The following is a 115,343-nucleotide window of genomic DNA, read 5'->3' on the forward strand; positions in this document are numbered from 1 at the left end:
CATCGACAGGCGGAAAATAATAATGAAGTTCGGGCCCACGGCTTCGCGCACGCGGCGCACGATGTCGACCGCCAGGCGCATGCGGTTTTCGTAGCTGCCACCCCAACGGTCGGTGCGGTGGTTGGTGTGGGCGGCGAGGAACTGGTTAATGAAGTAGCCCTCGGAGCCCATGATTTCCACGCCGTCGTATTCGGCGACCTGGGCCAGCAGCGAGCCGGTGACGAAATCCTGGATCTGCTTTTCGATGCCTTCTTCGTCCAGTTCCTTGGGCTTGAACGGGTTGATCGGCGCCTGGATCGCGCTCGGTGCGACTTGCTTGGGGCTGTAGGCATACCGCCCGGCGTGAAGGATCTGCATGCAGATCTTGCCGCCCGCTTCGTGCACGGCCTGGGTCACGATCTTGTGCTTCTGCGCTTCCTCGTCAGTGGTCAGCTTGGCTGCACCGGCATACACGCCGCCCTCGTCATTCGGGCCAATGCCGCCGGTGACCATCAGGCCGACACCGCCACGGGCGCGCTCGGCAAAATAGGCGGCCATGCGCTCGAAACCACCTGGCTTTTCTTCAAGGCCTGTGTGCATCGAACCCATCAGGGTGCGATTGCGCAAGGTGGTAAAACCCAGGTCCAACGGGGCCAGCAGGTGCGGGTAGGCAGCAGCGGTCATGGTACAGCTCCACAACGGATCATCACGGGACGTGGCAGGCTCGAATGGCCCGCCATCGGTTTATGTCCCACAGACTAAGAGGCGATGGACTGCCGCTCAATGACTGAAACTGACAACTTATTGATCCAAATGCACAGCGCCCCTTGGCAAGCAGGTGCCTGGGCCCTACCCTAGTCGGCGAACCCTGCACACGGTCTGTTGTCTGTTGCCCCATGCGTAAACTTCTAGCGTTCACCCTCGTCATGGCCCTGGTTGCCGCCGTCACCGCGTATCTGGTCTGGACCCAGGAGCGCCCTGTGGCGCACTACCTGTCGGACCTGCGCATTTCCCTGGCCGTCAATGAAGGCGAGCCTGCCGATCGTGGCAACTTGCTCGGCATTCAGCCGGAGTTGTTTCCCGCCGATTACCAGAGCCTGGAACGCCTGCACCTGAAGCTCGCGGCGTACCTGCAAAAGGCCCGTGATCAGGGGCTGATCAATCAAAAGACCATCGTGGTCCTGCCCGAACATATCGGCACTTGGCTGATGCTCAGCGGCGAAAAAAACGAGTTGTATCAGGCGGTCCATTTAAAAGACGCGATGAACTGGCTGTCGGCCAGCAACCCTCTGCAGTTTGCGCGCGCATGGATCAGCGCCACCGGCGACAACCGCATGGATGACGCCTACCTGCGTATGAAAGCCTCCGCCATGGCGCGCGACTATCAGCTGTTGTTCGGCGGCCTGGCCAAAGAGTTTGGCGTCACGCTGGTGGCCGGCTCCATCACCCTGCCCAACCCGAGTGTCGAACAAGGCCAACTGCATGTCGGTCATGGCCCGCTGTATAACGCCAGCCTGGTGTTCGGTGCCGACGGTTTGCCAGTGGGCCAGCCACAGCGCCAGTTCTACCCGATCTACGATGAGCGCGGTTTTATCCAACCGGGCGACGAAAATATCGTCAACGTGGTCGATACCCCGGCCGGGCGCCTGGGCATCCTGATCGGCAGCGACAGCTGGTACCCGGACAACTACCGCAAACTCAACGAGCAAGGCGCGCAGTTGGTCGCCGTGCCGGCGTTTGTGACCGGCCGCGAGACATGGGATCGCCCATGGCGCGGGTTTAAAAGCGTGTCGACGCCACCCGAAATCAGCCTCAAGCCCGAGGAACTCAGCGAAGGCGAAGCCTGGCACCGTCTGACCCTGATCAGCCAACAACCGATCAGCCAGGCAAGCGCCGGCATGAGCGTGTTCCTGCGTGGGCAGTTCTGGGACCTGGGCACTGCCGGGCACAGCTTTCTCAGCAGCAACGGGCGAGTCAACGCCGACAGCGGCGCCCGTGGCGCACGCCTGCTGAATATCTGGTTGTAACGCCTTGAAGCCGGTGCGCCTCGGGGATCTGTCAGTGGGCTTCGTGCACACCCTGGCGGACGCCATTCAAAGCCACGGCCTGGACCCGCAACCGCTGCTGCTGCAATACGGCCTGGACGCAGCGCGCCTCGCCGAAGCCGGTGCGCGCCTGTCGATCCCGCGTTACATGCGCCTGGGCCATGCGGCCATCCAACTGACCGGTGACCCGGGCCTGGGCTTGCGCATGGGCCAGCTCAGCCGCTTGAGCCAGGCGGGCCTTGCAGGGGTCACCGCCGCGCAAGCGCCCAACGTGCGTGAAGCGGCGCGCACATTGACCCGGTTCGAGGCGCTGTACGGCTCCAACTATCGCGGGCAGTCGAGTTTTCACGAAGATGCCGAAGGGGCGTGGCTGCGGTTCTATTCCATCAGCCCCTACAATGCCTACAACCGCTTTGTGGTGGATTCGATCATCGCCGGCTGGCTGCAGCAATTGTCCAGTTTGGCCCAACAACCGGTGCAGGCGCAGCGCATCGACATCGAATTTGAAGCGCCCCCGTATTGTGACCAGTACGCCGTGCTGGGTGACGGCCCGGTGCATTTTTGCGCCGACGCCAATCAAGTGCGCCTGAGCCAGCAAACCCTGGCGATGCGCAACCCGCAGCATTGCCCGAGTACCTGGCAGCTGTTGTTGAAGTTGTGTGAAGCAGAGTTGGAGCAGTTGACGCGCACCCGCAGCCTGCGCGAGCGCATTACCCGTTTGCTGGGGCCGATGCTCAATGGCGGCCGGGAACCCGACCTGGAGGAAGTGGCGGCACGCTTGAAGCTGCCCACCTGGACCCTGCGCCGCAAACTGGCCGAAGAAGGCACGCAGTTTCGCGCGATTCTCAACGACACCCGTCGCGATCTGGCCATGACCTACATTCGTGATACGGAGTTGGCGTTCGGCGAAATCGCCTACTTGCTCGGTTTTGCCTCAGCCCAAGCCTTTCAAAGGGCGTTCAGGCGGTGGAACAACCAGACCCCAGGGGAATTTCGCCGCAGTCAGCGGCATTCCGCCTGAAGTCGGTATTACAGCTCGGTGGCGTCATCGACCGGATCCAGCGGGTCCAATTCAAACGCATGGTACTCCAGCAGTTCTTCTTGGTAATCGTCCATGGTGGACTCCTTGTGAAGTTAAAGCGGCTGCCAATAAATGACCCGCACAGCCAGCCTAAAGTGCCGTGATGACGAAAAAATGTCTGTGCCATGACGTTCCTGCACATCCTGATTAAACGTAGCAGCGCTGGGTTGATTTAGCGTTTAACGTTTGACGTGCGATTGCAATCATTGCATTTGCAACTACATTTCTATTAGGGTACGAACCTCTGTTGCCTGGAGCTTCAACCCATGCCCGCCTCTACCGCTAACGCCGCGCAGCTGTGTATTGACGCACTGAACGGCGCCGAACCATCGCGAAGTTCGCCGTTGTACACGGTGATGACCATGGCCAATACCCTGGAATTCAGCCAGCAAGCCTGGGTAATTCGCGGCCAGTCACGCAGCCGACGCGTGGGGAGCTGGCCTACCTGGTTCGCGCGTAATACCGGCGAAAAACCACTGCTGTACCTGCACAGCGCGGCGTCGTCGGCGCAGCTGTGTGCGTTGTCGGATGAGACCGCGCAGCGCGGCATCCTGTGCAACGACATCGAGAACCAACCTTCGCCCTGGCCCAAAGGCGCGCAACCCTCGCTACCGCTGTGGCTGGCAAACCAGCCGCGTTGCACACCGTATGATCCGGCCTCGGGTGAGGAAGCCCGCGCGATAGTACTGGCCGGGTTGCGCACGTTGTACGTCGACGGCCAGCCCGGGTTTTATTACCTGGCGCTGCATGATCAAGAGACCGCCGTGACGCTGGATGCGCAAGACCGTGAAGATGCGCTCAGGGGCATGTACCCGATCCAACGTCGCCAAGGGGAGGTGCGATTGCTCGGTGCAGGTCGGGCACTGGTGGAAGTCGCTCATGCGGCTCAGTTGCTTGAACAGGACTGGAGCATCACGGCGCAGCTGTGGAGTTGCCCCAGCTACACGCGACTGGCCCGCGAGGCTGCGGCCGCTGCGCGCTGGAATCGGCTGCACCCCATCGCGCCCCGGCAGAGCTGCCATTTGCGTGATTGCCTGGCCGGGGATACCACCCCGGTAATCGCCGTCACTGGTTATCCGCAGCCGATTGTCGATCAGCTGGGGCCGTATGTTGACGCGCGTTTTGTGGCGCTGGGCGCCGGCTCAGTGCAGGCGTGTGCGCCGAGTCGTTTTTGGATCGCGGTGTGTGCGTTGAGGGCGTTGGCGGATGAAGGGTGTATTGACGCACACCAGGTGGAAATAGCGATGAAACGGTATCCACTTGAATGAATGAGAAACGCGATAAACATGTGGGAGCGGGCTTGCTCGCCAATGCGGTGGTTCAGTTAACCGGTAGGGTACTGACACACCGCTTTGGCGAGCACGCCCGCTCCCACATTGAATCTGCACCGTATCTCAGATCTTGCGTCGGTTGCGGGTGTGCACACCCGCCTCCACCGCCAACCCCGCCGTACGCTCCAGGGCATCGGCAAACAACTGGCGCTGCTCGGGCTCGATTTGCGACAGGAACAACTCGTCGACGGTGCTTTCGTAGATCGTCCACATTTTTTTGCGCAGCACCCGACCCGCGTCGGTGATCGAGGCAAACGCCGCTCGGCCGTCGCCGTCTGAACGTGAACGCACCACCAGGCCGTCCTTTTCCAGCCGGTCCACCAGGCGCGTCAGGTTATAGCGCTCGATCGCCAGCACATCGGCCAGTTCGTGCATACGGCGAGTGCCCTCGGGGCCGCTTTCCAGCCCCCACAGCGCGTCATACCAGGCGTACGGCGGCAGGCCCGCCTCAGCCAGCCGACGCTCGATTTCACGGATGACCGTCCTGTGGGCCCTGACAAAACGGAACCATACATCAGGCTCATTCGACGACATGCAACACCATCCGGGGAATTTCAAGAAGGTTGCAATAGTAGCTCATCCCGCGCTAGATTCAGGTATGTCGTTGCAATTGCAACTACATTGGCGCTACTCCCACAAGGAGCTCGCTGCTTCAAATCCGCCTACCCTGGAGCTTCACATGACCCCCAATAACGCTGTAAGACTGGACGACGATCCACAGGAAACCCGCGAGTGGCTGGAGTCCATCGAATCGGTGCTGTCCACCGAAGGCCGCCCGCGCGCCCACTACCTGATAGATCAGTTGCTGGATTTCGACGTAGCGCGCCATGGTGACTTCTACGGGCGGGTGACCACACCCTACGTCAACACCATTCCCGCCGACCGCCAGTTGCCCTACCCCGGCAACCTGGCTATCGAGCGTCGCACCAATGCGTTTATCCGCTGGAACGCCATGGCCATGGTCTTGCGCGCAGGCAAACATTCCGGTGTGGGTGGGCATATCGCGACTTATGCGTCAGCTGCTGTGCTGTACGACGTAGGCTTTGACCACTTCTTCCGTGGGCGCACCGACACGTTCGACGGCGACCTGGTGTACATCCAGGGCCACTCCTCTCCTGGCATCTATGGCCGCGCGTATCTGGAGGGGCGCATCAGCGAAGCACAGTTGGACAACTTCCGCCGTGAGGCCGGTGGCAAAGGTTTATCGTCCTACCCGCACCCGCGCTTGATGCCGGACTTCTGGCAATTCCCTACCGTCTCCATGGGGCTGGGGCCGATCACGGCGGCCTACCAGGCGCGATTCATGCGTTACCTGGAATTTCGCAACCTCAAGCAACACCAGGGCCGCAAGGTCTGGGCCTTCCTCGGTGATGGCGAAATGGACCAGCCGGAGTCCCTCGCCGCCATCTCCCTCGCTGGTCGCGAGAAACTCGACAACCTGATCTTCGTGGTCAACTGCAACCTGCAACGCCTGGACGGCCCGGTGCGCGGCAATGCCAAAGTGATTCAGGAATTCGAAAGCCTGTACCGCGCTGCCGGTTGGAATGTGATCAAAGTGATCTGGGGCGGTGGCTGGGACGCGCTGCTGGAAAAGGATCAGAGCGGCCTGCTGCGCCAGCGCATGATGGAATGCGTGGACGGCGATTATCAGAATTACAAATCGCAGAACGGCGCCTATGTACGTGAGCATTTCTTCGGTAAATACCCGGAGTTGCTGGCACTGGTTGCAGACATGTCCGACGACGAAATCTGGAAACTCTCACGCGGTGGCCATGACCCGGACAAGGTCTACAACGCCTACGCCGCTGCCGTGCGCCACCAGGGCCAACCGACGGTGATCCTGGCCAAAACCGTCAAGGGCTTCGGCATGGGTGAAGCCGGCGAAGGCCAGAACATCAACCACCAGCTGAAGAAAATGGGCGCCGAGGCGGTAAAAGCCTTCCGCGACCGCTTCGGATTGGAAGTGGCGGATGACCAGCTCGACGACATCCCCTACCTCAAGCCCGCTGCCGACAGCGAAGAAGCCCGCTACTTCGCCGCGCGTCGCCAAGCCTTGGGCGGCTATGTGCCCGCGCGCCACAGCGCCATCGAGTCGTTGCAAATCCCCGAACTGAGCGTATTTGCGTCCCAACTCAAAGACACGGGCGAGCGCGCCATTTCCACCACCATGGCCTTTGTGCGCATCCTTGGCACGCTGCTCAAAGACCCGCACCTGGGCAAGCTGATCGTGCCAATCGTGCCGGATGAATCGCGCACCTTCGGCATGGAAAGCCTGTTCCGTCAGATCGGCATCCATTCAGCGGTGGGTCAGCTTTACACCCCACAGGATGCCGGGCAACTGAGCTACTACAAGGAGAGCAAGGACGGACAGATCATGCAGGAAGGCCTGAACGAATCCGGCGCCATTTCCTCGTGGATCGCGGCCAGTACGTCCTACAGCAACCACGGCCTGATGACCGTGCCGTTCTACATTTTCTACTCGATGTTCGGCTTCCAGCGCGTCGGCGACCTGGCCTGGGCGGCGGGCGATGCGCGGGCGCGCGGGTTCCTGCTGGGGGCCACGGCGGGGCGTACCACGCTGATGGGCGAAGGCCTGCAGCATGACGACGGCCACAGCCATATTCTGTCGTCAGTGATCCCGTGCTGCGTATCGTATGACCCGACGTTTGCCTACGAGCTGGCGGTGATCATTCGCGAAGGCATGCGGCGCATGTACGTCGAGCAAGAGGACATCTACTACTACATCACCCTGCTTAACGAGAACTACCCACACCCGGCCATGCCCGATGGCGTGGAGCACGGGATTCTCAAGGGCATGTATCGACTCAGCAGCCACCCGCAAGCGCAGGTGCAATTGATGGGCAGTGGCTCGATTTTGCGCGAAGTGATCGCCGCGGCCGACTTGCTCGAAAAGGACTTCGCCGTGCACAGCGACGTGTGGAGCGTCACCAGCCTGACCGAGCTGCGCCGTGACGGGCACGCGGCGCAGCGCTGGAACCTGCTGCACCCGCAAAGCGAGCCACGCGCGAGTTACGTTGAGGAATGCCTCGCCGGGCAACCCGGGCCGGTGGTGGTGGCCACGGACTACATGAAGTTATTCGCCGATCAGGTTCGCCCCTTCGTCCACGGCCGTCGCTTTGTAGCGCTGGGCACCGATGGGTTCGGGCAATCGGATACCCGCGAAACCTTGCGTGAGTTTTTCGAAGTGGACCGGCACTTTATCGTGCTGGCGGCCTTGAAGGCACTGGCCGATGACGGCGTGATCGGCCGGGACAACATCACTCAGGCCATCAGTCGCTACGGGATCAACGTCGACAAGGCGGATCCCGTAACGGTCTGAGTTACTGCGCGGGCGTGGGCAGCGGCGGAATCGCCTCTGTCGGCGCCGGCAGGCTCGGATTGGTCGGCGCCGGGGCCGGCAGGCTCGGATTGGTCGGCGCCGGGGCCGGCTCGCTTGCCGGGGTCGGGGCCGGCTCTTCCTTGGGTGCAATCGGTGCCGTCTCGGCGGGCGGCGTCACCGTTTGCGAAGCAGCCGGCGCTGCCGGTTCTTCCTTCGGTGCCTCGACCTTCTCGGCTACCGGCGCTGCCTTGGGTTCCGGCACACCGAGGTCAGCCTTGGGCTTCTCGGGGATATGCTCGGCCTTCTTCACTTCCTGCGGCAGGAATACGTCCACCAGCGCGAAATAACGGTCGTAGAACTTGGGCGCCGAGACCGTCTCGCTCGCCACCTTGACCATCGAGTCATCGGTGGAGCCGATCGGCATCGACACCGAGCCCAGCACACCCACACCGAGGCTTGCGGAGTTGTTGACCTTCTTCAGCGCATAGCGATCCTGCAAGGCGTTGGCAAACATCGTCGAGTGGTTATTGCCTTTGCCATCATCGGCACACACCACGTTGAAGCTGATCTGCAGGTGCGTCTCGCCGGTCTGCTGAAAGCTCTTGTTACCCACGACCAGCTTCGGATCGCTGCTGGTGATGATGTAACCCTGGCTCAGCAGGGCACGCCGCGCCGCTTCGCAGGCCGCCACGTCGCTGACCGGGTAATCACGGGAGAACGTACCGGAGTCGTCGAAATTCTCATGTTCATAAATAGCGGTCTTGGGTGACGAGCAGCCCGCGGCGCCCGCCAGCACCAGCGCCAACCCGAGGCTACGCAAGTGAAATGATGTCGACATCGAAAATCCTGAGGAAAACAGTCCGGGCGGTATTGTGCAACAGAACGGGGTCCTGGCGCGCGCATTCCTGTCGGTAAAACGTCACAGGCCTACAGGACGGTGCCCGCAGGAAAAAGCCCGGCGCCCATATGGTCAATGAACACGCGCAGTTTGGCTGAGGCATGGCGACTTGCTGGCCATAACATCCAGAAGCTGCCGCGGTGCTCGAGAAAGTCATCCAGCACCCGCTGCAAATGCCCTTGCTGCACCGCGTCCCTGACCATGTAATCCGGCAGGCAAGCGATGCCCAGGCCTTCGTGCACCACATGGTTGAGCGATTCAATGGTGGTGCTGACCAACGGTGTGCGCAAAACGGGTTCTACGGCGCCTGGCACAGGACGCAATGGCCACGGTTCCAGCTTGCCGGTGGCGCAGAATTTGTGGCGCAGGCACGCGTGGCCGGTCAAGTCCCGGGGCTGCTGCGGGGTGCCATGTTGCTCGAAATAGCCTGGCGTCCCTACCAGCACCAAACGGTAGTGCCCCAGATGACGCGCCATCAAGCGCGAATCCTCCGGCCTGCCTGTACGAATCACCGCGTCGAAGCCTTCTTCAATCACATCCACCATGCGGTCGGAAAAATCCACATCCAGTTCGATGTCCGGGTACGCACGCATGAAATCGCTGAGCACCGGCATCAACAGCCCACGCACCTGCGGCACGCTGATCCGCAACTTGCCGCGCGGCGTGAGAGTGGCCTCGGTCAGCTCCTGCTCCGCGGCCTCGACTTCGGCGAGAATCCGTCGCGAACGCTCGAGAAACAACGCCCCCTCGCTGGTCAAGGTGATGCTGCGCGTACTGCGGTGAAACAGGCGCACACCCAGGCGCTCCTCGGTGCGTGCGATGCTTTTGCCCACCGCCGAGGAAGACACGCCAAGCACGCGGCCAGCGGCGGTGAAGCTGCGGGTTTCCGCGACCTGCACGAATACCGAAAGACTGCTCAGGCTGTCCAATGGGCCACCTATCAATTGCGGACGTGGGTGTCCGATAAGTTCGGAACCTTAGCCTGTTTTTCCGCAGCTCACAGCCCCCTACCCTGCTTCCTTGTCTTTCTTCATGGATAGCGTGCGATGAGCAACAGCCCTGCATTAACCGATTTTGCCTCTGCCAACCCACGTCAGGCTCTGCCGCTGGGTGGCTTGCTGGCGTTGGCTTCGGCCGGTTTTATCACCATCCTCACCGAGGCAATGCCCGCCGGGCTCCTGCCGCAGATGAGCGACGGCCTGGGCGTCTCGCCAGCCCTGGTGGGCCAGCTGGTCACCCTGTATGCCCTCGGCTCATTGCTCGCAGCCATTCCTCTCACGCTGCTGACCCGAGGCTGGCGACGACGGCCGTTACTGCTGATTGCGATCGGCGGCTTTGCTTTGGTCAACAGCGTGACAGCGTTTTCCAGCCATTACGGGGTGACCCTGGTGGCACGTTTCTTCGCCGGGGTCTTCGCCGGTCTGCTCTGGGCGCTGCTGGCGGGATATGCCAGCCGCATGGTTGCGCCAAACCTGCAAGGGCGGGCGATTGCCGTGGCGATGCTCGGCGCGCCCTTGGCATTGTCGCTCGGTGTGCCGGCGGGCACATTCCTGGGCACCACCGTTGGCTGGCGCCTGAGTTTCGCAATCATGACCGGGCTCACGCTGTTGCTGCTGATTTGGGCGCGCTGGCAGCTGCCGGATTTTGCAGGCGAACCTGCGGGAAAACGGCTGGGGCTGCGCCAGGTCCTGAATTTGCCAGGCATTCGTCCGGTGCTGTGGGTGACCTTTACCTACGTGCTGGCCCACAACATTCTCTATACCTACGTGGCGCCACTGCTGGAGCCCGCAGGAATTGCCGCCGAGATTGATCGTGTGCTGCTGGTATTTGGCCTCGCCGCGCTGCTGAGCATCTGGCTGGCGGGCGTACTGATTGATCGATGGTTGCGGGTGTTGCTCGTGGCCAGCTGTGCGCTGTTTGGTTTGATCGCCCTGGCGCTGGCGTTCTGGATCGAGTCGCCAGGGGTTGTCTACGCCGCCGTGGCGCTATGGGGCCTGGCGTTCGGCGGCCTGCCAGCGTTGCTGCAAACCGCACTGGCCAAGGCGGCCGGTGCATCGGCGGATGCAGCGCAGTCGATGCTGGTCACGGTGTGGAACCTTGGCATTGCCGGCGGCGGGTTGGTCGGTGGTGTATTACTTCAAGGCTGGGGCGTCGGTGCCTTTGCGTGGGCGGTCGTGCTGCTGATGCTATTGGCCGTGATCGCCAGTCTGAAGAGCAGGTAATAAAAAGCCCCCGGTCCTTTCAGAGCGGGGGCTTTGTACTGCAAACCGACATCAGAATTTCTTGATGTCAGCCTTGCTTTCCAACTGCTTGCGGTAGGCAGCAAAGTCTTGCTGACCGATACGGGAAGCGAGGAAGCGGCGGTATTGCGCCTTTTCTTCGTCCGTCGGCGCAGCGGCTTCGTTGACGCCGTTCAAGCGCACGATCACCAGACTACCGTCCGCCAGGGTCACGGTAGTGAAGGTCGGCTTGTCCTTGCTCGCAGGCTTGGGCATGCGGAACAAGGCTTGCAGCACGGCCGGGTCGATCGCTTCCTGGCTACGGGTAGCCGCTTCAGTGACTTTCCAGGCCTGGCCGTCGATCGGCTGGTTCAGCGCAGTTTTGCCATCACGCAGGCTGGCGATCAACTCGTCAGCATGAGCCTTGGCAGCCGCGCTGGCGCGCTCCTTGGTCATCTGCGCACGGATAGCGGCAGAGACGCTTTCCAGTGGCAATTGCGTAGGCTTCAGATGCTCTTTGGCCCGCAGCACAATGATGGTTTCCGGGTCCAGCTCAATGGCGGTGCTGTTGGCACCCTCATCCAGCACTTCCGGGCTGAATGCAGCTGTGACCACCGCGCGGTTGGCGGCAACACCTTCGCCACCTTCACGGCCAAACGGCGCCGAGGTGTGCACGGTCAGCTTCAGGTCGGACGCCGGCTGAGCCAGGTCGGAGGCTTCGAATGCCGCATCTTCCAATTGCTTGGTGGCCTCGACAAAACGTTGCTCAACCTGCTGAGTCTTGAGCTCGCGCGTCAGCTTGTCTTTCAGGCTGGCGAACGATGGCACTTGCGGTGCTTCAACGCCCAACAGCTTGATCAGGTGCCAACCGAAGGTGGTACGTACCGGCGCTGACACCTGGTCCTTGTTCAAGGCATACAGGGCAGTTTCGAAGTCAGGATCGTAGACGCCAGGGCCCGCGAAGCCGAGGTCACCGCCATTGGTGGCCGAACCTGGGTCTTGGGAGAACTCCTTGGCCAGGGCGTCGAACTTCTCACCCTTGGCCAGGCGTACCTGGATTTCCTCGATCTTGGCCTTGGCTTGCGCGTCGGTGGTCTTGTCGTTGACTTCAATCAAAATGTGCGCGGCACGACGCTGTTCAGCGAGGTTGGCGGTTTCTTTCTGATAGGCAGCCTGCAGCTCATCGTCCTTGACCGTGACCTGATCGAAGAACGAAGACTTCTTCAATTCCAGATAGTCGATAACCACCTGATCGGGGGTCATGAACTCTTTGGCGTGCTGGTCGTAGTAAGCCTTGACCTCATCGTCGGTGAGCTTCACCGCCGCAGGGTCGGCCTTGATGTTGACGGTGGCGAAATCGCGGGTCTGTTTTTCCAGACGGGCGAATGCCAGCACTTCAGCGTCGGTGACAAAGCCGCTGCCGGCGAGACCTGCGCGAACCTGGCCGATCAGCATTTCCTGGGTCAGCATCTGACGGAATTGCATACGGCTGTAGCCCAGTTGACGGATCACCTGGTCAAAGCGTTCAGCGTTGAACTGGCCGTCCACTTGGAATTCCGGCGTCTGCAGAATCACTTGGTCAAGCGCCGCTTCAGAGAAGCCGAACTTGGAGTCGGCAGCACCTTGCAGCAGCAGTTTGCGATCGATCAGACCCTTGAGGGCTGCATCGCGCAGCAGTTTTTCGTCCAGCAGGGAAGCATCGAAATCCTTGCCCAGCTGTTGCATCAGCTGGCGACGTTGCATGTCGACGGCCTGGCTCAATTCGGTTTGGGTGATCTCTTCACCGTTGACCTTGGCCACGTCCTGTTTGTTGTTGGTCGAAGCCTGGAAAATGGCCTCGATACCGGTGAACGCCATCAATGCGACGATGATCCCGATAATGGTCTTGGCAATCCAGCCTTGTGAATTGTCCCTGATATTTTGCAGCATGCGTCCCCCAGAAACGGTTGATCTTCAAAAATTAGGCAACCGTGGAGCGTGGGTAGAGTCCGGATAGAAGAAAGGCGCATCCGAGGATGCGCCTTCTCGTAACTGGCGGAGCGGACGGGGGTTTGAAAGCACACCCCAGGCCCTGGCGACCCGATGGATACGTGGGTCAGCTGCCGCTCCGCTGCCAGGCCAGACCTGCGTCTGACCCGGGTAGGTAAGGCTTGAGCGAAGCTTAGTTAACGGCTTCTTTCAGGGCTTTACCGGCTTTGAAACCTGGTTTCTTGGCAGCAGCGATTTGCAGTGCTTTGCCAGTCTGTGGGTTACGGCCAGTGCGAGCTGGGCGGTCGGTCACAGAGAAAGTACCGAAGCCTACCAGTACTACAGAGTCGCCGGCCTTCAGAGCGCCAGTGACGGATTCGATTACTGCGTCCAGCGCACGGCCAGCAGCAGCTTTCGGGATATCAGCGGATGCGGCGATAGCATCAATCAGTTCCGACTTGTTCACTCTAAGTCCCCTTATATATCTATTGAGTATGATTCTAAGTTTTTTGGTGAAAGCAAAAACCAGTGCTGAATGGCCTACAGACACTTAAGAGCCGCTTTATAACAAGGGCTCTAAAAAGCTGTCAAGGAAGCCACCCGGCTTAATCGCATTAATGCGTGCTAATTCTTTCCTTGGAATCAGACTCGCGTTTTTCATCCTTCGAGACTATCTCCGGAGCCACATCTGGCAAGGGCTCCGGCGCGTATTGCAGCGCAATTTGCAGGACCTCGTCAATCCATTTAACCGGTTTAATCTGAAGATCCTGCTTGATATTGTCCGGAATTTCCTTCAAGTCGCGAACATTCTCTTCAGGAATGATCACCGTCTTGATACCACCCCGGTGTGCAGCGAGCAATTTCTCTTTAAGACCGCCAATGGCCAATACCTGGCCACGCAGGGTGATTTCCCCTGTCATTGCCACATCGGCTCGCACAGGGATGCCGGTCAGTGCCGATACCAGTGCCGTGCACATGCCTACGCCAGCGCTAGGACCGTCTTTGGGCGTCGCCCCTTCCGGCATATGGATATGGGTGTCGTGCTTCTCGTGGAAGTCCAGGGGAATCCCCAGGCTCTTGGCGCGGCTGCGCACCACGGTCTGCGCGGCAGTGATGGATTCGACCATCACATCACCCAGCGAACCGGTCTTGATCAACTGGCCTTTGCCCGGGATCACGGCGGCTTCGATGGTCAGCAATTCGCCGCCCACCTGCGTCCACGCCAGGCCCGTCACCTGCCCTACCTGGTCTTGCTGCTCGGCCAGGCCGTAACGGAATTTCTTCACACCCAGGAAGTGTTCAAGGGAGTCGGCGACAACCTTCACAGAGAAGCGTTTTTCCAGCGCGTGTTCTTTGACCGCCTTGCGGCAAATCTTCGCAATCTGGCGCTCAAGGCCCCGTACACCCGCCTCTCGCGTGTAATAACGCACGATGTCGCGAATCGCTTCGACCTCAAACTCGATCTCGCCTTTTTTCAAGCCGTTGGCTGAAATCTGTTTAGGCGCGAGGTATTTGACGGCGATGTTGATCTTCTCGTCTTCGGTGTAACCCGGCAGACGAATCACCTCCATCCGGTCCAGCAGCGCTGGCGGAATATTCATGGAGTTGGAGGTGCACAGGAACATTACGTCGGACAGGTCGTAGTCGACTTCCAGGTAATGGTCGTTGAAATTATGGTTCTGCTCGGGGTCGAGCACTTCGAGCAATGCAGAGGCTGGATCGCCGCGCATGTCGCTGCCCATTTTGTCGATTTCATCAAGCAGGAACAGCGGGTTGCGCACGCCCACCTTTGTCATCTTTTGAATCAATCTTCCTGGCATCGAACCGATGTAAGTACGGCGATGGCCACGAATTTCCGCTTCGTCACGCACACCACCGAGGGCCATGCGCACGAATTTGCGGTTGGTGGCGTTGGCGATGGACTCAGCCAGGGACGTTTTACCGACCCCAGGAGGCCCCACCAGGCACAACACCGGACCACGAATTTTCTTCACGCGCTTTTGCACGGCAAGGTATTCGAGGATGCGTTCTTTGACTTCTTCGAGGCCGTAGTGGTCGGCATCGAGGATGTCTTCAGCGCGCGCCAAGTCCAGGCGCACTTTGGTCTGAGCCTTCCACGGCACCTGCACCAGCCAGTCGATGTAGGAACGCACCACGGTGGCTTCGGCGGACATTGGCGACATTTGCTTGAGCTTGTTCAGCTCAGCGGTGGCCTTGGTCAGCGCGTCCTTTGGCAGGCCGGCAGCATCGATGCGCTTTTTCAGCTCTTCGAGTTCATTGTGGCCGTCCTCGCTGTCGCCGAGCTCTTTCTGAATGGCCTTCATCTGCTCATTCAGGTAGTACTCGCGCTGGCTGCGCTCCATCTGTTTTTTCACGCGACCGCGAATGCGTTTCTCAACCTGCAGCAGGTCGATCTCGCCATCCAGCAAAGCCAGTACGTGTTCAACACGGGCCGGCAAGTCGATAATTTCGAGGATGTCTTGCTTCTGCTCGATTTTCAGCGCCATGTGCGCGGCCATGGTATCGACCAGGCGGCTTGGCTCATCAATGCTGTTGAGAGAGGACAGGACTTCAGCCGGGACTTTTTTGCCCAACTGCACATACTGCTCGAACTGCGAGAGCAGGCTGCGCACAAACACTTCAGATTCGCGCTCAGGGGCTTCGACTTCGTCGATCAGCGCCACTTCGGCGCGCAGGTGGCCATCCACCTCCATGAAACGCTCGACTGCACCACGTTGCTCACCTTCCACCAGCACCTTGACGGTGCCATCAGGCAGCTTGAGCAATTGCAGGACAGTAGCAACGGTACCGACGCGATACAGGGCGTCTTCGCCTGGATCATCATCAGCAGGATTTTTCTGGGCCAACAGCAGGATCTGCTTGTCGCCCGTCATCGCGGCCTCGAGGGCTTCGATAGACTTCTCGCGCCCCACGAACAGCGGGATAACCATGTGCGGATAGACGACGACATCACGCAACGGCAGGAGAGGCAATTCGATGGTTGTCTTCATGATTTCGCCTCTATGACAGTTGAAAAGTAAGCTTGAAAACAAGATGGGGGCTGCATGCAAAAAAAACAAGCTCAATGCCAGCAGTTAAACGCATGAATAAACGCGAATTAAAAAAACTGCTGCAAAAAACAGCCCCAAAAAAGAAGGGGCCCCGAAAGGCCCCTTGCTTGTACTGCAACTGCAAAACGCTTAAGCGTCAGGTGCAGCCTTGGCAGCCGGCTCACTGTTTTCGTAGATATACAGTGGCTTGGATTTGCCTTCGATAACGCTTTCGTCGATCACCACTTTACTCACCTCGGACTGCGAGGGGATTTCGTACATGGTGTCGAGCAAAACGCCTTCGAGAATCGAGCGCAAACCACGTGCACCGGTCTTGCGCTCCAGTGCCCGCTTGGCCACTGATTTGAGTGCGTCGGTACGGAACTCGAGGTCTACACCTTCCATCTCGAACAACTTGGCGTATTGCTTGGTCAGGGCGTTTTTCGGCTCGGTGAGGATCTGAATCAAAGCAGCCTCATCCAGCTCGTCCAACGTGGCCAGGACCGGCAGACGGCCAACGAATTCCGGGATCAGACCGAACTTGACCAGATCGTCAGGCTCGACTTCACGCAGGGACTCGCCCACCTTCTTGCCTTCTTCCTTGCTGCGCACTTCCGCACCGAAACCGATGCCGCCACGCGTGGAACGTTGCTGAATAACCTTTTCCAGACCGGAGAACGCACCGCCACAGATGAACAGGATGTTGCGCGTATCAACCTGAAGGAATTCCTGCTGCGGGTGCTTGCGGCCACCTTGAGGCGGTACGGAAGCAACCGTGCCTTCGATCAGTTTCAACAGAGCCTGCTGCACGCCCTCACCCGATACATCGCGGGTGATCGACGGGTTGTCGGACTTGCGCGAAATCTTGTCGATTTCGTCGATGTAGACAATACCCATCTGGGCCTTCTCTACGTCGTAGTCGCACTTCTGCAGCAGTTTCTGAATGATGTTCTCGACGTCCTCACCCACGTAGCCAGCCTCGGTGAGGGTGGTGGCGTCGGCGATGGTGAACGGAACGTTCAACAGGCGAGCGAGGGTTTCTGCAAGCAAGGTTTTACCCGAGCCTGTAGGGCCGATCAGCAGGATGTTACTCTTGCCGAGTTCGACTTCGTCGCCTTTCTTGTCACGCTGGTTCAAGCGCTTGTAGTGGTTGTACACCGCTACGGCCAGAACCTTCTTTGCACGCTCTTGACCAATCACATACTGATCAAGGATGCCGCTGATTTCTTTAGGCGAAGGCAATTTATGCGCGCTGCTTTCGGCCTGAGCTTCCTGCACCTCCTCGCGGATGATGTCATTGCACAGGTCGACGCACTCGTCGCAGATAAACACCGAGGGGCCGGCAATCAATTTGCGTACTTCATGCTGGCTTTTGCCGCAGAAGGAGCAATAGAGCAGCTTGCCGTTGTCCTCGCCGTTGCGGGTGTCAGTCATTCGTTCGATCCAAATCCGATAGGCTTGCAACACAAGATGAAGGCTTATGCGGGCTTTTTCAAGCCCGCCGGTGGTCGGACATGCCGACCAGCCCTATTTTGAGGTGCTTATATTAAGCGGGGCGCTTTTCGATCACTGCGTCGATCAACCCATACGCGCGTGCAGCTTCCGCGCTCATGAAGTTGTCGCGATTGGTGTCACGCTCGATTTCTTCCAGGGTGTGCCCGCTGTGCTTGGCCATCAACGTGTTGAGGCGCTCACGAATAAACAGGATTTCCTTGGCGTGAATTTCGATGTCCGACGCCTGGCCCTGGAAGCCGCCCAGCGGCTGGTGAATCATCACGCGCGAGTTAGGCAGGCAGTAACGCTTGCCCTCGGCGCCCGCGGTGAGCAGGAACGCGCCCATGCTGCAGGCCTGACCGATGCAGGTCGTCGACACGTTTGGCTTGATGAACTGCATGGTGTCGTAGATCGACATACCCGCCGTCACCGAACCGCCCGGGGAGTTGATGTAAAGATGGATGTCCTTGTCCGGGTTTTCCGCTTCAAGGAACAGCAGCTGCGCGCAGATCAGGTTGGCCATGTAGTCCTCTACAGGGCCGACCAGAAAGATCACTCGTTCCTTGAGCAGGCGCGAGTAGATGTCATAGGCGCGTTCGCCACGAGCAGATTGCTCGACAACCATCGGGACCAGGCCGCCAGCGGCCTGGATATCAGAGTTCTGCTGAATATAGGAATTACGGAACATGCTCTGCAGTTACTCCCAAATAGTCATGTCTTGAAAACGCATAAGCCAGCGCGAGGCTGGCTTATGGTTGTATTTCGAACGAGTTGGACAATCAGTCGGCTTGTGCTGCTTCCGCCGGTTTGACTGCTTCTTCGTAAGAGACCGCTTTGTCGGTCACCTTAGCCTTCTGCAGAACAGTATCCACAACTTGTTCTTCCAGCACAACCGAACGTACTTCGTTCAGCTGCTGGTCGTTCTTGTAGTACCAAGCCACGACCTGCTCTGGCTCCTGGTAGGCGGAAGCCATTTCCTGGATCATTTCGCGAACGCGATCTTCATCAGGCTTGAGGTCGAATTGCTTGACCACTTCGGCCACGACCAGACCCAGCACTACGCGGCGCTTGGCTTGCTCTTCGAACAGCTCGGCCGGCAGTTGGTCAGGCTTGATGTTGCCGCCGAACTGCTGAACCGCTTGAACGCGCAGGCGATCCACTTCGTTGGACAGCAGAGCCTTAGGCACTTCGATCGGGTTGGCGGCCAGCAGACCATCCATGACCTGGTTCTTGACCTTGGACTTGATGGCCTGACGCAGCTCACGCTCCATGTTCTTGCGAACTTCGGTGCGGAAGCCGTCGATCCCGGTTTCCTTGATACCGAATTGAGCGAAGAACTCTTCGTTCAGCTCTGGCAACTTAGGCTCGGAAACACTGTTGACGGTCACGGTGAACTCGGCGGCTTTGCCGGCCAGGTCCAGGTTCTGGTAGTCAGCAGGGAACGTCAGGTTCAGAACGCGCTCTTCGCCGGCTTTGGCGCCAACCAGGCCGTCTTCGAAGCCAGGGATCATGCGGTTGGAACCCAGCACCAGCTGAGTGCCCTTGGCGGAGCCGCCAGCGAATACTTCGCCGTCAACCTTGCCAACGAAATCGATGTTCAACTGGTCTTCGTTCTGAGCAGCGCGATCGACCGCTTCGAAACGGGTGTTCTGCTTGCGCAGGATTTCCAGCATGTTGTCCAGGTCGGCATCGGCCACTTCAGCGCTCAGGCGCTCTACGGCGATGTCTTCGAAACCGGCAACGGTGAATTCCGGGAAGACTTCGAATACGGCAACGTATTCCAGGTCTTTGCCGGCTTCCAGGGATTTAGGTTCGATCGAAGGCGAGCCAGCCGGGTTCAGCTTGTGCTCGACAACAGCTTCGTAGAACGAAGCCTGGATCACGTCACCTACAGCTTCCTGACGCGCATCGGCGCCAAAACGACGCTTGATTTCGCTCATTGGCACTTTGCCTGGACGGAAACCAGCGATCTTGGCCTTTTGGGCAGTCTGCTGCAGACGCTTGTTGACCGCAGTCTCAATACGCTCTGCCGGCACGGTGATGCTCAGGCGGCGCTCGATAGCAGTAGTATTTTCAACAGAAACTTGCATGGATATTCCTCGTTGCACAGACGTTAGCCGGCCGTTTCCGACCCCAGAATCAAGGGCATGCATTCTAGTGGGTCAAACTCAAGAAGTCACCCTACTGAAAACGGGTAGAAAAACAGCAGGCCATTTATAGGTTCAAGTGCACGCATGCACTTCATCCCGTAAGCAAATACAGCTCATCATGCCAAGGCTCTGCATCAGCCTTCTATATATAGAAGAGCGTGGACGTCCAACCTTGGCGACCGACCTTGCACGCAAGGTCGAAGGGCGCGGCAGCAGCATCGAGAAACACAAATACGACGAAACGCCCCACCCTGGAAACTCAAGACACTTAAACAAAAACGGCACAGCCCTTTTCAGGTACTGCGCCGTTATTCGCTATTAAATAGCTGCACTGACCCCGATAGAGCCGGGAATCAGTTCTACACGCTCAAAACCGGCAACGATTCTAACGCCAAGGCATTGAGAATGCTTGCTTTTTCTTGGCGTCAAGCCACAGCGTCGACAGACAGGAAATTCTGGGCGCAAAAAAAAGCGCCAGATCATTGATCTGGCGCTTTTTCTGAATATGGGGTGGACGAAGGGGATCGAACCCTCGACAACGGGAGTCACAATCCCGTGCTCTACCAACTGAGCTACGCCCACCATATTGCATTAACAAAGAACTCAACCATCTTCTTTGTCGAACCTCGCACCCCCTGACGGCGGTGCAAAGCTTTAATTGGTGCGGATGAAGAGACTCGAACTCTTACGCCTCGCGGCGCTGGAACCTAAATCCAGTGTGTCTACCAATTCCACCACATCCGCGCTTGAAGCTCTTAAAGCAAAGGCGCCAGATGATTAATCTGGCGCCTTTTAAAATATGGGGTGGACGAAGGGGATCGAACCCTCGACAACGGGAGTCACAATCCCGTGCTCTACCAACTGAGCTACGCCCACCATATAGCGCTACTTGTGCCAAAGCTGCCTAATGGCGCACCCGGCAGGACTCGAACCTGCGACCATCCGCTTAGAAGGCGGATGCTCTATCCAGCTGAGCTACGGGCGCCTGATTAATCTGTACTCTTGGAGGATTACAAACTAAGTGCTTCCAGCCTTGCACGACAACAATTGTGCTCGACCTTCTTAACCAGTGCTAGGCTGTGCCCGACAAGTGCGACGAATAGTATAGACGCCTCGGAAACCCGTCAAATCTTTTTTGAAAAAAATTCATTTTATTTAAGGGGTTAGGGCAATTTGCAGACCAAGCGCCTTTGCCCTCACGTCTTGGCATGCGAGAATGCGCGCACTTTTCTTCCCCCTCTCGATGGTTAATCACGCGTAATGACTGCACAACTTATCGACGGCAAATCAATCGCCGCCAGCCTGCGCCAGCAGATCGCCAAACGAGTCACCGAGCGTAGCCAGCAAGGCCTGCGCACGCCTGGCCTCGCGGTGATCCTGGTCGGCAGCGATCCTGCCTCTCAGGTTTATGTCTCGCACAAGCGTAAAGACTGTGAAGAGGTCGGCTTTATTTCCAAGGCCTACGACCTGCCGGAAGACACCACCCAGCAGGCCCTGACCGACCTGATCGACAGCCTTAATGACGACCCGGGCATCGACGGCATACTGCTGCAGCTGCCACTGCCCGAGCACCTGGATGCCTCTAAATTGCTGGAGCGCATCCGCCCGGACAAAGACGTCGACGGTTTCCACCCTTATAACGTCGGCCGCCTGGCCCAGCGTATCCCGCTGCTGCGCCCGTGCACCCCGAAAGGCATCATGACCCTGCTGGAAAGCACCGGTGTCGACCTGTACGGCCTCGATGCCGTCGTGGTCGGCGCGTCCAACATTGTCGGGCGCCCGATGGCCATGGAGTTGCTGCTGGCTGGCTGCACCGTGACCGTCACTCACCGTTTCACCAAAGACCTCGCTGGCCATGTCGGCCGCGCCGACCTGGTAGTCGTGGCTGCCGGCAAACCCGGCCTGGTCAAAGGTGAGTGGATCAAAGAAGGTGCCATCGTCATCGACGTCGGTATCAACCGCCAGGAAGACGGCAAGCTCGTCGGCGACGTGGTGTACGAAACCGCCCTGCCCCGCGCCGGCTGGATTACACCAGTGCCAGGCGGAGTGGGCCCGATGACTCGAGCATGCCTGCTGGAGAACACCTTGTACGCGGCAGAAACACTGCACGACTGATAAGTGCCTGTTATAAAAAGCCCCGCCTGATCGCGGGGCTTTTTATTGGGCGCAATTAACGAACGACGCTGCGTCGTACCTGCCGTGGCACCTTGTTCAGCGGGTGGCAATGCTCTCCCCTGGCCAGCCTCGCTTCCAACGAAGGCGTCATTATCGCCGGTGGTACTGGCAGAACCGCGTTTACACGCCTGTTACTTAGGACCAGGCGCGTAGCCCGGAGTACACCGATGCACTCATCGAAACACTCAATGACCGAGCGTTTGAGCTCAACCTGAAAGTGGGCTATTTATGTTTAAGCACCCTGCCTGACTTTGTGGGCAACTTCACCCGGCACACACTGGTAAAATCGTCGGCCTAAAGCCGCTTTGAAAAAAAACTGGCGCGATGAGCAGGATTTTTAAAAACCGGTACAACCCTGACCAATCATCGGCTTACAGCCTTTATTTAAAGGCCTCTATCGCTTTCTGATCCATACTCCTAAAATGTAACGGCATTTGTCATATAACCCGTTCCTGAACGGTATTTCCTTACTTTTTAGCGAGTTCACCCGCGTGAAAATTCGTCTCTCTATTGTCAGCCTATTTTTTGTATTTACAGGCACCTTCGCGCACGCAGCCGAAACCACTCTGGCGCCGCGCGACACCTCCAAACTGCAGATCGCTTCCGGCAGCGCCATGCTGGTTGACCTGCAGACCAACAAAGTCATCTATTCCAGCAACCCCGACGTGGTCGTGCCCATCGCATCCGTCAGCAAACTGATGACCGGCCTGATCGTGCTTGAAGCCAAGCAGAACATGGACGAGTACATCGACATCAACATCAAAGACACGCCAGAAATGAAAGGCGTGTTCTCGCGCGTGAAAATCGGCAGCGAAATGCCGCGCAAGGAAATGCTGCTGATTGCCCTGATGTCTTCGGAAAACCGCGCCGCCGCCAGCCTGGCCCACCACTACCCAGGTGGCTATCCAGCCTTTATTGCCGCAATGAACGCCAAGGCCAAAGCCCTGGGCATGACCAGCACGCACTATGTCGAACCCACCGGGCTGTCGATTCACAACGTGTCCACCGCGCGCGACCTGAGCAAGCTGCTGGCCTATGCGCGCAAGTTTCCGATGCTGAGTCAGTTGAGCACCACCAAGGAAAAGACCGTGTCGTTTCGCAAACCCAACTACACCCTGGGTTTCTCCAACACTGACCACCTGATCAACCGCGCCAACTGGGACATCAAGTTGACCAAGACCGGTTTCACCAATCAGGCCGGCCACTGCCTGGTGCTGGTCACCAGCATGAGTAACCGCCCAGTGTCGTTGGTGATTCTGGATGCCTTTGGCAAGTTCACCCACTTTGCCGATGCCGGGCGCATTCGCAACTGGGTTGAAACCGGCAAGAGCGGCTCAGTGCCGGACGTAGCGCTGCGCTACAAGGCTGACAAGAACCTGAAGAACCGTCCTAACGCCGCAGAAGTGCGTCGCTAAGCACCACAGTGTCAATGTGGAAGCGGGCTTGCTCGCGAAGGCGGTGGGTCAGTCATGAATGTATCGACTGACACTCGGCTTTCGCGAGCAAGCCCACTCCCACCTGTTTGGGTCTGCGTTGCCTTTACTTGCGTTCCGCCAACACCTTGAGCGCCTGCGCCGCTGCCTGCTCCTGGCCGGCTTGGGCGGTGGCGTTCGCCGCCGCCTGCCAGCGCTGCGCATCCACATTCGCCGGCAACTGGCTCGGGCGCTGAGTCAGGATGGCCCAGTTGCCTGCGCTCTTCCACGCTGACTCAAAGTCGCTGAAGCTCATCAACAAACGCCGGTCCATGCCCGAGCGCAACAGCACCGTGCTCTTCTGTTGATTGAACCCCACCACCACGACATAGCGCGTGCCAGACCAAAAGCTCGGGTTAATCCGCGCCATCACCGGGTAACCCGCCGCCACCTGCGCCAGAACGGCCGTCAGCTGGTTGTCCAGCGGATACACCATCAGCCCGTATTCACGCGCCAACACCTGCATGTTGCGCTCCAGGTCCGCCTCGCCGCCTGGCAAGTGCAGGGGCTTATCGAGCAAACCGGGTGTCATGACAATGCCTTGTTGCGACAGCATGCTGGCTAAAGCCGAGGGGCCACTCAGGTAAGCCTCGCTGCGAAAGGTCGGCACGCCGTTGAGTTCTACACGCTCCGGCAGACCCGCCAGCCTCGACGGATGCCCGGAACAGGCCGCGAGCCCCAGGGCGCAGGCCAGCAGCAGGGATGTTTTAACGTTCGACCGTAACCGCAATTTTTTACTCTCTTGATCAACTGCCGGTAAGGGCCCTGATCATAGGATGCTCCGCAAGGCGGGTATAGCCCGAGGCGTCAGTAAAATGCGCTGGATAGAGCAAACAAGTTGGATGGACTCGACCATTGGTCAATAGCAGGCAACCGTCAGGTAGCTAGACTGTCCATTGAGAAGACTGTGTGTGCCCCCTGCGGGGCGAAAGGAGGCCCTAATGAGCCTTGCAACAACGATTTTCCTGTTGATCTGCGGTTGGCTGGCGGTAGCCAGCGCCATGTTGTGGGGGGTCATGCGCGTAACTCGCCGGCATCATCACCCCCACGTCAAACCCGCTGCACCGGCCGAACCCCCCAAGGCAGCAGCGCATCACGCCTAGCCGGGCATGCAATTGAAGTCTTGAGTCGCTGCCACTTCCTTGCCGTGCCCGTCCTTGAGGACGGCACGCACGGTGGTGCCCAGGCTCGATTCGGTCAGGGTGTAATGCTCACCCGCCTGGAAATGCTTGTACTCGACCCGACCCTGGCAGTCCTGCTGATTGTCATCGCCTGCCTCCTCCTCGAATAAGGTCACATCCAGGCGATGGTCACCCGGTGTCACCTCGAAAAAGCGCCCGTCGTCCACGCGCTTGCCGTCGACACGCTCGGCCATCAGGTCGTTCGGCGCCTCTTCTTTCAAACCAATCCAGGCTTCGCTCGGGTCAGCCTTGGGAATCGGACCGGCGCAGGCCGACAACAACAAAACAGCACCAAGGGCTGGAATCAACAACAACGGTTTAAGTGACATGGCAGGGCTCCAAAGGACATCAGAAAAAAACGTTGGACGGCGTACAAATGTGTCGCGTCCGATGGGAGACAAGCTTGGAGAGCTGCCCTTTGTAGAACAAATGAATACATATGAAACGATCTTCAGCCGTTAACTAAATGTTCCTTCACCTGGCTGAAAGGTCCGTGTTAGGTGGGTCGGGCAAGACTGCCGGGGTTTGCAATCCTGCTCCCTCGGAGGTTCACGCATGCTCGGGCTGGTAAAGACCGCACTGCAAAAGCCGTACACGTTTATCGTGTTGGCCATATTCATCTGTATCGTCGGGCCGATGGCGGCCCTGAAAACCCCTACGGATGTTTTCCCCGATATCGGCATCCCCGTCGTCGCGGTGGTCTGGCAGTACAACGGCCTGTCGCCGGACGCCATGGCCGGTCGGGTGATCTACACCTACGAACGTTCCCTGAGCACCACCGTCAACGACATCGAACACATCGAATCGCAATCGCTGCCCGGCATGGGCATCGTCAAGATCTTCTTCCAGCCCGGTGTGGACATCCGCACCGCCAACGCGCAAGTGACCGCGGTGTCACAAACCGTGCTCAAGCAGATGCCACCGGGCATCACGCCACCGCTGATCCTCAACTACAGCGCCTCCACGGTGCCGATCCTGCAAATGGCGTTCTCCAGCCCCAGTCTTTCGGAAGCCAAGATCCGTGACCTGGTGCAGAACAACATTCGCCTGCCGCTGAGCGCCCTGCCCGGCCTGGCCATGCCCACGCCAATGGGCGGCAAGCAGCGCCAGATCACCCTCGACCTCGACCCGCAAGCCCTGGCCGCCAAAGGCTTGTCGGCGCAGGACGTGGGCAACGCCCTGGCCCTGCAAAACCAGATCATCCCGGTGGGCACCGCCAAACTCGGCCCCGACGAATACACGATCCTGCTCAACAACAGCCCCAAGGCGATTGATGAACTCAACGACCTGCCGATCAAGACGGTCGATGGCGCACTGATCACCATCGGCCAAGTGGCCCACGTGCGTGACGGCTCGCCGCCGCAGACCAACATCGTGCGCGTCGACGGCCACCGCGCGGTGCTCATGCCTGCGTTGAAAAACGGCAGCATCTCGACCTTGTCGATCATCGACGGCATCCGCCAGATGTTGCCGCGCATCAACGAAACCCTGCCGCCGTCGCTGAAGACCTCGCTGCTGGGCGACGCCTCGGTGTTCGTCAAGCAATCGGTGGGCAGCGTGGCCCAGGAAGGCATCATCGCCGCACTGCTGACCAGTGCGATGATCCTGCTGTTCCTCGGCAGCTGGCGTTCGACGTTGATCATCGCCGCGTCGATTCCCTTGGCGGTGCTGTCGGCGATCGCGCTGCTGGCGGTCACCGGGCAAACCCTCAACGTCATGACCCTGGGCGGGCTGGCGTTGGCGGTGGGGATTCTGGTGGACGACGCCACGGTCACCATCGAAAACATCAACTGGCACCTGGAACAAGGCAAGGCGGTGAAGACCGCGATCCTCGACGGCGCCGCACAAATCGTCGGCCCGGCGTTCGTCTCGCTGCTGTGTATCTGCATCGTGTTCGTGCCGATGTTCCTGCTGCAAGGCATCGCCGGCTACCTGTTCCGGCCAATGGCGCTGGCGGTGATTTTCGCCATGGCCAGCTCGTTCATACTTTCGCGCACCCTGGTGCCGACCCTGGCGATGTTCCTGCTCAAGCCGCACACACCGGAACAAGGCGCCGGGCATCACCCCGAAGATGCATTCATCAACCACCACGAAGGCGATCAGCACAAAAAACCGCGCAACGCCGTGCTGCAATCGGTGCTTAATTTTCAGCAAGGCTTCGAGCGCCACTTCTCGAATATCCGCGACAGCTACCACGGCTTGCTGATTCTTGCGCTGGGCAACCGCAAGCGCTTTATCGTCGGTTTCCTGGCCTGCGTGCTTGCCTCGTTCCTGCTGCTGCCCAGCCTGGGCCAGGACTTCTTCCCGGCCACCGACGCCGGCGCCCTCGCCCTTCATGTGCGTTTGCCGCTGGGCACGCGGATTGAAGAAAGCGCGGCGGCGTTCGACCGTATTGAAGCGCGGATTCGTGAAGTGATACCCGCCGAAGAACTAGACACCATCGTCGACAACATCGGCATTCCGCTCAGCGGCATCGACATGGCCTACAGCAGCAGCGGCACCATCGGCCCGCAGGATGGCGACATCCAGGTCACGCTGAAAAAGGACCACGCGCCCACCGCCGACTACGTGAAAAAACTGCGTGAAGCCTTGCCCGAAAGCTTCCCTGGCAGCCACTTCGCGTTCCTGCCGGCGGACATCAGCAGCCAGATCCTCAACTTCGGCGCACCGGCCCCGCTGGACGTGAAAATCTCCGGGCGCAGCGATGAAGAAAACCGCACCTACGCGGTGGAACTCGAACGTCGCCTGTCGCACATTCCGGGCATCGCCGACCTGCGCATCCAGCAGTCCACCGGCTACCCGTCGCTGCAAGTCAATGTTGATCGCATGCGCGCCAATGGCCTGGGCATCACCGAGCGTGACGTGACCAACAGCATGGTCGCCTCCCTCGCCGGCAGCTCGCAAACCGCGCCGACTTTCTGGCTCAACCCGGCCAACGGCGTGTCGTATTCCATCGTCGCCGCAACCCCGCAATACCGCCTCGACAGCCTGCCGTCACTGGAAGCCTTGCCGGTCACCGGGGCCGATGGCCAGTCGCAGATCCTCGGCGGCGTTGCCACCATCTCCCGCGTGCAAAGCCCGGCGGTGGTGACCCACTACAACATCGAACCCACCCTGGACCTGTATGCCAACGTGCAGGGCCGCGACCTCGGCGGCGTGGCGCGCGACGTGCAAAAAGTGCTGGATGACACCGCCTCCATGCGCCCCAAAGGCGCGGTGATCAGCCTGCATGGGCAGATCGATGCGCTGCACGAAGCCTTCAGTGGTTTGAGCTTCGGCCTGCTCGGCGCCGTGGTGCTGATCTACTTGCTGATCGTGGTCAACTTCCAGTCCTGGGCCGACCCGTTCGTGATCATCACCGCCTTGCCGGCCGCGCTGGCGGGCATCGTGTGGATGCTGTTCCTCAGCGGCACCTCGCTGTCGGTGCCGGCGTTGACCGGGGCCATCCTGTGCATGGGCGTGGCCACCGCCAACTCGATTCTGGTGGTGAGCTTCTGCCGTGAACGCCTGGCCGAACATGGCGATGCGTTGAAGGCCGCCATGGAGGCCGGTTACACGCGCTTCCGGCCGGTGTGCATGACGGCCCTGGCGATGATCATCGGCATGTTGCCGCTGGCGTTGTCCGAAGAACAGAACTCGCCCCTTGGCCGGGCGGTGATCGGCGGCTTGATCTTCGCCACCGTCGCCACCCTGTTGTTTGTACCCGTGGTCTTCAGCCTGGTCCACGGTCGTCACCCTACTCGCGCTGCTGCTGGAGAAACTTCACATGTCGTCTGATCACAAACCCTCGCGCAAGCGTCTGATGCTCATGGGTGTCGGCGGCCTGACACTGGCCGCCCTGTTGGTCGCCAACGGCCTGCACGCCCGCACGATGCACGAACAGTCGGTGAGTGCCTGGACCGAAACCGCCGCCATCCCGCAAGTGATGGTGTTCCAACCCAAACAGAACGTCGCCGGCGATACCTTGCGCCTGCCCGCGCACCTTGAGGCATGGAGCAAGGCGCCGATTCACGCGCGCGTCAGCGGCTACTTGAAGGACTGGAAAGCCGACATCGGCACCCAGGTCAAAGCCGGGCAAGTGCTCGCCGAAATCGACAGCCCCGACCTCGACCAGCAAATGGCGCAGACCCACGCGCGCCTGGTGCAGGAGCAGGCCAACGCACGCCTGGCCGAAACCACCGCCACGCGCTGGCAGAACCTGTTGGCCAGCCACTCGGTGTCGCGTCAGGAGGCCGATGAAAAAACCTCCAACGCTGCCGCCGCCAAAGCCAACGCCGAGGCGGCCGCCGCCGACTACGCACGGCTGTCGGCACTGGAAAGCTACAAGACCATCCGCGCGCCGTTCGCCGGCACCATCACCGCGCGCAACACCGACATCGGCCAGTTGATCAAGGCCGACACCGACAGCGACCCGGAGCTGTTCAACATTGCCGATACCCATCAGCTCAGACTCTACGTGCCGGTGCCGCAGAACTATGCAGCCGTGATTCATCCAGGGTTAGAAGCCGAGCTGACGGTGCCCGAGCACCCCGGCGAGCACTTCAAGGCGCGCCTGATCGGCGACTCCACCGCCATCGACCGCCGCTCCGGCACCCTGCTGGCGCAGTTCGTCGCCGACAACCCCAACGGCGAATTGCTGCCCGGTGATTACGCCGAAGCCACCCTGCCAATTCCGGCGGACACCCACGGCGTGAGCATCCCGGCCAGCGCACTGATCTTCCGCGCCCAAGGTACCCAGGTTGCGGTGCTGGACGCGCAAAATCACGTGCACTTGCAAGACATCCACATCGGCCTCGACCTCGGCGAACGCCTGGTGATCGACCAAGGCCTGAAACCCGCCGACCGCGTGGTCGACAACCCGCCCGATGCCCTGCGCGAAGGCGACCCCGTGCAACTGGCCGACGCCGGAGGTGCGCATGCGCCCAAGGCTTAAACCCCTGGCGGCGTTGATGCTGCTGCTGTTGCAGGGCTGCTCGATGGCGCCCACCTACAAGGTGCCGTCGGTGGACCTGCCGGCAGGCTATCGCGAACAGACCAGCGATGGCCCGTGGCACAGCGCGCAACCGTCCGACCAACTGGCGCCCGAGTGGTGGAAGCTCTACAACGATCCGTGCCTGACTGACCTGCAACAGCAACTGCTCAAGGCCAACCCTGACCTGGCGGCGGCATTGGCGCATTTCGATGCGTCCCAGGCGTATGCCAGCCAGTTGCACGCCGGGTTGTTCCCGCAAATTACCGCCAGTGCGCAGCCGCTGCGTCAGCGGCAATCGGATTCGCGGCCGCTGCGCGGGGACACACAGCCGTCGGTGTACAACAGCAATACGGCGGGCTTCTCGCTGAGCTACGACTTGGACCTGTGGGGTAAAATCCGCAACCAGGTCGCGGCCGGCGATGCCCAGGCGCAAGCATCCGGCGATGACTTGGCGGTGGCACGCCTGAGCCTGCAACATCAGTTGGCGACGCTGTATGTGCAGCTCAACGGGCTGGATGCGCAGAGCCGGATTCTGAACAGCTCACTGGATGATTTCAGCCAGGCATTGCAACTCACGCGCAGCCGTTACGAGGGCCAGATTGCTTCAGAGCTGGACCTCACCCGTGCGCAAAACCAACTGGCCGAAGCCAAGGCGCAACTCGACGAAGTGCGCGGGCAACGCAACCTCACCGAGCATGCGATTGGCGAATTGGTGGGTGTGGCAGCCAGTAATTTCAGCTTGCCGCCCAGCCAGCAATTGATTGCGCTGCCAGGGATTCCGTCGCAGTTGCCCAGTCACCTGTTGCAACGGCGCCCAGACATTGCGGCGGCGGAACGCCGAGTGTTTGCCGCCAATGCCAATATCGGCGTGGCGAAGGCCGCGTGGTACCCGGACTTCAGCTTGACCGGGTTGATAGGCGGGCAAACTCAGGGGGTTGGCAACCTGCTGTCCGCCGGTAACCGCTACTGGGCGCTGGGGCCGTTGGTGAACTTGCCGATCTTTGATGGCGGGCGCTTGAGTGCCAATGAACGTCAGGCCAAAGCCGAGTTTGAAGAGGCTTCGGCGCAGTACCGCAGCCACGTGCTCAAAGCCGTGCGCGAGGTGGAAGACAACCTGGCGCAGCTAAGGGATTTGCAGCAGGAAGCGCAGGATGAGCAAGCAGCGGCGGATGCGGCGCAGCACACGCAATCTCTGGCGATGAACAGCTATCAGGCCGGAGCCGTGAGTTACCTGGACGTGGTAACCGCGCAGACAGCGGCGTTGCAGGCGCAAAGGACCTTGCAAGCGGTACAGACGCGGCAGTTGCAGGCGAGTGTGGGGTTGGTCACGGCGCTGGGTGGTGGGTGGCAACCGGGCGCCTGAGATCGCTTGGAGGTTCAGCTCGGTTGTAAAGGTAAGAAAGGGCTCGCCCTCGATTGCGGTGCGCCATAGGGCTCATTTGTAACTGATACACCGCAATCGGGGGCAAGCCCCCTCCCACAGGGGACCTGCGTCAGACACATGATGTATGAACACATCAGATCCAATATGGGAGGGGGCTTGCCCCCGATGGCGGTGTGCCATAAGGCTTATTTGTAACTGATACACCGCAATCGGGGGCAAGCCCCCTCCCACAGGGGTTCTGCGCCAGACACAAAATGTATGAACACCTCAGATCCAATGTGGGAGGGGGCTTGCCCCGATGGCGATGTGCCATAAGGCTTATTTGTATCTGATACACCGCTATCGGGGGCAAGCCCCCTTCCACAGGGGGGCCTGCGCCAGGCACGCGATGTATTAACACCTCAGATCCAATTTGGTTGGGGGCTTGCCCCTCTCACAGGGGTTCTGCGCCAGACACAGCATGTATGAACACCTCAGATCCAATGTGGGAGGGGGCTTGCCCCCGATGGCGTCCCTCCAGACACATCCTGCCAAAAGCCTGTCGATCACTCCTGGATTACTCGATCTAGCCTCTCAACACCCATCCAGAGAGAGGCCAAGGAATGCCTGACTTACCCGCTTCACACCGCCTGCGCATTGGACGCTTCAGCGAACCCAACCGCATCTACCTCATCACCACCAACACTCACGAACGTCTTCCCATCTTTAGCAATTTCCATCTGGGTCGCCTGGTGGTCTGGCAATTTCGGCTGGCCCAATACCAAGGACTCGCCAACTCCCTGGCGTGGGTGATCATGCCGGACCATTTCCACTGGATTATCGAACTGCAAAAAGGCTCGCTGGCGGATTTGATGCGGCATGTGAAATCCAAGAGCACGCGGTCCGTCAATGGCGCAAGTGGGCGCAAGGGAAGGCTCTGGCAGGAAAGTTTCCATGACCGAGCGCTGCGCAAGGAAGATGACGTAGTGAAGATGGCCAGGTATGTGGTGGCCAATCCACTGCGGGCCGGGTTGGTGGAACGGATTGGCGACTACCCGTTATGGGACGCGATTTGGATCTAGCGCCCAGCAAACCCGTTCAAAGGTGGGAGGGGGCTTGCCCCCGATCGCGGTGTATCAGAGCCAGCTCAGCTAAATGACCCACTGCCATCGGGGGCAAGTCCCCTCCCACATTTTCAACCGCCTGTCAGGCAGCCAGCTTGCCGCTGGCGATCGCCGTCGAAGCCGCCACCATCGCCCTCAACAACACCGCACACCCCGCCGCCAGGTCATCCGGTGCCGCGTTCTCGATTTCGTTGTGGCTGATGCCGCCTTCGCACGGCACAAAGATCATCCCGGCCGGGCCGAGTTCGGCGACGAAGATCGCGTCGTGCCCTGCCCCGCTGACAATGTCCATGTTCGACAGCCCCAGCCCATTCGCCGCATCCCGCACAGCGTCCACGCAGCCTTTGTCGAAATACAGCGGCGGGAAATCGGCGGTGGGTTCCAGCTCAAACGTCAGCCCATGCTTGGCACAGGTTTCGTCAATCACCTTGCGCACCTGGGCAATCATCGAATCCAGGCGTGCCGGTTCCAGGTGACGGAAGTCCAGGGTCATGCGCACCTCACCCGGAATCACGTTGCGCGAGCCGGGATACGCCTGCAGGCAACCGACAGTGCCACACGCATGCGGCTGATGCCCCAGCGCCGCCGCATTCACCGCCGCCACCACGGCCGCCGCGCCCACTAACGCATCTTTGCGCAAGTGCATCGGCGTCGGCCCGGCATGCGCCTCAACGCCGCGCAGTTTCAGGTCGAACCACTTCTGTCCCAATGCCCCCAACACCACGCCGATGGTTTTCTTTTCATCCTCAAGAATCGGCCCTTGTTCGATATGCGCCTCGAAGTAAGCCCCGACTTTATGCCCGCTGACCGGCCGCGTGCCCGCATAGCCAATGGCATTGAGCGCATCCCCCACGCTCACGCCCTCCACATCCACCTTGGCCAAGGTGTCGGCCAGGGTAAATTTCTCGGCAAACACGCCAGAGCCCATCATGCACGGCGGAAAGCGTGAGCCTTCCTCGTTGGTCCACACCACCACTTCCAGCGGTGCTTCGGTTTCGATCTTGAGGTCATTGAGGGTGCGCAGCACTTCCACACCCGCCAACACGCCGAAGCAACCGTCAAACTTGCCGCCCGTGGGCTGGGTGTCGATATGGCTGCCCGTCATCACTGGCGGCAAGTTGGGATTGCGACCCGGACGACGGGCGAAGATGTTGCCGATGCCGTCGATGGTCACGGTGCAACCGGCTTCCTCGCACCACTGCACAAACAGGTCACGGGCTTTGCGATCAAGGTCGGTGAGGGCCAGTCGGCACACACCGCCTTTGGGTGTGGCGCCGAATTTGGCCAGGTCCATCAGCGACTGCCACAAGCGATCGCGGTTGATGTGCTGATGGGTGGATTGCAGAACGTCGATGGCAGCGTTCATGGGGATCTCCTCAGGCTACTGTTCTTATGAATTGACTCGCTCAAATAGGGGGAGCCGGTTTGTGCGGGAGCTGGCTTGCCTGCGCTCCAGGCGACTCGGTATTCCTGCAGAACCAAGGTGCTGCAATCGCAGGCAAGCCAGCTCCTACATTGACCGTTTTTACAAAGGTGATTTAGCGGTGACGGGGCTGATGCCACGTTTGGCATTCAACCCGTAATACAACAACCCACCCAACGCCGATCCGGTAAACCAGCCATAGCTGTAGAACCAGCTGAACGCATCACTGCCCAGCGACAGCAAGGTCAGCACCACGGGCACGCCGAAGGCGATAAAACCGCTCCAGTTCCACGCCGGGTACACGTCGTCACGGTACAAACCGGCCAGGTCGAGCTGCTGTTTGCGGGTGATGAAGTAGTCCACCACCATGATCCCGGCAATCGGCCCCAGCAGGCTTGAATAGCCCAGCAACCAGTTCGAATACACGGTTTCCAGGCTCACGTCCGAGACGATCAGCCCGAGTTTTTTCAGCAGTTCATGGCCCATCAACGCAAGCCCCACCAGGCCAGTGAGGATCACCGCAGTGGTGCGGTTGATCAGCTTGGGCGCGATGTTCTGGAAGTCGTTGGTCGGTGAGACGATGTTCGCCGCAGTGTTGGTGGACAAGGTGGCGATGATGATCAGCAGCATGGCGATGGCCACCCACACCGGGCTCTGGATGTGCCCGATCAAGGTCACCGGGTCGGAGACGCTGACGCCCACCAGTTTCACCGACGCGGCGGTCATGATCACGCCAAGGGCAGCGAACAGGAACATGGTCAGCGGCAGGCCGAAAATCTGCCCGAGAATCTGGTCCTTCTGACTTTTGGCGTAGCGGCTGAAGTCGGGAATATTCAGCGACAACGTCGCCCAGAAACCCACCATCGCCGTAAGCCCCGCCATGAAGTAACCGGTGAGGCTCGCGCCTTCGGGGCGCTTGGGTGGAATCGCCATCAGCTCGCTGATTGACACGTTCGGCATTGCCCACACCAGCAGGCCGATCCCCACCGCCACCAGCAACGGCGCAGACAGGGTTTCGAGGCGTTTGATCGACTCGGCGCCGCGCAGCACCACCCACAGGTTCAGGCACCAGAAAATCATGAACCCGATGACTTCACCGGTACCGCCAAGGGATTTCCAACCCTCGAAAATCGAGCCCAGAAACAGGTGAATCGCCAGCCCGCCGAACATTGTCTGAATGCCAAACCAGCCGCACGCGACCAGCGCGCGAATCAGGCACGGCACGTTGGAGCCGAGGATGCCAAACGAAGAACGCAACAAGACGGGAAACGGAATGCCGTACTTGGTGCCGGGAAACGCGTTAAGGGTCAGCGGGATCAGCACCACGATATTGGCCAGCAAAATCGCCATCAGCGCCTCGCCCACCGACAAGCCGAAGTAGGCGGTGAGCACCCCGCCGAGCGTGTAGGTGGACACGCAGATCGACATGCCGATCCACAGCGCGGTGATGTGCCATGTGTTCCAGGTGCGTTCGTGCACCTTGGTCGGTGCCATGTCGTGGTTGTAGCGGGGGCTGTCGAGGACGTCGGCGCCGGCGTCGAGTTCGTACAGGCCGTTGCGTTCAATGACTTGCGATCTGTTCTGTTGCATGGCCGCTCCACGGTTTTTTCGAATTATTGTTGCTCACCCAACGCTAAGCGCAGGGTGGCCGGAGTACCTCGTAAACAACATGACATCACGGGCCCGGCCAGCCGCCACTGCACTCAATAACCGTGCCGACCTGCCACCTTGAACCCGCACCGCGTATATAACGTGCTGATGTTAATCAGCTTTCCGATTGCGCCTTCGGAACTTGCCGCCTCACTCAGGCTACATAATGCGAAGTTGCCGAACTGTCAGGACTCAATCTGGTGCAACACAATTATTTTTATTTCCTGTCGCCGTCAAGGGGCATGTCTCAAGCGTCTGATTTGCAATAAGAAATGTTGCTAAAATCGAGAACCTGTCAAGTGCGTCAAAATGGTGAACGGTCGCCACATTTTGGTGAATTTATATTTTTATCGTTATTAATCAATGAATTAAAACCAATATAAGCTTATAAAAAATCTTCTTGCTCATTCGAAAAACTCGGGCTAGTTTCTATTCCTGTCACCGATGACAGGATTTAATTGTTCATCGGCAAGCAGCATTACAACACTTAGAACTGGCACAAGCCGGTCAAGCCTGTGAGGAACTCGACATGTCGCTGTTGATCCGTGGCGCCACCGTTATTACCCATGATGAAAGTTACCGCGCCGATGTGTTTTGCGCAGGCGGTCTAATTCGCGCTATTGGCACGGATCTGGATATTCCCGCCGGCACTGACATACTCGATGGCAGTGGCCAATATTTGATGCCCGGCGGCATCGATCCGCATACGCACATGCAATTGCCCTTCATGGGCACTGTGGCCAGTGAAGACTTTTTCAGTGGCACCGCGGCAGGCCTGGCGGGCGGCACCACCTCGATCATCGACTTTGTGATTCCCAACCCGCAGCAATCCTTGATGGAAGCCTTCCACCAGTGGCGCGGCTGGGCGCAAAAGTCTGCCTCCGACTACGGTTTTCACGTGGCGATCACCTGGTGGAGCGAACAGGTGCGCGAGGAAATGGCCGAACTGGTCAGCCACCACGGCATCAACAGCTTCAAGCATTTCATGGCCTACAAGAACGCGATCATGGCGGCTGATGACACCCTGGTCGCAAGCTTCGAGCGCTGCCTTGAACTCGGCGCAGTGCCGACAGTGCACGCAGAAAACGGCGAGCTGGTGTATCACCTGCAACGCAAGCTGATGGCCCAGGGCATCACCGGGCCGGAGGCGCACCCGCTGTCGCGCCCGTCCCAGGTCGAAGGCGAGGCCGCCAGCCGTGCGATTCGTATCGCCGAAACCATCGGCACGCCGCTGTACCTGGTGCACGTATCGACCAAGGAGGCGCTGGATGAAATCACCTACGCCCGTGGCAAGGGCCAGGCGGTGTACGGCGAAGTGCTCGCTGGCCACCTGCTGCTCGACGACAGCGTTTACCAACACCCTGACTGGCAAACCGCCGCCGGCTACGTGATGAGCCCGCCCTTCCGCCCGCGCGGGCATCAGGAGGCACTGTGGCACGGCCTGCAATCGGGCAACCTGCACACCACCGCCACCGACCATTGCTGCTTCTGCGCCGAGCAAAAAGCCGCCGGCCGTGACGATTTCAGCAAAATCCCCAACGGCACTGCCGGTATCGAAGACCGCATGGCGTTGCTCTGGCACGAAGGCGTCAACACCGGGCGCCTGTCGATGCAGGAATTTGTCGCGCTGACTTCCACCAATACCGCAAAGATCTTCAATCTTTACCCACGCAAAGGCGCGATTCGCGTGGGTGCCGATGCTGACTTGGTGCTGTGGGACCCCGAGGGTACGCGGACGATTTCGGCCAAGACCCACCACCAGAAAGTCGATTTCAATATCTTCGAAGGCAAGACTGTACGCGGCGTGCCGAGCCACACCGTCAGCCAGGGCAAGCTGGTCTGGGCCGATGGCGACCTGCGTGCCGAACGCGGCGCCGGGCGGTATGTAGAACGCCCGGCGTACCCGTCGGTGTTCGAGCAGTTGAGCAAGCGGGCGGAGCATTCCAGGCCTGTCGCTGTGAAACGCTGATACCGCCAATCGCGGGCAAGCCCGCTCCCACATTTGATCGGGTTTACACAATCCAACTGTGGGAGCTGGCTTGCCTGCGACAAGGCCAGCCCAGGCAACACAAAAACCAATGCCCATCAGAGGCAGCACCTCAATAACCGTGAGGCCAAAACCGTGATCCAGACCCTGACCCACCTCCCCCATCCCCATGAAGATGGGCCGACCCTCGCCAGCCATTTCACCGACCTGGCGCCGCCCCTCAATGCGCGCCAGGCTGCACTTGAAGCGTCGCGCTGCCTGTATTGCTACGACGCGCCGTGCGTCAATGCGTGCCCCAGCGAGATCGATATCCCGTCGTTCATTCGCAATATCCACACTGAAAACGTTCAGGGCGCGGCGCAGAAGATTCTTTCGGCCAACATCCTCGGCGGCAGTTGCGCACGGGTTTGCCCCACCGAAATTCTGTGCCAGCAGGCCTGCGTGCGTAACAACGCCGAAGAATGCGCGCCGGTGCTGATCGGCCTGTTGCAACGCTACGCCATCGACAATGCGCACTTCAGCGAACACCCCTTCCAGCGCGCCGCGCCGACCGGCAAGCGCATCGCCGTGGTCGGCGCCGGGCCTGCGGGGTTGGCCTGTGCCCATCGCGCCGCCCTGCACGGCCATGACGTGGTGATTTTCGAAGCGCGGGAAAAGGCCGGCGGCCTAAATGAATACGGGATCGCCAAGTACAAACTGGTGGATGACTTTGCCCAGAAGGAGCTGGATTTCCTCCTGCAGATTGGCGGCATCGAGATCCGCCACGGCCAGTGCCTGGGTGACAACCTGACCTTGAGCGAGCTGCACCAGCAATTCGACTCCGTGTTTCTTGGCCTCGGCCTCGCCGCCAGCAAACAGCTCGGCCTGCCACATGAGGACGCCCCCGGCCTGCTGGCCGCCACCGACTACATCCGCGAATTGCGCCAGGCCGATGACCTTACCCAACTGCCGCTGGCCGACCGCTGCATCGTGCTTGGCGCGGGCAACACCGCCATCGACATGGCCGTGCAAATGGCCCGCCTCGGCGCCCGCGATGTGAACCTGGTGTACCGCCGTGGCTTGGCGGACATGGGCGCCACCCACCATGAGCAGGACATCGCCAAGGCCAATCAGGTGCGCCTGCTGACCTGGGCCCAACCCGAAGAAGTGTTGCTCGATGATCAAGGCCACGTGCGCGGCATGCGCTTCGCTCGCACACGCATGGACAACGGCCGCCTGCACCCTACCGGCGAGACCTTTGAACTGGCTGCCGATGCGATTTTCAAAGCCATCGGTCAGGGCTTCGACAACGAAGCATTGCACGACCCGCTGGCCCAGCAACTGCACCGCGTGGGCGAACGCATCTTTGTTGACGAACACCTGCGCACCAGTATTCCCGGGGTGTACGCCGGCGGCGATTGCGTCAGCCTTGGCCAGGACCTCACCGTGCAGGCGGTACAACACGGCAAGCTGGCGGCTGAAGCCATGCACGCCCAACTCATGCTGAATGTGGAGGCTGCGTAATGGCCGATCTCTCGATTGTGTTCGCCGGTATCAAAGCCCCCAACCCGTTCTGGCTGGCCTCCGCACCGCCCACCGACAAGGCCTACAACGTGGTCCGCGCCTTTGAAGCCGGCTGGGGCGGCGTGGTCTGGAAAACCCTCGGTGAAGACCCGGCGGCGGTCAACGTGTCGTCACGCTACTCGGCGCACTTCGGCGCCAACCGTGAAGTGTTGGGCATCAATAACATCGAGTTGATCACCGACCGTTCGCTGGAGATCAACCTGCGCGAAATCACCCAGGTGAAAAAGGACTGGCCGGACCGCGCGCTGATTGTGTCGCTGATGGTGCCCTGTGTTGAAGAATCCTGGAAAAATATCCTGCCGCTGGTGGAAGCCACCGGCTGCGACGGCATCGAGCTGAACTTCGGTTGCCCCCACGGCATGCCCGAGCGAGGCATGGGCGCAGCGGTCGGCCAGGTGCCGGAGTACGTGGAGCAGGTGACGCGCTGGTGCAAGACGTATTGCTCGCTGCCGGTGATCGTCAAGCTCACGCCAAATATCACTGACATCCGCGTGGCCGCGCGTGCGGCGTATCGCGGCGGTGCGGACGCGGTATCGCTGATCAACACCATCAACTCCATCACCAGTGTCGACCTTGAGCGCATGGTCGCCCTGCCGGTGGTCGGCACCCAAAGTACCCATGGCGGGTATTGCGGCTCGGCCGTCAAGCCGATCGCGTTGAACATGGTCGCGGAAATCGCCCGCGACCCGCAGACCCAAGGCCTGCCGATCTGCGGGATTGGCGGCATCGGCAACTGGCGCGACGCGGCGGAATTCGTCGCGCTGGGTTGCGGCGCGGTGCAGGTGTGCACGGCGGCGATGCTGCATGGGTTTCGGATTGTGGAAGAGATGAAGGACGGCCTATCGCGGTGGATGGACAGCCAAGGCTACAAAAGCCTGCAGGAATTTTCCGGGCGCGCGGTGGGCAATACCACCGATTGGAAGTACCTGGATATCAATTATCAGGTGATCGCCAAGATTGACCAGCAAGCCTGCATTGGCTGTGGGCGTTGCCACATTGCCTGTGAGGACACGTCGCACCAGGCTATCGCGAGCTTGAAGCAAGTGGATGGCACGCATAAATACGAGGTGATCGATGATGAGTGCGTGGGCTGCAATTTGTGCCAGATCACCTGCCCGGTGGCCGATTGCATCGAGATGGTGCCGATGGAGACGGGCAAGCCGTTTTTGAATTGGACGCAGGACCCACGTAATCCGTATCGGGAGGCGGTGTAGTCCTGTAGACCGCTATCGCAGGCAAGCCAGCTCCCACACTTGAATGTGTTCACCCATCAACTGTGGGAGCGGGCTTGCCTGCGATAGGGCCATAGCCCTCACACAAGGCTCAAGGCTCCAACCCCACTGGACCGCCTTGGCGAGCAAGCCCGCGCCCCCCCAGTCGACAGCATTTTCTTCAGGCAAAACGCGGTCAACTGTGGGAGCTGGCTTGCCTGCGATAGGGCCATCAGCCTTCATAAAAGGCTCCAACCCAACTGGACCGCCTTGGCGAGCAAGCCCACGCCCACAGTCGACTGCATTCCTTCAGGCAAAACGCAGTCAACTGTGGGAGCTGGCTTGCCTGCGATAGGGCCATAAGCCCTCACACAAGGCTCAAGGCTCCAACCCCACTGGACCGCCTCGGCGAGCAAGCCCACGCCCACAGCCGACAGCATTCCTTCAGGCAAAACGCGGTCAACTGTGGGAGCTGGCTTGCCTGCGATAGGGCCATAAGCCCTCACACAAGGCTCAAGGCTCCAACCCCACTGGACCGCCTTGGCGAGCAAGCCTGCGCCCACAGCCGACAGCATTCCTTCAGGCAAAACGCGGTCAACTGTGGGAGCTGGCTTGCCTGCGATAGGGCCATCAGCCCTCACACAAGGCTCAAGGCTCCAACCCCACTGGACCGCCTTGGCGAGCAAGCCCGCCCCCCAGTCGACAGCATTTTCTTCAGGCAAAACGCGGTCAACTGTGGGAGCTGGCTTGCCTGCGATAGGGCCATAAGCCCTAACACAAGTCTCAAGGCTCCAACCCAACTGGACCGCCTTGGCGAGCAAGCCCACGCCCACAGCCGACAGCTTTCCTTCAGGCAAAACGCGGTCAACTGTGAGAGCTGGCTTGCCTGCGATAGGGCCATCAGCCCTCACACAAGGCTCAAGGCTCCAACCCAATCCCGCGCAAAATCACCGCGGTCACCGTCTGAATCGCCTTTTCGAACTGCATGTCCGACAACGGCTGGTGATCATTCAGAATCTTCACCTGGTGATCAAAGTCGGCATAGTGCTGGGTCGATGCCCAGATCATGTACAGCAGGCTCGACGGTTCCACCGGCAGGATGCGTTTGTCCTCCACCCACTGGCGAATTTTCGCTTCTTTCATCTTGGCCCAGTCGTACAGGCTTTCGTCCAGCGCCTCACCGAGCGTCGGCGCGCCGTGGATGATTTCATTGGCCCAGACTTTCGAGCCATAGGGCCGCGTACGCGAGCGCTGCATCTTGGCGCGGATGTAGCTGCTGAGCACCACCCGCGGATCATCAAAGGTTTCAAAGCTCAGGGCATCCTGCTTCCACAGCTCCAGCAGGTCGAACAGCACCGCGCTGTACAGTTCGCTTTTGGTGGTGAAGTAGTAATGCAGGTTGGAGCGTGGCAGTTGCACTTCTTCAGCGATGTCAGCCATGGCGGTGCTGCCGTAGCCTTTTTCAGCGAAGATTTTCTCCGCCGCCAGCAGGATTTTTTCGACGTTGACCCGCCGAATTCCGATCTTGTGATTGCCCATAAGGGCTCCCCGACAACAACATGGCCTCAAGACTACCATCGGCTCTAGATCGCGGCGACAGGGCATAATGAAACTTCTTACGCGAACCTTTCCCCTGCAAAACGGATTGGTTAGGATCGCGATCCCCATGAAGGATCATTGCCATGACTATCCGACCTCGCGTGGCCGCCGACGACCCAGTGCTGGGAGCACTGTGGGAGCGCTCGGTGCGGGCCACCCATGACTTCCTCCCCGAGGATGACATCCAGCGTTTGCTGCCACTGGTACGCGACGCTTACCTGCCGATGCCGGCCCTCGACGTTTGGGTCTATGAAGACCAGAACGGCATCGCCGGTTTTATCGGCACGGGCGGCCACAATGTAGAAATGCTGTTTATCGACCCCGATCGCCGTGGCCAGGGCATCGGCCGCCAATTGCTCGACCACGCCCGCGCACGCCACGACACGCTGACGGTGGATGTGAACGAACAAAACCCGCAGGCCGTGGGCTTCTACCTGCACTATGGTTTTATCCAGGTCGCGCGCTCGCCGCTGGATGGCGAAGGCAAACCCTTTCCCTTGCTGCACATGGCCTTACCGACTCCCTAAACCTGAAGGTATTGAACAATGTTGATCAAGAAAACCCTGACCACCGTCGCCCTGCTCGCCTCCTTGCTGGGCGCCTCGGCAGCCTTTGCCCATGCCCACCTCAAGAGTTCGACACCGGCGGCTGACAGCTCCGTCGCCGCGCCCGCCGACCTGCGCCTGACCTTCACCGAAGGCGTTGAAGCGACGTTCACCAAAGTGTCCCTGAGCAAGGACGGCACCGAAGTCGCGATCAAAGGCCTGGAAACCCCGGACGCCGACAAGAAAGTCCTGGTGGTCACGCCGGCGGCACCGCTAGCGGCCGGCACCTACAAAGTGGAATGGCACGCCGTGTCCGTGGACACCCACAAGAGTGAAGGCAGTTACAGCTTCAAGGTCGGCCAATAACCCATGGCGACCCTGCTGGTGCTGTGCCGCTTCCTGCATTTCATCGTCGTGCTGTTGATGTTCGGGGCCTGTGTGTTCAGGCCCTGGCTAGTTGGCGCTGAACCGCAGCCGGCGCTGGACCGGCAACTGCTGCGCCTCACCCGCGCGCTGGCCTGGCTGGGGCTGGGCTCTGGCGTAGCCTGGCTGCTGCTGATCACCGCCAGCATGGCCGGCAGCTGGGACGCGGCCTTGCAACCGGCCACCGTGCAGTTGGTGCTGGGCAAGACCTTTTTCGGCCAGGTGTGGGTCTGGCATCTGCTGCTGAACCTGTTGCTGGTGATCGCGCTGATCAAACCCTGGCCCGCCCTGCGCCTGCCACTGACTGCGCTGCTGTTGGCAACGCTGGCACCTGTGGGCCATGGCGCCATGCTCAATGGCTTGAGCGGACAATTGCTGATCCTCAACCAGGTAGTGCACCTGGTGTGCGTCGGCGCGTGGCTCGGCGGGCTGCTCGTGCTGGTGCTGATCTTCAGGCAGCCGCAGGGCTACGCGCTGCAGCCGATCCTCAAGCGCTTCAGCGGCGTGGGTTATGGCCTGGTCGGCGGGTTGCTGGTGACGGGCTTGATCAACGTGCGCGTACTGACCGGGCAACTGTGGCCCACACCGCTGTTCAACGGGTTCGCACTGATTCTGTTGATCAAAGTGCTGCTGGTGCTGGGCATGCTGGCGTTGGCGTTGCTGAACCGGTTGCGTATTGAGCGCTGCGAAGAGCGCCGGGCCAGTTTGAAGGCCAGTGTGATGCTGGAGTGGGGATTGGGGGTGTGTGCAGTTGCCGCCGTTTCGGTCCTGGGCACCCTTCCGCCGATGGTCATGGCCAACTGAACATCTCTTTTGACATGCAATCGATGTGGGAGCGGGCTTGCCTGCGATGGCATCCACTCGGCGCACCTGATGCACCGAGGTTTCTACATCGCAGGCAAGCCAGCACCTACATTAACTGTGCCGGCTTTTGATCGGAACACCCGGCGTCATCGTACAACTTCCGCTTGACACCCCACGAAAACCCCGTAAATATCCCGGCCAATGTTGTACGACAACGTATAACAAATAATAAAAACAACAAAAGAAAAAGGGAGCTTCTCTGTGAATCAATTCGCCCGCAATTCCTCCTCGCGTATCGGCCTTATCGGTCTCGGCAGCCTGGCGTTCACCCTGCCCCTCAGCGCCCAGGCCGACGGTTTCCTTGAAGACGCCAAAGCCACGCTCAACCTGCGCAACGCCTACTTCAACCGTAACTTCACCAACCCGACCTACCCGCAGGCCAAGGCCGAGGAGTGGACGCAAAACTTCATCCTCGATGCCAAATCCGGCTTCACCCAGGGCACTGTGGGTTTTGGGATTGATGTGCTGGGCCTGTATTCGCAAAAGCTCGATGGCGGCAAAGGCACCGGCGGCACGCAGCTGCTGCCGATCCACAGCGACGGCCGGCCCGCCGACAATTTCGGCCGTCTGGGCGTGGCCCTGAAAACCAAACTGTCGAAGACCGAACTGAAAGTCGGCGAATGGATGCCGGTGCTGCCGATCCTGCGTTCGGACGACGGCCGCTCGCTGCCCCAGACCTTTCGCGGTGGTCAGGTCACGTCCAATGAAATTGCCGGCTTGACGCTCTACGGCGGACAGTTTCGCGGCAACAGCCCCCGTAATGACGCGAGCATGGAAGACATGTTCATGAACGGTAAAGCCGCGTTCACCTCCGACCGTTTCAACTTTGGCGGCGGCGAGTACAGCTTCAACGACAAGCGCACACAGGTCGGCGTCTGGTATGCCGAGCTGACGGATATCTACCAGCAGCAGTATTTCAACCTGACCCACAGTCAGCCGGTAGGCAACTGGACCCTGGGCGCCAACCTCGGTTATTTCAACGGCAAGGAAGACGGCAGCGCCCTGGCCGGAGACCTCGACAACAAGACCGTGTCCGCCCTGCTCTCGGCCCGCTACAACGGCAACACGTTTTATGTCGGCCTGCAAAAACTCACCGGTGACAGCCTGTGGATGCGGGTCAACGGCACCAGCGGCGGCACGCTCGCCAACGACAGTTACAACGCCAGCTACGATAACGCCAAGGAAAAATCCTGGCAGGTGCGCCATGACTTCAACTTTGTGGTGCTTGGTATTCCGGGGCTGACCATGATGAACCGCTATATCAGCGGCAGTAACGTGCACACCGGGGCGATCACCGACGGCAAGGAATGGGGACGCGAATCGGAACTGGCCTACACCGTGCAAAGCGGCCCGCTGAGGGACTTGAACGTGCGGTGGAGGAATTCGACTCTGCGTCGGGACTTCAGCAACAATGAATTTGATGAGAATCGGATTTTTATCAGCTATCCGATTTCGCTGCTGTAATGCGGTGAATGTGGCCTCTGGCTTGCCTGCGATAGCGGTGTTTAAGCAAAACGCCTATCCACTGACAGACGGCTATCGCAGGCAAGCCAGCTCCCACTTTTTTCAAACCTGTCGTCTGGCAGCGTTGACAACCTGGGGAATCCCTAACGATACTTCCGTCAAGTCATACGACAACCTACAACAACAACGGAACCCTCATGACCACCTCTACCATCACGCCTGTTCCATTCAACCGCCTGCTGCTCACCGGTGCCGCCGGCGGCCTGGGCAAAGTCTTGCGCGAACGCCTGCGCCCTTACGCCCAAGTCCTGCGCCTGTCGGACATCGCCAACATGGCGCCAGCGGCCGATGCATCCGAGGAAGTGCAACCTTGCGACCTGGCCGATAAACAAGCCGTGCACCACTTGGTGGAAGGCGTCGACGCCATCCTGCACTTCGGCGGCGTGTCAGTGGAGCGCTCGTTCGAAGAGGTCCTCGGCGCCAATATCAGCGGCGTGTTCCACATCTATGAAGCCGCTCGCCGCCACGGCGTGAAGCGTGTGATCTTCGCCAGCTCCAACCACGTGATCGGCTTCTACAAGCAAGGCGAAACCCTCGACGCCCGCTCGCCTCGCCGCCCGGACAGCTACTACGGTTTGTCCAAGTCCTATGGCGAAGACATGGCAAGTTTCTACTTCGACCGCTACGGCATCGAGACCGTGAGCATTCGCATTGGCTCCTCGTTCCCCGAACCGCAGAACCGCCGCATGATGCACACCTGGCTGAGCTTCGATGACCTCACTCAGTTGCTCGAGCGCGCGCTGTACACGCCGAACGTCGGTCACACGGTGGTCTACGGCATGTCGGACAACCTCGATACCTGGTGGGACAACCGCTACGCCGCGCACTTGGGTTTCACCCCCAAGGACAGCTCCGAAGTGTTCCGCGCCCAGGTCGAAACCCAGCCACCGGTCGCCGCCGATGACCCGGCCAAGGTCTATCAGGGCGGCGCCTTCTGCGCGGCGGGGCCGTTCGGTGACTGACTGCACACCCAAGGGAATGAGTTGCCATGACTGCTGAACTGATTGTTGACGCCCGCAATGCCGTGGGCGAATGCCCGGTGTGGGTGCCTGAGGAAAACGCGCTGTACTGGGTGGACATCCCCAACGGCGGCCTGCAGCGCTGGAGCGCTGCCAGCGGCCACAGTGCCGCCTGGAAAGCCCCGCAGATGCTCGCCTGCATTGCGCGCACCACGGCAGGCAACTGGGTCGCCGGGATGGAAACCGGGTTTTTCCAACTCACGCCACACGATGACGGCAGCCTGGACACCACCGCGCTGGCGAGCGTCGAGCACCCGCGCCCCGACATGCGCCTCAACGACGGCCGCTGTGACCGCCAGGGTCGCTTCTGGGCCGGCAGCATGGTGTTGAACATGGGCTTGAATGCGGCCCAGGGCACGCTCTACCGTTACGCCTGTGGTAGCGCGCCGCATGCCCAGCTGGACGGGTTTATCACCCTCAACGGCCTGGCATTCAGCCCGGACGGCCGCACGATGTATGCCTCGGACTCACACCCGCTGGTGCAGCAGATCTGGGCCTTCGATTACGACACCGAGACCGGCACGCCCTCCAATCGTCGCGTGTTTGTCGACATGCATCAGTTTCTCGGTCGCCCCGACGGCGCGGCCGTCGACGCCGACGGCTGCTACTGGATCTGCGCCAACGACGCGGGGCTGATTCATCGCTTTACCCCCGACGGTCGCCTGGACCGTTCCCTCGCCGTGCCGGTGAAAAAACCCACCATGTGCGCCTTTGGCGGCAGCCGCCTGGACACCTTGTTTGTCACCTCGATCCGTGATGACCACAGTGAACAGTCGCTGTCCGGCGGCGTCTTCGCCCTCAACCCTGGCGTACAAGGACTGCCCGAACCCCGCTTCACCCTCTAGCTGCATGGCTGTGCCTTGAATACAAAAATAACAACACAGGAGTGACATTCCATGGACTTCAAACGCACCTTGCTCGCCGCCACACTCGTTGCCCTCAGCAGCGCCGCCCACGCGCTGGAAATCAAGTTCGCCGACATCCATCCCGCCGGCTACCCCACCGTCGTCGCTGAACAGAACATGGGCAAAGCCCTGACCCAGCAAAGCAACGGCGAACTGACCTTCAAGTACTTCCCAGGCGGTGTCCTGGGCTCTGAAAAAGAAGTCGTCGAACAGGCACAGGTTGGCGCGATCCAGATGACCCGGGTCAGCCTCGGCATCGTCGGCCCGGTGGTGCCGGACGTGAACGTGTTCAACCTGCCGTTCGTGTTCCGCGACCAGGCGCACATGCGCAAGGTCATCGACGGCCCGATCGGCGACGAGATCCTCGCCAAGATCACCGACTCCGAATTCGGCCTGGTAGCCTTGGCCTGGATGGACGGCGGCACGCGCAATATCTACACCAAGAAACCGGTGCGTACGATCGAAGACCTCAAGGGCATGAAGATTCGCGTGCAAGGCAACCCGCTGTTTATCGACGCTTTCAATGAAATGGGCGCCAACGGCATTGCCATGGACACCGGCGAGATCTTCAGCGCATTGCAGACCGGCGTGATTGACGGCGCGGAAAACAACCCGCCGACCCTGCTGGAGCACAACCACTTCCAGAACGCCAAGTTCTACACCCTCACCGAACACCTGATCCTGCCCGAACCCATCGTGATGTCGAAAATCACCTGGAACAAACTCACCCCCGTACAACAGGACATGGTCAAAAACGCCGCCAAGGTTGCTCAGGCCGATGAGCGCGTGCTGTGGGACGCCAAGTCCGCCAGCAGCGAAACCAAGCTCAAGGCCGCCGGCGTCGAGTTCATCACTGTCGACAAAAAGCCCTTCTATGAGGCCACCGCGCCTGTTCGCGCGAAGTACGGCGCAGCTTACGCCGACATCATCGAGCGCATCGACGCCGTCGAGTAAGCCCCCTCCTCCTCTTAGTCAGGCCCGGCGCGGTCCGCTTTGACGTGCCCGGTTACGGTGAACGCCATGAAGAATCAACTGCTGCGCTTCAACGACCGCCTCTACATGACCTGCATCTGGGTCGCCGGCCTCTCGGTATTGGGCGTCGCGCTGATCATCCCCTGGGGCATTTTCGCCCGCTACATCCTCGGCACAGGCGCAAGCTGGCCAGAGCCCAGCGCCATCCTGCTGATGCTGGTGTTTACCTTTATCGGCGCCGCCGCCAGCTACCGCGCGGGGGCGCATATGTCGGTGGCGATGATCACCGACCGCCTGCCACCGCGCCAACGCCAACTCGTCGGCATCGTCTCGCAACTGTTGATGGCGACCATCTGCCTGTTCATGACGATTTGGGGCAGCAAGCTGTGCCTGTCTACCTGGAACCAGTTCATGAGCGCCATCCCCACCCTGCGCGTGGGCATCACCTATATGCCGATCCCGATCGGCGGCTTGCTGACCCTGGTGTTCGTGCTGGAAAAACTCCTGCTCGGCGACCAGAGCCACCGGCGCGTGGTGCGCTTTGACCTGGTTGAAGAAAGCGAAGGGGCTGCCTGACATGGACGCATTGATTCTGTTGGGCAGCTTTATCGCGTTGATCCTGATCGGCATGCCGGTCGCTTACGCCCTGGGGCTGTCGGCGCTGATCGGCGCGTGGTGGATCGACATTCCGTTCCAGGCCTTGATGATTCAGGTGGCAGGCGGGGTGAACAAGTTTTCGCTGATGGCGATCCCGTTCTTCGTGCTCGCCGGGGCGATCATGGCCGAAGGCGGCATGTCGCGCCGGCTGGTGGCGTTTGCCGGCGTGCTGGTGGGCTTTGTGCGCGGTGGCCTGTCGTTGGTCAACATCATGGCCTCGACGTTTTTCGGCGCTATTTCCGGCTCATCAGTGGCAGACACCGCCTCGGTCGGCTCGGTGCTGATTCCGGAAATGGAACGCCGCGGCTACCCCAGGGACTTCGCCACGGCGGTGACCATCAGCGGCTCGGTACAGGCGCTGCTGACCCCGCCCAGCCACAACTCGGTGCTCTATTCCCTGGCGGCTGGCGGCACGGTGTCGATCGCCTCGCTGTTCATGGCCGGCGTGGTCCCGGGCCTGCTGATGAGCGCGTGCCTGATGGTGCTGTGCCTGATCTTCGCGAAGAAACGCGACTACCCCAAAGGTGAAGTCATCCCGCTGAAGCAGGCGCTGAAAATCTGCGTCGACGCGCTGTGGGGCCTGATGGCGATGGTGATCATTCTTGGCGGCATCCTCTCGGGTATTTTCACCGCCACCGAGTCCGCCGCGATTGCCGTGCTGTGGGCGTTCTTCGTGACCATGTTCATTTACCGCGACTACAAATGGCGTGAGTTGCCCAAGCTGATGCACCGCACGGTGCGCACCATATCCATCGTGATGATCCTGATCGCCTTCGCCGCCAGCTTCGGCTACATCATGACCCTGATGCAGATCCCGGCGAAGATCACCACGATGTTCCTGACCCTGTCGGACAACCGCTACGTGATCCTGATGTGCATCAACATGATGCTGCTGTTGCTCGGCACCGTGATGGACATGGCGCCGCTGATCCTTATCCTCACGCCCATCCTGCTGCCGGTGATTCTCAGCATCGGCGTCGACCCCGTGCACTTCGGCATGATCATGCTGGTGAACCTGGGCATCGGCCTGATCACCCCGCCAGTGGGCGCAGTGCTGTTTGTCGGCGCGGCGGTGGGCAAGGTCAGTATCGAGAAAACCGTCAAAGCCCTGCTGCCGTTTTATGGCGTGCTGTTTCTGGTGCTGATGGCCGTCACCTACATCCCGGCGCTGTCGCTGTGGCTGCCGGGCCTGGTGCTGTAAGCCTTTCTCCGAGGCCCAGGTTCAACGGTGGACGCAGGCTTGCCAGCGTCCACAAATCACCCTGTGTTGGTTTATTCATGCGGCGGGACACCCATGCCTTCAGACTTGATCGAGCTCAGCGACCCACTCACCCACCTCACCCTGGCCCCGGCCCTGGGTGGCAGCATCGTCAATTGGACGGTACGCGCCACCGGGCAGCCGTTGTTGCGACACAGTGACGAGCACGCGGCAAATACCGGTTTACCGGGCAAGTTGGGGTGCTACCCGTTGGCGCCCTGGTCCAACCGGATCGCCCAAGGCGGTTTCGATAACCCCGACGGCTGGCTGGCGCTCACCGCCAACAGCCTGACCGATCCGTTGCCGATTCACGGTTCGGCCTGGCAACAGGCGTGGCACGTGGTCAGCCAGGCGGCGGATGAAGTGGTGCTGGGGCTGCGGAGCGACACGCCGTTCGCCTATCACGCCGAACAGCGCTTTGCCTTGCGCGACGGTGAGCTGAGCATCGCGTTGCGCGTGACGCATCTGGCCGAACAGGCGGCGTGGCATGGCTTGGGCTTGCACCCGTACTTGCCGCGTACGTCGGGCACGCGGTTGCAGGCCAAGGCTGGGCAGGTATGGATGAGCGATGCCTCAAAGCTGCCCACAGGATTGGCGCCAGTGCCGCAGGCTTGGGATTTCAGCACATTGAACGCCTTGCCCGAAGGCCTGGTGGACAATGGGTTCTGCCAGTGGGACGGGCATTGCCGGATCGAGCAGCCGCACTTGGGCTACACCCTGGAATGCCGGGCGACCGGGGCGGATTACTTCCTGCTGTATTGCCCGCCGGGGTTGGCATTCTTTTGCATCGAGCCGGTGAGCCATCCGGTGAATGCGCATCACCTGCCCGGCAGGCCGGGGCTGAGGTTATTGGAGCAAGGCCAGTCGACCCAACTCGATTTCACCCTCAAATACAGTGCCCATAGGGACGCGGGCTTGCCCGCGAAAGCGGTGGGTCGGTAACCACGCGCTTTGCGGCACTGCGCTTTTGCGAGCACGCCCGCGTCCACAGGGTGACCTGTGCTGAGTCAGGGCGGGGTGTCTTTCAGGCGCCCCGCCGTGTCGATACTCACCACCACCGATAACCCCGGCCGCAGGCGCTCGCTCTCGGCCTGATCCGGGTCAACGGTGATCCGCACCGGCACGCGCTGGGCGATCTTCACAAAGTTGCCGGTGGCGTTGTCCGCCTGCAACAGGCTGAATTCCGAACCGGTCGCCGGGGAAATGTGCTGCACCGTGCCGTGAAACTTGCGGTGGTTCAGCGCGTCCACCGTGAAGGTTACCGGCTGGCCCACCTGCACATTGTCCATTTGGGTTTCTTTCATGTTGGCGATCACCCACAGCTGGGGCGGCACCAATGCCATCAACTGCGCACCGGAGTTGACGAAGGCGCCCAGGCGCACGCCGATCTGCCCGAGCTGGCCGTCACGCGGCGCGAGGATGCGGGTGTTGGACAGGTCGATGCGCGCCAGCTCCACTGCCGCGTCGGCACTGGCCACGGCGGCCTCCAGTGAACCGCGGTTGACGATCACGGTTTGCAGGTCCTGCCGGGCGATTTCCAGGCTGGCCTGGGCCTGCGCCACGGCGGCGATGGTCTGCGCATTGGCGGCGCGCGTCACGTCCAGTTCACGCTTGGACACCGAGCCATCGCTGATCAGCTCTTCGTTACGGCGCAAGTCAGCGGTGCTTTTTCGCGCCTGGGCCTGGCTGTCGACCAGCGCGGCCTGGCGCAGCTTGATGGTGGCTTCGGCACTGTTGCGTTGCTGCACCACGTTGGCCAACGAGGCTTTCTGCACCGCCAGTTGCGCCAACGCCTGGTCGAGGCGCTGCTTGTAGATGCGATCATCCAGGCGCACCAGCAGGTCGCCGGCCTTGACGAACTGGAAGTCCTGCACCGGCACTTCATACACATAGCCGCTCAGTTGCGGGCCGATAATCGTCACCTGGCCGCGCACCAGTGCGTTTTCAGTGCTCTCCACGGCGCTGCTGAAGGGCGGCAATTGCCAGGCATAGAGCACGATCAGCACGCCGACGATGGCAATCGCGGCAAAGCCCAGCGATGAGATGACGCGCACCCGCAGTGAGCGTGGCTCAGTCGCGGTTGCTCCCGGTGGAGCGGTGCCTTCCGGGGTGGAGGCGATGGCGTTGGTGGTGGTCGTGGTTGTTTCGGTCATGAAGTAACGCCGCTGGGTTGAACGGGAGGGACTGCTGCTTTGGTGGTGCTCATCAGCCACAGACTGCGGATGAAGATCCAGAGCATGGTGAGGATCGCGATGATCGCAATCAACATGAACACATCGTTGTAGGCCATCACATTCGCCTCACGCGTGGCCGCCGTGGCCAGGCTGCGAATGCCCATCAGGTTGCGCAATTGCGGGTCGGCGATGATGCCGCCATACGCCGAACCGCCGCTTTGCACCCGCGCGGCCACACGCGGGTCCAGTAAGGTCAGGTGTTCGACGATCATGCTGGAGTGATACTTCTCGCGCACGATCTGGAAAGTGCCCAGCAACGCCGCGCCTATCAGGCCGCCAAGGTTCTGGCAGATGCCGAACATCACCGAAAAACTCACCAGGTTGCGCGGGTTGGTGAGCACGTTGCGCGTGCCCAGCACCATGGTCGGCCCCAGAAAAAAGGTGCCGCCAAAGCCTAGCAGGAACTGGCTGATATACAGGTTCTGTGGACGGGTCAGGTTGCTTGAGAAGCTGTCCATCACCGAGCCGGTGGCCATCAGCGCCAGGGAGATGATCAAGGGCATCAACAGGTGCGCCGGGTTGATCGTCAGCGCACTGACCACCAGCCCGGCAATCGCCCCGGCCAGCATCACCACGTAGAGGGTGTGCATCTGCTGGTAGCTCATGTTCAACATTTGCATGAAGCCCACGGCGCCAGTGGATTGCTCCGACAACACCATGCGAATCAACACCACCGCCAGGGCCAGGCGAATCATCACCCCACTGCCCAGCCAACGGGTCATCAGCAATGGGTTGGCGCGGTTATGCTCGATGGCCAGGCCGGCCATGATCAACACCAGGGAACAGGCCGACGCCACGCCGATCCACGGGGCTTCCAGCCACCAATCGATACGCCCCAGCGACAACACCGCGCAGAGCAGCGCCACGCCGGTGGCGAGGATGCCGAAGGTGAGGAAATCGAGTTTTTCAAAGGTCTTGAAGCGATCGCCGGGCGGCAGTTTGAGCAGGAAGACGCAACCCAGGCAGATCAGCGCCATGCCCAGTTCGAACAAGTACAGCCCGCGCCACTCGGCAATTTGCAGCAGGTCTTCAGAGAACAACCGCGCCAGCGGCAGTGCCAGCTGCGCCGTGCCCAGGCCGAGCACCAGGGCTTTCATGCGCCACTTGGCCGGGAACGCCTGGATCATGTAGTACAAACCCAGCGAACTCAGCGCCGCGCCCACCATACCGTGAGCCGCCCGCACCGCGATGGCGGAGCTGAGGTCGTTGACGAACAAGTGGCCGAAGGTGACCAGCGCATACAGCACCAGAAACACCTCGGTGAACGCGCGCAGGCCAAACTGCTGGCGAAACTTCACCAGCAGCAGGTTCATGCACACATTGGTCATCACATAGGCGGCGGGCAGCCAGGCCATTTCGGCGGTGGTCGCGCCCAAGGCGCCTTGCAAATATTGCAGGTTGGCGATCACCAGCGCGTTGCCCAGCCCACCAGTGATTGCCACCAGCACACCGACCATCGCAAACAACCAGCGCTTGTGCGTGGGGTGCAGCGGCGTCGACGGCGAGCCGGGCAGGCTCGGTCGCTCGTGGGGCTGCCAGGTGTGGGGGGTGTATTTGTCCATTCGATAGCCTTGATAAGCCGACGTGCAAGGTCGGTGAATCCATTACTCAGGGAGTAGTAAACCTGAGAGACGTTCATCTTGCCATGTCAGGGCAGCAATTGAACTCTTGAACGGGCACGTTCAAAACGGTGGGAGCGGGCTTGCTCGCGAAGACGGTGGGTCAGTCGACTCATTCGGTGTCTTGCACACCGCTTTCGCGAGCAAGCCCGCTCCCACCGTTGGAATGTATTTCAGGTCGGTCAGAGTGTGGCCTTGAGCACCATGCCAATAGCCACCACCACGCACAGGCTGGCAAAGCCGACTTGCAGGGTGCGCGCCTTGATCACCGAACACAGGCGCCGCCCAATCAGCATGCCGACGATGCTCGCGCCGATAAACACCCAGCCCACAGGCTCGATGCTCACCCCGGCATGAAACGCACCTGCGACGCCAATCAGCGAGATCAGGCTGATCACCATCAACGAGGTGGCGACGATGCCGCGCATCTGCACATCCGTCAGCTGCTTGAACGCCGGCACAATCAGAAAGCCGCCGCCCACGCCGAGCAAACCCGACACCGCACCGGTCACCGCGCCGAGGGCGGCCAGCGTGGCGCTGCACTTGGCCGTCCAGGCCAGGCGCCCGGTCTGCTGATCAAGCATGCAGTTCTTCTGGCCCCACGACGCGGCGCCATGATCGCTGGGCCCGGCCTCGACCTTTTCGCGCTGCAACATGCGCCAGGCCACCAGCACCATCAATGCGCTGAACAGCCCCATCAGCACGGGCTCCGGCAGTTGATGGGCGAAAAATACACCCAGGGGCGAAAACAGTGCGCCAAGCAAGGCGATCAATAAGGCCGCGCGGTAACGCACCAGACCATGGCGCAAGCCGTCGATTGCGCCGACCGCCGCCGCCGTGCCCACCGCGAGCAATGACACCGGCGCCGCCTGGGTCATCGTCAAGCCCAACCCCAGCACCAGCGCCGGCACCCCAAGGATGCCGCCGCCCGCGCCCGTGAGGCCCATGACCAGGCCCATCAACACGCCCAACACGCTTGCCAGCAGCATTTAATCCACCTTGCTCAGGCGGGTCAGCCACTCGCGGCCCTTGAGCATGCCGTTCCAGTAGAACCACGGCAGCAGCGTGGCCTTGAGAAACCACATCGAACGGCGCGCCCGGGTCGGGTCCAGTGGGAAGGTCGGCAGCAGTTTGCCGCCGTAGCCGAACTCGGCCAGTACCACCTTGCCCTTCTCCACCGTCAGTGGGCAGGAACCATAACCGTCGTACTTGAGCGGCAGCGGCACCTGTTGACGCAGGGCCAGCAGGTTTTCAGCGACCACCACGATCTGCTTGCGCACAGCGGCAGCGGTCTTGGCATTGGTGGTGCCGCACACATCGCCCAGGCCAAAGATGTGTGGGTAACGCAGGTGTTGCAGGCTGTGGGGGTTCACTTCACACCAGCCGGCGGCGTCGGCCAGCGGGCTTTGGCGGATAAAGTCCGGAGACACTTGCGGCGGGACCACGTGCAGCAGGTCGAAGGATTTCTCTTGAACCGTGACCGTGCCCGCAGCGTCTTTCACCTCGAACCAGGCCTTGCGCGCCGGGCCATCGACCTTGACCAGGTTGGAATTGAACGCCAGGCGTGCCTGGTATTTTTCGACGTACTTCATCAATGGCGGCACAAAGGTCGCGACGCCAAACAGCGCGGCGCCCGCGAGATCGAATTCGACGTCGATGTTTTTCAGGTGGCCTTGTTTGAGCCAGTGATCGCAGGACAGGTACATCGCCTTTTGCGGCGCCCCCGCGCATTTGATCGGCATGGCCGGCTGGGTAAAAATCGCCTTGCCGCCCTTGAGCTGCTGCACCAGTTGCCAGGTGTAGGCGGCATGCTCGTAGCTGTAATTGGAGGTCACGCCGTTTTGGCCCAAGGTGTCTTGCAGGCCTTCGACCTTTTCCCAGGCCAGGCGCAGGCCGGGGCACACGATCAGGTTGTTCCAGGTAACGCGCTGGCCGCTGTCGAGCACCAGGGTCTGCGCCTCGGGCAGCACTTCGGTGACGGCGGCCTGCACCCAGGTGACGCCATTGGGCAGCACATCGGCGAGTGGCCGCCGGGTCTTTTTGACGTCGTAGGCGCCGCCGCCGACCAGGGTCCAGGCCGGCTGGTAGCAGTGATAGTCGCTCGGTTCGATCAGGGTGATGTTCAGGTGCGGGTCACGTTTGAGCAGGCTGGCCAGCAGGCCGATGCCCGCCGAACCGCCGCCGATGACTACGATATCGCCACTGATGGTAGGGCCACAGTGTTGGTCATTCATGGTCAATCGCCTTTCTTTTACATGCACACAAGGGTCGCTGCCGGATGGCGTCACGCCCAGCTTTTCATGACCGCGCCGCAGTACAGCCCGGACAGGGTTTTCATCACTTGAATCACTTCATGGCTGGCCAGCCCGTAGAAAATGTATTTGCCTTCCCGACGGGTGGCGACCAACCCTTCGTCACGCAGGATGCCCAACTGTTGAGACAGCGTGGGCTGGCGCACGCCGGTCAGCGCTTCCAGCTCACCCACGTTGCGCTCGCCCTGGGTCAATTGGCACAGAATCAACAAACGGTCCTCGTTGGCCAACGCCTTGAGCAAGGAGCAGGCCTTGGACGCCGATGCGCGCAACTGGGCGACTTCGCCCTCACTCAGAGTAGATTCCATTTGCTTCGGGTCCTTTACGTCACTTAAGCTCAAAACATTATGTGTAAACGTAAACTGATTGTAACGACTTTTTTCTTCACCGTTTTTCTTCCTCAACAGGGACAGCCGCCATGCCAGCGTTAATTCACGCTTTTCTGGACGAGGCATCGTCGACCTTCACCTACGTCATCCATGAAACGGACGGCGGCCCATGTGCCATCGTCGACTCGGTGCTCAATTACGACCCGGCCTCCGGGCGCACCGACACGGCCCAGGCCGACAAAGTCATCGCGTTTGTGCGTGCGCACGGCCTGCAGGTGCAATGGCTGCTGGAAACCCATGCGCATGCCGATCACTTGTCTGCCGCGCCGTACCTGCGCCGTACGCTGGGCGGCAAGATCGCCATTGGTCAGTCGATCAGCAAGGTCCAGGACGTATTCAAGAACCTGTTCAACCTGGAGCCGGAATTTCGCGTCGATGGCTCGCAGTTCGACCATTTGTTTGCGCCGGATGAGGTCTTTCATATCGGCAACCTGAAAGCGCAGGCGCTGCATGTGCCCGGGCATACCCCGGCGGACATGGCCTACTTGATCGACGACCGCTTGATTCTGGTGGGTGACACACTGTTCATGCCGGACGTGGGCACCGCGCGCTGCGATTTCCCGGGTGGCGATGCGCGGCAGTTGTATGCGTCGATGCGTAAGTTGCTGGCCTTTCCTTTGGAAACCGAACTGTACGTGTGTCATGACTACCCGCCTGAAGGCCGCGAGGCCAAGTGCCTGACCACAGTCGCGGAACAGCGCGCGGGCAATATTCATGTGCATGACGGGGTGGATGAGGCGACGTTTGTTGCGATGCGCACGAAACGTGATGCCGGGCTGGGGATGCCAACGCTGTTGTTGCCGGCGATTCAGGTGAATGTGAGGGCGGGGCATATGCCGCCTGCTGAGGGGAATGGGGTGACTTACCTGAAGATTCCGCTTAACCAACTCTGAAAGAGGATCTAAACGTGGGAGCGGGCTTGCTCGCGAAAGCGGCGGGTCAGTCAACTCATCGTGTGCCTGGCACACCGCTTTCGCGAGCAAGCCCGCGCCCAATTTTTTACAGCGGCGCGGCTGAGGTCATGTGCCGAGGTTGATGCCATTGGCGGGTAAAGGCAGCGCCGTCTTGTAGCGCACTTGCTTGAGCGCAAAGCTGGAGCGGATATTCGCGACGCCGGGCACTTTGGTCAAAAAGTCCATCATGAAGCGCTCCAGCGACTGGATCGTCGGCACCAGCACGCGGATCAGGTAGTCCGGATCACCGGCCATCAGGTAACACTCCATCACTTCCGGGCGGTCCGAGATCGCACCTTCGAACTGCTGCAGCGCCAGCTCGTTCTGCTTTTCCAGGCTCACATGAATAAACACGTTGACGTGCAGCCCGAGCAAATCGGCATCGAGCAGCGTGACCTGATCGCGAATCAGGCCCAACTCTTCCATCGCCTTGACCCGGTTGAAACACGGTGTGGGTGACAGGTTGACCGAGCGGGCCAGGTCGGCGTTAGTGATGCGCGCGTTTTCCTGCAGGGCGTTGAGAATGCCGATATCGGTACGGTCCAGTTTGCGCATGAGACAAAATCACCTGTTTATTATGTTTATGCAGTTTTTTTATCCGCAAATGATCGCGAGCGCAACGAAACACAGATAAATATTCTTCTACGCCACGCCTATGATTGTTGTAGGACAAGATTTCTCCTACCCGGAGACGGACTGTCAGCTAGCGCGCCCACTACAAGAAATTCACAAGATAGAGCGTAGAAAGCCATGACCCAGCAGTACGAACCACTGCGCCTGCACGTTCCCGAACCCTCGGGCCGCCCAGGCTGCAAGACCGACTTTACCTACCTGCGTCTGACCGACGCCGGCCTGGTGCGCAAACCCGCCATTGACGTAGAACCCGCCGACACCGCTGACCTGGCCAAGGGCCTGATTCGCGTGCTCGACGACCGGGGCCAGGCCCTTGGCCCGTGGGCCGAAGGCGTTCCTGTCGAGATCCTGCGCAAAGGCATGCGCGCCATGCTCAAGACGCGGATCTTCGACAACCGCATGGTGGTCGCCCAGCGGCAGAAAAAAATGTCGTTCTACATGCAAAGCCTCGGCGAAGAGGCCATCGGCAGCGCCCAGGCCCTGGCCTTGAACATCGACGACATGTGCTTTCCCACCTATCGCCAGCAAAGCATCCTGATGGCGCGCGAAGTGCCGCTGGTGGACTTGATCTGCCAACTGCTGTCCAACGAGCGCGACCCGCTCAAGGGCCGCCAGTTGCCCATCATGTACTCGGTCAAGGACGCTGGCTTCTTCACTATTTCCGGCAACCTCGCCACCCAATTCGTACAAGGTGTGGGCTGGGGCATGGCCTCGGCGATCAAGGGTGACACCAAAATCGCTTCGGCCTGGATCGGCGACGGCGCCACCGCCGAATCCGACTTCCACACCGCCCTCACCTTCGCCCACGTCTACCGTGCGCCGGTGATTCTCAACGTGGTCAACAACCAGTGGGCCATTTCCACTTTCCAGGCCATTGCTGGCGGTGAAGCCACCACCTTCGCCGGACGCGGTGTGGGTTGCGGTATCGCCTCCCTGCGCGTGGACGGCAACGACTTTATCGCCGTGTACGCCGCCTCCGCCTGGGCGGCCGAGCGTGCACGCCGCAACCTCGGGCCAACGCTGATCGAATGGGTCACCTACCGCGCCGGTCCGCACTCAACCTCGGATGATCCGTCCAAATACCGCCCCGCCGATGACTGGAGCCACTTCCCGCTCGGCGACCCGATTACGCGCCTCAAGCAGCACTTGATCAAGATTGGCCAGTGGTCCGAAGAGGAACACGCGGCGGTCAGTGCCGAACTTGAGGCCGAGGTGGTCAAGGCGCAAAAAGAAGCCGAACAGTACGGCACCCTCGCCGGCGGCCAGATTCCAAGCGCCGCCACCATGTTCGAAGACGTTTATAAAGAGATGCCGGAGCACTTGAAGCGCCAGCGTCAAGAGTTGGGGATCTGACCATGAACGATCACAACAACCGTATCGAAGTGGAAACCGCCATGACCACCACCACCATGACCATGATCCAGGCCTTGCGCTCGGCCATGGATGTGATGCTTGAGCGTGACGATAACGTGGTGGTATTCGGCCAGGACGTCGGTTACTTCGGCGGTGTGTTCCGTTGCACCGAGGGCTTGCAGAACAAGTACGGCAGCTCGCGGGTATTCGACGCGCCGATCTCCGAAAGCGGCATTGTCGGTGTGGCTGTGGGCATGGGTGCCTACGGCCTGCGCCCGGTGGCAGAAATCCAGTTCGCCGACTACGTCTACCCCGCGACCGACCAGATCATCTCCGAAGCTGCGCGCCTGCGTTATCGCTCGGCCGGCCAGTTCACTGCGCCGCTGACCATGCGCATGCCCTGCGGCGGCGGCATCTATGGCGGCCAGACCCACAGCCAGAGTATCGAAGCGGTGTTCACCCAGGTCTGCGGCCTGCGCACGGTGATGCCGTCCAACCCGTATGACGCCAAAGGCCTGCTGATTGCCTCGATCGAAAACGACGACCCGGTGATCTTCCTCGAGCCCAAACGCCTGTACAACGGCCCGTTCGACGGCCACCATGACCGCCCGGTAACGCCGTGGTCGAAACACCCGCAAGCACAAGTGCCGGACGGTTACTACACCGTGCCGCTGGACGTGGCCGCCATCGTGCGTCCGGGCTCGGCCGTCACGGTGCTGACCTACGGCACCACCGTGTATGTGTCGCAAGTGGCCGCCGAAGAAACCGGCATCGACGCCGAGGTCATCGACCTGCGCAGCCTGTGGCCGCTGGACCTGGAAACCATCGTCAAGTCGGTGAAAAAAACCGGCCGTTGCGTGGTGGTGCACGAAGCCACGCGCACCTGCGGCTTTGGCGCCGAGTTGGTGGCGCTGGTGCAAGAGCATTGCTTCCACCACCTGGAAGCGCCGATCGAACGCGTCACCGGCTGGGACACCCCCTACCCGCACGCGCAAGAGTGGGCGTATTTCCCAGGGCCGTCCCGTGTGGGCGCGGCGTTGAAACGGGTCATGGAGGTCTGAATGGGCACGCACGTTATCAAGATGCCGGACATTGGCGAAGGCATCGCAGAAGTTGAACTGTCGGTATGGCACGTAAAGGTCGGCGACCTGGTGGTTGAAGACCAGGTGCTGGCGGATGTGATGACCGATAAGGCGATGGTGGACATTCCCTCGCCGGTGCACGGCAAAGTGATTTCCCTCGGCGGCGAGCCGGGTGAAGTCATGGCCGTGGGCAGTATTTTGATCAGCATTGAAGTGGAAGGCGCGGGTAACGCCAAGGATGTACCTGCGGTGGCTGCACCGGCAACCGCTGCACCTGCAGCTGTGCCAGCCGCGGTTGCTGAAGCCAAACCCGCGCCAGCGCCAAGCAAGCCTGCGCCCGCGCCTGTGGTTGCAGCTCAACCACACGTGGCCCGTGAAGCTGACGAACGCCCACTGGCCTCCCCTGCCGTGCGCAAACATGCCTTGGATGCTGGCATCCAGCTACGCCTGGTGCAGGGCTCTGGTCCGGCGGGCCGGATTTTGCACGAAGATCTGGAGGCTTTCTTGCTCCAGCGTCCGGCGCAAAATAAAACCGCTGCCAACCCCTATGCCGAACGCACCGACGAAGAACACATCCCGGTGATCGGCATGCGCCGCAAGATTGCCCAGCGCATGCAGGACGCCACCCGGCGCGCCGCGCATTTCAGCTACGTGGAAGAAATCGACGTCACCGCCCTCGACGAGTTGCGCGTGCACCTCAACGAGAAGCACGGTGCCACGCGCGGCAAGCTGACCCTGCTGCCGTTTATCGTGCGCGCCATGGTCGTGGCGTTGCGCGATTTTCCGCAGATCAACGCACGGTACGACGACGAAGCCCAAGTCATCACCCGCCTTGGTGCGGTGCATGTGGGCGTCGCCACCCAGAGCGACGTCGGCCTGATGGTGCCAGTGGTGCGTCACGCCGAAGCGCGCAGCCTGTGGGGCAATGCCGAGGAAATCGCGCGTTTGGCCACCGCCGCGCGCAATGGCAAGGCCAGTCGCGACGAGCTGTCGGGTTCGACCATTACCCTGACCAGCCTCGGCGCCTTGGGCGGCATCGTCAGCACGCCGGTGCTGAACCTGCCGGAGGTGGCCATCGTCGGCGTCAACCGCATCGTTGAGCGGCCGATGGTGATCAAGGGCCAGATCGTGATCCGCAAGATGATGAACCTCTCCAGCTCCTTTGATCACCGCGTGGTCGACGGCATGGACGCGGCGCAATTCATCCAGGCCGTTCGCGGCCTGCTCGAACAACCCGCCAGCCTGTTTTTGGAGTAAGGCATGTCCCAGACATTACACACCACGCTACTGATCATCGGTGGCGGCCCTGGCGGTTACGTCGCGGCGATTCGCGCTGGCCAGTTGGGTATCCCGACCATTCTGGTCGAAGGCCAGGCGCTGGGCGGCACTTGCCTGAACATCGGCTGCATTCCGTCCAAAGCCTTGATTCACGTGGCTGAGCAATTTCAGCAAACCGTGCATCACAGCCAGGGTTCGCAGTTGGGCATCGAAGTCGACGTGCCGACGCTGGATATCCGCAAGAGCGTGGAATGGAAAGACGGCATTGTCGATCGCCTGACCACAGGCGTCGCCGCCCTGCTGAAAAAACACAAAGTGCAAGTGATCCACGGTTGGGCCAAGGTGGTCGATGGCAAGACGGTCGACGTCGGCGACCAGCGTATCCAATGCGAACACCTGCTGCTGGCCACCGGATCGAAGAGCGTCAACCTGCCGATGCTGCCGATTGGCGGGCCGATCATTTCCTCCACCGAAGCCCTGGCGCCTACGCATGTGCCCAAGCGTCTGATTGTGGTGGGCGGCGGCTATATCGGGCTGGAGCTGGGCATTGCCTACCGCAAGCTTGGCGCTGAGGTCAGTGTGGTCGAGGCGCAGGAACATATCCTGCCCGCCTATGACGCCGAGCTGACATTGCCGGTGGCAGAATCCCTCAAGCAACTGGGCGTGAAGCTGTACCTGAAACACAGCGTCACCGGTTTTGAGAACCAGTGCCTGCAAGTGCGCGATCCCAATGGCGACACCTTGTCGCTGGAGACCGATCAGGTGCTGGTGGCTGTGGGTCGCACACCCAATACCCAGGGCTGGAACCTGGAAGCGCTGAACCTGGACATGAACGGTTCGGCGATCAGGATCGACAGCCGTTGCCAGACCAGCATGCGCAACGTGTGGGCGATCGGCGACCTGAGCGGCGAGCCGATGCTGGCCCACCGCGCCATGGGTCAGGGCGAGATGGTGGCCGAACTGATCAGCGGTAAATCCCGCGAATTCAACCCGGCGGCGATCCCGGCGGTGTGCTTTACCGATCCGGAACTGGTGGTGGTTGGCAAGACCCCGGACGAAGCCAAGGCCGCGGGCATGGACTGCATCGTGTCGAGCTTCCCGTTTGCGGCCAATGGCCGCGCCATGACCCTGGAATCCAAAACCGGCTTTGTGCGCGTGGTTGCGCGGCGTGACAACCACCTGATTGTCGGCTGGCAGGCTGTAGGCGTGGGTGTCTCCGAGCTGTCCACCGCCTTCGGCTTGAGCCTGGAAATGGGCGCGCGTCTGGAAGATGTGGCCGGCACCATCCACGCCCACCCGACGCTCGGCGAAGCTGTACAAGAAGCGGCCCTAAGAGCCTTGGGCCACGCGCTGCACCTGTAAATCCGCGGTGAGGCTATCGCGGGCAAGCCCGGCTCCCACAGGGGAGAGCATTCCAAATGTGGGAGCTGGCTTGCCTGCGATAACGGCGGATCAGCCAACACACATGCTGAACGGCCCACCCACCTGCTCCCACACCGGCCAATAATGCAGTATTGTTGCGCCCATCCAGAAAAAACCGACACGCCTGCCTTCGACCAGGCGGTTGACCAGAGATAGAGGGTGTCATGGGTAACGAAAGCATCAATTGGGACAAGCTGGGTTTTGACTACATCAAGACCGACAAGCGGTTTCTCCAGGTCTGGAAAAACGGCGAATGGCAAGAAGGCACCCTGACCGACGACAACGTGCTGCACATCAGCGAGGGCTCCACGGCCCTGCATTATGGCCAGCAATGCTTTGAAGGCCTCAAGGCCTATCGTTGCAAGGACGGTTCGATCAACCTGTTCCGCCCTGACCAGAACGCCGCGCGCATGCAGCGCAGCTGTGCACGCCTGCTGATGCCGCACGTGTCGACCGACGACTTCATCCAAGCGTGCAAGCAAGTGGTCAAGGCCAACGAGCGGTTCATCCCGCCGTACGGCAGCGGCGGCGCGCTGTACCTGCGCCCGTTCGTGATCGGCACCGGTGACAACATCGGCGTGCGTACCGCGCCGGAGTTCATCTTCTCGGTCTTCGCCATCCCGGTCGGCGCCTATTTCAAAGGCGGCCTGGTGCCGCACAACTTCCAGATCTCCACTTTCGACCGCGCCGCGCCACAAGGCACCGGCGCCGCCAAAGTGGGTGGCAACTACGCTGCCAGCCTGATGCCGGGTGCCGAAGCGAAAAAATCCGGTTTCGCCGATGCGATCTACCTGGACCCGATGACCCATTCGAAGATCGAAGAAGTCGGCTCGGCCAACTTCTTCGGGATCACCCACGACAACCAGTTCATCACGCCGAAGTCACCTTCGGTGCTGCCGGGCATCACCCGCCTGTCGCTGATCGAGCTGGCCCAGTCGCGCCTGGGCCTGAAAGTGGTCGAGGGCGAAGTGTTCATCGACAAACTGGATCAGTTCAAGGAAGCCGGTGCCTGCGGCACAGCCGCCGTGATCTCGCCGATCGGCGGCATCCAGTACAACGGCAAGCTGCACGTGTTCCACAGCGAGACCGAAGTCGGCCCGATCACCCAGCAGCTCTACAAAGAGCTGACTGGCGTGCAAACCGGCGACGTCGAAGCGCCAGAAGGCTGGATCGTCAAGGTCTAAGCCCAAAAGCCAGCCCCACACAACCCATGTGGGAGCTGGCTTGCCCGCGATAGCGGTCTATCAGTGACTGAACACGTTAACTGATAGACCGCCATCGCGGGCAAGCCCACTCGCACATTTGCGCGACGGTGTGTTCAGGTCTGCGGCGGGATATTCACGGCTATTTTCTTGCCCATGCTGATCCTCGGCTCCACCCCATACCCCAGCGCCTCATAAAACCCCACCACCGCATCATTGCCGCCCGTAATCTGCAAATTGATCTTCATGCACCCCAGTGCAGTCAACGCCTGTTCGGCATACCGCACCAACGAAGCCCCCAGGCCCTGCCGGCGATAATCGCTGTGCACCGCCACCGAATACAGCCAACCACGATGCCCGTCGTAGCCGGCGAGAATGCTGCCGATCACAGCCTTTTTATCCATGGCCACAAAAAACAACCCATCGTTGACCGCCAGCTTCTTATCAATCGCCAACGTCGGCAGGTTGTGCGCGGTGTCGTACCCAAACGCCTCCTGCCACAAAGCCACCACTTGTGCACGGTGCTGACGGTCGCGATACGGCCCGATGGGGTGACGGGACAACAACGCCTTCTCCATCACCAGCGTGCGCTCGTTACCGTGGTAGACATCGCGCACCGTGTGGAAACCCATCTTGGTGTAGAACGGCTCGGCGGTCAGCGAAGACGGCACGCTCAAGACCGTCACCCCGGCGTCTCGCGCACGCAGTTCGATCTCAATCATCAACAACCGGCCAATGCCCTGCCCCTGCAACGCCGGGTTGACGAATACCGAGCGCACCACATTGGCATCCAGCGCCGCAGTGGCGACGATCACCTGACCCTGCACCGCCACCAGCACAACCCGACGCTGGAGCAAGGCCAGCACGGCGTCAGGCGTAAAATTGCTCGCCACGCGAGCGATCACATCCGCCGGGTAATCCCGCGCATTGCTGCTGTGTAAGGCCGCCAGGATGACCTGGCTGATCCCCTCGGCATCGGTGGTTTGGGCAAGACGAACAGCGGTAGACATGCATTCTCCTTCCTGGCTCGGGTGTCACGACCGCCACCATACTAATGTGGGAGCTGGCTTGCCTGCGATAGCGGTCTGTCAGTCAGAACATTCAGTACTGACCTATCGCTATCGCAGGCAAGCCAGCTCCCAGAGTTTGAGCGCATTTCAAGCCTCTCAGCCGATTCGGCTGCCCCACCCCACTTTTCAGCTTTCCCGGCTGAGCCGCCCCTCTGTTTCAGCCGGGATTCCCCCACCGCAACGCACAAAATACCCCCACAGCTCAGCCCCCCATGGACCCGTGCACCCATGCAAACAACAAAACTGTCCTGATGATTCGCCTGCAGCTGCATTCGGTGACTGACACACCGCTATCGGGCACCAGCCCCTTCTCGCCGTTTTAACCGTGCCCGCTGGAAATTCGCTTGCCCGGCTTGGTCCCAATCAGCTTCGCCTGCCCATCGCGCTGCTTGCCCGTCCGCGCCTCGCTGATCAACCCCGGAATCAACTTGCCCTCCGGCAGGTTCTTCCAGAATCGACTGGGCAAATGCCCTTCCATCACTTTTGGGTTTAAGCGCGCCGGGTTGAAGATATGGCTGTAGTAGGTCAGCCACATGGCGCTGTGAGGGTCTTCGACGTTTTGCGCCAGTTGCTGCCAGGCTTGGGGGCATTCGCGTTGATGAATCAACTGCTGACCGTCGTAATACACCCCATCCAGCGGCGTAGCGATCATCCAGCGATGCCGGCCCATGCGCCCGATAAAGTGCTGACTGGCTGATTTCAATATGTCGTGGGCCGGCTCATGCCAGGCCACGTATTCCGGCAACTGCGGCCCGGCCTCTGAGGGCAGCGCGATAAACCGCACAAATGCGTGCAGGTGGTGAGCTTCGCGACTCACCTGCTTGATCCGCCGTTGCAACTCACTGCCCAGCTTGTCCCCGGCCAGCATGGCGGTACGGTCGCCATGGCTGACTCGCCACAGCACCTCGTAGAGCAAGCTCCAACGCTGATCGCCGTGATAGCAGGCGGCCGACTCCAACAGCGCCAACAGCGCCTTGGGAATGCGCGCCTGAAACGGCCCAAGCTGCGCAGGAATCGGCTCGTCGGTGGCAAACAGGTCTGCCACTTCGGCCTCGCCCCAGCTCACCTGGCTGGGGTCAACCTGATGGCTGAGCAGCCAGCGCGCCTGTTCGCGCCAGGTGCTGAACAGATTGTCGCATTCCAGGCTGATCATCCCCATAACCCCATTTGCTGAGGCTGCGGGCGGTCGCGCAGTTGCTCGCGCAGCAACACGCTGGTGGTGTCGGCCTGTTGTGGGTGGTAGTCGCTGGTGATGAAAAACGGCTTGGCCTTGGCCAGCACGCAGCGCATGCGCGCCAGGTCTTCGAAACGGATCTTGCGTTCGCGGCGTAGGTCCACCAGGCGCTGGGTGGTGCGCAGGCCGATGCCGGGGATGCGCGCAATCAACGTGGGTTCGGCGCGATTCAAGTCCAGCGGAAACACCTCGCGATGCTCCAGCGCCCAGGCCAGCTTGGGGTCGATATCCAGCGCCAGGTGACCGGGCCCTTCAAACAGTTCGTTGGCGCTGAAACCGTAACTGCGCAACAGAAAGTCTGCTTGATACAAACGGTGCTCGCGCATCAGCGGCGGCGCGGCCAGGGGCACGCTTTTCGGACTGTTGGGGATGGGGCTGAACGCCGAATAATAGACGCGGCGCAACTTAAAGTTGCCGTACAGCGCCTCGGCGCCGTGCAAGATGGTGCTGTCGTCGGTGTCGTCGGCGCCGACGATCATCTGCGTGCTCTGCCCGGCCGGGGCGAAACGCGGCGCGCGCGGCTCTTTGAGGACGGTTTGCTCACCGGTGTAGATGGTTTGCATGGCTTGCTTGATTGAAACGATCTGCTTTTCCGGCGCCAGGGTTTGCAGGCTGACATCGGTGGGCAACTCGATGTTCACGCTGAGCCGATCGGCATAACGCCCGGCCTCGGCGATCAGTGCCGGGTCGGCTTCGGGAATGGTCTTGAGGTGGATGTAGCCGCGAAAGTCATGCTCTTCGCGCAACAGCTTGGCGACCCTGACCAGTTGCTCCATGGTGTAGTCGGCCGAGCGAATAATGCCGGAACTGAGAAACAGCCCGCTGACGCAATTGCGCCGGTAGAAATCCAGGGTCAGGGTGACCACCTCCTCCGGGCTGAAACGCGCACGCGGCACGTCGCTGGAGCGGCGGTTGACGCAGTATTGGCAGTCGTAAAGACAGAAATTGGTCAGCAACACCTTGAGCAACGACACGCAACGGCCGTCCGGGGTGTAACTGTGGCAGATGCCCATGCCGTCGGTGGAACCCAGCCCGGCCTTGCCCTCGGAACTGCGCTTGGGCGCGCCACTGCTGGCGCAGGAAGCATCGTACTTGGCGGCGTCGGCGAGGATACTGAGTTTTTCGATCAACTGCATGGAGAGCTACCGATACTGGTTTTTTGTACAGTACCAGTAGCTCAACCTTGGCGCCAGTGCCGTCTGTAGGACTGTGCTCGATCAGCTCGCAGTTGCAAGGAGCAGGTCCTGCACCGAGCGCGCTTTGCCCCGATGGCGATCGTTTTTATACAACGACGCCGCGATCTCATCCGCCCGAATCGGCAGTACCGACAGCAAGGTATCGCTCAAGCCATGGCTGGCCTGGCTGAAGCCCTGGATATAGATGCCGGCCTTGCAGCGCTCGTCGGTGACGATGCGGTAGTCGCGCGCCACTTCGAAGTCGCCCATATAGGCTTCCAGCGGCGCGAGCAGTTCGCGATGCATCTGGCGCTCGTAACCGGTGGCCAGGATCACCGCGTCGTAGTGGCTGACGCTGGTTTCGCCGCTGGCGTTGTTGCGCAAGGACAGTTCGATGCCCAGCGGGCTGGCGCTGGCTTTCTCGACCACGGTCATGGTGCGGAACGCCTGGCGGGCGACACCAGAGACTTTCTGGCGATAGAAAATGCCATAGATGCGCTCGATCAGGTCCAGGTCAACCACCGAATAGTTGGTGTTTTGGTACTCGGCCACCAGGCGTTCGCGCTCGGCGCCGACCTGCTGGAACACCAGATCGGTAAACGCCGGTGAAAACACTTCGTTGACGAACGGGCTGTCGTCGGCGGGCTTGAGCGCCGAACCGCGCAGGATCATGTCGACCTGCACCGACGGGAAACTGTCGTTCAAGTCGATAAAGGCTTCAGCCGCGCTTTGCCCACCGCCAATGATTGCAATGCGCATCGCCTTGCCTTCAACACACGGCTGCTGGGCCATGCGCGCCAGGTATTGGGAATGGTGGAACACGCGGCCATCATCCTTGAGGGCCTTGAACGCTTCAGGCACACGCGGCGTGCCGCCGGCGCTGACCACCACCGAACGGGTGGTGCGCACATGCTGTTCGCCCAGCGCGTCACGGGAGATCACGCGCAGTGCTTCAACGTGTTGCTGTTGCAGGATCGGCTCGATCGCCAGCACTTCCTCGCCGTAGCGCGCCTGGGCCTGGAACTGCCCCGCGACCCAGCGCAGGTAGTCGTTGTACTCCATGCGGCACGGGTAAAAAGTGCCCAGGTTGATGAAGTCCACCAGGCGGTCGTGGGCCTTGAGGTAATTGACGAAAGAGTAAGGGCTGGTGGGGTTGCGCAAGGTCACCAGGTCCTTGAGGAACGAAATCTGCAGTTCGCTCTGGGTCACCAGGGTATTGCCGTGCCAACGGTAATCGGCCTGTTTGTCGAGAAACAGCACGTCCAGTTTGCCCTGGGCTTTTTCGCGCTCCTGCAGGGCGATGGCCAACGCCAGGTTCGAAGGGCCGAAACCGATACCGATCAGGTCGTGAACCGCGGGCGAAGCAATTGCCTGTGTCATTCCAGTGTCCTCTGGATAAGCCCCTTGGCGGTGGGGCGGGAATACCTTCACGACCTGCACAACAGGTCATGTGTTGATAGGAAACGAGGACAGTGAAATAAAATTTAACTGATCATTGATCAGTGCGCGTCCCACTCGCGCATGCGCACCCGGCAATGCTTCATGGCGTTGACGATGTGTTTCTCCACCAGGCTGCGGGAAATACTCAGGCGTTCGGCGATTTGCAGGTGGGACAGGCCGTCGAGTTTGCGCAGCAGGAAGCTGTCGCGGCAGGTGGCCGGCAGCTCGGACAGGGCACGCTCGAGCATTTCAAGGCGCTGGTCCTGATCGTGGCAGGCATGCGGTGAACTGGTGGCGAAACGCTCCTCGCTGTCCAGCACGTCCAGGGGTTCGGACTGGCGCAAAGCGTTACGCCGATGACCATCGATTACCAGGTTCAGCGCGGTGCGGTACAAAAACGCGCGCGGTTGTTCGATCGGCGTGTCACTGGAGCGCTCCAGCACTCGGACATAAGCGTCATGCACCACATCCTCGGCCACCTGACGGTTGCCCAGCTTGGCGTTGAGGAAACACACCAGCTCGCGATAGTAGTTTTCCAACATGACTCCCGGCCGTCAGGGCGACGGCATCAAATCCTTGAGTACTTAACAAGACAGGCCATGGATGATGGCAGTTTGAGTGCGTGCAATTTATAGTAATTCTCATCTACTTTTAAAGAAGTCTTGCATCAATGCGCGAGTTTTTTATTCCATAGCGCTGTTTCCGTGCATGTAAACGCCTAAATCTGCGGGCAATTTTCTCGTATAACACTCAGCCCCTCCGCAACTGCGGCCCTCACTTCCTGGCTGGAACCAACGCATGAAACGCCCTCGCCCCGCTCGACGCGCCCTGCTCGCTGTCGCGTGCCTGATCCCCATCCTTGCGGTGGCCGCCTGGCAGGTGCTGCCGCCCGGCCGCGATACGCTGTCCACGGTCACCGTCACCCGCGGCAACATTGAAAACAGCGTCACTGCGCTGGGTACGCTGCAACCGCGCCGGTATGTCGACGTCGGCGCCCAGGCGTCCGGGCAGATCCGCGAGATTCACGTCGAGGCCGGGGATCAGGTCAAAGAAGGCCAGTTGCTGGTGGAAATCGACCCTTCGACGCAAAAAGCCAAACTCGACGCCAGTCGCTACTCCATCGAAAACCTCAAGGCCCAGCTGCAGGAACAGAAGGCCCAGCACGAACTCGCGCGCCAGAAATACCAGCGTCAACAGCGCCTGGCCGCCGGCAACGCCACTCGCGAAGAAGACGTGCAAACCGCCAAGGCCGAACTGAGTGCCACCCAGGCCCGGGTCGAGATGTTCCAGGCACAGATCCGCCAGGCCCAGGCCAGCCTGCGCAGCGACGAGGCAGAGTTGGGCTATACACGCATCTATGCGCCCATGAGCGGCACCGTGGTGGCGGTGGACGCACGGGTCGGCCAGACCCTCAACGCCCAGCAACAGACGCCGCTGATCCTGCGCATTGCCAAGTTATCGCCGATGACCGTGTGGGCCGAAGTCTCCGAAGCCGACATCGGCCACGTCAAACCGGGCATGAGCGCCTATTTCACCACCCTCGCCGGTGGCAGCCGGCGCTGGACCAGCACCGTGCGCCAGATCTTGCCGATACCGCCCAAGCCGCTGAATGAAACCAGCCAGGGCAGTGGCAGCCCCAGCAGCGCCAGCAAAAGCGGGAGTGGCCGCGTGGTGCTCTACACCGTGCTGCTGGATGTGGACAACGCCGACAATGCGCTGATGGCCGAAATGACCACCCAGGTGTTTTTCGTCGCCAGTCAGGTCAAGGACGTACTCACGGCCCCCGTCGCGGCCTTGTTGGGCAGCCACGGCGCCGACCAGCCATTCGCGCGGGTGGTGGCCAAAAACGGCGATATCGAGGAGCGCCCGGTGCGCCTGGGTATCAGCGACCGCCTGCGGGTCGAAGTGCTTGAGGGCTTGAGCGAAGGCGATCACCTGCTGATCGGCCCGGTCGATGGCAACGGGGGTTGACTTGACCACGCCGCTGATCGAACTCAAGAACATCCGCAAATCCTACGGCGGCGGCGACAGCCCGCAGGTCGACGTGTTGCGCGGGATCGACCTGTCGATCCATGCCGGGGAATTCGTCGCCATCGTCGGCGCATCGGGCTCCGGCAAATCCACGCTGATGAACATTCTCGGCTGCCTTGATCGCCCCACCGAGGGCGACTATCTGTTCGCCGGCGAAAACGTCGCGCACCTGGACAGCGACGAACTGGCCTGGCTGCGCCGTGAAGCCTTTGGTTTCGTGTTCCAGGGCTACCACCTGATCCCGTCGGGCTCGGCTCAGGAAAACGTCGAGATGCCGGCGATCTATGCCGGCATCAGCGCCGCCGAACGGCACGCCCGCGCCAAGGCGCTGCTGACCCGCCTGGGCCTGGCCGACCGCACCGGCAACCGCCCGCATCAGCTCTCCGGCGGCCAGCAACAACGCGTGTCCATTGCCCGCGCCCTGATGAACGGCGGGCATATCATTCTCGCCGACGAACCCACCGGCGCCCTCGACAGCCACAGCGGCGCCGAGGTGATGGCGCTGCTGGATGAACTGGCGGGCCAGGGCCATGTGGTCATTCTGATTACCCACGACCGTGAAGTGGCGGCGCGCGCCAACCGCATCATCGAGATCCGTGATGGCCTGATCATCAGTGACTCGGCAACCCGTGAAACCCACGTGCCCGCCGCCGCCCACAGCGGCGCGCTGCAAGCCGTGGACCTGCGCCAGCGCCTGGCCGACGGTGCCGAACACAACGGTGCCTGGAAAGCCGAACTGGTGGACGCCGTGCAAGCGGCCTGGCGAGTGATGTGGATCAACCGCTTCCGCACCGCGCTGACACTGCTGGGCATCATCATCGGCGTGGCGTCGGTGGTGGTGATGCTGGCGGTGGGCGAAGGCAGCAAGCGCCAGGTCATGGCGCAGATGGGCGCGTTCGGCTCCAACATCATCTACCTGAGTGGCTCCTCGCCCAACCCGCGCACGCCGCTGGGCATCGTTACCCTTAACGATGTCGCGGCCCTGGCGGCGCTGCCCCAGGTCAAGCGCATCATGCCGGTCAATGGCAGCGACGCCGGTGTACGGTTCGGCAATCTGGATTACCTCGCCTACGTGGGCGGCAACGACGTCAACTTCCCGGAGATCTTCAACTGGCCGGTGGTCGAGGGCAGCTACTTCACCGAGGCTGACGAGCGCGCCGGGGCCACCGTCGCCGTGATCGGCCACCGTATCCGCGAGAAACTGTTCAAGAACGTCGCCACCCCGATCGGCCAATACATCCTGATCGAGAACGTGCCTTTCCAGGTCATCGGTGTGCTGGCTGAAAAAGGCTCCAGTTCCGGCAACAAAGACAGCGATGACCGTGTCGCCATTCCCTACACCGCCGCCAGCGTGCGCCTGTTCGGCACCTACAACCCCGAATACGTGGCGATTGCCGCCGCCGATGCGCGCAAGGTGCATGAGGCCGAACTGGCCATCGACCAGTTGATGCTCAAGCTGCACAACGGCAAGCGCGACTACCAGTTGACCAACAACGCGGCAATGATCCAGGCCGAGGCGCGCACGCAGAACACCCTGTCGTTGATGCTCGGCTCGATTGCCGCGATTTCCCTGCTGGTGGGCGGTATCGGCGTGATGAACATCATGCTGATGACCGTGCGCGAACGGACTCGCGAAATTGGTATCCGCATGGCCACCGGCGCGCGCCAGCGCGACATCCTGCGCCAGTTCCTCACCGAGGCAGTGATGCTCTCGGTGGTTGGCGGGCTGTTGGGCATCGCTTTGGCGCTGCTGGTAGGCGGCGTACTGGTGCTGGTCGAGGTGGCGGTGCAATTTTCCTTGTGGGCGGTGTTTGGCGCGTTTGGCTGTGCGTTGGTCACCGGTGTCGTATTCGGCTTCATGCCGGCCCGTAAAGCTGCCCGGCTCGATCCGGTTAAGGCGTTGACCAGTGAATAAACGATGCATCCCGCCGCACCTGCCCTTGCTCAGCCTGTGCCTGTTGCTCAACGCCTGCACCGGCCACCCGCCCCAGGTCGACAGCGGCATCGCGCCGCCCGCTGCGTGGCAATACGCCGAGCGACAGGCCACACAAGCCACCAACCAGCGGTGGTGGACGCAATTTGGCAGCCCGCAACTCAACCGCCTGATCGACCAGGCCCGGCGCGACAGCTATGACGTGGCGGCCGCCATGGCGCGCGTGCGTCAGGCCCAGGCCAGCGCGGTGATTGCCGGTGCGCCGTTGTTGCCCGAGGTGAATTTCAACCTCACCGCCAGCCGCGAAAAACTGCTGCGCGGCAGCGGCAATTCCTCACTGGACGCAACGGAAAGTAATAAGACCGTCGACAGCTTCGGCGCCAACCTCTCCGCCAGCTATGAAGTGGATTTCTGGGGCGGGCGTGCTGCCGCCCGCGACAGTGCCCTGCAGACCCTGCGCGCCAGTGAGTTCGACCAGGCCACCGTCGAGCTGACGCTGCTCAGCAACGTCGCCGACCGCTATGCGCAAACCCTCGCCGCGCGCCAGCGCCAACAGATCGCCGAGCTGAACCTGGCGAACGCGCGCAATGTGCTCGACCTGGTCCAGACCCGCTACGACGCCGGCTCCGCCACGGCCCTGGAACTGGCGCAACAGAAGAGCCTGGTGGCGAGCCAGCAACGTCAACTGCCGCTGATTCAGCAAGTGGCCGAAGAATCGCTGATCACCCTCGCTGCCCTTCTCGGCCAGCCCGTGCAAGCGCTGAACCTGGGCGCCGAGTCGTTCCAGGCGCTGACCTGGCCGAGCATCGGCCCGGGCGTGCCCAGCCAACTGCTCAGCCGCCGCCCCGACCTGGCCCAGGCCGAAGCGCAGCTTGCGGCGGCCAGTGCCAATGTCACGGTGGCCCGTGCGGCGATGCTGCCCACGGTGACCTTGGGCACCACGCTGGGATCGGGCGCCTACAAGGCCGAGGAACTCCTGCGCAGCCCGTTCTACAACCTGACCTCGGGCCTGGTGGCGCCGATCTTCAACAATGGTCGTTTAAGCGCCGAACGCGACAAGGTCCGCGCCCGTCAGGATGAGCTGCTGCAAACCTATCGCGGCGCCATCATCAACGGCTTTGCCGACGTGGAAAAGTCCCTGAGCAGCATCACGCGCCTGGATCAGCAACGCGACTGGCAAAGCCAAGAACTGCAACAGGCCCAGATCGCTTTCCGCATCGCCGAAAGCCGTTACCAAGCGGGCGCGGAAGACTTGCTGACGGTGCTCGAAACCCAACGCACGCTGTACGCGGCACAAGACCTGAATGTGCAACTGCGGCTGTCGCGTCTTCAAGCCAGCATTGCGCTGTACAAGGCATTGGGGGGTGGATGGAACGCCGGTTTCTGATAACGAAACTCCGTTGTCCTACACAAACCGTTTAACAAACCTACATTCTTCGACCCGAGGTCCTTGGTAAAAAAGCCGTCTTCAAACGGCTGCCCGGACCTTCTTGATGAAACCCAGCGTTGTTGTAAAAAGCCTGGCGTGCGTCTGCCTCTGGCTGGTGGCAAGCCGGGCTTTTGCCGAGCCTCTGATCGCGCCCACGGCAATCGACTGGCTGCTGGATTGTCCCTTCCCCGCCTTTGAACGGCCGGACCCTGAGGTGCTGGAGCGCACCCAATGCGCCAGCGTCAGCGTGCCCCGTGACCACGCCGCGCCCAAGCGTGGCACGGTGCGCCTGGCCCTGACCCGTGTCGGCGCCCGGCAACCGCTCAGCCGCGAGGGTGTGGTGTTCATTCAGGCCGGCGAACCGCAAACGGGCCAGGGCGCAACCTTCGTCCTCAAACTGGTCGGCCGCTGGGAGTCCTACGCCACGGCGGCCTATCGCACCCTGACCAACCGTTATGACGTGATCGAACTGAGCCCCCGCGACCTGAGCCAGGAAACCGGTGTAGAACAGGCCGCGCGCGATATGGAGTTTGTGCGCGAACAACTGGGCGAGGCCCGGCTCAACTTCCTCGGCAATGCCCAGGCCACCCGACTTGGCAGTCGGTACGCCGCGCTGTTTACCGAACGCGTCGCGCGCATGGTCTTGGTCAACGCCGGGCACGCTGAGCCGGTGGCCTCCGGCGTCGAGCAATTGTTGCTCAAGGAATCATCCCGGCCCGACGCGGTTGCGGCCGGTTGCGCCAACCGCTGGGTCGCGGATTTTCTGGTCAACGGCCGACAGCCGCCGCCCTCCACGCGCTGTCTCGACCTCGGCCGCTGGGAATAATCACTGCGATTACGGCCTCTACGCGTCGAAAACGACACCCTGCGCTGACGCTCTCGACCAATCGTTATTAAGGGCTATTAATCCGCATTAATAGGCTCAATAGACGCCCATGCTCAGCCGCCCGTTGCGACGCAAACGCCAGAAGCTCTGCGATGTGATTGTCGAGTCGGTCAAGCGCTCCATCGTCACCGATGCCTTGAAACCCGGCGACCGCCTGCCTACCGAGCGCGAGTTGATGGAAAGCGTCCAGTGCTCCAAAGGCTCGGCCCGTGAAGCGCTCAAAGCACTGGAAGTGGAAGCCCTGGTGAGTACGCACACCGGTCCCGGTGGCGGCGTGTATCCGAACCCGGCCGGCACCGAACCCGCCAGCCGTGCATTGCGCAACTACCTGCATTTTCAGCCCCTGGACGGCGAGCAGATGTACCCGCTGCGCAAGGTCATCGAAGCAGAACTGGCAGTGTCGGTGCTCGGACGGTTAAGCGAAGACGACTTCACAAGCAGTTGCTGATTGCCTTTCGTGCCGGCGACGAACGCGCGGTGCGCAGCTTGATGCATGAACCCATGTGCGATGCCGAACACCACATGACCGCGCTGGAAGGCGAGATCAGCCCGCACTGTTTGCTGGAGTTTGATCACTCTTAAAAACCCCACAGATCCACTGTGAAAACTCAATCAATGTGGGAGCTGGCTTGCCTGCGATGGCATCGGCTGGTTGTGCCTGACACACCGAGTTGCCTGCATCGCAGGCAAGCCAGCTCCCACAGAAAAGCCAAGCAGTGCGGTGCTGGCAGCTGCACTCGGTCAACTTGTGGGAGCGGGCTTGCTCGCGAAGGCGGTGGGTCAGTGATACATGAGCTGACTGAACCACCGCCTTCGCGAGCAAGCCCGCTCCCACATTTGGAGCTCAGTACATCAGATAGAAGTGTGTTGCTGTGCTTTTGATCCGCTTTTGCTTCAACCACTCAGGTCGGCTACCAGGCCGCCGTGCTCTGCTTTTGATCTTGCTTTTGACTTTGATCTGACAGGCCCCGTCAACCACGCTGGCCGAACGCAGGCGAGGTGCCGAGTGGTGGGGCAAAGACCTTTTGGTTACTTTTGGCTGGGCCGGCATTCCGGGCGTTTGCCAAAAGTGACCCGCTGTAAGAGCGGAACCGCCAGCCGCCATTACCGCAGCAACGGATATACCCCCAATCTACCTAATCAAGCCCACCCCAGCCCAGACCGTATTCCACTACAATCCCCCCCATTCATCCCTGGGGGGCTTCATGGACATCGAACTGGCACGCACCTTCCTCGAAATCACCCGCTGCGGCAGCCTGGCCGCCACCGCCGAGAAACTGCACGTCACCCAGACCGCCATCACCGCACGCGTGAAAAACCTCGAAAGCCAGCTCGGCAGCACGCTGTTCATCCGCAACCGTGCCGGCGCCCGCCTGACCGCCGACGGCGAAGCCTTCGTGACATACGCCAACCAGCTGCTGCAAACCTGGGAAGCCGCAAAACGCGACCTGCCGTTGCCCGACAGTTACCGCAATGTGCTGCACATCGGCGGCGAAGTCAGCCTGTGCAACCCGCTGATGCTCGGCTGGGCGCAAGCCCTGCGCGAACACATCCCGGGGCACGCCCTGCGCACCGAAGTCCGTGAAGGCGAATACCTGCTGCGCCAACTGGAACTGGGCGTACTCGATGCCGCCCTCGTGTTCCAGCCTCAGTATTGGCCGGGCCTGCAGGTAGAACAGGTGCTGGAAGAAAAACTGATCCTGGTGCAACTGGTGAGCAAGCCGGCCCCTTACGTCTACATCGACTGGGGCCCTGGCTTTCGCCAGCAACATGACACCGCCCTGCCCGACAAGGCTCGCGCCGCGCTGAGTTTCAACCTCGGCCCGCTGGCGTTGCAGTACATCCTGGAAAACGGCGGCGCCGGGTATTTCCGCACGCGTGTGGTGCAAAGCTACCTGGACAGCGGCGTGATGCAGCGCGTGCCGAAAGCACCGGAGTTCAGCTTTCCAACCTACCTGGTCTATTCACGCGCGCGCGATTCAGCTGTGTTGCAACAGGCCCTGGAATTGCTGCGCGGCGTGGTCAAGGCCGAAAGTGACTGGTCACAACGCTGGGACCCGCTGATTTGAATCACCCTGGACCTGCGCGCATGCTAGCCTGCGGGTGTTTCCTTTTGCAGCCTGACCGATGAACAAGAAAAAGTCCGTCACCATCAGCGACATCGCCAAACGGGTCGGCATGACCACCATCACCGTGTCCCGCGCGCTGAGCAAACCCGACCTGGTCAAACCCGCCACCCTGGCGCGCATCCTTGAAGTGGCGCGGGAGCTCGATTATGTGCCGAACGCTTTCGCCCGTGGGCTCAAGCGCAGTGAAAGCCTGATCATCGGCGTGATCACCGCCTCGGTAGACAACCCGTTCTACAGCGAAATGATCAAGGCCATTTCCCGTGAGGCCAAACAACACGGCTACACCATCATGCTGGTGGACACCGACGAACTGGAAGAGCTGGAAAGCAAGGCCGTCGACACCCTGCTGGGCTACCGCGTGGCGGGGATCATCCTCTCGCCGGTCTCCGATGAGCCAAGCTACCAGCCCGATTACCTAGAGCGCCTGGGCAATGGCAAAACCCCGGTGGTGCTGCTCGACCGCACGCTTCACGACAGCCCGTTCAGCCGTGTAGTGCTCGACAACTACCACAGCGGCATCCAGGCCGCGCACTACCTGCTGCGCCAGACGCCCAAGCTCAAGCGCCTGCTGGTGCTGACCGGGCCTGCGCATTCACGTATCACCGTGGAACGCCTCAAGGGCCTGCGCGAAGTGCTTGCCGACCATCCACATATTGAAGTTGAAGTGCAGGCCGGCGACTACACGTTGATGCCGTCGTACCTGCACACCCTCGATTACCTGGCCGAACACACGGCGCCGGACGCGATCATGGGCTTCAACCAGTTGATCACCCTCGGCGCATTGCGTGCGTTGCGCATGCACAACATCGCGCACGACAGCCTGACCATCTGCGGCATCGACCGTCTGCCCTTCGCCGATATCTTCGGCGTGCCCATCGCCTGTGTGGCCCACGACGCGTCCCTGGCCGGCAGCAGCGCGGTACGCCTGCTGCTCGACCGCCTGCAAGACCCGTACAAGCCACGCGACAAAGTGGTGATCGCAGGCGTATTGGAAAACGGCTAACGGCTGGTGTAGCCGCCATCGATCGGCAGGCTCACGCCGCTGATCATGCTGGCGGCGCTGCTCAGCAGGAACAGCACCGGCAAGGCCACTTCTACGGTTTGAGCAAAACGCCCGAGCGGAATCGCCGCCAGCGCCGGGTCGCGCTTGGCGGGCTCGGACCAGGCCATGCTCGCCATCGGCGTGAGCGTGACCGTGGGATTGACGCTGTTGACGCGAATGCCGAAGCGGCCCCATTCGGCGCATTGCACGCGGGTGATCGCGTCCAGCGCGGCTTTGGAAGCGCAGTAGGCAAGGTGATCGTCCAGCGCGACCAACGAGGCTTGGCTGGAGACGTTGACGATGCTACCGGCGACTTTCGCCTCGATCATTTTTGCCGCGACACGGCTGGCAACTTGAGCGGCGCCACGGGCGTTGACCTGCATCACCTGATCGAACGCATCGGCGCTGATCGCAACGGCGGGCTCGAGTCGAGAGATGCCCGCGCAATTGACCAGGCCGTGCATGGCCGGCAGGTCTTGCAGGGCCTGGTCGAGGGCGACGCTGTCGGCGATGTCCACGAATACGCGGTGGCAGCCCAGGGTGGCCAGCGCCTCGGCGCCACGCCCAAGCGCAAAGACCTCGGCGCCGCTGGCGATCAGTTGCAGGGCGATTTCGTGGCCGATACCGCTGGTGGCACCGGTAACGAGGATGCGCTGGTGGGTGAAGTCGAAGGCTGCGTTCATGGTCACTGTTCCATAGGCAATGAAGATCCCCTGTGGGAGCTGGCTTGCCTGCGATAGCGGTGGCTCAGTTAACCTATTTGTCACTGAGGCACCGAAAATCGCAGACAAGCCAGCTCCCACCTCTGGACCGCGTTGTATCAGTTGGTTTGCAGGGCGTGCATGATCGGTTTGAGCGCTGGATACAGCTTCAAGTACTCGCCAAACGCCTGGTCATAGACCGCGACATTTTCGCGCTTGGGCTGCGCCCGCAGCACCAGCTGCACCCAGCCCTTCTCCATCGCCCCATCACTCACCAACCCCACCGTGTGCGCCGCCAGCAACGCTGCGCCCAGCGCCGCTTCCACCTCCTGCACAATGGTGTAGACCGGGTACCGCGTGACATCCGCAATGATCTGCATCCACAAATTCGAATGACTCGCCCCACCCACCACAATCAGGCGCGGGTCCAGTGAGTGCGCGCCCTGCGTGCCGGCTTCGATGTTGTGGCGCAGGGCGAAACTCACGCCTTCAAGCACCGCGCGGTACAGGTGGATGCGGCTGTGGTACAGGTTCAGCCCGACAAAACTGCCGCTGGCGCGGTCGTCCCACACCGGGCTGCGCTCGCCCATCAAATACGGCAGGAACAGCAAGCCTTCGCTGCCTGCCGGAACCTTCATCGCGCTCTGCTCCAGCAGCGCCAGGCTGTCCTGCCCGGTGGCCCTGGCCTGCAGCTCTTCGGCCTGACAGAACTGTTCGCGAAACCAACTGACCGACGCCCCGGCGGTGATCGCGCCGCCAAAGATGTACAGGTCTCGATGGCCGTTGTAGACATGCGGCATGCTCACCAACCCGTGGCGCGCGTCCACTTGCTGGTTCAAGTAGCCCCAGCACATGCTGGTGCCGATCATCGCCACGTGGTTGCCCGGTTGCGTGACACCGGCGGCCAACGTCGCCATGGCGGCGTCCACACCTCCGGCGAGGATCGGCGTACCCGCGTGCAACCCCAGGCGTGCAGCCCACGCGCCCAACAAACCGCCCACGACTTCACCGGAATACACCAGCCGCTCGGGCATCATCGCCAAGGGAATGCCCAGTGCCGCGAGCATCTCTTCAGACCAGCCGCGCTGCGCCACATCGTAGACGCCGCCAATGTTGCCGGCGCTGCTGTGGTCCACCGCCAACTCGCCGGTCAGGCACCAGTTGATGTAACTGTTGGGCGGCAGCAGGTAACGTGTTTGCGCCCACACCTGCGGCTGGTGCTGCTTGAGCCAGAGCATCTTGGTGAAGCCGTAGTAGCTGTCCACCGAGTTGCCGGTGACCGCGAACAGACGCTCCAAATCCACCTGTTCACGCACCCACGCCACCTGCTCACCGGCGCGGCGGTCCATCCAGATCAGGCACGGGTGCAGCGGTGTGATCTGCGCATCCACGGCAATCCCCGAGCCGCCGTACAGGCTGCTGATGCACAGCGCCTTGACCTGCGCTGGGGCCACGTCGGCCTTGGCCATGCACTGCGCCACGCAGGCTTCCACGGCGTCCAGCCACACCTGCGGCCATTGCTCGGCCCAGCGCACTTTCGGGGTATCCACGCGATACCCCTGGCTGTGCTGGGCGATGATCGTGCCTTGACCATCCACCAGCAGCGCCTTGGTGCTCTGGGTTCCTATGTCGACACCTATTACGTATTCCATCATTCAGGCCACCGGCTTCAACAGCACCTTGATCGACTTGGTCGAGTTGGCCAGCTCGAACGCTTCGGCAAAGTTATCCAGCGGGAAATCATGGGTGACGATGCCTTTGGAGGTGACCAGGCCGCGCTCGAACAGGTCGATGGCAATCGGGTAGCAATACGGGCCCAGGTGCGCGCCGCGTACGTCCAGTTCCTTGCGGTCGCCAATGATCGACCAGTCGACGCTGGTCTCGGCGCCAAACACGCTGAATTCGACAAAGCGCCCGAGCTTGCGAATCAGGTCCAGGCCCTGGGTCACGCCGGCCGGTACGCCGGTGGTTTCGATGTACACGTCGCAGCCATAGTTGTCGGTGAGGCCGTTGATGATCTCGCGAGCGTTGTCGCGCGATGGGTTGATCACCACGTCGGCGCCCAATTGCCTGGCCAGCTCCAGGCGCGCGTCGACCATGTCGATCACCACCAGTTTTTTCGGCGTCTTCAACGCGGCGACCTGGACCATGCACAACCCAAGCGTGCCGGCACCGGCAATCACCACCACGTCATCGAGCTGGATTTCACCGCGGTTGACGGTGTGGATCGAGCAGGCCATCGGTTCCACCATCGCCGAGTCTTCCAGCGATACCGACTCGGGAATCTTGTGCACGATGGCGGTCTTGGGGATGCGCATGTACTGGGCCATGCCGCCTTCGGCCACTTCACGCTGAAAGCCGAAGATATTGTGCACTTCGCACATCCAGTACTTGCCCGACTTGCAGAAGCGGCACTTGGCGCACGGCACGATCTGCTCGGCAATCACTTTGTCGCCGACGGCGACTTCAAAATGCTCCTCGGCGCCCTCGCCCACTTCCTCCACATAGCCGAAAAACTCGTGGCCCGGCACCACCGGCGCCTTGACCCACGGGTTGTCGCCGCCCCAGAACATCGCCGCGCCGGAGTGACATTTGCAGTCGCTGGCGCAGATGCCACAGGCGGCAATGCGGATCACCAGTTCATGGGCGCGCGCCTTGGGTTTGCCGATGCGCTCCAGGCGATAGTCCTTCGGGCCGTGGCAGACGACGGCTTGCATGTGGGTGTGCTTGTCCATGGTGTTCGGTCCTGTCTGGTGGGAATTTATTTGTGCCGCTGACGGCTGATAAAGATCGCCAGCAAAATGATTGCGCCTTTGATCACGCTCTGGACGTAGGGCGAAACGCCGAGCATGTTCAGGCCGTTGTTCAACACGCCCAGGAGCATGGCGCCGAGCAAGGTGCCGACGATGACCCCGCGCCCGCCGGCAATCGACGCGCCACCGAGTACCACCGCGGCAATCGCATCGAGCTCAAACGACACGCCCGCATTCGGCTGGCCGCTCATCAAGCGTGACGTCAGCACCAGCCCGGCAATCGCGGCGGTCAGGCCGCTGATGCCGTACACCAACAACTTGAAGCGCGCCGCCCGTACGCCAGACAAACGCACCGCTTCTTCATTGCCGCCGATGGCGTAGATGTAGCGGCCGATGCGCGTGTGTTGCAGCAACACGTAGGCGGCTGCGTAAGTCATCAGCATGATCAGGATCGGCACTTCGATGCCGAACAGGCTCTGGCGCCCAAAGAAGCCGAACCACTCCGGCAACCCGGAAATCGGGTAGCCGTCGGTGTACATCAGGCCCAGCCCACGGGCGATGCCCATGGTTGCCAGAGTGACGATGATCGGCGGCATGTGCAGGTAGGCGACGAACAGCCCGTTGCCGATGCCAAAGGCCACGCCGATCAGCATCCCGGCGCCTATCGCCAGGCCTGGCGGCAAGCCCGCGACCATCAAACCGGCGGTCAACGTACCGGACAGTGCCATCACTGGCCCCACCGACAGGTCGATCCCGCCGGTGAGAATCACGCAGGTCATGCCCACGGCGATGATCGCGTTGATCGACACTTGGCGGGCGATGTTCGACAGGTTGCTGGCGGTCAGGAACGTGTCGCTGGCGAGGATCATCACCAGGGTCACCACCACCAGCCCCACGAACGGATAAAACGCCGGCGAACGCACCAGCCGCGCCAGGTTCAGGCGCAGCCGGCCGGTGTCGCCGGTGTTAATGGACATATTCACTTGAGCCCCCTGTTGCATGGCGCATGACCTCTTGTGGGTTGACGGCGGACGCTTCGAGTACCTTGACGATGGCGCCCTTGTGAAACACGGCGACGCGGTCGCACATGCCGATGACTTCGGGCAGTTCGGAGGAAATCATGATGATTGCGTAGCCCTGCTCGGTGAGGCTGCGCATCAGTGCGTAGATCTGCGCCTTGGCGCCGACGTCGATGCCGCGTGTGGGTTCGTCGAACACCAGCACGTCGCAGTGGTGATTGATCCAGCGCGCGATCACGACCTTTTGCTGGTTGCCGCCGCTGAGGTTGAACACTCGGCTTTCGCCGCTGGGCGCTTTGATCGACAGCTGGCGCATCAGGTCTTCAACACTGGCGCATTCCCTGGCCTTGTCGATCAGCCCGGAGGCGTTCTGGTACTTGGGCAGGTTATTCAGGGAGATGTTTTCGCGAATGCTGAAGTCCGTGATCAATCCTTCGCTCTTGCGGCTTTCGGGCAGCAGGCCGATACCGTGGGCCAGGGCTTGCGCCGGGTCATCGAGGGTGACTTTCTCGCCGCGCAACCACACCTCTTTGCTCACCGACGGCAGCGCGCCCATCATGCCCAGCGCCAGTTCGGTACGGCCTGAACCCACCAGCCCGGCAAAGCCGAGGATCTCGCCCTTGTGCAACTGGAAGTGGTTATGCGGACCGTTGCGCACCAGCTGAATGTCCTTGACCTCCAGTAACAGCGGGCCGCGTGCATCGGTCGGCTTAGGCGGAAAACTGCATTCCAGGCGGCGGCCGACCATCATCTCGACGAGCCGATCAATGTCACTGTCGGCCACATCGGTCACGCCGACATTGCCGCCGTCGCGCAATACGCTGATGCGATCGCACACCTGGAAGATTTCCTCCAGGTGATGGGAGATAAAAATCACCGCCACGCCCTGGCGTTTGAGTTCGCGCATGATCTGAAACAGCAGCTCGGCCTCGCTGGGCGTCAACGTGGCGGTCGGCTCATCGAGCACCAGCAAACGCGCGTCCAGGGCCAGGGCCTTGGCGATTTCGACAAACTGCTGCTCGGCCACGCTCAGGTGCTTGACCGCGCACTGCAGGTCGATGTTCACGCCCAGGCGCTTGAACAATGCTTGCGATGCCTCGACCATCTCGCGCTTGCGCAGCAGGCCGAAGCGGTTGCTCAACTCATGGCCGAGAAAGATATTTTCCACCGCCGTGAGGTAGGGAATCAGGCTGAATTCCTGGAACACGATGCCAATGCCGGCAGCGATCGCATCGCGGTAGGTCGCGAACTGCTGCGCCTGGCCGTCGATCAGGATCTGCCCTTCGTCCTGATGCTCGACACCTCCGAGGATCTTCATCAGGGTTGACTTGCCCGCGCCGTTTTCCCCGAGCAAGGCGTGAATCTCGCCGCGTTCCACTTGCAGGTTGATGCCCTTGAGGGCCTGCACGCCCGGGTAACGCTTACAGATATTTTCCAGCTTCAGAAGACTGCTCATACCGCCGACCTCGTATTCAGAAGGAGACCTCAAGCCCCACGTGTGACGTGGGGCTCGGGCGATTTACCAGCTGAAGTCCTTGGCCTTGGCCTGATCGATCAAGGTGATGTCCACCGGAAGGGTGGCAGGCACTTGCGAACCCCACTTCTTGGCCAGCGCGATGCCAAGGGCCAAGCGGATCTGATCGCGTGGGTACTGCGCCGAGGTGGCGATGAACTTGCTGCCGGGCTTCTGGATCGCCTTGATCGCTTCCGGCGCGCCGTCGACGCTGACCAGTTTGACGTCCAGGCCACTGGCTTCGATGGCCGACAAGGCGCCGAGAGAGCCATTGTCGTTGACGCTGAACATGCCCTTGAGCGTGGGCTGGGCCTGCAGCATGTTTTCGGTGACGGTCAGCGCCTGGTCACGTTCCTGCTTGCCGTTCTGAATGCTGACGATCTTGATGTCCGGGTGCTTGGCCACCGCCTCTTTGCAGCCGCGCACACGCTCGAGGATCGGCACCACGGCGATGCCGTCGAGGATCGCGATGTTGCCTTTGTCGCCAATGTTCTTGGCCAGGTATTCACACGCCTGGAAACCGGCGTCGAAGTTTTTCGAGCCGACGAAGGAATCCAGTGGGCCGTCGGCTTGCGCGTCTACTGCAACCACCACAACCCCGGCGGCATGGGCGGACTTGACCGCCGATTGCACGCCGACCGAGTCGGTGGGGTTGATCAACAGAATGTCGATGCCCTTTTGCAGCATGTCTTCGACGTCGCTGACCTGTTTGGACACGTCGTGACGGGCGTCGGTGATGATCAGTTTTGCACCGATGGTCGCGCCGGCTTCTTCGAGGGCGTTTTTCATGGTGACGAAATAGGGGTTGTTGATCTCCTGGAAGGAGGCGCCGATGCGGATCGGTTTGGCGGCGTCGGCAAAGGCTGGAGCCGCGCTGCCGAGGGTGATGCTGACAGCCAGTAAACACAGGGTTTTGGGGAGCATTTTCATGGCGTGATTCTCTGTTTTGTTTTTATTGTTAGAGCAAATGTTATCGTTAACATTTTGCGAGAAGCTAGCAAGTAAATCAGGGCTGTGCAAGAGGCCATTGGTCAGTCTTGGTGCAAATGTGGGAGCGGGCTTGCTCGCGAAGAGGGTGTGTCCGTCACTGCATACCGCGACTGGCTAACCGCTTTCGCGAGCAAGCCCGCTCCCACATTTTGATCGGTGTACGGCGCAAAAACTCGCACATTCCCCACCACCAACTAAGCTCAGCCTCCAACAAAAAAATACCGAGCTGACCGCCATGGCCCACCCTACCGAGACCTTCCGCACCCGTTATCGCGCGGCCATAAGCCGCCATTACCACCCATGGCTGCATGCCGGTTTCGTCCTCGTTTATGGCATTTTCTGCATCCTCCTCGCCGGGTCCTCCACCGACCACATCACCGCGCTCCAGTGGCTGACCGTGCCCCTGACCCTGGTGTTCTTCAATCTGTGCATCTACCTCGTGCACCGCCACCTCGGTCATCACAAGCACACCCTCGCCCGGCTGTTTTATGCGCGTCACACCGGCGACCATCACAGTTTCTTCACGCCCGGCCACATGACCTACGACAGCCCTCGGGACTGGCGCGTGATCCTGTTTCCGGCGTGGCTGATCGTGCTGCACAGCCTCGCCATCACCCTGCCCGCCTGGTGGTTGCTCAACCACCTGAGCCCCAACATCGCCGGGCTGTTTGCCGCCTGCATGATCTTCGGTTACTTGCTGTACGAGGTGTTCCACGCCTGCGAACACCTGCCTGCCAACCACCGCGTGGCACGCCTGCCGTGGATCCGCCAGATGCACCAATTGCACGCCCTGCACCACCGCCGCGAACTGATGCAAGGGCGCAATTTCAATATCGTCCTGCCGCTGATGGATTACCTGTTCGGCACTCTGCAGTGGGAACCCAACGCCCACGACAACCAGGAACAGTCATGAGCCACCGCCGTCAAAATCTTCGTCATGGGCTGTTCGTTGTATCGCTTGCGCTGATCGCCTTTCTGCTGCTGATGCCTACCCACGTACAACCGGTGAACTGGGCCCCGCCCAAGGCGCCCTCGATGAAGGACGGCACCTACGCCGAGAATCAGCGGCTCAAGGCGGTGCAACGAATCGGCGCATCGAACATCGCCGGGCCCGAGGCCTTGTTGCTGGATGCGCAAGGTTTTTTGATCAGTGGCCTGCAGGACGGACGCATCATCCGAACATCGCCCGACAGCCACACCCTGGAAGTGTTGGCCAATACCGGCGGGCGTCCGCTCGGCCTGGCGTTGCACCCGGATGGGCGTTTGATCATTGCCGATGGGGTCAAGGGCTTGCTCGCGCTGGATGCCAATCGCCAACTCACACCGCTGACCAGCAGCGCGAATGGCTTGCCGTTTGGCTTTACCAATGACGTGACGGTTGACGCCAGTGGGCGCTTTGCCTATTTCAGTGACGCGTCAAGTCGCTGGGGCTATGGCCAGGATGATGAAGCCGTGATCGAACATGGCGGCGATGGTCGGCTGTTGCGCTATGACTTTGCCACCGGCCTCACCGAGGTGTTGCTTGACCAGCTGCAATTTGCCAACGGTGTGGCGCTGGGGCCGGATGAGAACTATGTGCTGGTGAACGAAACCGGCGCCTACCGCATCAGCCGCTACTGGCTCAAGGGTGAGCACGTGGGTAGCCACGACCTGTTTATCGACAATCTGCCGGGCCTGCCGGACAACCTCAGCTTCAACGGCAGCGATCGCTTCTGGGTCGCGCTGTATTCGCCGCGCAACCCGTTGCTGGATGGCTTCGCCGGCTATCCGTTGCTGCGCAAGGTGATGGTACGGGCGCTGATGGTGGTGCCCAAGCCCATCGAGCGCAAAGCCTTTGTGCTGGGGCTGGATACCGACGGCAAGGTCATCGCCAACTTGCAGGATGGCAGCACGGGCAATTATTCGCCCATCACCACCGCGCGTGAATACGGCGACTGGTTGTACCTGGGCTCGTTGAAAAGCACGAGCATGGCGCGCCTGCCACTGAAGCAGGCACTGGCCTGCGAATAAAAAAGGCAGTCCGGATGGACTGCCCCTTCATGCTTGCGTCAACAGATCAGTGAATGATGTCCTGGGTGCAGATGTGCCCAAAGGTCACGTACGCCACATTGTCACCGCCCACCCCCACGCCGGGGAACTCGTCCAGCTCGATACGCCAGCCGCCGAAGTTGAAGGTGGTCTCCCAGTTGTATTTCACGCCGGTGCTGCTGTCCGGGTATTGCACGCGGTAATCGCCGAAGCATTCGCCGAGCGCGGCGCTGGCCTGGGAGGTGCCGGCGCTGTTGGTGCTGGCCTTGAAGTCGGTCCAGTGGTACTCGGCGCCCACAAAGCGCTTGTCAACGCGCAGCACAGGCGTAACCCCCAACAGAGGTGCGCCCGTGGAGTCGGACCAGTTGGTGGTCCAGTTCAACGTGCGCCCGGCCTGGGTCGCCATCCAGAATATCGAAGCCGGTACCCGCACGATGTTGTCGCCCTTCACATCCGACGTGTTCAACCGTGGCGTCGAGCCAAGGCTCAAGGCGTACTGCTTGGTCGGGTCTTGTGCCACGCCCGGGTTGGCACGTACGCGCACCTTGACGGTGGTGCCCGGCGTGACGCTCGGGTAGGTCGACGTGGAGCCGGCCGGCACGGTGACCCAGTTGGCACCATCGAAACGCTCGAAGAGCCACTGGTTGCGGCTGCCATTTTCATCACCCGCCAGGTACATGCTCACGCTTTGCCCGCGCACCGCCTTGAAGTCGAAGTAATCAACGTCATTGGCGTTGTCGAGGTTGCCGGTCACCTTGTTCATCGAGTCCGGCAGCGCAAAGGCACTTTCCGGTGTGTCGTTGGGCTCAAAAGCGTCGATGTTGGTGTCCACTGCCACACCAAAACTGAACTGCGCATTGGTTGCGGTCTTGGCCACCATGAACCAGTAGTAATCACCCGCCGGCAGGATGCCGCCCAGGTATTCATCGGCGTTGCCTGGGTTATCGGACGTATCGATCAATTGCGGGTTGCCCTGGCCGTCATCGCGGAACAGGCTCAGCGACATATCGGCGCCGGCGCTCTGGTTGATCAGCTGCACCAATACACGGGCGTTGTGCGGCAGGTTGAAGTGGTAGGGAAACTCCTGGCCCGTTTGCACCTGGTCGATGGTGTAGAGGGTGTTGATATCCAGGGTCGGAAACAGCGGCTCAAAGGCGGCGACGGCAGAACTTTTCAGGTTGGACTGGCTCGGCTTTTTCAGCTCGCCGATGGCAGTGCTGAACGGTGCGGATCTGGCCGCCTTGCCAGCGGGTTTTACCTTGCCGTTTTTAGCATCCAGCAGCTTTTGCAGCAGATCGTCCGGGATCGGCACGGGCGTCAGCGTGCCACCCGGTTTCAGCGCATCGATCACGCCTTGGTTGACCGTACCGGGGGTGAGTATCGGAAGGGTTGGCTCGGCCAGGGCAGAGGCCGAAATAAAGCAGGAGGCCATCATGGCCGCGCCCAGCATAAGGGCTTTTGTCGGTTTCATTTTTTATCCATCCATAGTTAAAAAATTGAAGCTCAGGTGATCGGTGACATCCGGTCACCTGGGATGGAATGTAGAACAATACTGTATGCATGTACAGTATTTTTGCCGATTTTTTCACGCACCCGTTTCAACTGGAAACCACCGACGCCTTCAGCCTATAGGCACGCCGATACGGCCCGGACACACGTCCAGGTGCGCGCACTCACATTGGGAAGTTGCCTACCGGGCAGAGAAAAAGTGCCTGCACAGAGGCGCGTTAATACCCGGTCATTTCCAGGTACCCCACCCCACCCTCAAACTGCACCGGCCCTTCCCAGTACGGAATGCTCAGGTTCATCCAGGCCTTCGGATTGACGGCCTGGGGGGTGATATCCAGGTGCTTGCCGGGAATTTTCAGTGACCAGCGCGTCGGGATTTGGCGCCCGTCGATCGCGGTAGTGGTCAGTGGCGTGAGCTGGATATCGGCGTTGTGCAGCGTCTCGGTGCGGCCCTGTTGATCAATCCAGGTGCCGGTGAGATAGCCCGCGCCGTCTGTTTGTCGAACGCGAAACAGCATCAACTGCTCGCCGCGATCCAGGTGCAGGGAAAACCAGTCCCAGCCGGTCTGACTGGCCGCCAGCGGTTGGCTGCTCCATTCACGGTCGAGCCACGCCGGGCCGCTGACCTGATAGAGGGTGCCGTCGATGCTGACAGTGCCGGTGGCGGTGAAAAACGGCTGACTGTAGTAGTAAGACGCCTGGCCCTGATCGGATTTGCGGCTGTAACCGTTGTCACCTTGCAGCACCAGCGGGCGGCTGGAGGTCAGGTGCAGGTCGTAGGCAAATTGCGCGCCGCCGGCCTTGAGTTGCATCTGCGCCAGAGGGCTTGCGGCGCCGGGGCGGGTTGCGAAATTCCAGTCGTCGATCCAGGCGTTGAACGGCACCGCCTGGGCGCCGGCCTGGCCGATCCCGCCACGCGCGTAGCGTTCGGCAGCGTAGTGGTGAGTGGCGGAGGTGACGGCGGCGTGGCCGAGCCAGATCGTGGAGTCGTGCCAGCCGGGTTGCGCCGGCCCCGCCTTCAACGCGTTGCGAAACAGCGTCCATTGCACACCGAACACATTGCCCTGGGCGTCCTTGAGGTTGGCGGTGACGTACCACCATTCAATGCGAAAACCGTCATGGGGGCCGTGGTCCTCGGGAAAACTGAAGACCTTGCCGGGCACCACCTGAGCAAAGTCTGCCGCATCGCTGCCCAGGCCGGCGAAGCTTTCCGGCGGCGCGGGGGCTTTGTCGCACGCGGCCAGCAACAGCAAGGCGGCCCACAACCAGGCTTTAATCTTCATTGGCAAACGTCCTCAGCAAATCCGCCGGGCGACTGCGGTACAACTGCCACAACGGCCAGGCCGAGGCCAACAAGGTGGCCAGCAGCGCCAACCCCAACAACTGAGCAAGCTGCCACGGGAACACCTGCAATGGCAGGCGCCAGCCGAATGCCTGCACGTTGATCACGGCGTCCAGGCACCACGCCAGCAGCAAGCCCAGCGGCAACGCCAGCACCAGGGTCAGCACCGCCAACAGCCAGGTCTGGCCCAGGTTGAGCAACATCAATTGCCGACGCGTCACGCCCAGCGCCCACAGGGGCGCGAGTTGGCCCAGTCGGCTCTGGCTCTGGGTCAGCAGGCTGATAAACAGCGCCACGCCGGCCACGCCGAGGGTGAGGCTGTTCAAGGCGGCGGTGGCGGCGAAAGTGCGCTCAAACACCTGGCTCGACCAGCCTTTGAGTTGCTGCTGATCGACAATGCGGCTGTCATCCAGGGCGAACGTGCGCTGCACCTCGCGCACCAGCGGTGGCACATCTTGCGGCTGCACCCGCAGGTTGAAGCGGGCCGGTGTCAGCGTTGGCCAATGCGCCAGCAGGTGGTGCGAATTGACCAGCAGATGGCCTTTGGGGTTGCCGTAGTCGGCGTAAATTCCCACCACCTTGGGCGACCAGAGACCCTCAGGCGTGGGAATCGCGACGGCATCGCCCAACTGCACCTTCAAGCGCCTCGCCAATTGTTCGCTGAGCATGACGGTGTCGCCTTGCAGCAACTGGTCCCAAGGCGTGCTTGCCGCCTCCAGCAACGGCCAGTGCTGGCGGTAGGTCGGGTCGTCGACCACGCCGAACACATCCGCCGGCCAGCCCTGCAGTTGAACGGCAACCTGCCAGGTCGGTAGCACCGCCTGCACCAAGGGTTGCTGCGCCAACCACGTTGCGAGTTGCTCGGCCTGAGCCGGGTTTTGCGGGTTGAGGTACAGCTCCGCCGTGAGGCGTTGCTCCAACCAGTTATTGAAGGTCTGGCGAAAGCCCGAGGTCATGGAGCCCGCGCCGATATTCGCCGCCAGGGCCAGCAGCAAAGCCATCAACGCCAGGCTCAAGGCGGGCAACTGCTGGCGGCAGTCGGCAAGAAACCACTGGCCGAGCACGGAGCGGCTACGCCCGAGCACTGCCGTCAGCAGGCCGTTGAGCACCACCGGCAAGCCGAGCGCCGCGCCCAGCAGCAAGGCGGCCATCAACACAAAACCGGCTGCCAGGCTGTCGCCCAACCCAAGCGCCAGCAGCGCGATGACCAGCGCGGTAGCCGCCACCCAACCCTGGCGTCGCAACCAGCGCGCGTGCGCGTCATGCCAGGCCTGGGCATTGGCCAGTGCCAGCAGCGGCAAGCGCGCCGCTCGCCACAGGCTGCTGCCGCCGGCCAGCAGCGCGCCCACGAGACTCAGGCCCAACCCGGCCATCCACCACCACGGGCTGAGGCTCAACTGGCCCGGCACCTCGGCGCCGTACAGCCCACGTAAACTTGCGGCGACATCCGGCAGCAGCAGGCTCGCCAACAGATACCCGCTGGCGACACCGAGCACACCGCCGAGCAACGACAACACGCCGAGCTCGACGCCCAGGCTGAGGATCAGCATGCGCGCGCTGACCCCGCAGGCGCGCAAGGTACGCAATAATCCGCGCCGTTGTTCCAGCGCCAGGCCGATCGCGGCGTGGACAATAAACAGCCCCACCACAAAGGATAAAAAGCCCAAGGCGTCGAGGTTCAAGTGAAAGCTTTCGGTGAGGCGCGCGAGGTTGTTGTCTTCACCCTGCTTGAGTTGCAGCGCAGCCGGTGGCGTGGGATGACCGGCGGCAAAGGCCTTGTCCAGCAGCAGGCGCGACAGTTGCCCCGGCATGCCCAGCAGCGGTTGGGCAAAGCCGATATCGGTCAGCAACAAGCCCGGAGCCATGTCCTGCTGAACCTGCAACGGTGGCAAGGCTTGCCCGCTCGCGGTCAGCGGTTGCTCGCCTTCATGCAACCCCAGGGCCGACAAGGTGTGCGGTGCGATCCAGGTACGCCCCGGCGGGTTGAAAAACGCGATCATCTGCGCCTGGCTCAACCGCTGCCCCGCCACTGCCCCGCCGCCGGGCAACGACAGCGGGTCAATGCCCATCAATTGCAGGCGCAGGTCCTCATGCCCCTTGAGCTGCAAGCGGCCCTGCACCACGGGCGATACCGGCCACCCGGCGCGGCGCAGCTCGGCAAAGAGCGCCTGGGGGAAGCTGGCAGCGTCCGGCGCGCTGAGGCTGGCTTGCGGCTCACCGCCGATCAATTGACTGGCGCGTGCATAACTGTCCCGCGCCTGGCTGTTCAGCGCCTGCACGCCGGTCAACAGCGCGGTGGCCAGCCACAGGCCGGTCAACACGCTGAAAAACTGCACCGGGTGACGCCGCCAATGGCTGAGCAGTGCGCGCAACGTCCAATAAAAAACGCTCATCTCAACGCGCGTCCGCGGGCACGACACGGCCGCGATGCAAGACCACTTGCCGGTCCAGGCGCGCTGCGATGCGCGGGCTGTGGGTGACCATCAACAGGCTGGTCGCGCTGTCACGCAGCAGGTCCAACAGCAATTGCAACACTTCATCGCTGGTGGCTTCGTCCAGATTGCCGGTCGGCTCATCGGCCAGCAGCAAGCCGGGGCGCGAGGCCAGGGCGCGCCCCACCGCCACCCGTTGCTGCTGGCCGCCGGACAGTTGCTCGGGGTAGCGCTTGAGCAAGTCACCCAGCCCCAGGCGCTCCACCAATTGTGCCTGCCACTGCGGATCGAAGCGCCCTGCCAGCCGCGCCTGGAACGCCAGGTTGTCCTCGACGCGCAAACTGCCGATCAGGTTGAATTGCTGGAACACCAGGCCGATTTCGGTGCGCCGCCAGTGAGCCAGCTGCGCCTCGGTCAGTTGGTCCAGGCGCTGTGCGCCGACCTGGATGCTGCCGCCGTCCACGCGGTCGAGCCCGGCCACCAGATGCAGCAGCGTACTTTTGCCGCTGCCCGACTCGCCCATCAGCGCAAGGCTGCTGCGTTCGCCCAGGTGCAAATCGACGCCCGCCAGCACCGTCAGCGGGCCCTGCGGGGTGGCGTAGCTTTTAAGGACACCGTGCACCTGCAACATAAAAGCGCTCACTTGAAAGACTGCAAACGAGGATAACGGCTGATTGTCGCGCCCACGCAATTTTTTCACATTGATTTCACCGCCCGCCTACCCTCGCCCCTCTAAATTGCCCACCACACGCCCACGACCGGCAACTAGTTAGTTGCCGGCCGTGGGCACTTTTAACCGCTGGATGTTCAGCGAAAAGACAGCAGCCCTATGACAGCCTCTTGCTTAACTTCGGGCATCCGTCGAAGCGTTGCGCCTACTTCAATAAAAACAGTGCAGTACAGTGCCCATGGTGAATGATGTGGTTGACCTTACCCTGACCAAGCCGCGTTCGCGCCGCGGCTATATCAAGTGGTTGCGAAAGTGGTGGGCGGGCCTTGCAGTCATCGCGCTGCTGCTCGCCGGCTTCCTGCTGTGGCCCTCATCACCGCGTGACCTGAGCGTGGGCAATCGCTTGCTGAACTCGCAAGTGCTACCCATCTGGCGCGACGGTGACCTGATCGTACTGGTGCGCCATGAAGAGCGCTGCGACCGCTCGACAAACCCCTGTTTCGGCGGCGCCGAGGGCCTGACAGTCGTCGGCACCCAACGCGCGCAAGAACTGGGCAAGGCCTTCCTCAAACTCGGCATGGAAGGTAGCGACGTGCTTGCCAGCCCCGCATTGCGCACGGCCCAGACCTCACACTTCATGTTCGGCAATGCCGAGCTGACCTCCGGGCAGCAGGCGATCTGCGGCGCGGCCATTGGCGAAGAACTGCTCAGCCACAAGCAGCCCGGGCGCAACCTCGTATTTGTTACCCACAGCGGCTGTATTGCCGACTTCGAAAAGACCCTGGGTTTCCCCCACGCGGCCTTTCCCGAGTACGGCAGCGCCCTGTTTGTTCGGGTCAAGGCCAACGGCAAATTCGAGACCCTGGGCATCATGAACAGCCCCGGGTGGCCCGCCGTCCTGAAAAAACTCTAGACACTTTTTTACATATACCCACCTGTATGTTCAGCAAACCGACAGCCCTCTTCTGGCATGTTTAACTGCGCCTGTTACTTCAGGACGTCATGAATATTTTCAGTGGCTTAGTGAACTTTGTGACTCTTTCTTCTATTACTTACATGCCTCAGTACTCCACCGTTAAACGTCAAGGAGCGACGTTTTGATGACCCGTTTAAAACCTCTGCCGGTATTGTTGCTGGCCTTCGCCGTGTTCTATCTGCTGCCGTTGGGCCTGCACGGTTTATGGATACCGGATGAAACCCGCTACGCCCAGATCAGCCAGGAAATGCTGTTGAGCGGCAACTGGGTGGCGCCTCATTTCATGGGCGTGCGCTACTTCGAAAAGCCTGCCGCCGGCTATTGGCTGATCGCCATCGGCCAGTGGGTGTTTGGCGAAAACCTCTTCGGGGTGCGCATTGCCTCGGCCTTGACCACGGGCCTGAGCGTTGTGCTCGCGTACCTTATCGCCCGACGCCTGTGGAACGACCCGCGCAAGAGCTTCGCCTGTGCCCTGCTCTACATGAGCTTCGGGCTGGTGGCGGGGCAAGCGGGTTACTCCAACCTCGATCCGCAATTCACCCTGTGGGTCAACCTCAGCCTGGTTGCTCTGTGGTTCGCGCTCGACAGCCGCACCTCACGTGGCCGGCTCGGCGCCTGGGCAGTGCTGGGCGTGGCCTGCGCCATGGGGTTTATGACCAAGGGCTTTCTGGCCTGGCTGTTGCCGGTGCTGATCGCCGTGCCGTACATGCTCTGGCAACGACGCCTGGGTGAATTGTTGCGCTATGGCCCGCTGGCGATCCTGGTGGCGGTGGTGCTGTGCCTGCCGTGGGTGTGGGCGATCCATCTGCAGGAACCGGACTACTGGCGCTTCTTCTTCTGGCACGAGCACATCCGCCGCTTCTCCTCCAACAATGCCCAACACGCCAGGGCCTGGTGGTTCTTCCTGCCGATCATGGTGGTGGCGTGCCTGCCATGGGCGGCGCTGTTGCCCGCGACCGTGATCAACGCCTGGAAAGACAAAGGCCAACCGGCGATTATTTTTCTGGCCTTGTGGCTGCTGCTGCCGCTGGTTTTTTTCAGCCTGAGCAACGGCAAGCTGCCGACCTACATCATGCCGTGTCTGCTGCCTCTGGCGTTGCTGATGGGGCATGCGTTGATCGACCTGGTCAACCGCGGCAAAACACGCAGCCTGCGCATTAACGGCCTGTTCAATTTCGCCATCGGCCTCGGCGCGATGGCGACCCTGATTTACCTGCAAATCGACAAGCCGTTGTACAGCAACAGCCACGCCGAGATGTACAGCCTGTCGCTGACCTTCATCGTGCTGTTGGGCTGGATCCTGGCAAATCTGCTGCAAGCCTTCCGCCCGCTGACGCTGTGGGCCATGCCTGCGCTGGCCATCGGCATGCTGGTGGCGTTGCTGCCTGCTGGCATGCCGCAAGAGGTTACCGATACCGAAATGCCCGACCAGTTCGTGCTTGAACATCTGGATGAACTGCAACAAACCCATGCTTTGATCAGCAATGAACTGGGTTCGGCCTCGGCTTTGTCCTGGCGCTTGCGCCGCCCTGACGTGGCGTTCTACGACACCGAGGGCGAGCTGCGCTATGGCCTCAAATACGCAGATTCGGTGCACCGCAAAGTCAGCTTTGAAAATGTTCAGCCCTGGCTGAGCGAAGCCCGCCAACAAGGCTCGGTCGGCGTATTGATGCGCGTCAGAAGCACCAGTGAACATCGCGAAGAAGGGCAACTGCCACCCGGAGGCCAGCGCTACCGCAAGGGCGCCATGCTGCTGATCATTTATCCCAAACTTCCTTGACGTCATGCCCACCGTGAGAGCCGCCGATGAATTTCTGGAAAACCGAACGCGGCGCGCTGGTGCTGCTGCTGGGTGTCTCGGCGTTACTCCTGCTGCTGGGCCTGGGCAGTCGCGATTTGTGGGGGCCGGAGACCCGTTGGGCCAACATCGCCCTGCAGATGCTGCAAAGCGGTGACTACTTCGACCCCTACCTCAAGGGCGCACCGTACTACGACAAACCGCTGCCCTCTTACTGGCTGATTACCGCGTGCGCCAACCTGATGGGTGGACTCGGCCCGTGGTCGCTGCGCCTGTCATCCGTGATCGCGGCCTGGCTGAGCATCTGGCTGGTCTACCTGATCGGCGAGCGCCTGTTTCGTAAAGGCACCGGGTTGATTGCCGGCTGGATGCTGGCGACCACCTTCTACTTTCTGTTCTGGGCCCGCGTGGCCACAGCCGATGTGCTGACCGTGTGTGGCGTGCTGTCGGCGGTCTGGTGGTATTGGCGCGGTCCGGATGACACGCGGCTGGGACGCTACACGGTATTTTTCCTGCTGCTGGCGGCAACGTCGCTGTTCAAAGGTTTGATCGGCTTCGTGTTGCCGGGCCTGGTGCTGTTGCCGCACCTGCTCAGCGAACACCGCTACCGGCGCCACCTCAACCTGCGCCTGCTGCTGGCCATGCTGATCGCGGCGGCGTTCTATTCGATTCCCTTCGTGTTGTCCCACTTTTACGGGGCACCCACCTATGGCGAGAGCGGCCTTGAACTGGTGTTCAAGGAAAACGTCGTGCGCTTTTTCGACCCCTTCGACCACATGGGGCCGATCTATACCTACCTGATCTACCTGCCCGCCTACACCCTGCCCTGGGCGCCGTGCTGGCTGCTCGGCGTGTGGCTGGCGCTGCGCCATTGGCGCAAAACGCCTCCCAACGTGCGCTGGCTGGTGTGGGGCCTGGGCCTGTTGTTTGTGTTCTTTACCGCCAGCGGCAGCCGCCGCAGTTATTACGTGTTACCGCTGGTGCCTTTCGCCCAGCTGCTGAGTGCCTGGTGGCTGAGTGAACGCCTGCAGCAGCAACCGGCCCGTTGGCCACGCTGGCAGAAGGCGTTTGGCATCACCGCCGGCGTGTTGCTGCTGGTGCTGGGCGTAGTCTACCCCTGGACCACCGGCAACGGCGGCGTCACCCGATTCGCCGAGGATGTGCACGCCGAGGCGGTGAAAAGCGCGCCGTGGAATCAGTGGCAGATGGTGCTGGTGGAAGTCGACAACAAGGTCCCGATGTACCTGCAAAACGGCGGCAAGCCGTTTTACTACGTGAGCGAAACCCAGGACTTCCCGCGTCAGGGCGACAGCGCCGCCCTGATGGCCTGGCTGGAAAAAACCAGCGGCCAGGGGTTCGACCCGCAGCACACGATCATCGTCGCGCAATACTCAAAGCAAGACCCCACACCGTTGGCCTACCTGGGCACGGATCATCAGGTGATCACCACGCAGCCGGACAATGGCGAGCGGCTGTTCCAGAAACGTTCGGGCGGCAGCGTGGCGTTTATTCCTGTGCCACGCTGACAGGCCCGCTCAGGCGCTGCGAGTCTTCACCTGTGCGTGAAACCCCGTCAGCACCGCCTGCGGTTTTTCCAGCATCAGTTGGTGGCCGCAATTCTCCAACACTTGAAACACTGCGTTGGGCAACTGCGCTGCCAGAGCTTGCCCGCCACTGGCGGGCGTGAGGCCGTCACTGTCGCCGGCCAACACGCTGACCGGCAACAGCAGGCTGCGAACCTGCTCGGCGTCCGGCCATTGGGCGTGCTTCATCAGCGCCTTGAACATGGACAGGCGGTTGCGTTCAGTGAGTTTCTCTTCATAGGCCACCAGCGCCGGGTCGGCCGTGGCGTGCCAGGCGCGCTCGCGAAAGCCCTTGGCCAACACAGGGCGCAGCCATTCCAACAGCCACGCGGGCAACGCCATCAGGCCACCGCCTGTCACCGGTCGATGCAGCTGCGTGCCCAGTAACAGCGCCGCGTCGACGGGCACTGCGGGCTTGGCCAGCAAGGTGCTCAAGCTCAGCCCGGTGCCGAAGGAGTGCGCCACGATCACGTTGCGAGCACCGCCGTAGCGTTGCAGGATCGCCAGGTAGTCGGCCACCAGCTCCGACCAGGCATAGGCAGCGGCTTTTCGCGGTTTGGCGCTGTCGCCGTGGCCGAGCAGGTCCCAGGCGACCAGGCTGTAACCCTCAGCCTTCAGCGCCTGCCATTGCAGGCGCCATTGGTCCTTGTTGCCGCCGGCGCCATGGCAGAAAAACACCACGGTGGCGGATTCGGGCGTGCCGCGGTGGTGGGCGATGCTCAGGGATCGTCCGCGACGGACCTCCACGGCTTCACCGCGCACCACTGGCAACTGGCTAACGTTGGCACTCATAAACACTGCATTCCTCAATCAATAACTCGGTCAGTGTGGCGGCGGCTTTGCCGGCGCCTGCATTAAAGCGTGTCGGCCTCAAGCACGGCGGCGTTCGGCACGCACTGCAATAGCGCTCGGGTATAGGGATGCCGCGCATCGGCAAACAATCTGTCAGTCTCGCCCTGCTCGACCACACGCCCGTGTTGCATCACGGCAATGCGATCACACAACCGCGCCGCCACGCGCAGGTCGTGGGTGATAAATACGATGCTCAATTTAAGCCGTCGTTGCAGCGACTCCAGCAGCTCCAGAATCTGCACCTGAATCAACGCATCCAGAGCCGAAACACACTCATCGGCAATCAGGATTTTCGGTTCCACCGCCAATGCACGGGCGATGCCGATGCGTTGGCGCTGGCCCCCGGAAAATTCGTGCGGGTAGCGCTCGAAGGCCGAGGCCGGCAGGCCCACCAGGTCAAGCAATTGCCGCGCGCGCTGTTCGGCGTCAGCCCTGGAGCGGCCCTGCACCCGCGGCCCGGTCATGATGATGCGGCCTACCGTCTGGCGCGGGTTGAGCGAGGCGAACGGGTCCTGGAAAATCATCTGCACCGCGCTGCGCAACGGGCGCAGGCGCCGTTCCGATAAACCGACAACCTCCTGGCCGAGCCATTGGATGTGCCCGCTGTCGGCATGCAACAAGCGCACGAGGCAGCGGCCCAAGGTGGATTTGCCCGAGCCGGACTCACCCACAATCCCCAGGGTTTCGCCTTCGCGCAGTTGCAATTGAACCGCGTCCAGCGCTTGCGTGGTGCGGCGCGCGCGCCACCCTGCACGGGTGCTGAAGACCTTGCCCAGTTGCTCGGCCTTGAGCACCACGGCGCCGCCCACCGCCGTACGCGGTGCCAGCGGTTGTGCCGACACCGCCGCCAGCAGTTGCCGGGTATACGCCGCCTGCGGCTCGCGCAACACCTGGCGGGCGCTGCCCTGCTCCACCAGATGGCCCTTTTGCAACACCAGCACGCGGTCGGCAATTGCCTCGACCACGGCAAAATCATGGGTGATAAACAACAGCGCCATGCCCTTGTCCTGTTGGATTTTGCGCAACAGGTCGAGGATCTGCGCCTGAGTGGTCACATCCAGGGCCGAGGTCGGTTCATCGGCAATCAACAGCGCCGGATCGAACGCCAGGGCCATGGCGATCACCACCCGTTGGCGCTGCCCGCCGGACAGCTCGAACGGATAAGCCAGGCGCAGGCGTTCAGGGTCGGGCAGGCCGACATAACCGAGCAGGTCGACCACGCGCCGACGGCGCTCGCGCACCGCGTTCACCCCATGGGCGCGCAGGGTTTCGTCGATCTGTTCACCCACGCGCAGCAGCGGGTTAAGGGCGCTCATCGGCTCCTGAAAGACCATGCTGATATCGCGCCCGCGCAGTTGGCGCATGGCGGTGTCGCTGAGGGCGGCCAGGTCTTGATCACGAAACGCCAGGCGCCCACTTTCCACCGTCAACGGCATCGGCAGTTGACGCAGCAACGCCTTGGCCAGCATCGACTTGCCCGAACCGGACTCGCCCACCACACACAGGCATTCGCCGCTGCGCAATTGCAGCGTCAGGTCATACAGCGCATGGCTGCGGTCCGCACCGGGCGGCAAGGCGATACGCAGGTTCTCGACACGCAATAACGTCATAGCGACCTCCCCGGTTCAAAAGCCACGCGCAAGCCTTCGCCCACCCGGTTCACCGCCAGCACGCACAGCACAATCGCCAGGCCCGGCAAAAAGCTCATCCACCAGGCCTCGCGCAACACGCCACGCGAGGCGTTGATCATGTAGCCCCAGCTCATCGCTTCCGGGTCGCTCAACCCGAGGAACGCCAGCGCGGCCTCAGTGAGGATCGCCGTGGCCATCACAAAGGTCATCACCACCAGCAACGGCGCCAGGGCGTTCGGCAGGATCTGTTGGGTGATGATCCCCAGTGGCGATTGCCCCAGCACCCGCGCGGCTTGCACAAACTCACGCTGGCGCAGGGTAAGGAATTCACTGCGCACCAGGCGCGCCACCGCCGGCCAGGCAACCAGGGCGATGGCCAGCACAATGGTGCCCAGGGACGGCTCCAGCACCGCCACCAAAATCACCGCCAGCACCAGCTGCGGAATGATCTGAAAGAACTCGGCGACGCGCATCAGCACGCCGTCGAGCCAACCGCCGAAATAACCGGCCAGCGTGCCGACGATCAAGCCGACCAGCAAGGTTGCCAGGCTCGCTAATGCGCCCACGGCCAGGGACACGCGGGCGCCGTAGAGCAAACCGCTGCCCAGGTCGCGGCCGAGCAAATCGCTGCCCAGCCAATGCGCCGAATCATGGAACGGGGCGAGCATCGGCTGGGTGTTCATCTCCCATGGCGAACTGTGGGTGAGCCACGGCGCGGCAATTGCCAACCCCGCGAGTACCAGCAAAAATACCGCGCCCAGCAACGCCGAAGGCTGGCGGATAAAGCGTCTGAGCAGCGCCATCAGCCCTGCCCTCCGGCGCCGATGCGCGGGTCGAGGAAACGGCAGATCACATCGGTCAACACGTTGAAGCCCACCACCAGGATCGAAATCACTAAAAAGCCACCCATCAATACGCCGTAGTCGCGTTGCGCCAGGGCGTCGTACATCAAGCGCCCGATACCGGGCCAGGAATACACCACTTCCACCAGCAACGCGCCGCTGGCCAGTTGGCCGAGTTGCAGCCCGGCGAAGGTCACCACCGGCAGCAACGCATTGCGCAGCACATGCACATACAGAATGCGCCGGGGGTGCAAGCCTTTGGCGTGGGCGGTGCGCACGTATTCCTGGCCAAGGGCGTCGAGCACGGCGGCGCGGGTCAGGTGGATATACAGGGCGAGAAACAGCACGCTCAGCGACACGCACGGCAACAGCAGATGCCGCAAGCGATCAAGCAGCGAGAAGTCATGGTCCACGCTCTCCATGCCAAAGGCCGGGAGCCAGTCCAGGCTCACGGAAAACAGCAGAATCAACAGCATCGCCAGCCAGAACGGTGGCATCGCATACAGCAGCAAGGCGCCGTGGGAGATCACGCCATCGAGCCAATGGCGCTTCTGTCTGGCCCGCGCCGCCAACACACCCAGGCTCACGCCCAACACGGACGACACCACAAACGCCGAGCCCATCAGCGCCAACGTGGCGGGCAACCGCTCGGCGATCAGTGACCACACCGAGCTCTGGTTACGGTAGGAATAGCCGAGGTCCAGTTGGGCAATATGGCCCAGGTAAATCAGCAGTTGCTCAACCAGCGGTTTGTCCAGGCCCATGGTCTGGCGCAGTTGCTCGATAAACTGCACATCGTCCACACCCGCTTCGCCCGCCAGCAGCAGCGCCGGGTCACCCGGCGCCAGGTGGATCAGCACAAAGCTCAATACCAGTACCGCCACCACCATCAGCAGCGCCTTGGCCAGGCGCCCGCCCAGATACAGCACGCCGTTCATGGCGCCGGCACCTCGAGGTAGACGCTTTCGTAATCTTCGTTAAGGCTGGTGGCGGTTTGCAGCAGGTTTTTCACCTGGTTGTGAAACAGCGTCTGGTTGCGCATTTCAAAGATCGGCGCAATCGGCAGGTCGGTGTTCAGCACGTTTTCCAACTGGCTGTAGAGCTGCTTGCGCTCCGGGCCTTCCGGTGTGTCGGCGAGCTTGTTCCACAGCGCATCCGCTTCGGGGCTGTTGTAGCCGCTGACATTGGCGAACGGCGAAGTCTTGAGGATGTAGTCGGAGCGGAACAGGTAGGCACTGGTCAGGTACGGGTCGCCGATCTGGAAGATAAAGTTGTAGGTCAGGTCAAAATCCCAGTCGCTGACGCGCTGGAACCACGTCGCGGCGTCGGACGTCACCACCTGCACCTTGAAACCCAGCGGTTGCAAGGACTGCTTGGTGTACTCGGCCAGGCGCTCCCACGCGCCGCCCTTCTCGCCATTGAGCAGACGAATACGCACTGCGCCCACGTCCACGCCGGACTCGGCAATCAAGGCCTTGGCTTTATTCACGTCATAGGCGTACTGCGGCAGTTGTGGATCGTGGTACGGCGTGGTCGAGACGAACTCGCCCTGGGCGACCTTGCCCGAGCCAAAGAAGATGTTATCGACGATGAACTGCCGGTTCAGCGCATACAGGATCGCCTGGCGCACCTTGGGGTTGTTCAGCGGCGGCTTGCGTGTGTTGATCTGCAAAAACGCCAGGCCCGCATACAGCTCCCAGCCCTTGTGCGATGACTGCACACCGGGCAAGGCACTCAGGCGCTTGAGGTCGGAGTAATCGGCATCGCCACTGCGCAGCACTTGCACGTCGTTGCGCTCGAAGGCGGCGGCGCGCGAGGAGCCGTCGGGGATCACGTGAAAGATGATGCCGTCGAGGTGCGGCAGGCCTTTTTTCCAGTAGGTGGGGTTCTTGGCCAGCTTGATGTAGGCACCGCGTTTCCACTCGACAAACACAAACGGCCCGGTGCCGACCGGTTTGAGGTTGTAGGGGTTATTGCGAAAATCAGTGCCCTCGTACAGGTGTTTGGGCACCACCGGGCGCAGGCCACTGCCCAGGGCCGAGAGCAACGGGGCGAAGGGTTTCTTCAAGTGGAACACCACCTGCAACGGGCCCGTGGCGGTGATGCTGTCAACGTATTCGGTGATGATGCCGCCCAGGCGCTTGTCGACTTCGGGGTAGAAGGTCTGGAAGCTGAACACCACGTCATCGGCGGTGAAGGCCGGGCCGTCATGCCAGTGCACGCCGTCCTGGAGGTCGAAGGTGTAGGTCAGGCCATCCGGCGAAAGGGTCCAGGCTTTGGCCAATACCGGTTTGGGGTTCAGGTCAGTGTCGAACGTCAGCAGGCCCTGAAGGATCTTGCCGCTCACGTATTGGGTGGACACATGGCTGACCACGCCATGCATCAGCGACGGCGGCTCCGGCTGGGCCACCAGGTTCAGCACGCCGCCGTCCTGGGGTTGCGCCAGCGCCTGGCCGGCCAGCAAAACGGTGCACAGGCCCACGGACGACAGGACGCGGCGCAAAGAGAATGAGCGCATGGAGGCTCCTCGGGTTGAAAGAGATGCCAGCGGTTTTGCAAGCGCTGTGCCATGGGGCTTTGGGCTTGAGATTGCTGGATTTGCAATCGGGCGAGCTGATGAAAAAACCACAGCGGCCTGCGCGAGTGTGCAAAAAGCAACAGCACCGCCGCTCACTTGTGGGAGCTGGTTTGCCTGCGATTGCGGTGGGCCGGAGGGCGGATGAGTTGGCCGAACCAGCGCTAGCGCAGGCAAGCCAGCTGCCACAGGGATTCCAGGGTGTCAGCTGGCACAAGGTTTGCCCCTGTCACCGTTATCTGCATCAACGAGCCGAACCTCATGTCACTGGATTACCTGGGCAACCCCATCGACACCACCGACGCTGCCACCCGCCAGGGCCTGGACGATTTCATCGGCGGCTTTCTCGGTTACCAGCCGCGCGCCGAGCGCATTCTGGCCACCGCCGACGCCAACGCGGACTCCGCGCTGGCCAATGCGTTTGCCGGCTTGTTGCTGATGTTTATCGAGTCCCCCGCAGGCCCGGCGCTGGCCAACCACTACCGCCAACGCGCCACCGCCGTGAACACCGACCACCCGCGCGCGCAGCTGTACCTAGCCGTGCTGGACGCCTGGATCAATGACGACCTCGACCAAGTCCTGCACCTGAGCGACCACCTGCTGGAACGCTACCCGCGCGACTTGTTCGCCGCCAAGCTCAACCAGTATGTGGAATTCAATCGCGGCAACTGGCCGGCGCTGCTGCGCATCGGCCTCAAAGCCACCGCCGGCGCCGCAGACATCGCCCACAGCCACGGCCTGCTGGCTTTTGCCTATGAGCAATGCCATCTGCTCGAAGAGGCTCAAACCAGCGCGCGCGAAGCCTTGCGCCTGCAACCGAGCGAGCCTTGGGCCCACCATGCCCTGGCCCATGTGATGCTCACCGAAGGCCGTATCGAGGAAGGCACGGCTTTTCTGCAAGGCGTGAAGCACCACTGGGACGGCCTGAACTCCTTCATGTACACGCACAATTGGTGGCACCTGGCGCTGTTTTACCTCGCGCGTGGGGATGACCAGCAGGTCCTGGAGATTTACGACCGCCACGTGTGGGGCATCCTGCCGCAATACTCGCAGGATCAGGTCGGCGCCGTGTCCTTGCTGGCGCGTATGGAGCTGGCGGGCATCGATGTGGGTGAGCGCTGGCAAGCATTGGCGCCGTACCTGCAACAACGGGTGGGCGATACGGTGCAGCCGTTTCTCAGTGTGCAATATCTGTATGGGTTGGCGCGGGCCGGCAAGCCCGAGGCGGATGGGTTGCTGGCGGCGCTGCGCGAGCATAGTAGTGAGGCGCGACCGGTGTGGGGCGAAGTGACATTGCCGCTGGCGCGCGGCTTACTGGCGCATGCGCGAGGCCATGTACACGAGGCCCTGGCGCAACTGGCAATCGCCCTGCCGCGCCTGAACGAGATTGGCGGCAGTCATGCCCAGCGCGATTTGTTTGCGCAGATCGAACTGGATGCGCGGTTGCGCACAGGTGATTGGTTTACTGCCCAGCAAACCTTGGAATTACGGCGCCGGTATGACGGCTGGGATGTACCGACAAACCGAAGTTTGGTGCGCGTGTATGAGGCGTTGGGGCTACCCGAGCAGGCAGCAAAAGCGCAGGCGCGAGTGCTGCGTTTCAGCTGAAAAACACCGTTAAAAAAGGTGCGAGCTGGCGTGCCAGCTTGCACCTTTGAGCGCGCTCACTGGTTAATCAGCTTCGAGCGGCAAATACCCCCCTGGCAATCGCCCGCGCCACGCAATCCGCGGCGGCTGCCCCAATACAACCAATCTCCACCTGCCGCCGTGGGCCGTCGGTCAATGCCACCGCCGCCGACGCCAAGGCAAACACCGTGTCCCCATCAAACGGCAGATGCGCCGGCCGCACGGCTCGGGCAATCCCGTCCTGGGCCATGATTGCAACACGCTTGCACTCGGCGACGGTCAGCCGCGCGGTGCTGGCGACCACCACCAGTGTGGTATTGGCCCCGGCCTGCAAGCGGCCCATGGAGTCCAGGCGCGACAGCTCCGGCATCGGGTCGCTGCAATCCATCTCGGTTTGCGGCCGATGCCCGCCAAATTCGCCCTCCACCTCCCAAGGCCAGGCCCAGAAGGTTTCGCCATCGGGCATATACACCGAGCCAATCGGGTTGGCGACCACCAGCGCCGCGACGATCAAGCCATCGCCCAGGTCCAGAGAGGCGCTGCCCAACCCGCCTTTCAACACGCCCGCCATGGCGCCACGGCCAGCACCCACCGAGCCCAGCTCGAAGTCCTCAGCCGCATTCGCCAACGCTTCAAACCCCAGGCGCCGATAAGGCGGCTCCAGGCCCCAAGCCTTGTCGCCGCCATTGGCCAGGTCATGCAACACGGCCGCCGGCACGATGGGAATCGCCGGCGCGCCGGGTTTCAAATGCAGGCCAACCTCGTCCTGAGACAGTTTGGCCGCCACCGCATCGGCCGCGCCGAGGCCGAACACCGAGCCGCCGGCAAACACCAGCGCGTGCAGCTGGCCGACCATGTTTTCCGGCTCCAGGGCCGCTGTTTCACGCCCGCCGGGGCCGCCGCCGCGGATGTCGATGCTGGCCGTCCAGAAGCCATCGGGGCGGATCACCGTCACCCCGGTGTCGACGTGCAGGTCCGTGGCGTGGCCAACCGTGAGGCCTGGGATATCAGAAAGGGCATTGCGCGGGCCGGGTCTAGGCATACAGAAAAAACTTCCTTGGGTTCAGGTATGGCGTGGGGAGAGCAAGGGGTGTGCCAAGCAGCAACACCCCGGCGTTACGGCGTGCATTGCGGTCCGCGCGAGCGTGTCCTGCACAAAAACCAACACCCTGCCCTTTGGCCTGTTAGAAAAACACCAACACAGGCGCCAACATCACTCCAACCAGCTGTTTTAAAACGATTTTCTCAGATGGCACAGCCTTTGCTCTCCTGCCTCCACCAGAGCTTGAACCCAACAAGCCGACCTCGATCAAGGCCAACGCCTTAAAACCACTGGAGTGTTTCCCATCATGAATGCATCACGCGCCGCAGGCCGCCAGGCCTTCGCCCACACCCTGTTATTCCTCGCCCTGTGCGAGGCCGCGAGCTACAGCAGCCTGGCCCTGGCCGCCGACGCGCCGGCCAGTGACAACCCTTTGGACACGGTCGTCGTGATCGGCAACCGTGGCCAGGCACGCACCCTGGCCGAAAGCCCGGCGCCGGTGGATGTGATTTCGTCCAAGCAACTGTTGGCCACCGGCCAGGGCGACCTGACCCGTGCGCTGAGCAAGGTGCTGCCGTCCCTCAACCAACCGGCTTCCTCGGGCTTCGGTTCCACCTCGGTGGTGCGCCCGATCAGCCTGCGTGGCCTCAACGGCGACCAAGTGCTGGTGCTGGTCAACGGCAAGCGCCGCCACAACAGCGCGCTGCTGAACAATGGCACTTACCTCAACTCCGGCTCGCAGCCAGTGGACCTGGACATGATCCCCACCGCCCTGGTGGATCATGTCGAAGTCCTGCGCGACGGCGCCTCGGCGCAATATGGCTCGGACGCCATCGGCGGCGTGGTCAACATCGTGCTCAAGCAGACCGACCACGGTGGCAGCCTGTCCACCAGCTACGGCCAGAACTACGAAAACGGCGACGGTGAAACCGTGCGTCAAACCGGTAACGTCGGCCTGGCCCTGCCCAACGATGGTTTTATCAACCTGGCCCTGGACGTGAAAAAGCAGAACATCTCGGACCGTTCCGACGACGCGCCGTACACCGACTCTGCCGGCAACACCAGCCAACGCCACACCTACTACGGCACCGGCCTGCCCGAGGCGAAAAACTTCAGCCTGGGTTACAACGCCGAGCTGCCGGTGGCCGACGCGCTGACCCTGTACTCGTTCTCGACCTTCACCCATCGCAATTCGGAAAAGCCCCTGGCGTTCCACCAGCCACCGTCGTTCAACGGCATCCAGACCCCGTACCCGGAAGGCATCGAAGACAACCTGCGCTTTATCGAAGATGATTTCCAGGTCGCGTTCGGCGGTAAAGGCCAGGCGGCCGGTTGGGACTACGACTTGTCCAGCACCTACGGCCAGGACCATGCGCGCGCCACGCTGACCGACACCTACAACCTGAGCTACGGCCCGACGTCGCCGACCTCGGTGGACACCGGCGTGAAGACCTTCAGCCAATGGACCAACAACCTCGACCTGACCCGCGCCTTTGACCTTGGCCTGTACAAGCCGACGCAAATCTCCTGGGGCCTGGAGCAGCGCTACGAGGACTACAAAATCGGCAAGGGCGACGTCGCCTCTTACGCCAGCGGGCCATTCGGCACTGGCGCCGACGGGTCAATCATTCCACCAGGAACGATTTCCGGCGCCGGTACCACACCGGCCGATGCCGCCGAAAAAAGCCGTATCAGCCTGGCGGGATACGGCGAGGTCGGACAGGATTTCACCGATAAATGGCACGTGGACCTGGCCGGTCGCTATGAGCATTACAACGACGGCTCCGGCACCACCACCAACGGCAAGTTCTCGACCCGTTACCAGCTGACGCCGATCCTGGCCGTGCGCGGCACCTTCAGCACCGGGTTCCGCGCGCCGTCGCTGGCCCAGCAGATCTACAGCGCCACCTCGCAAACCAGCGTCAACGGCCAACTGTTCGACTACCGCAACGTGGCGGTGAACTCCGACGTGGCCAAGGCGCTGGGCGCCAGCAACCTCAAGCCCGAGAAGTCGACCAACTTCAGCCTCGGTCTGACCCTGCAGCCCACCGATGCCACCAACATCACCCTCGACGCGTACCAGATCAAGATCAAGGACCGCATCGCCCAGACCGGCTACCTGGGCGGCACCCCGCAGATCAGCGCCATTCTCGCCGCCGCCGGGCTGAACCCGAACCAGGCGGTCACCTACTTCACCAACGCCCTGGACACCACCACCCGCGGCGTCGATCTGGTCGGCGATTATCGCCAGGACATCGGCGCCTACGGCAACCTCAAATACTCCGCCGGGTTCAACTGGAACACCACGCAGATCGACGACATCCACGCCTCCGCCGTCGCCGCGCAAGCCCTCGGCCCGGACGGTGGCTACGACCGTCAGCGCCAGGGCAACCTCAAGTACGGCCTGCCGCAATCCAAGCTGCTGCTGGGCACCACCTGGACCTACGACAAGCTGGAAGTGGCGCTCAACCTGACCCGCTACGGCGAGTACACGCAGTACGGTACCGCCGAGATCTACGACCGTACCTTCTCGCCGGCGTGGATCACCGACGTGAACATCGACTACCACCTGACCAAGGCCGTGACCTTGAATGCCGGTGCCAACAACCTGTTCAACAAGTACCCGGAGCGCACTGACCTGGCCAGCAGCTCGGGCGGTTTCCCCTATGGCAACTTCTCGCCTTACGGCACCACCGGCGGCTATTGGTACACCGGCGTGACCTACAACTTCTAACCCAGCGCATGGGGCCGGTTCGTCGGCTCCGTGCCTGACCTGAATGGGAGCCTGTGCATGACCCCTCGCACCGATCAACTCAAACTGGGCGCGTTTCTGGCCAACAGCGGCCACCACGTCGCCGCCTGGCGCCACCCGCTGGCCCAGGCCGATGCCAGCCTGGATTTCGAGCACTTCAAACACATCGCCCAGACCGCCGAGCGCGGTAAATTCGATGCACTGTTCATAGCCGACGTGGTCGCGCTGTGGGGCCATCATCACGATGCGCTGAGCCGCACTGCGCGCGCCGAGCACTTTGAGCCACTGACCTTGATGTCGGCCCTGGCTGCCGTCACCCACACTATCGGGCTGATCGCCACGGCCACCACCACCTACAACGAGCCGTACCATATCGCGCGCAAATTCGCCTCGCTGGACCACCTGTCCAAAGGCCGCGCCGCCTGGAACCTGGTGACCTCAGTGGTCCGCGATGAAGCCTGGAATTTCGGCCGCGAAAACCACGTGGACCACGGTGACCGCTACCAGCGCGCCGAAGAATTCCACGACGTGGTCAAGGGCCTGTGGGACAGCTGGGACGACGACGCCTTCACCCGCGACAAAGCCAGCGGCGAGTATTTCGACCCGGCCAAACTGCACACCCTCAACCATCGCGGCGCGCATTTTGCCGTGCGTGGCCCGCTCAACGTGGCGCGCTCGCCGCAGGGCCATCCGGTGCTGGTACAAGCCGGCGCGTCGGAGCCCGGCAAGCAGTTGGCGGCGCGCGTGGCCGAGCTGATCTTTGCCCACGCGCACAACATTGAAGGTGCGCAGGCGTTTTATCAGGACATCAAGCAACGTGCCGCCGCCTTTGGCCGCGACCCTGATCACGTGAAAATCCTGCCCGGCGTCACGCCGTTTATCGCCGACACACGCGAACAGGCCCAAGCCTTGTTCGAGGAGTTCCAGGCACTGATCGACCCGGTACTGGGCCTGCGCCTGCTCGCCGACACCCTGGGCGATGACATCGACCTGTCCGGCCATGACCTCGACGGCCCGCTGCCGGACACACCGGTAGGCCAACGCGGCAGCCGTCGCGACAAGGTGCTGGAACTGGCGCGCAGCGAAAACCTGAGCATTCGCCAGCTGTACCTGCGCCTGGCCGGCGGCAACCCGGTGATCGGCACCGCCACGGATGTGGCGGACCATTTCCAGGCGTGGTTCCAGGCGCGCGCCTGCGACGGCTTCAATGTGTTCTTCCCGTATTTTCCCGGTTCCATCGAGCTGTTTGTCGAACGCGTGATCCCGCTGCTGCAGGCGCGCGGGCTGTTCCGTCATGAATACGAAGGCAGCACCTTGCGCGAAAACCTCGGCCTGCCACGCCCGGCCAACCGCTTTACCCAAGGAGCCCCCGCATGAAGCGCAGCGCATGGATGCTGGCAGTCGGTAGCCTGATCGCCTCCAAGGCGTTTGCCCTGAACATCTTGCTGAGCAATGACGACGGTTATCAGCACCCGAACATTCGCGCGCTGTACACCGCACTCAAGGCTGCGGGGCACAACGTGAAAGTTGCCGCGCCGCAAAGCGACCAGAGTGCGCGTGGCGGCGCGTTCTTTTTTGGTCGCGAAGTCAGCGTCGGCCACGACAGCGACCCGGCCTACCCGGACAGCTACTTCATCAGCACCCATGAAAAAGGCCTGTGCCAGAGCGCCGAGTGCGCCGGTAAAGCGGTGCAGATCCAGATCAGTGGCACGCCCGTGATGGCGGTGCTGCTGGGCCTGAATAAAATCCTGCCACACCCTGATCTAGTCATCGTCGGCCCCAACCCCGGCAACAACCTGGGGGCGATCAACATGGCCTCGGGCACGTTCAATGCCGCAAGTGTGGCGCTGCAGGCCGGAGTGCCGGCGCTGGCGGTGAGTACCGACTTGAAAGAGGCCGATCCGCAACGCGCCGCGCAGTTGATCGTGAAGCTGGTGCACGCCCTCGATCAACATCGCCAGCCGGACGGCGCGCTGCTGCCCAAAGGGCTGGGCCTGAACATCAACCTGCCCAAAGACTCGCAGATCAAAGGCGTGAAGCTCACTCGCATCGGCAGCTATGTGGGTTTTGAAGCGCTGTACACCGACGACCTCAAGCAATTCAACCTGCCAGGCAAGCCGGGCATCGGCTTCCAGTACAGCTCCGCCGCCAGCGCTGCACAGCAAAACGATGAGGCGGTGTGGCTGAACAAGGGCTACCTGACCATCAGCCCGTTCAGCGGCCTTGCGGAGTCGATCAGCGCTGGCCCCGTGCTGCAAAAGCAATTGGCCCAGGAGATGAAACCATGAGCGCAGGCTTTTCCCTGGGATTTCTGAGTCGGGTCTATAGCCCCAGCGCTGATCCCAAGGTGTACCGCGACACGCTGGAACTGTTCAGGGTTGCCGAAGAGTTGGGCTTCGACAGCGGCTGGGTGGCGCAGCACCATTTCGCCAGCGAAAACGGGCGCCTGCCCTCGCCGCTGGTGTTGCTCGCCGCCATCGCCCAGCGCACGCGGCGCATCAGCCTCGGCAGCGGCATTATCGTGTTGCCCCAGGAGGCGCCGTTGCGGTTGGCGGAAGATGCGGCGGTGCTCGATTTACTCAGCCACGGCCGTCTGGAATTAGGCCTTGGCGCCGGCTTTGATCCTGAGACGTTTGTCGCTTTTGGCCGCGCGCATGAAGCCCGCCATCGCGACTACGAGCAGCACCTGCAACAGCTGCTTAATGCGTTGGGCAACGCGCCGTTGACCGACAGCGGTTCACGCCTGCTGCCGCGCGCCCACGGCTTGAGCCACCGGCTGTGGGAAGCCACGTCGCGGGTGGAATTGGTCGCCGAGCGCGGTCACGGGCTGATCATGGCGCCCAATCCGCACCTGCCGGCGCACGCCGGTGCAGCACTGGTGACGCGCTACCGCAACGCCTGGACCGGCGACAACGGCACACCGGCGCGCATCGCACGGGTGCAGGCATTATTCCCTGCGCCCGATGAGGCCACGCGCCGCGACATCCTCGCCTATGTGCAGCGCCAGCAAAGTATCGGTGTGTTCAAGGGCGAGATTGACGCCGACTTCGACACCACCCTCAAGCGCCTCGGCGTGCTGCACGGCCCGGTGGCGCAGATTATCGAACAGCTGCAGCAAGGCCCGACGTTGAGCGCCCACGACCAGTTGATCCTGCAAGTGCAGACCGTCAGCACGCCGTTGCGCGATGCCCTGCGCGCTCTGGAAATCATCCGCGAACACATCGCCCCGGCCCTTGGCTGGCGACCGACCCTGGCCACAGGAAACCTGTCATGAGTTTTAAACTGGGCTTTCTCAGCCACGCCTTTGGTGAGGATCCACAACAGGTCTACCGCGACCTGATCGAGCAGTTTGAAGTCGCCGAAGCGCTGGGCTTCGACGGCGGCTGGATTGCCCAGCACCACCTGAGCAATGGCTTCGGCCGCTTGCCTTCACCCTTGGTGTTGCTGGCGGCGGTGGCCGAGCGCACGCGACAGATCGAACTGGGCACCGGGGTGATTGTGTTGCCGTTCGAAGACCCGATCCGCCTGGCCGAAGACGCCAGCGTGCTCGACGCCTTGAGCGGCGGTCGCGTGCAGTTGGGCCTGGGCAGCGGCGGCGCCAACCTCGACAACTTCAGCGCCTTCGACCGTGACCCGAGCCGGCGCCAGGCGGATTTCGCCGAGCGTCAGCAGCGCCTGCAGCATCTGCTGCAAGGCCAACCACTGAGCGGCGAACTGACCTTGCAACCGCCCGCGCCCGGCTTGAGTGCGCGACTGTGGCATTCCCACGCCAGCCTCGACGGCGCCCTCTACACCGCCCAGCAAGGCAACGGCCTGCTGCTGGGCACCGCCACACATGACCCACTCACGGTGCAAAAACCGCTGGCCGATGCCTACCTGCACGCCTGGTCGCACGCTGAGCGCGCGCCGCGCATTGGCGTGGTCCGCGCGATCTTCCCGGCCGACAGCCGCGCCAGCTCCCAGGCTGAACTGGCGGTGGACATCGAGCGGCACATCCCGCGCCTGCAACGCGAAGGCCTGATCAACGAGGCGCTGGACCTGCAGGAACACCTGCGCCTGATGAACGTGCACCACGGCCATCCCGATGAAGTGATCGAAAGCTTGCAGCACGACCCGTCGCTGCTGCCTTATGCTGATTACGTGATCGCCGTGGTCCAGGCCGAAAGCTCGACCCAGGCGCAGATCCTCAAGCGCCTGGAAATCATCGCCAAGGACATCGCCCCGGCGCTGGGTTGGCAAAAACGATGAAGAATGGAGCGCACCAATGCCCCTTCAATTCAGCTGGCTGATGCCCCTGTGTACGCCCGATTGGGCGGCGCGGCCGGGGCAATGGATTCAGTTGGCCCAAGCGGTTGAATACGCCGGGCTCGATGGCCTGTGGATACCCGGGGGTGCCTTGTGCGCCGACAGCCTGGGTGTGGCGGCAGCGTTGTGCGCGCACACGCGGCGGGTGCAGTTGTCGGTGAGCGTGCCGCCAGAGGTAATGCTGCCGGCAGCACTGGCAACCACCCTGCAGAGTTTGCAATCGATCAGCGGCCATCGCGTGCAACTGCACCTGCCAAACGCTGAGCGCAGCGCGTTCGGCGAATGGCTCAACCGCGACCAGCGCAGCGAGCGCATCGGCGAATACCTGGACATCCTCCAGCAACTGCTCACAGCCAATAACGGCGGTCTGGACTATCAAGGCCGGTATTTCCAGCTGGAAAACGCCGGCGTCGCCCGCCGCGAGTTGCCCGCGCCTGCGCTGGTGCTGGACGACAGCCAGAGCCATACGCTGGTGGCCGCGCATGCCCAGACCTGCCTGCTGGCGCCTGGGCATCCGCATTGGCTGGCCCAGCAAATACAGGGTTGGCGGCAGAGCCAACCGGACCTTGAGTTTGCCTGCACCTTCGGCCTGATTCTCGGCGACAGCGAAGACCTGGCCTGGGAAACCGCTGCCACCTTGCTGCCCGTGCCGGACCTGCCGGATGAACCGCTGGCCACCCTGCCCCGTGCCCGCCACCCGTTGCGCCAATGGGAAGTGCACCCGAATTTGCTGCAACTGCAGCCCGGGCAACCGCTGATCCTGGTCGGCACCCCGCAACAGGTCGCCACGCGCCTGCAGGAACTGCACGGGCTGGGCCTGAGCCACCTGATCCTGGAAGGCGGCCCGGCGGTCAGCGAAGTACTGCGTTTTGGCGAACAGGTGGTCCCCCTTTTGCGCAAGGAGCGCTTGCACGATGAGCAATGATGTACGCCCACCGATCCAGCTGGACTGGTTCCTGCCCACCAACGGCGACGGCCGCCACCTCACCAGCAGCGGCCTGCCCAAGGTCGGGTTGTTCCAGCAAGGCGAACGCGCACCGACGCTGGACTACCTGCGCCAGATCGTACGCGCCACCGAACAGGCCGGTTTTGACGGCATCATGGTGCCCACCGCCAGCGGCTTCGAAGACCCGTGGCTGATCACCGCCGTGCTGGCCCAGGAAGTGCGCCGCCTGAACTTCCTGCTCACCTTGCGGCCCGGCACCGAATTGCCGGCCTACACCGCCCACCGCGCCGCCACTTTGCAATTGCTCAGCGAGAATCGCCTGGCCTTGCATGTGGTGACCGGCTCCAGCCGTTTCGAGCAGCGCTCGCTGGGCGACTTTCTCGAACACGACGAACGCTATGCGCGCACCGCTGAATTCCTGCAGCAATTCCAGGCTGTCTGGGCCGGCCAGCCTTCGGCGCATCCCGGACGTTATTACCGCAGCGGCACCCACACGCCGATCGCGCCCGGCGCTGTGGTGCCGCCCATCTATTTCGGCGGCGCCTCCGAAGCCGCCGAACGCGTCGGCGCGGCCCATGGGCAAACCTATTTGATGTGGTGCGAACCGCCGGTGATGATCGCCGAACGCATCCAGCGCATGCGCGATCTGGCCGCCGCTCAGGGCCGCACGCTGCGCTTCGGGCTGCGCCTGCATGTGTTCGCCGCGCCCACCGATGAGCAGGCGTGGGCGCATGTTGAGCGGTTGCTGGAGGAGATCCCCAAGGACGCGATCGACCAGGCGCAACGGCAGATGGCCGCCTATGAGTCTGTCGGCCAGAGCCGCCAGACGCAGTTGATGCAAGGCCGTGGCCGCGGTGCGCGGGAGCTGGAGGTGTCGGCCAACCTGTGGGCGGGCGTGGGTTTGGTACGCGGGGGTGCGGGCACGGCGTTGGTGGGGAGCTATGCGCGGGTGGCGGAGCGGATCGAGGAGTATCACCAACTGGGGGTAGACAGTTTTATCTTGTCTGGTTTTCCTCATTTGGAAGAGGCGATTCATGTGGGGGCGCAGGTGGTGCCACTGTTACGCAAGATTGGTGCGGCTCGGGGGGGCAGTGGTGTCGGGCTTGTTGGGCCTGGTGGTGGGTCAGTGAGTTTATGAGTTGGCTGAGCTGGGGTGATTGGGGGCATATC

At 61.6% G+C, this 115,343-nt stretch carries 92 protein-coding genes, 4 tRNA genes and 1 pseudogene (1 of these 97 only partly in view); 51 read left to right on the forward strand and 46 right to left on the reverse strand.

All coding sequences use genetic code 11. From position 1 onward, the window contains the following. On the reverse strand, positions 1–663 hold the 5' portion of the coding sequence (locus tag AACW30_RS05615; RefSeq protein WP_200624433.1) for an NADPH-dependent 2,4-dienoyl-CoA reductase. 1,377 nt of this gene lie to the left of the window's left edge; the window shows 663 of its 2,040 coding nt (coding positions 1–663); its start codon is at positions 661–663; its stop codon lies off the left edge, out of view. Positions 664–875: 212 nt separating this feature from the next. Here AACW30_RS05615 and AACW30_RS05620 point away from each other — a divergent pair, with 212 nt between their 5' ends. The 3 genes from AACW30_RS05620 to AACW30_RS05630 all read left to right on the forward strand — a co-directional run bounded on the left by AACW30_RS05620 (position 876) and on the right by AACW30_RS05630 (position 4,373). Next, positions 876–2,006, forward strand: coding sequence for a carbon-nitrogen hydrolase family protein (locus AACW30_RS05620; protein WP_119739785.1), 1,131 nt, complete (start codon positions 876–878; stop codon positions 2,004–2,006). 4 nt (positions 2,007–2,010) lie between these two features. Further along, positions 2,011–3,045 (forward strand): AraC family transcriptional regulator, encoded by a 1,035-nt coding sequence (locus tag AACW30_RS05625; RefSeq protein WP_200624434.1) that lies wholly within the window; start codon positions 2,011–2,013, stop codon positions 3,043–3,045. Between the two features lie 326 nt (positions 3,046–3,371). After that, on the forward strand, positions 3,372–4,373 hold the full coding sequence (locus AACW30_RS05630; RefSeq protein WP_200624435.1) for a transketolase-like TK C-terminal-containing protein: 1,002 nt from the start codon (positions 3,372–3,374) through the stop codon (positions 4,371–4,373). Between the two features lie 126 nt (positions 4,374–4,499). Here AACW30_RS05630 and AACW30_RS05635 read toward each other — a convergent pair whose 3' ends face one another. Continuing rightward, positions 4,500–4,970 carry a MarR family winged helix-turn-helix transcriptional regulator gene (locus AACW30_RS05635; RefSeq protein WP_106578839.1) on the reverse strand — a complete coding sequence of 157 codons (471 nt, stop codon included), beginning with the start codon at positions 4,968–4,970 and terminating at the stop codon, positions 4,500–4,502. Between the two features lie 145 nt (positions 4,971–5,115). On the opposite strand from AACW30_RS05635, the gene aceE reads away from it, so the two are divergent. Further along, positions 5,116–7,776, forward strand: a complete 2,661-nt coding sequence (aceE, locus tag AACW30_RS05640) for a pyruvate dehydrogenase (acetyl-transferring), homodimeric type (protein ID WP_200624436.1) — start codon at positions 5,116–5,118, stop codon at positions 7,774–7,776. Between the two features lies 1 nt (position 7,777). On the opposite strand, the gene AACW30_RS05645 is transcribed toward aceE, so the two are convergent. Beyond that, complete coding sequence (locus AACW30_RS05645; RefSeq protein WP_200624437.1) at positions 7,778–8,614, reverse strand: DUF2242 domain-containing protein; 837 nt, start codon at positions 8,612–8,614, stop codon at positions 7,778–7,780. A gap of 89 nt (positions 8,615–8,703) precedes the next feature. Further along, positions 8,704–9,603, reverse strand: coding sequence for a LysR substrate-binding domain-containing protein (locus AACW30_RS05650; RefSeq protein WP_169367136.1), 900 nt, complete (start codon positions 9,601–9,603; stop codon positions 8,704–8,706). A 117-nt stretch (positions 9,604–9,720) separates the two neighbouring features. Between AACW30_RS05650 and AACW30_RS05655 the strand changes: the two genes are divergently transcribed. Next, positions 9,721–10,896, forward strand: a complete 1,176-nt coding sequence (locus AACW30_RS05655; RefSeq protein ID WP_200624438.1) for an MFS transporter — start codon at positions 9,721–9,723, stop codon at positions 10,894–10,896. A 51-nt stretch (positions 10,897–10,947) separates the two neighbouring features. Here AACW30_RS05655 and AACW30_RS05660 read toward each other — a convergent pair whose 3' ends face one another. The 10 genes from AACW30_RS05660 to AACW30_RS05705 all read right to left on the reverse strand — a co-directional run bounded on the left by AACW30_RS05660 (position 10,948) and on the right by AACW30_RS05705 (position 20,540). Beyond that, entirely contained in the window at positions 10,948–12,822 is a 1,875-nt protein-coding gene (locus tag AACW30_RS05660) for a SurA N-terminal domain-containing protein (RefSeq protein WP_200624439.1), read from the reverse strand. 232 nt (positions 12,823–13,054) lie between these two features. Next, entirely contained in the window at positions 13,055–13,327 is a 273-nt protein-coding gene (locus AACW30_RS05665) for an HU family DNA-binding protein (protein WP_003174819.1), read from the reverse strand. A gap of 148 nt (positions 13,328–13,475) precedes the next feature. Further along, the gene (gene lon, locus AACW30_RS05670; RefSeq protein WP_200624440.1) at positions 13,476–15,872 is read right to left on the reverse strand and encodes an endopeptidase La; all 2,397 of its coding nucleotides are present in this window, start codon (positions 15,870–15,872) and stop codon (positions 13,476–13,478) included. 189 nt (positions 15,873–16,061) lie between these two features. Next, positions 16,062–17,345, reverse strand: coding sequence for an ATP-dependent Clp protease ATP-binding subunit ClpX (gene clpX, locus AACW30_RS05675; RefSeq protein ID WP_017136464.1), 1,284 nt, complete (start codon positions 17,343–17,345; stop codon positions 16,062–16,064). Between the two features lie 112 nt (positions 17,346–17,457). Continuing rightward, entirely contained in the window at positions 17,458–18,093 is a 636-nt protein-coding gene (gene clpP, locus AACW30_RS05680) for an ATP-dependent Clp endopeptidase proteolytic subunit ClpP (protein ID WP_083357884.1), read from the reverse strand. 91 nt (positions 18,094–18,184) lie between these two features. Beyond that, on the reverse strand, positions 18,185–19,495 hold the full coding sequence (tig, locus tag AACW30_RS05685; RefSeq protein ID WP_106578847.1) for a trigger factor: 1,311 nt from the start codon (positions 19,493–19,495) through the stop codon (positions 18,185–18,187). Positions 19,496–20,061: 566 nt separating this feature from the next. Continuing rightward, positions 20,062–20,137: transfer RNA gene (locus AACW30_RS05690), tRNA-His, on the reverse strand. A gap of 77 nt (positions 20,138–20,214) precedes the next feature. Next, positions 20,215–20,299: transfer RNA gene (locus tag AACW30_RS05695), tRNA-Leu, on the reverse strand. A 56-nt stretch (positions 20,300–20,355) separates the two neighbouring features. Further along, positions 20,356–20,431 (reverse strand) — tRNA-His (locus AACW30_RS05700). A 32-nt stretch (positions 20,432–20,463) separates the two neighbouring features. Beyond that, positions 20,464–20,540 (reverse strand) — tRNA-Arg (locus tag AACW30_RS05705). Positions 20,541–20,815: 275 nt separating this feature from the next. On the opposite strand from AACW30_RS05705, the gene folD reads away from it, so the two are divergent. After that, positions 20,816–21,670: a bifunctional methylenetetrahydrofolate dehydrogenase/methenyltetrahydrofolate cyclohydrolase FolD gene (folD, locus tag AACW30_RS05710; RefSeq protein ID WP_106578848.1), complete on the forward strand. Its 855-nt coding sequence runs from the start codon at positions 20,816–20,818 to the stop codon at positions 21,668–21,670. A gap of 551 nt (positions 21,671–22,221) precedes the next feature. Beyond that, complete coding sequence (pbpG, locus tag AACW30_RS05715; RefSeq protein ID WP_106578962.1) at positions 22,222–23,145, forward strand: D-alanyl-D-alanine endopeptidase; 924 nt, start codon at positions 22,222–22,224, stop codon at positions 23,143–23,145. 124 nt (positions 23,146–23,269) lie between these two features. Here pbpG and AACW30_RS05720 read toward each other — a convergent pair whose 3' ends face one another. Next, entirely contained in the window at positions 23,270–23,932 is a 663-nt protein-coding gene (locus AACW30_RS05720; RefSeq protein WP_119735666.1) for a peptidase C39 family protein, read from the reverse strand. Between the two features lie 211 nt (positions 23,933–24,143). On the opposite strand from AACW30_RS05720, the gene AACW30_RS05725 reads away from it, so the two are divergent. Continuing rightward, on the forward strand, positions 24,144–24,305 hold the full coding sequence (locus AACW30_RS05725; RefSeq protein WP_200624441.1) for a hypothetical protein: 162 nt from the start codon (positions 24,144–24,146) through the stop codon (positions 24,303–24,305). Here the strand turns inward: AACW30_RS05725 and AACW30_RS05730 are convergent. Further along, positions 24,302–24,712, reverse strand: coding sequence for a PA0061/PA0062 family lipoprotein (locus AACW30_RS05730; RefSeq protein ID WP_106578850.1), 411 nt, complete (start codon positions 24,710–24,712; stop codon positions 24,302–24,304). The two genes, AACW30_RS05725 and AACW30_RS05730, sit on opposite strands and share 4 nt — an antisense overlap. A gap of 226 nt (positions 24,713–24,938) precedes the next feature. On the opposite strand from AACW30_RS05730, the gene AACW30_RS05735 reads away from it, so the two are divergent. The 4 genes from AACW30_RS05735 to AACW30_RS05750 all read left to right on the forward strand — a co-directional run bounded on the left by AACW30_RS05735 (position 24,939) and on the right by AACW30_RS05750 (position 31,800). Next, positions 24,939–28,160, forward strand: a complete 3,222-nt coding sequence (locus tag AACW30_RS05735; RefSeq protein WP_119735669.1) for an efflux RND transporter permease subunit — start codon at positions 24,939–24,941, stop codon at positions 28,158–28,160. Next, the gene (locus AACW30_RS05740) at positions 28,150–29,316 is read left to right on the forward strand and encodes an efflux RND transporter periplasmic adaptor subunit (protein WP_106578852.1); all 1,167 of its coding nucleotides are present in this window, start codon (positions 28,150–28,152) and stop codon (positions 29,314–29,316) included. The genes AACW30_RS05735 and AACW30_RS05740 overlap by 11 nt, the downstream gene beginning before the upstream one ends. Continuing rightward, positions 29,300–30,718 carry an efflux transporter outer membrane subunit gene (locus AACW30_RS05745; RefSeq protein ID WP_200624442.1) on the forward strand — a complete coding sequence of 473 codons (1,419 nt, stop codon included), beginning with the start codon at positions 29,300–29,302 and terminating at the stop codon, positions 30,716–30,718. The genes AACW30_RS05740 and AACW30_RS05745 overlap by 17 nt, the downstream gene beginning before the upstream one ends. A 623-nt stretch (positions 30,719–31,341) precedes the next feature. Continuing rightward, the gene (locus AACW30_RS05750) at positions 31,342–31,800 is read left to right on the forward strand and encodes an REP-associated tyrosine transposase (RefSeq protein WP_106578854.1); all 459 of its coding nucleotides are present in this window, start codon (positions 31,342–31,344) and stop codon (positions 31,798–31,800) included. Between the two features lie 124 nt (positions 31,801–31,924). On the opposite strand, the gene AACW30_RS05755 is transcribed toward AACW30_RS05750, so the two are convergent. Both AACW30_RS05755 and AACW30_RS05760 read right to left on the reverse strand, forming a co-directional pair. After that, a complete protein-coding gene (locus tag AACW30_RS05755; protein ID WP_200624443.1) occupies positions 31,925–33,208 on the reverse strand; it encodes a Zn-dependent hydrolase in 1,284 nt (427 codons plus the stop codon). A 159-nt stretch (positions 33,209–33,367) separates the two neighbouring features. After that, complete coding sequence (locus AACW30_RS05760) at positions 33,368–34,855, reverse strand: NCS1 family nucleobase:cation symporter-1 (RefSeq protein WP_200624444.1); 1,488 nt, start codon at positions 34,853–34,855, stop codon at positions 33,368–33,370. 589 nt (positions 34,856–35,444) lie between these two features. Here AACW30_RS05760 and hydA point away from each other — a divergent pair. The 3 genes from hydA to preA all read left to right on the forward strand — a co-directional run bounded on the left by hydA (position 35,445) and on the right by preA (position 39,679). After that, the gene (gene hydA / locus AACW30_RS05765; RefSeq protein ID WP_200624445.1) at positions 35,445–36,884 is read left to right on the forward strand and encodes a dihydropyrimidinase; all 1,440 of its coding nucleotides are present in this window, start codon (positions 35,445–35,447) and stop codon (positions 36,882–36,884) included. A 153-nt stretch (positions 36,885–37,037) separates the two neighbouring features. Then, positions 37,038–38,405, forward strand: coding sequence for an NAD(P)-dependent oxidoreductase (locus AACW30_RS05770; RefSeq protein ID WP_200624446.1), 1,368 nt, complete (start codon positions 37,038–37,040; stop codon positions 38,403–38,405). Continuing rightward, positions 38,405–39,679 carry an NAD-dependent dihydropyrimidine dehydrogenase subunit PreA gene (gene preA, locus AACW30_RS05775; protein WP_200624447.1) on the forward strand — a complete coding sequence of 425 codons (1,275 nt, stop codon included), beginning with the start codon at positions 38,405–38,407 and terminating at the stop codon, positions 39,677–39,679. The genes AACW30_RS05770 and preA overlap by 1 nt, the downstream gene beginning before the upstream one ends. Before the next feature lie 915 nt (positions 39,680–40,594). Here preA and AACW30_RS05780 read toward each other — a convergent pair. Continuing rightward, positions 40,595–41,215 carry a TetR/AcrR family transcriptional regulator gene (locus tag AACW30_RS05780; protein WP_119735688.1) on the reverse strand — a complete coding sequence of 207 codons (621 nt, stop codon included), beginning with the start codon at positions 41,213–41,215 and terminating at the stop codon, positions 40,595–40,597. Between the two features lie 143 nt (positions 41,216–41,358). Here AACW30_RS05780 and AACW30_RS05785 point away from each other — a divergent pair, with 143 nt between their 5' ends. The 10 genes from AACW30_RS05785 to AACW30_RS05830 all read left to right on the forward strand — a co-directional run bounded on the left by AACW30_RS05785 (position 41,359) and on the right by AACW30_RS05830 (position 50,384). Beyond that, complete coding sequence (locus AACW30_RS05785; protein ID WP_106578861.1) at positions 41,359–41,802, forward strand: GNAT family N-acetyltransferase; 444 nt, start codon at positions 41,359–41,361, stop codon at positions 41,800–41,802. An 18-nt stretch (positions 41,803–41,820) separates the two neighbouring features. Beyond that, positions 41,821–42,186, forward strand: coding sequence for a copper homeostasis periplasmic binding protein CopC (gene copC, locus AACW30_RS05790; protein WP_106578862.1), 366 nt, complete (start codon positions 41,821–41,823; stop codon positions 42,184–42,186). Between the two features lie 3 nt (positions 42,187–42,189). Further along, positions 42,190–43,047, forward strand: a complete 858-nt coding sequence (gene copD / locus AACW30_RS05795; RefSeq protein WP_200624448.1) for a copper homeostasis membrane protein CopD — start codon at positions 42,190–42,192, stop codon at positions 43,045–43,047. Between the two features lie 261 nt (positions 43,048–43,308). Beyond that, positions 43,309–44,571 carry an OprD family porin gene (locus AACW30_RS05800; protein ID WP_200624449.1) on the forward strand — a complete coding sequence of 421 codons (1,263 nt, stop codon included), beginning with the start codon at positions 43,309–43,311 and terminating at the stop codon, positions 44,569–44,571. 197 nt (positions 44,572–44,768) lie between these two features. Beyond that, positions 44,769–45,593, forward strand: a complete 825-nt coding sequence (locus tag AACW30_RS05805; protein ID WP_106578865.1) for an NAD-dependent epimerase/dehydratase family protein — start codon at positions 44,769–44,771, stop codon at positions 45,591–45,593. A gap of 26 nt (positions 45,594–45,619) precedes the next feature. Continuing rightward, on the forward strand, positions 45,620–46,495 hold the full coding sequence (locus tag AACW30_RS05810) for an SMP-30/gluconolactonase/LRE family protein (RefSeq protein WP_200624450.1): 876 nt from the start codon (positions 45,620–45,622) through the stop codon (positions 46,493–46,495). Between the two features lie 51 nt (positions 46,496–46,546). Then, positions 46,547–47,509, forward strand: coding sequence for a TRAP transporter substrate-binding protein (locus tag AACW30_RS05815; protein ID WP_119735696.1), 963 nt, complete (start codon positions 46,547–46,549; stop codon positions 47,507–47,509). Positions 47,510–47,575: 66 nt separating this feature from the next. Beyond that, a complete protein-coding gene (locus tag AACW30_RS05820) occupies positions 47,576–48,103 on the forward strand; it encodes a TRAP transporter small permease (protein WP_106578868.1) in 528 nt (175 codons plus the stop codon). Position 48,104: 1 nt separating this feature from the next. Further along, on the forward strand, positions 48,105–49,385 hold the full coding sequence (locus AACW30_RS05825; RefSeq protein WP_200624451.1) for a TRAP transporter large permease: 1,281 nt from the start codon (positions 48,105–48,107) through the stop codon (positions 49,383–49,385). A 93-nt stretch (positions 49,386–49,478) separates the two neighbouring features. After that, entirely contained in the window at positions 49,479–50,384 is a 906-nt protein-coding gene (locus AACW30_RS05830) for an aldose 1-epimerase (protein ID WP_200624452.1), read from the forward strand. Positions 50,385–50,449: 65 nt separating this feature from the next. On the opposite strand, the gene AACW30_RS05835 is transcribed toward AACW30_RS05830, so the two are convergent. From AACW30_RS05835 to AACW30_RS05855, 5 genes are all read right to left on the reverse strand, one after another. Further along, positions 50,450–51,595: an HlyD family secretion protein gene (locus AACW30_RS05835; RefSeq protein ID WP_119735698.1), complete on the reverse strand. Its 1,146-nt coding sequence runs from the start codon at positions 51,593–51,595 to the stop codon at positions 50,450–50,452. Continuing rightward, the gene (locus AACW30_RS05840) at positions 51,592–53,238 is read right to left on the reverse strand and encodes an MFS transporter (protein WP_200624453.1); all 1,647 of its coding nucleotides are present in this window, start codon (positions 53,236–53,238) and stop codon (positions 51,592–51,594) included. The genes AACW30_RS05835 and AACW30_RS05840 overlap by 4 nt, the downstream gene beginning before the upstream one ends. A 239-nt stretch (positions 53,239–53,477) precedes the next feature. Further along, positions 53,478–54,284 carry a sulfite exporter TauE/SafE family protein gene (locus AACW30_RS05845; protein ID WP_179677112.1) on the reverse strand — a complete coding sequence of 269 codons (807 nt, stop codon included), beginning with the start codon at positions 54,282–54,284 and terminating at the stop codon, positions 53,478–53,480. Further along, a complete protein-coding gene (locus tag AACW30_RS05850) occupies positions 54,285–55,529 on the reverse strand; it encodes an NAD(P)/FAD-dependent oxidoreductase (RefSeq protein ID WP_200624454.1) in 1,245 nt (414 codons plus the stop codon). Positions 55,530–55,579: 50 nt separating this feature from the next. Next, the gene (locus tag AACW30_RS05855; protein ID WP_016974127.1) at positions 55,580–55,915 is read right to left on the reverse strand and encodes an ArsR/SmtB family transcription factor; all 336 of its coding nucleotides are present in this window, start codon (positions 55,913–55,915) and stop codon (positions 55,580–55,582) included. 110 nt (positions 55,916–56,025) lie between these two features. Here AACW30_RS05855 and AACW30_RS05860 point away from each other — a divergent pair, with 110 nt between their 5' ends. After that, positions 56,026–56,889 (forward strand): MBL fold metallo-hydrolase, encoded by an 864-nt coding sequence (locus AACW30_RS05860; RefSeq protein ID WP_200624455.1) that lies wholly within the window; start codon positions 56,026–56,028, stop codon positions 56,887–56,889. 126 nt (positions 56,890–57,015) lie between these two features. Here the strand turns inward: AACW30_RS05860 and bkdR are convergent, their stop codons facing one another. Then, positions 57,016–57,504 (reverse strand): Bkd operon transcriptional regulator BkdR, encoded by a 489-nt coding sequence (gene bkdR / locus AACW30_RS05865; protein WP_078743488.1) that lies wholly within the window; start codon positions 57,502–57,504, stop codon positions 57,016–57,018. A gap of 195 nt (positions 57,505–57,699) precedes the next feature. Here bkdR and AACW30_RS05870 point away from each other — a divergent pair, with 195 nt between their 5' ends. The 5 genes from AACW30_RS05870 to AACW30_RS05890 all read left to right on the forward strand — a co-directional run bounded on the left by AACW30_RS05870 (position 57,700) and on the right by AACW30_RS05890 (position 63,901). Further along, positions 57,700–58,935 (forward strand): 3-methyl-2-oxobutanoate dehydrogenase (2-methylpropanoyl-transferring) subunit alpha, encoded by a 1,236-nt coding sequence (locus AACW30_RS05870; RefSeq protein ID WP_200624456.1) that lies wholly within the window; start codon positions 57,700–57,702, stop codon positions 58,933–58,935. A 2-nt stretch (positions 58,936–58,937) separates the two neighbouring features. Then, a complete protein-coding gene (locus tag AACW30_RS05875; protein WP_169367151.1) occupies positions 58,938–59,996 on the forward strand; it encodes an alpha-ketoacid dehydrogenase subunit beta in 1,059 nt (352 codons plus the stop codon). Further along, positions 59,997–61,274, forward strand: a complete 1,278-nt coding sequence (locus AACW30_RS05880; RefSeq protein WP_200624457.1) for a dihydrolipoamide acetyltransferase family protein — start codon at positions 59,997–59,999, stop codon at positions 61,272–61,274. A 3-nt stretch (positions 61,275–61,277) separates the two neighbouring features. Continuing rightward, a complete protein-coding gene (lpdA, locus tag AACW30_RS05885; protein ID WP_200624458.1) occupies positions 61,278–62,657 on the forward strand; it encodes a dihydrolipoyl dehydrogenase in 1,380 nt (459 codons plus the stop codon). A 224-nt stretch (positions 62,658–62,881) separates the two neighbouring features. After that, positions 62,882–63,901 (forward strand): branched-chain amino acid aminotransferase, encoded by a 1,020-nt coding sequence (locus AACW30_RS05890; protein WP_124417951.1) that lies wholly within the window; start codon positions 62,882–62,884, stop codon positions 63,899–63,901. 134 nt (positions 63,902–64,035) lie between these two features. On the opposite strand, the gene AACW30_RS05895 is transcribed toward AACW30_RS05890, so the two are convergent. The 5 genes from AACW30_RS05895 to AACW30_RS05915 all read right to left on the reverse strand — a co-directional run bounded on the left by AACW30_RS05895 (position 64,036) and on the right by AACW30_RS05915 (position 69,380). Further along, positions 64,036–64,929, reverse strand: a complete 894-nt coding sequence (locus AACW30_RS05895) for a GNAT family acetyltransferase (RefSeq protein WP_200624459.1) — start codon at positions 64,927–64,929, stop codon at positions 64,036–64,038. 379 nt (positions 64,930–65,308) lie between these two features. Continuing rightward, positions 65,309–66,142, reverse strand: coding sequence for a TIGR03915 family putative DNA repair protein (locus tag AACW30_RS05900; protein ID WP_106578882.1), 834 nt, complete (start codon positions 66,140–66,142; stop codon positions 65,309–65,311). Further along, entirely contained in the window at positions 66,139–67,359 is a 1,221-nt protein-coding gene (locus AACW30_RS05905; RefSeq protein WP_200624460.1) for a putative DNA modification/repair radical SAM protein, read from the reverse strand. Before AACW30_RS05905 ends, AACW30_RS05900 begins: the two co-directional genes overlap by 4 nt. A gap of 81 nt (positions 67,360–67,440) precedes the next feature. After that, positions 67,441–68,778 (reverse strand): lysine N(6)-hydroxylase/L-ornithine N(5)-oxygenase family protein, encoded by a 1,338-nt coding sequence (locus AACW30_RS05910; protein ID WP_200624461.1) that lies wholly within the window; start codon positions 68,776–68,778, stop codon positions 67,441–67,443. A gap of 119 nt (positions 68,779–68,897) precedes the next feature. Further along, complete coding sequence (locus AACW30_RS05915) at positions 68,898–69,380, reverse strand: sigma-70 family RNA polymerase sigma factor (RefSeq protein WP_106578885.1); 483 nt, start codon at positions 69,378–69,380, stop codon at positions 68,898–68,900. Positions 69,381–69,636: 256 nt separating this feature from the next. Between AACW30_RS05915 and AACW30_RS05920 the strand changes: the two genes are divergently transcribed. The 7 genes and pseudogenes from AACW30_RS05920 to AACW30_RS05950 all read left to right on the forward strand — a co-directional run bounded on the left by AACW30_RS05920 (position 69,637) and on the right by AACW30_RS05950 (position 78,249). Continuing rightward, the gene (locus tag AACW30_RS05920) at positions 69,637–70,809 is read left to right on the forward strand and encodes an efflux RND transporter periplasmic adaptor subunit (protein WP_179608958.1); all 1,173 of its coding nucleotides are present in this window, start codon (positions 69,637–69,639) and stop codon (positions 70,807–70,809) included. Beyond that, on the forward strand, positions 70,793–72,784 hold the full coding sequence (locus tag AACW30_RS05925) for a MacB family efflux pump subunit (RefSeq protein WP_200624462.1): 1,992 nt from the start codon (positions 70,793–70,795) through the stop codon (positions 72,782–72,784). Before AACW30_RS05920 ends, AACW30_RS05925 begins: the two co-directional genes overlap by 17 nt. After that, positions 72,777–74,189: an efflux transporter outer membrane subunit gene (locus AACW30_RS05930; RefSeq protein ID WP_200624463.1), complete on the forward strand. Its 1,413-nt coding sequence runs from the start codon at positions 72,777–72,779 to the stop codon at positions 74,187–74,189. Before AACW30_RS05925 ends, AACW30_RS05930 begins: the two co-directional genes overlap by 8 nt. 106 nt (positions 74,190–74,295) lie before the next feature. Next, positions 74,296–75,057 (forward strand): alpha/beta fold hydrolase, encoded by a 762-nt coding sequence (locus tag AACW30_RS05935; protein WP_106578888.1) that lies wholly within the window; start codon positions 74,296–74,298, stop codon positions 75,055–75,057. A 109-nt stretch (positions 75,058–75,166) separates the two neighbouring features. Next, positions 75,167–75,699: pseudogene (locus AACW30_RS05940) on the forward strand (FadR/GntR family transcriptional regulator). Positions 75,700–76,322: 623 nt separating this feature from the next. Then, the gene (locus tag AACW30_RS05945) at positions 76,323–77,186 is read left to right on the forward strand and encodes a LysR family transcriptional regulator (RefSeq protein WP_200624464.1); all 864 of its coding nucleotides are present in this window, start codon (positions 76,323–76,325) and stop codon (positions 77,184–77,186) included. A 58-nt stretch (positions 77,187–77,244) separates the two neighbouring features. Further along, a complete protein-coding gene (locus AACW30_RS05950; RefSeq protein WP_200624465.1) occupies positions 77,245–78,249 on the forward strand; it encodes a LacI family DNA-binding transcriptional regulator in 1,005 nt (334 codons plus the stop codon). Here AACW30_RS05950 and AACW30_RS05955 read toward each other — a convergent pair. From AACW30_RS05955 to AACW30_RS05980, 6 genes are all read right to left on the reverse strand, one after another. Further along, a complete protein-coding gene (locus AACW30_RS05955) occupies positions 78,246–78,971 on the reverse strand; it encodes an SDR family oxidoreductase (RefSeq protein WP_200624466.1) in 726 nt (241 codons plus the stop codon). The genes AACW30_RS05950 and AACW30_RS05955 overlap by 4 nt on opposite strands. Before the next feature lie 137 nt (positions 78,972–79,108). Then, entirely contained in the window at positions 79,109–80,641 is a 1,533-nt protein-coding gene (locus tag AACW30_RS05960) for an FGGY-family carbohydrate kinase (protein WP_200624520.1), read from the reverse strand. A 3-nt stretch (positions 80,642–80,644) separates the two neighbouring features. Continuing rightward, positions 80,645–81,724 (reverse strand): alcohol dehydrogenase catalytic domain-containing protein, encoded by a 1,080-nt coding sequence (locus tag AACW30_RS05965; protein WP_200624467.1) that lies wholly within the window; start codon positions 81,722–81,724, stop codon positions 80,645–80,647. A 26-nt stretch (positions 81,725–81,750) separates the two neighbouring features. Next, positions 81,751–82,743: an ABC transporter permease gene (locus AACW30_RS05970; protein WP_106578893.1), complete on the reverse strand. Its 993-nt coding sequence runs from the start codon at positions 82,741–82,743 to the stop codon at positions 81,751–81,753. After that, positions 82,709–84,217, reverse strand: coding sequence for a sugar ABC transporter ATP-binding protein (locus AACW30_RS05975; protein WP_200624468.1), 1,509 nt, complete (start codon positions 84,215–84,217; stop codon positions 82,709–82,711). Before AACW30_RS05975 ends, AACW30_RS05970 begins: the two co-directional genes overlap by 35 nt. Positions 84,218–84,280: 63 nt before the next feature. Then, positions 84,281–85,204, reverse strand: a complete 924-nt coding sequence (locus AACW30_RS05980) for a substrate-binding domain-containing protein (protein ID WP_200624469.1) — start codon at positions 85,202–85,204, stop codon at positions 84,281–84,283. A gap of 295 nt (positions 85,205–85,499) precedes the next feature. On the opposite strand from AACW30_RS05980, the gene AACW30_RS05985 reads away from it, so the two are divergent. Continuing rightward, positions 85,500–86,177: a sterol desaturase family protein gene (locus AACW30_RS05985; RefSeq protein ID WP_200624470.1), complete on the forward strand. Its 678-nt coding sequence runs from the start codon at positions 85,500–85,502 to the stop codon at positions 86,175–86,177. Beyond that, a complete protein-coding gene (locus tag AACW30_RS05990) occupies positions 86,174–87,274 on the forward strand; it encodes an SMP-30/gluconolactonase/LRE family protein (protein ID WP_200624471.1) in 1,101 nt (366 codons plus the stop codon). Before AACW30_RS05985 ends, AACW30_RS05990 begins: the two co-directional genes overlap by 4 nt. Before the next feature lie 46 nt (positions 87,275–87,320). Here AACW30_RS05990 and AACW30_RS05995 read toward each other — a convergent pair whose 3' ends face one another. From AACW30_RS05995 to AACW30_RS06010, 4 genes are all read right to left on the reverse strand, one after another. Next, positions 87,321–88,763 (reverse strand): hypothetical protein, encoded by a 1,443-nt coding sequence (locus AACW30_RS05995; RefSeq protein ID WP_200624472.1) that lies wholly within the window; start codon positions 88,761–88,763, stop codon positions 87,321–87,323. A gap of 256 nt (positions 88,764–89,019) precedes the next feature. Further along, on the reverse strand, positions 89,020–90,084 hold the full coding sequence (locus AACW30_RS06000) for a lipocalin-like domain-containing protein (protein ID WP_200624473.1): 1,065 nt from the start codon (positions 90,082–90,084) through the stop codon (positions 89,020–89,022). Further along, positions 90,074–92,536 carry an FtsX-like permease family protein gene (locus AACW30_RS06005; RefSeq protein WP_179608964.1) on the reverse strand — a complete coding sequence of 821 codons (2,463 nt, stop codon included), beginning with the start codon at positions 92,534–92,536 and terminating at the stop codon, positions 90,074–90,076. Before AACW30_RS06005 ends, AACW30_RS06000 begins: the two co-directional genes overlap by 11 nt. A 1-nt stretch (position 92,537) precedes the next feature. After that, the gene (locus tag AACW30_RS06010) at positions 92,538–93,206 is read right to left on the reverse strand and encodes an ABC transporter ATP-binding protein (RefSeq protein WP_106578966.1); all 669 of its coding nucleotides are present in this window, start codon (positions 93,204–93,206) and stop codon (positions 92,538–92,540) included. A gap of 277 nt (positions 93,207–93,483) precedes the next feature. Here AACW30_RS06010 and AACW30_RS06015 point away from each other — a divergent pair, with 277 nt between their 5' ends. The 3 genes from AACW30_RS06015 (at position 93,484) to AACW30_RS06025 (ending at position 97,545) form a co-directional block, all read left to right on the forward strand. Next, on the forward strand, positions 93,484–94,158 hold the full coding sequence (locus tag AACW30_RS06015) for a histidine phosphatase family protein (RefSeq protein ID WP_200624521.1): 675 nt from the start codon (positions 93,484–93,486) through the stop codon (positions 94,156–94,158). 187 nt (positions 94,159–94,345) lie between these two features. After that, positions 94,346–96,001, forward strand: coding sequence for a lipid IV(A) 4-amino-4-deoxy-L-arabinosyltransferase (gene arnT / locus AACW30_RS06020; protein ID WP_200624474.1), 1,656 nt, complete (start codon positions 94,346–94,348; stop codon positions 95,999–96,001). Positions 96,002–96,027: 26 nt separating this feature from the next. Then, positions 96,028–97,545 carry an ArnT family glycosyltransferase gene (locus AACW30_RS06025; protein ID WP_200624475.1) on the forward strand — a complete coding sequence of 506 codons (1,518 nt, stop codon included), beginning with the start codon at positions 96,028–96,030 and terminating at the stop codon, positions 97,543–97,545. Between the two features lie 9 nt (positions 97,546–97,554). Here the strand turns inward: AACW30_RS06025 and AACW30_RS06030 are convergent, their stop codons facing one another. From AACW30_RS06030 to AACW30_RS06050, 5 genes are all read right to left on the reverse strand, one after another. Further along, on the reverse strand, positions 97,555–98,394 hold the full coding sequence (locus AACW30_RS06030; protein WP_200624476.1) for an alpha/beta fold hydrolase: 840 nt from the start codon (positions 98,392–98,394) through the stop codon (positions 97,555–97,557). A gap of 62 nt (positions 98,395–98,456) precedes the next feature. Then, entirely contained in the window at positions 98,457–100,064 is a 1,608-nt protein-coding gene (locus tag AACW30_RS06035; protein WP_200624477.1) for a dipeptide ABC transporter ATP-binding protein, read from the reverse strand. Then, positions 100,061–100,888 carry an ABC transporter permease gene (locus tag AACW30_RS06040; RefSeq protein ID WP_200624478.1) on the reverse strand — a complete coding sequence of 276 codons (828 nt, stop codon included), beginning with the start codon at positions 100,886–100,888 and terminating at the stop codon, positions 100,061–100,063. Before AACW30_RS06040 ends, AACW30_RS06035 begins: the two co-directional genes overlap by 4 nt. Beyond that, on the reverse strand, positions 100,888–101,865 hold the full coding sequence (locus AACW30_RS06045) for an ABC transporter permease (protein ID WP_200624479.1): 978 nt from the start codon (positions 101,863–101,865) through the stop codon (positions 100,888–100,890). The genes AACW30_RS06040 and AACW30_RS06045 overlap by 1 nt, the downstream gene beginning before the upstream one ends. Further along, on the reverse strand, positions 101,862–103,445 hold the full coding sequence (locus tag AACW30_RS06050) for an ABC transporter substrate-binding protein (RefSeq protein ID WP_200624480.1): 1,584 nt from the start codon (positions 103,443–103,445) through the stop codon (positions 101,862–101,864). The genes AACW30_RS06045 and AACW30_RS06050 overlap by 4 nt, the downstream gene beginning before the upstream one ends. Before the next feature lie 318 nt (positions 103,446–103,763). On the opposite strand from AACW30_RS06050, the gene AACW30_RS06055 reads away from it, so the two are divergent. Beyond that, positions 103,764–105,110, forward strand: a complete 1,347-nt coding sequence (locus AACW30_RS06055) for a tetratricopeptide repeat protein (RefSeq protein ID WP_200624481.1) — start codon at positions 103,764–103,766, stop codon at positions 105,108–105,110. Positions 105,111–105,177: 67 nt separating this feature from the next. On the opposite strand, the gene AACW30_RS06060 is transcribed toward AACW30_RS06055, so the two are convergent. Next, positions 105,178–106,170, reverse strand: coding sequence for a P1 family peptidase (locus tag AACW30_RS06060; protein ID WP_200624482.1), 993 nt, complete (start codon positions 106,168–106,170; stop codon positions 105,178–105,180). Between the two features lie 307 nt (positions 106,171–106,477). On the opposite strand from AACW30_RS06060, the gene AACW30_RS06065 reads away from it, so the two are divergent. Genes AACW30_RS06065 through AACW30_RS06095 form a run of 7 tightly spaced genes read left to right on the forward strand, consistent with a single transcriptional unit; the run spans position 106,478 to position 115,311 of the window. Continuing rightward, entirely contained in the window at positions 106,478–108,904 is a 2,427-nt protein-coding gene (locus AACW30_RS06065) for a TonB-dependent receptor plug domain-containing protein (protein ID WP_106578911.1), read from the forward strand. A gap of 57 nt (positions 108,905–108,961) precedes the next feature. Beyond that, positions 108,962–110,299 (forward strand): LLM class flavin-dependent oxidoreductase, encoded by a 1,338-nt coding sequence (locus AACW30_RS06070; protein WP_179677091.1) that lies wholly within the window; start codon positions 108,962–108,964, stop codon positions 110,297–110,299. Next, positions 110,296–111,210: a 5'/3'-nucleotidase SurE gene (locus tag AACW30_RS06075; protein ID WP_200624483.1), complete on the forward strand. Its 915-nt coding sequence runs from the start codon at positions 110,296–110,298 to the stop codon at positions 111,208–111,210. The genes AACW30_RS06070 and AACW30_RS06075 overlap by 4 nt, the downstream gene beginning before the upstream one ends. Beyond that, on the forward strand, positions 111,207–112,196 hold the full coding sequence (locus tag AACW30_RS06080) for an LLM class flavin-dependent oxidoreductase (protein WP_200624484.1): 990 nt from the start codon (positions 111,207–111,209) through the stop codon (positions 112,194–112,196). The genes AACW30_RS06075 and AACW30_RS06080 overlap by 4 nt, the downstream gene beginning before the upstream one ends. After that, entirely contained in the window at positions 112,193–113,170 is a 978-nt protein-coding gene (locus AACW30_RS06085) for an LLM class flavin-dependent oxidoreductase (RefSeq protein ID WP_200624485.1), read from the forward strand. Before AACW30_RS06080 ends, AACW30_RS06085 begins: the two co-directional genes overlap by 4 nt. A 16-nt stretch (positions 113,171–113,186) precedes the next feature. Next, positions 113,187–114,152 carry an LLM class flavin-dependent oxidoreductase gene (locus tag AACW30_RS06090; protein ID WP_124417977.1) on the forward strand — a complete coding sequence of 322 codons (966 nt, stop codon included), beginning with the start codon at positions 113,187–113,189 and terminating at the stop codon, positions 114,150–114,152. Next, positions 114,142–115,311, forward strand: coding sequence for an LLM class flavin-dependent oxidoreductase (locus tag AACW30_RS06095; RefSeq protein WP_200624486.1), 1,170 nt, complete (start codon positions 114,142–114,144; stop codon positions 115,309–115,311). Before AACW30_RS06090 ends, AACW30_RS06095 begins: the two co-directional genes overlap by 11 nt. The last annotated feature ends 32 nt before the right edge of the window (positions 115,312–115,343 follow it).

The sequence above is a fragment of the Pseudomonas sp. MF6747 genome (assembly GCF_963890955.1).
Classification (GTDB): domain Bacteria; phylum Pseudomonadota; class Gammaproteobacteria; order Pseudomonadales; family Pseudomonadaceae; genus Aquipseudomonas.

Excerpts from the sequence above, each read along its gene's own strand:
- AACW30_RS05620 (WP_119739785.1), top strand. The coding sequence starts at position 876 with ATGCGTAAACTTCTAGCGTTCACCCTCGTCATGGCCCTGGTTGCCGCC.
- AACW30_RS05630 (WP_200624435.1), top strand. The coding sequence starts at position 3,372 with ATGCCCGCCTCTACCGCTAACGCCGCGCAGCTGTGTATTGACGCACTG.
- AACW30_RS05635 (WP_106578839.1), bottom strand. The coding sequence starts at position 4,970 with ATGTCGTCGAATGAGCCTGATGTATGGTTCCGTTTTGTCAGGGCCCAC.
- aceE (WP_200624436.1), top strand. The coding sequence starts at position 5,116 with ATGACCCCCAATAACGCTGTAAGACTGGACGACGATCCACAGGAAACC.
- AACW30_RS05645 (WP_200624437.1), bottom strand. The coding sequence starts at position 8,614 with ATGTCGACATCATTTCACTTGCGTAGCCTCGGGTTGGCGCTGGTGCTG.
- AACW30_RS05655 (WP_200624438.1), top strand. The coding sequence starts at position 9,721 with ATGAGCAACAGCCCTGCATTAACCGATTTTGCCTCTGCCAACCCACGT.
- AACW30_RS05660 (WP_200624439.1), bottom strand. The coding sequence starts at position 12,822 with ATGCTGCAAAATATCAGGGACAATTCACAAGGCTGGATTGCCAAGACC.
- lon (WP_200624440.1), bottom strand. The coding sequence starts at position 15,872 with ATGAAGACAACCATCGAATTGCCTCTCCTGCCGTTGCGTGATGTCGTC.
- clpX (WP_017136464.1), bottom strand. The coding sequence starts at position 17,345 with ATGACTGACACCCGCAACGGCGAGGACAACGGCAAGCTGCTCTATTGC.
- clpP (WP_083357884.1), bottom strand. The coding sequence starts at position 18,093 with ATGTTCCGTAATTCCTATATTCAGCAGAACTCTGATATCCAGGCCGCT.
- tig (WP_106578847.1), bottom strand. The coding sequence starts at position 19,495 with ATGCAAGTTTCTGTTGAAAATACTACTGCTATCGAGCGCCGCCTGAGC.
- folD (WP_106578848.1), top strand. The coding sequence starts at position 20,816 with ATGACTGCACAACTTATCGACGGCAAATCAATCGCCGCCAGCCTGCGC.
- AACW30_RS05725 (WP_200624441.1), top strand. The coding sequence starts at position 24,144 with ATGAGCCTTGCAACAACGATTTTCCTGTTGATCTGCGGTTGGCTGGCG.
- AACW30_RS05730 (WP_106578850.1), bottom strand. The coding sequence starts at position 24,712 with ATGTCACTTAAACCGTTGTTGTTGATTCCAGCCCTTGGTGCTGTTTTG.
- AACW30_RS05735 (WP_119735669.1), top strand. The coding sequence starts at position 24,939 with ATGCTCGGGCTGGTAAAGACCGCACTGCAAAAGCCGTACACGTTTATC.
- AACW30_RS05740 (WP_106578852.1), top strand. The coding sequence starts at position 28,150 with ATGTCGTCTGATCACAAACCCTCGCGCAAGCGTCTGATGCTCATGGGT.
- AACW30_RS05745 (WP_200624442.1), top strand. The coding sequence starts at position 29,300 with ATGCGCCCAAGGCTTAAACCCCTGGCGGCGTTGATGCTGCTGCTGTTG.
- AACW30_RS05750 (WP_106578854.1), top strand. The coding sequence starts at position 31,342 with ATGCCTGACTTACCCGCTTCACACCGCCTGCGCATTGGACGCTTCAGC.
- AACW30_RS05755 (WP_200624443.1), bottom strand. The coding sequence starts at position 33,208 with ATGAACGCTGCCATCGACGTTCTGCAATCCACCCATCAGCACATCAAC.
- AACW30_RS05760 (WP_200624444.1), bottom strand. The coding sequence starts at position 34,855 with ATGCAACAGAACAGATCGCAAGTCATTGAACGCAACGGCCTGTACGAA.
- hydA (WP_200624445.1), top strand. The coding sequence starts at position 35,445 with ATGTCGCTGTTGATCCGTGGCGCCACCGTTATTACCCATGATGAAAGT.
- preA (WP_200624447.1), top strand. The coding sequence starts at position 38,405 with ATGGCCGATCTCTCGATTGTGTTCGCCGGTATCAAAGCCCCCAACCCG.
- AACW30_RS05780 (WP_119735688.1), bottom strand. The coding sequence starts at position 41,215 with ATGGGCAATCACAAGATCGGAATTCGGCGGGTCAACGTCGAAAAAATC.
- AACW30_RS05785 (WP_106578861.1), top strand. The coding sequence starts at position 41,359 with ATGACTATCCGACCTCGCGTGGCCGCCGACGACCCAGTGCTGGGAGCA.
- copC (WP_106578862.1), top strand. The coding sequence starts at position 41,821 with ATGTTGATCAAGAAAACCCTGACCACCGTCGCCCTGCTCGCCTCCTTG.
- copD (WP_200624448.1), top strand. The coding sequence starts at position 42,190 with ATGGCGACCCTGCTGGTGCTGTGCCGCTTCCTGCATTTCATCGTCGTG.
- AACW30_RS05805 (WP_106578865.1), top strand. The coding sequence starts at position 44,769 with ATGACCACCTCTACCATCACGCCTGTTCCATTCAACCGCCTGCTGCTC.
- AACW30_RS05810 (WP_200624450.1), top strand. The coding sequence starts at position 45,620 with ATGACTGCTGAACTGATTGTTGACGCCCGCAATGCCGTGGGCGAATGC.
- AACW30_RS05815 (WP_119735696.1), top strand. The coding sequence starts at position 46,547 with ATGGACTTCAAACGCACCTTGCTCGCCGCCACACTCGTTGCCCTCAGC.
- AACW30_RS05820 (WP_106578868.1), top strand. The coding sequence starts at position 47,576 with ATGAAGAATCAACTGCTGCGCTTCAACGACCGCCTCTACATGACCTGC.
- AACW30_RS05825 (WP_200624451.1), top strand. The coding sequence starts at position 48,105 with ATGGACGCATTGATTCTGTTGGGCAGCTTTATCGCGTTGATCCTGATC.
- AACW30_RS05830 (WP_200624452.1), top strand. The coding sequence starts at position 49,479 with ATGCCTTCAGACTTGATCGAGCTCAGCGACCCACTCACCCACCTCACC.
- AACW30_RS05835 (WP_119735698.1), bottom strand. The coding sequence starts at position 51,595 with ATGACCGAAACAACCACGACCACCACCAACGCCATCGCCTCCACCCCG.
- AACW30_RS05840 (WP_200624453.1), bottom strand. The coding sequence starts at position 53,238 with ATGGACAAATACACCCCCCACACCTGGCAGCCCCACGAGCGACCGAGC.
- AACW30_RS05845 (WP_179677112.1), bottom strand. The coding sequence starts at position 54,284 with ATGCTGCTGGCAAGCGTGTTGGGCGTGTTGATGGGCCTGGTCATGGGC.
- AACW30_RS05850 (WP_200624454.1), bottom strand. The coding sequence starts at position 55,529 with ATGAATGACCAACACTGTGGCCCTACCATCAGTGGCGATATCGTAGTC.
- AACW30_RS05855 (WP_016974127.1), bottom strand. The coding sequence starts at position 55,915 with ATGGAATCTACTCTGAGTGAGGGCGAAGTCGCCCAGTTGCGCGCATCG.
- AACW30_RS05860 (WP_200624455.1), top strand. The coding sequence starts at position 56,026 with ATGCCAGCGTTAATTCACGCTTTTCTGGACGAGGCATCGTCGACCTTC.
- bkdR (WP_078743488.1), bottom strand. The coding sequence starts at position 57,504 with ATGCGCAAACTGGACCGTACCGATATCGGCATTCTCAACGCCCTGCAG.
- AACW30_RS05870 (WP_200624456.1), top strand. The coding sequence starts at position 57,700 with ATGACCCAGCAGTACGAACCACTGCGCCTGCACGTTCCCGAACCCTCG.
- AACW30_RS05875 (WP_169367151.1), top strand. The coding sequence starts at position 58,938 with ATGAACGATCACAACAACCGTATCGAAGTGGAAACCGCCATGACCACC.
- AACW30_RS05880 (WP_200624457.1), top strand. The coding sequence starts at position 59,997 with ATGGGCACGCACGTTATCAAGATGCCGGACATTGGCGAAGGCATCGCA.
- lpdA (WP_200624458.1), top strand. The coding sequence starts at position 61,278 with ATGTCCCAGACATTACACACCACGCTACTGATCATCGGTGGCGGCCCT.
- AACW30_RS05890 (WP_124417951.1), top strand. The coding sequence starts at position 62,882 with ATGGGTAACGAAAGCATCAATTGGGACAAGCTGGGTTTTGACTACATC.
- AACW30_RS05895 (WP_200624459.1), bottom strand. The coding sequence starts at position 64,929 with ATGTCTACCGCTGTTCGTCTTGCCCAAACCACCGATGCCGAGGGGATC.
- AACW30_RS05900 (WP_106578882.1), bottom strand. The coding sequence starts at position 66,142 with ATGATCAGCCTGGAATGCGACAATCTGTTCAGCACCTGGCGCGAACAG.
- AACW30_RS05905 (WP_200624460.1), bottom strand. The coding sequence starts at position 67,359 with ATGCAGTTGATCGAAAAACTCAGTATCCTCGCCGACGCCGCCAAGTAC.
- AACW30_RS05910 (WP_200624461.1), bottom strand. The coding sequence starts at position 68,778 with ATGACACAGGCAATTGCTTCGCCCGCGGTTCACGACCTGATCGGTATC.
- AACW30_RS05915 (WP_106578885.1), bottom strand. The coding sequence starts at position 69,380 with ATGTTGGAAAACTACTATCGCGAGCTGGTGTGTTTCCTCAACGCCAAG.
- AACW30_RS05920 (WP_179608958.1), top strand. The coding sequence starts at position 69,637 with ATGAAACGCCCTCGCCCCGCTCGACGCGCCCTGCTCGCTGTCGCGTGC.
- AACW30_RS05925 (WP_200624462.1), top strand. The coding sequence starts at position 70,793 with ATGGCAACGGGGGTTGACTTGACCACGCCGCTGATCGAACTCAAGAAC.
- AACW30_RS05935 (WP_106578888.1), top strand. The coding sequence starts at position 74,296 with ATGAAACCCAGCGTTGTTGTAAAAAGCCTGGCGTGCGTCTGCCTCTGG.
- AACW30_RS05945 (WP_200624464.1), top strand. The coding sequence starts at position 76,323 with ATGGACATCGAACTGGCACGCACCTTCCTCGAAATCACCCGCTGCGGC.
- AACW30_RS05950 (WP_200624465.1), top strand. The coding sequence starts at position 77,245 with ATGAACAAGAAAAAGTCCGTCACCATCAGCGACATCGCCAAACGGGTC.
- AACW30_RS05955 (WP_200624466.1), bottom strand. The coding sequence starts at position 78,971 with ATGAACGCAGCCTTCGACTTCACCCACCAGCGCATCCTCGTTACCGGT.
- AACW30_RS05960 (WP_200624520.1), bottom strand. The coding sequence starts at position 80,641 with ATGGAATACGTAATAGGTGTCGACATAGGAACCCAGAGCACCAAGGCG.
- AACW30_RS05965 (WP_200624467.1), bottom strand. The coding sequence starts at position 81,724 with ATGGACAAGCACACCCACATGCAAGCCGTCGTCTGCCACGGCCCGAAG.
- AACW30_RS05970 (WP_106578893.1), bottom strand. The coding sequence starts at position 82,743 with ATGCAACAGGGGGCTCAAGTGAATATGTCCATTAACACCGGCGACACC.
- AACW30_RS05975 (WP_200624468.1), bottom strand. The coding sequence starts at position 84,217 with ATGAGCAGTCTTCTGAAGCTGGAAAATATCTGTAAGCGTTACCCGGGC.
- AACW30_RS05980 (WP_200624469.1), bottom strand. The coding sequence starts at position 85,204 with ATGAAAATGCTCCCCAAAACCCTGTGTTTACTGGCTGTCAGCATCACC.
- AACW30_RS05985 (WP_200624470.1), top strand. The coding sequence starts at position 85,500 with ATGGCCCACCCTACCGAGACCTTCCGCACCCGTTATCGCGCGGCCATA.
- AACW30_RS05990 (WP_200624471.1), top strand. The coding sequence starts at position 86,174 with ATGAGCCACCGCCGTCAAAATCTTCGTCATGGGCTGTTCGTTGTATCG.
- AACW30_RS05995 (WP_200624472.1), bottom strand. The coding sequence starts at position 88,763 with ATGAAACCGACAAAAGCCCTTATGCTGGGCGCGGCCATGATGGCCTCC.
- AACW30_RS06000 (WP_200624473.1), bottom strand. The coding sequence starts at position 90,084 with ATGAAGATTAAAGCCTGGTTGTGGGCCGCCTTGCTGTTGCTGGCCGCG.
- AACW30_RS06005 (WP_179608964.1), bottom strand. The coding sequence starts at position 92,536 with ATGAGCGTTTTTTATTGGACGTTGCGCGCACTGCTCAGCCATTGGCGG.
- AACW30_RS06010 (WP_106578966.1), bottom strand. The coding sequence starts at position 93,206 with ATGTTGCAGGTGCACGGTGTCCTTAAAAGCTACGCCACCCCGCAGGGC.
- AACW30_RS06015 (WP_200624521.1), top strand. The coding sequence starts at position 93,484 with ATGGTGAATGATGTGGTTGACCTTACCCTGACCAAGCCGCGTTCGCGC.
- arnT (WP_200624474.1), top strand. The coding sequence starts at position 94,346 with ATGACCCGTTTAAAACCTCTGCCGGTATTGTTGCTGGCCTTCGCCGTG.
- AACW30_RS06025 (WP_200624475.1), top strand. The coding sequence starts at position 96,028 with ATGAATTTCTGGAAAACCGAACGCGGCGCGCTGGTGCTGCTGCTGGGT.
- AACW30_RS06030 (WP_200624476.1), bottom strand. The coding sequence starts at position 98,394 with ATGAGTGCCAACGTTAGCCAGTTGCCAGTGGTGCGCGGTGAAGCCGTG.
- AACW30_RS06035 (WP_200624477.1), bottom strand. The coding sequence starts at position 100,064 with ATGACGTTATTGCGTGTCGAGAACCTGCGTATCGCCTTGCCGCCCGGT.
- AACW30_RS06040 (WP_200624478.1), bottom strand. The coding sequence starts at position 100,888 with ATGGCGCTGCTCAGACGCTTTATCCGCCAGCCTTCGGCGTTGCTGGGC.
- AACW30_RS06045 (WP_200624479.1), bottom strand. The coding sequence starts at position 101,865 with ATGAACGGCGTGCTGTATCTGGGCGGGCGCCTGGCCAAGGCGCTGCTG.
- AACW30_RS06050 (WP_200624480.1), bottom strand. The coding sequence starts at position 103,445 with ATGCGCTCATTCTCTTTGCGCCGCGTCCTGTCGTCCGTGGGCCTGTGC.
- AACW30_RS06055 (WP_200624481.1), top strand. The coding sequence starts at position 103,764 with ATGTCACTGGATTACCTGGGCAACCCCATCGACACCACCGACGCTGCC.
- AACW30_RS06060 (WP_200624482.1), bottom strand. The coding sequence starts at position 106,170 with ATGCCTAGACCCGGCCCGCGCAATGCCCTTTCTGATATCCCAGGCCTC.
- AACW30_RS06065 (WP_106578911.1), top strand. The coding sequence starts at position 106,478 with ATGAATGCATCACGCGCCGCAGGCCGCCAGGCCTTCGCCCACACCCTG.
- AACW30_RS06070 (WP_179677091.1), top strand. The coding sequence starts at position 108,962 with ATGACCCCTCGCACCGATCAACTCAAACTGGGCGCGTTTCTGGCCAAC.
- AACW30_RS06075 (WP_200624483.1), top strand. The coding sequence starts at position 110,296 with ATGAAGCGCAGCGCATGGATGCTGGCAGTCGGTAGCCTGATCGCCTCC.
- AACW30_RS06080 (WP_200624484.1), top strand. The coding sequence starts at position 111,207 with ATGAGCGCAGGCTTTTCCCTGGGATTTCTGAGTCGGGTCTATAGCCCC.
- AACW30_RS06085 (WP_200624485.1), top strand. The coding sequence starts at position 112,193 with ATGAGTTTTAAACTGGGCTTTCTCAGCCACGCCTTTGGTGAGGATCCA.
- AACW30_RS06090 (WP_124417977.1), top strand. The coding sequence starts at position 113,187 with ATGCCCCTTCAATTCAGCTGGCTGATGCCCCTGTGTACGCCCGATTGG.
- AACW30_RS06095 (WP_200624486.1), top strand. The coding sequence starts at position 114,142 with ATGAGCAATGATGTACGCCCACCGATCCAGCTGGACTGGTTCCTGCCC.